108 protein-coding genes and 4 tRNA genes (1 of these 112 only partly in view) are annotated in these 111,016 nt (G+C 63.0%); 43 read left to right on the top strand and 69 right to left on the bottom strand.

The genetic code is table 11. From position 1 onward, the window contains the following. From RA19_RS22305 to dctP, 5 genes are all read right to left on the bottom strand, one after another. A protein-coding gene (locus RA19_RS22305) for a malonate--CoA ligase (RefSeq protein WP_039167110.1) crosses the window boundary here: on the bottom strand, positions 1-1,271 show its 5' portion. It extends 244 nt beyond the left edge of the window; 1,271 of the gene's 1,515 nt are visible here — the first part of the coding sequence; it begins with the start codon at positions 1,269-1,271; its stop codon lies beyond the left edge, outside the window. A 15-nt stretch (positions 1,272-1,286) separates the two neighbouring features. Next, positions 1,287-2,531, bottom strand: coding sequence for a malonyl-CoA decarboxylase (locus RA19_RS22300; protein ID WP_039167107.1), 1,245 nt, complete (start codon positions 2,529-2,531; stop codon positions 1,287-1,289). Beyond that, positions 2,528-3,844 carry a TRAP transporter large permease gene (locus RA19_RS22295; RefSeq protein WP_039167104.1) on the bottom strand — a complete coding sequence of 439 codons (1,317 nt, stop codon included), beginning with the start codon at positions 3,842-3,844 and terminating at the stop codon, positions 2,528-2,530. The genes RA19_RS22300 and RA19_RS22295 overlap by 4 nt, the downstream gene beginning before the upstream one ends. A 5-nt stretch (positions 3,845-3,849) precedes the next feature. Continuing rightward, positions 3,850-4,392, bottom strand: coding sequence for a TRAP transporter small permease (locus RA19_RS22290; protein WP_039167304.1), 543 nt, complete (start codon positions 4,390-4,392; stop codon positions 3,850-3,852). Between the two features lie 79 nt (positions 4,393-4,471). Further along, a complete protein-coding gene (gene dctP, locus RA19_RS22285) occupies positions 4,472-5,458 on the bottom strand; it encodes a TRAP transporter substrate-binding protein DctP (protein WP_039167103.1) in 987 nt (328 codons plus the stop codon). A gap of 137 nt (positions 5,459-5,595) precedes the next feature. Here dctP and RA19_RS22280 point away from each other — a divergent pair, with 137 nt between their 5' ends. Further along, positions 5,596-6,252 (top strand): GntR family transcriptional regulator, encoded by a 657-nt coding sequence (locus RA19_RS22280; RefSeq protein WP_039167100.1) that lies wholly within the window; start codon positions 5,596-5,598, stop codon positions 6,250-6,252. 373 nt (positions 6,253-6,625) lie between these two features. Here the strand turns inward: RA19_RS22280 and RA19_RS27690 are convergent, their stop codons facing one another. The 3 genes from RA19_RS27690 to RA19_RS22265 all read right to left on the bottom strand — a co-directional run bounded on the left by RA19_RS27690 (position 6,626) and on the right by RA19_RS22265 (position 12,235). Next, positions 6,626-8,182 (bottom strand): calcium-binding protein, encoded by a 1,557-nt coding sequence (locus RA19_RS27690; protein WP_275041753.1) that lies wholly within the window; start codon positions 8,180-8,182, stop codon positions 6,626-6,628. Between the two features lie 624 nt (positions 8,183-8,806). Further along, positions 8,807-11,557, bottom strand: coding sequence for a M10 family metallopeptidase C-terminal domain-containing protein (locus RA19_RS22270; RefSeq protein WP_052261987.1), 2,751 nt, complete (start codon positions 11,555-11,557; stop codon positions 8,807-8,809). A 602-nt stretch (positions 11,558-12,159) separates the two neighbouring features. Continuing rightward, a tRNA-Thr gene (locus tag RA19_RS22265) sits at positions 12,160-12,235 on the bottom strand. A gap of 279 nt (positions 12,236-12,514) precedes the next feature. Here RA19_RS22265 and RA19_RS22260 point away from each other — a divergent pair. After that, positions 12,515-13,390 (top strand): hypothetical protein, encoded by an 876-nt coding sequence (locus RA19_RS22260; protein WP_039167095.1) that lies wholly within the window; start codon positions 12,515-12,517, stop codon positions 13,388-13,390. Positions 13,391-13,423: 33 nt separating this feature from the next. On the opposite strand, the gene RA19_RS22255 is transcribed toward RA19_RS22260, so the two are convergent. Continuing rightward, positions 13,424-13,921, bottom strand: coding sequence for a hypothetical protein (locus RA19_RS22255; RefSeq protein ID WP_039167094.1), 498 nt, complete (start codon positions 13,919-13,921; stop codon positions 13,424-13,426). A 142-nt stretch (positions 13,922-14,063) separates the two neighbouring features. On the opposite strand from RA19_RS22255, the gene RA19_RS22250 reads away from it, so the two are divergent. Next, positions 14,064-15,053 (top strand): hypothetical protein, encoded by a 990-nt coding sequence (locus tag RA19_RS22250; protein WP_039167091.1) that lies wholly within the window; start codon positions 14,064-14,066, stop codon positions 15,051-15,053. Positions 15,054-15,317: 264 nt separating this feature from the next. After that, positions 15,318-16,610, top strand: a complete 1,293-nt coding sequence (locus tag RA19_RS22245; protein ID WP_039167088.1) for an O-acetylhomoserine aminocarboxypropyltransferase/cysteine synthase family protein — start codon at positions 15,318-15,320, stop codon at positions 16,608-16,610. A 69-nt stretch (positions 16,611-16,679) separates the two neighbouring features. Here the strand turns inward: RA19_RS22245 and RA19_RS22240 are convergent, their stop codons facing one another. Then, positions 16,680-17,399 carry an SIMPL domain-containing protein gene (locus RA19_RS22240; protein ID WP_039167086.1) on the bottom strand — a complete coding sequence of 240 codons (720 nt, stop codon included), beginning with the start codon at positions 17,397-17,399 and terminating at the stop codon, positions 16,680-16,682. Between the two features lie 175 nt (positions 17,400-17,574). Between RA19_RS22240 and RA19_RS22235 the strand changes: the two genes are divergently transcribed. After that, positions 17,575-20,079 (top strand): hypothetical protein, encoded by a 2,505-nt coding sequence (locus tag RA19_RS22235; RefSeq protein WP_039167301.1) that lies wholly within the window; start codon positions 17,575-17,577, stop codon positions 20,077-20,079. A gap of 316 nt (positions 20,080-20,395) precedes the next feature. Here RA19_RS22235 and hppD read toward each other — a convergent pair whose 3' ends face one another. Continuing rightward, complete coding sequence (hppD, locus tag RA19_RS22230; protein ID WP_039167083.1) at positions 20,396-21,496, bottom strand: 4-hydroxyphenylpyruvate dioxygenase; 1,101 nt, start codon at positions 21,494-21,496, stop codon at positions 20,396-20,398. 152 nt (positions 21,497-21,648) lie between these two features. Between hppD and RA19_RS22225 the strand changes: the two genes are divergently transcribed. From RA19_RS22225 to RA19_RS22215, 3 genes are all read left to right on the top strand, one after another. Continuing rightward, positions 21,649-22,104, top strand: a complete 456-nt coding sequence (locus RA19_RS22225) for an Lrp/AsnC family transcriptional regulator (RefSeq protein ID WP_039167079.1) — start codon at positions 21,649-21,651, stop codon at positions 22,102-22,104. 67 nt (positions 22,105-22,171) lie between these two features. Then, complete coding sequence (locus RA19_RS22220; RefSeq protein ID WP_039167076.1) at positions 22,172-23,392, top strand: PAS domain-containing protein; 1,221 nt, start codon at positions 22,172-22,174, stop codon at positions 23,390-23,392. A 122-nt stretch (positions 23,393-23,514) separates the two neighbouring features. After that, positions 23,515-25,404: a monovalent cation:proton antiporter-2 (CPA2) family protein gene (locus RA19_RS22215; protein ID WP_039167074.1), complete on the top strand. Its 1,890-nt coding sequence runs from the start codon at positions 23,515-23,517 to the stop codon at positions 25,402-25,404. 55 nt (positions 25,405-25,459) lie between these two features. Here RA19_RS22215 and cobT read toward each other — a convergent pair whose 3' ends face one another. After that, positions 25,460-26,476: a nicotinate-nucleotide--dimethylbenzimidazole phosphoribosyltransferase gene (gene cobT, locus RA19_RS22210; RefSeq protein ID WP_039167072.1), complete on the bottom strand. Its 1,017-nt coding sequence runs from the start codon at positions 26,474-26,476 to the stop codon at positions 25,460-25,462. A gap of 100 nt (positions 26,477-26,576) precedes the next feature. On the opposite strand from cobT, the gene RA19_RS22205 reads away from it, so the two are divergent. Next, the gene (locus RA19_RS22205) at positions 26,577-27,335 is read left to right on the top strand and encodes an adenosylcobinamide-GDP ribazoletransferase (RefSeq protein ID WP_039167069.1); all 759 of its coding nucleotides are present in this window, start codon (positions 26,577-26,579) and stop codon (positions 27,333-27,335) included. A gap of 70 nt (positions 27,336-27,405) precedes the next feature. On the opposite strand, the gene RA19_RS22200 is transcribed toward RA19_RS22205, so the two are convergent. The 5 genes from RA19_RS22200 to RA19_RS22180 form a co-directional block, all read right to left on the bottom strand. Continuing rightward, a complete protein-coding gene (locus tag RA19_RS22200) occupies positions 27,406-27,915 on the bottom strand; it encodes a CarD family transcriptional regulator (RefSeq protein ID WP_019294694.1) in 510 nt (169 codons plus the stop codon). A 301-nt stretch (positions 27,916-28,216) separates the two neighbouring features. Then, positions 28,217-28,555 carry a ferredoxin FdxA gene (fdxA, locus tag RA19_RS22195; RefSeq protein WP_039129428.1) on the bottom strand — a complete coding sequence of 113 codons (339 nt, stop codon included), beginning with the start codon at positions 28,553-28,555 and terminating at the stop codon, positions 28,217-28,219. A 63-nt stretch (positions 28,556-28,618) separates the two neighbouring features. Then, entirely contained in the window at positions 28,619-28,993 is a 375-nt protein-coding gene (locus tag RA19_RS22190; protein ID WP_039167066.1) for an RNA-binding S4 domain-containing protein, read from the bottom strand. A 7-nt stretch (positions 28,994-29,000) separates the two neighbouring features. After that, a complete protein-coding gene (locus RA19_RS22185) occupies positions 29,001-31,901 on the bottom strand; it encodes a helicase-related protein (protein ID WP_039167064.1) in 2,901 nt (966 codons plus the stop codon). 26 nt (positions 31,902-31,927) lie between these two features. Beyond that, positions 31,928-32,494, bottom strand: coding sequence for a tetratricopeptide repeat protein (locus RA19_RS22180; RefSeq protein ID WP_039167061.1), 567 nt, complete (start codon positions 32,492-32,494; stop codon positions 31,928-31,930). A gap of 101 nt (positions 32,495-32,595) precedes the next feature. Here RA19_RS22180 and RA19_RS22175 point away from each other — a divergent pair, with 101 nt between their 5' ends. From RA19_RS22175 to RA19_RS22155, 5 genes are all read left to right on the top strand, one after another. Then, positions 32,596-32,886 (top strand): SCP2 sterol-binding domain-containing protein, encoded by a 291-nt coding sequence (locus RA19_RS22175; protein ID WP_039167058.1) that lies wholly within the window; start codon positions 32,596-32,598, stop codon positions 32,884-32,886. Next, complete coding sequence (locus RA19_RS22170; RefSeq protein WP_039167056.1) at positions 32,886-33,848, top strand: alpha/beta hydrolase; 963 nt, start codon at positions 32,886-32,888, stop codon at positions 33,846-33,848. Before RA19_RS22175 ends, RA19_RS22170 begins: the two co-directional genes overlap by 1 nt. A 157-nt stretch (positions 33,849-34,005) precedes the next feature. Continuing rightward, on the top strand, positions 34,006-35,826 hold the full coding sequence (locus RA19_RS22165; RefSeq protein WP_039167053.1) for a M3 family oligoendopeptidase: 1,821 nt from the start codon (positions 34,006-34,008) through the stop codon (positions 35,824-35,826). After that, positions 35,826-36,332, top strand: coding sequence for a GNAT family N-acetyltransferase (locus RA19_RS22160; protein WP_052261986.1), 507 nt, complete (start codon positions 35,826-35,828; stop codon positions 36,330-36,332). Before RA19_RS22165 ends, RA19_RS22160 begins: the two co-directional genes overlap by 1 nt. Positions 36,333-36,367: 35 nt before the next feature. Beyond that, positions 36,368-36,790: a hypothetical protein gene (locus tag RA19_RS22155; RefSeq protein ID WP_039167050.1), complete on the top strand. Its 423-nt coding sequence runs from the start codon at positions 36,368-36,370 to the stop codon at positions 36,788-36,790. Positions 36,791-36,905: 115 nt separating this feature from the next. On the opposite strand, the gene RA19_RS22150 is transcribed toward RA19_RS22155, so the two are convergent. The 4 genes from RA19_RS22150 to RA19_RS22135 all read right to left on the bottom strand — a co-directional run bounded on the left by RA19_RS22150 (position 36,906) and on the right by RA19_RS22135 (position 41,128). After that, a complete protein-coding gene (locus RA19_RS22150) occupies positions 36,906-38,027 on the bottom strand; it encodes a serine/threonine protein kinase (RefSeq protein ID WP_039167048.1) in 1,122 nt (373 codons plus the stop codon). A 216-nt stretch (positions 38,028-38,243) separates the two neighbouring features. After that, positions 38,244-38,513, bottom strand: a complete 270-nt coding sequence (locus RA19_RS22145; RefSeq protein WP_039167044.1) for a DksA/TraR family C4-type zinc finger protein — start codon at positions 38,511-38,513, stop codon at positions 38,244-38,246. 532 nt (positions 38,514-39,045) lie between these two features. Further along, entirely contained in the window at positions 39,046-39,942 is an 897-nt protein-coding gene (gene rpoH / locus RA19_RS22140; RefSeq protein WP_039167040.1) for an RNA polymerase sigma factor RpoH, read from the bottom strand. Positions 39,943-40,102: 160 nt separating this feature from the next. Beyond that, on the bottom strand, positions 40,103-41,128 hold the full coding sequence (locus RA19_RS22135) for an RluA family pseudouridine synthase (RefSeq protein WP_039167037.1): 1,026 nt from the start codon (positions 41,126-41,128) through the stop codon (positions 40,103-40,105). Between RA19_RS22135 and RA19_RS22130 the strand changes: the two genes are divergently transcribed. Beyond that, complete coding sequence (locus RA19_RS22130; RefSeq protein WP_039167033.1) at positions 41,127-41,432, top strand: DUF6476 family protein; 306 nt, start codon at positions 41,127-41,129, stop codon at positions 41,430-41,432. The two genes, RA19_RS22135 and RA19_RS22130, sit on opposite strands and share 2 nt — an antisense overlap. A 9-nt stretch (positions 41,433-41,441) precedes the next feature. Here the strand turns inward: RA19_RS22130 and RA19_RS22125 are convergent, their stop codons facing one another. Beyond that, entirely contained in the window at positions 41,442-41,972 is a 531-nt protein-coding gene (locus RA19_RS22125) for a hypothetical protein (protein WP_241479124.1), read from the bottom strand. A gap of 207 nt (positions 41,973-42,179) precedes the next feature. Here RA19_RS22125 and RA19_RS22120 point away from each other — a divergent pair, with 207 nt between their 5' ends. Continuing rightward, on the top strand, positions 42,180-42,539 hold the full coding sequence (locus RA19_RS22120; protein WP_039167028.1) for a hypothetical protein: 360 nt from the start codon (positions 42,180-42,182) through the stop codon (positions 42,537-42,539). 115 nt (positions 42,540-42,654) lie between these two features. Here RA19_RS22120 and RA19_RS22115 read toward each other — a convergent pair. After that, positions 42,655-42,731, bottom strand: a tRNA-His gene (locus RA19_RS22115). A gap of 186 nt (positions 42,732-42,917) precedes the next feature. Then, a complete protein-coding gene (locus tag RA19_RS22110; RefSeq protein ID WP_039167026.1) occupies positions 42,918-43,415 on the bottom strand; it encodes a GNAT family N-acetyltransferase in 498 nt (165 codons plus the stop codon). An 88-nt stretch (positions 43,416-43,503) separates the two neighbouring features. On the opposite strand from RA19_RS22110, the gene RA19_RS22105 reads away from it, so the two are divergent. Next, positions 43,504-43,689, top strand: coding sequence for a DUF6324 family protein (locus RA19_RS22105; RefSeq protein ID WP_039167023.1), 186 nt, complete (start codon positions 43,504-43,506; stop codon positions 43,687-43,689). Between the two features lie 125 nt (positions 43,690-43,814). After that, the gene (locus RA19_RS22100) at positions 43,815-45,239 is read left to right on the top strand and encodes a hypothetical protein (protein ID WP_039167019.1); all 1,425 of its coding nucleotides are present in this window, start codon (positions 43,815-43,817) and stop codon (positions 45,237-45,239) included. 111 nt (positions 45,240-45,350) lie between these two features. Here the strand turns inward: RA19_RS22100 and RA19_RS22095 are convergent, their stop codons facing one another. The 5 genes from RA19_RS22095 to ribB all read right to left on the bottom strand — a co-directional run bounded on the left by RA19_RS22095 (position 45,351) and on the right by ribB (position 48,827). Then, positions 45,351-45,824, bottom strand: a complete 474-nt coding sequence (locus RA19_RS22095) for an MmcB family DNA repair protein (protein WP_039167018.1) — start codon at positions 45,822-45,824, stop codon at positions 45,351-45,353. A gap of 353 nt (positions 45,825-46,177) precedes the next feature. Beyond that, a complete protein-coding gene (locus tag RA19_RS22090) occupies positions 46,178-46,504 on the bottom strand; it encodes a hypothetical protein (protein ID WP_039167014.1) in 327 nt (108 codons plus the stop codon). Positions 46,505-46,673: 169 nt separating this feature from the next. Next, a complete protein-coding gene (gene nusB / locus RA19_RS22085) occupies positions 46,674-47,156 on the bottom strand; it encodes a transcription antitermination factor NusB (RefSeq protein WP_039167011.1) in 483 nt (160 codons plus the stop codon). After that, on the bottom strand, positions 47,153-47,704 hold the full coding sequence (locus tag RA19_RS22080) for a 6,7-dimethyl-8-ribityllumazine synthase (protein WP_039167008.1): 552 nt from the start codon (positions 47,702-47,704) through the stop codon (positions 47,153-47,155). Before RA19_RS22080 ends, nusB begins: the two co-directional genes overlap by 4 nt. A 1-nt stretch (position 47,705) precedes the next feature. Beyond that, positions 47,706-48,827, bottom strand: coding sequence for a 3,4-dihydroxy-2-butanone-4-phosphate synthase (ribB, locus tag RA19_RS22075; protein WP_039167005.1), 1,122 nt, complete (start codon positions 48,825-48,827; stop codon positions 47,706-47,708). A 194-nt stretch (positions 48,828-49,021) separates the two neighbouring features. Between ribB and RA19_RS22070 the strand changes: the two genes are divergently transcribed. After that, positions 49,022-50,074 (top strand): proline racemase family protein, encoded by a 1,053-nt coding sequence (locus tag RA19_RS22070; RefSeq protein ID WP_039167001.1) that lies wholly within the window; start codon positions 49,022-49,024, stop codon positions 50,072-50,074. A 171-nt stretch (positions 50,075-50,245) separates the two neighbouring features. Here RA19_RS22070 and RA19_RS22065 read toward each other — a convergent pair whose 3' ends face one another. Next, positions 50,246-50,833: a riboflavin synthase gene (locus RA19_RS22065; RefSeq protein WP_039167000.1), complete on the bottom strand. Its 588-nt coding sequence runs from the start codon at positions 50,831-50,833 to the stop codon at positions 50,246-50,248. A gap of 176 nt (positions 50,834-51,009) precedes the next feature. Between RA19_RS22065 and RA19_RS22060 the strand changes: the two genes are divergently transcribed. The 3 genes from RA19_RS22060 to RA19_RS22050 all read left to right on the top strand — a co-directional run bounded on the left by RA19_RS22060 (position 51,010) and on the right by RA19_RS22050 (position 55,553). Next, the gene (locus RA19_RS22060) at positions 51,010-52,302 is read left to right on the top strand and encodes a capsule biosynthesis protein (protein ID WP_039166997.1); all 1,293 of its coding nucleotides are present in this window, start codon (positions 51,010-51,012) and stop codon (positions 52,300-52,302) included. A 95-nt stretch (positions 52,303-52,397) separates the two neighbouring features. After that, positions 52,398-53,534: a polysaccharide biosynthesis/export family protein gene (locus RA19_RS22055; RefSeq protein WP_039166994.1), complete on the top strand. Its 1,137-nt coding sequence runs from the start codon at positions 52,398-52,400 to the stop codon at positions 53,532-53,534. A 6-nt stretch (positions 53,535-53,540) separates the two neighbouring features. Then, entirely contained in the window at positions 53,541-55,553 is a 2,013-nt protein-coding gene (locus RA19_RS22050) for a capsular polysaccharide biosynthesis protein (protein ID WP_039166991.1), read from the top strand. Between the two features lie 178 nt (positions 55,554-55,731). On the opposite strand, the gene ribD is transcribed toward RA19_RS22050, so the two are convergent. The 18 genes from ribD to RA19_RS21960 all read right to left on the bottom strand — a co-directional run bounded on the left by ribD (position 55,732) and on the right by RA19_RS21960 (position 72,983). After that, a complete protein-coding gene (ribD, locus tag RA19_RS22045; RefSeq protein WP_082020647.1) occupies positions 55,732-56,829 on the bottom strand; it encodes a bifunctional diaminohydroxyphosphoribosylaminopyrimidine deaminase/5-amino-6-(5-phosphoribosylamino)uracil reductase RibD in 1,098 nt (365 codons plus the stop codon). Continuing rightward, positions 56,829-57,296, bottom strand: a complete 468-nt coding sequence (nrdR, locus tag RA19_RS22040; RefSeq protein ID WP_039166988.1) for a transcriptional regulator NrdR — start codon at positions 57,294-57,296, stop codon at positions 56,829-56,831. The genes ribD and nrdR overlap by 1 nt, the downstream gene beginning before the upstream one ends. Positions 57,297-57,418: 122 nt before the next feature. Beyond that, on the bottom strand, positions 57,419-57,835 hold the full coding sequence (locus RA19_RS22035; protein ID WP_039166987.1) for a secondary thiamine-phosphate synthase enzyme YjbQ: 417 nt from the start codon (positions 57,833-57,835) through the stop codon (positions 57,419-57,421). Positions 57,836-57,893: 58 nt separating this feature from the next. After that, the gene (locus tag RA19_RS22030) at positions 57,894-58,316 is read right to left on the bottom strand and encodes a hypothetical protein (RefSeq protein ID WP_039166986.1); all 423 of its coding nucleotides are present in this window, start codon (positions 58,314-58,316) and stop codon (positions 57,894-57,896) included. A 47-nt stretch (positions 58,317-58,363) separates the two neighbouring features. Further along, positions 58,364-58,765, bottom strand: a complete 402-nt coding sequence (locus RA19_RS22025) for a hypothetical protein (RefSeq protein WP_039166985.1) — start codon at positions 58,763-58,765, stop codon at positions 58,364-58,366. A 353-nt stretch (positions 58,766-59,118) separates the two neighbouring features. Further along, the gene (locus RA19_RS22020; protein WP_039166982.1) at positions 59,119-59,523 is read right to left on the bottom strand and encodes a hypothetical protein; all 405 of its coding nucleotides are present in this window, start codon (positions 59,521-59,523) and stop codon (positions 59,119-59,121) included. 106 nt (positions 59,524-59,629) lie between these two features. Beyond that, on the bottom strand, positions 59,630-59,926 hold the full coding sequence (locus tag RA19_RS22015) for a hypothetical protein (protein WP_039166981.1): 297 nt from the start codon (positions 59,924-59,926) through the stop codon (positions 59,630-59,632). Between the two features lie 87 nt (positions 59,927-60,013). Beyond that, positions 60,014-60,559 (bottom strand): DUF4166 domain-containing protein, encoded by a 546-nt coding sequence (locus RA19_RS22010; RefSeq protein ID WP_039166979.1) that lies wholly within the window; start codon positions 60,557-60,559, stop codon positions 60,014-60,016. Beyond that, on the bottom strand, positions 60,556-61,008 hold the full coding sequence (locus RA19_RS22005; protein ID WP_039166976.1) for a thiol-disulfide oxidoreductase DCC family protein: 453 nt from the start codon (positions 61,006-61,008) through the stop codon (positions 60,556-60,558). The genes RA19_RS22010 and RA19_RS22005 overlap by 4 nt, the downstream gene beginning before the upstream one ends. 26 nt (positions 61,009-61,034) lie before the next feature. Continuing rightward, the gene (locus RA19_RS22000) at positions 61,035-61,646 is read right to left on the bottom strand and encodes a hypothetical protein (protein WP_039166972.1); all 612 of its coding nucleotides are present in this window, start codon (positions 61,644-61,646) and stop codon (positions 61,035-61,037) included. Between the two features lie 81 nt (positions 61,647-61,727). After that, complete coding sequence (gene rpoD, locus RA19_RS21995; RefSeq protein WP_039166969.1) at positions 61,728-63,716, bottom strand: RNA polymerase sigma factor RpoD; 1,989 nt, start codon at positions 63,714-63,716, stop codon at positions 61,728-61,730. A 133-nt stretch (positions 63,717-63,849) separates the two neighbouring features. Next, positions 63,850-65,841, bottom strand: a complete 1,992-nt coding sequence (gene dnaG / locus RA19_RS21990; RefSeq protein WP_039166966.1) for a DNA primase — start codon at positions 65,839-65,841, stop codon at positions 63,850-63,852. A 1-nt stretch (position 65,842) separates the two neighbouring features. Then, positions 65,843-66,181, bottom strand: coding sequence for a hypothetical protein (locus RA19_RS21985; RefSeq protein ID WP_039166964.1), 339 nt, complete (start codon positions 66,179-66,181; stop codon positions 65,843-65,845). Positions 66,182-66,218: 37 nt separating this feature from the next. After that, a complete protein-coding gene (locus tag RA19_RS21980) occupies positions 66,219-66,764 on the bottom strand; it encodes a sarcosine oxidase subunit gamma (RefSeq protein WP_039166961.1) in 546 nt (181 codons plus the stop codon). Continuing rightward, positions 66,757-69,702, bottom strand: a complete 2,946-nt coding sequence (locus tag RA19_RS21975) for a sarcosine oxidase subunit alpha family protein (protein ID WP_039166959.1) — start codon at positions 69,700-69,702, stop codon at positions 66,757-66,759. The genes RA19_RS21980 and RA19_RS21975 overlap by 8 nt, the downstream gene beginning before the upstream one ends. Continuing rightward, positions 69,699-69,968 carry a sarcosine oxidase subunit delta gene (locus tag RA19_RS21970; RefSeq protein ID WP_039166956.1) on the bottom strand — a complete coding sequence of 90 codons (270 nt, stop codon included), beginning with the start codon at positions 69,966-69,968 and terminating at the stop codon, positions 69,699-69,701. Before RA19_RS21970 ends, RA19_RS21975 begins: the two co-directional genes overlap by 4 nt. Before the next feature lie 66 nt (positions 69,969-70,034). Next, positions 70,035-71,288, bottom strand: a complete 1,254-nt coding sequence (locus tag RA19_RS21965) for a sarcosine oxidase subunit beta family protein (RefSeq protein WP_039166954.1) — start codon at positions 71,286-71,288, stop codon at positions 70,035-70,037. Between the two features lie 264 nt (positions 71,289-71,552). Then, positions 71,553-72,983: a Glu/Leu/Phe/Val family dehydrogenase gene (locus RA19_RS21960; RefSeq protein WP_039166952.1), complete on the bottom strand. Its 1,431-nt coding sequence runs from the start codon at positions 72,981-72,983 to the stop codon at positions 71,553-71,555. A 339-nt stretch (positions 72,984-73,322) separates the two neighbouring features. Between RA19_RS21960 and RA19_RS21955 the strand changes: the two genes are divergently transcribed. The 3 genes from RA19_RS21955 to RA19_RS21945 are packed head-to-tail and all read left to right on the top strand — an operon-like array spanning position 73,323 to position 76,090. Then, entirely contained in the window at positions 73,323-74,924 is a 1,602-nt protein-coding gene (locus tag RA19_RS21955) for a pilus assembly protein TadG-related protein (protein ID WP_039166950.1), read from the top strand. Positions 74,925-74,932: 8 nt separating this feature from the next. Then, positions 74,933-75,457 (top strand): TadE/TadG family type IV pilus assembly protein, encoded by a 525-nt coding sequence (locus tag RA19_RS21950; RefSeq protein WP_241479123.1) that lies wholly within the window; start codon positions 74,933-74,935, stop codon positions 75,455-75,457. 15 nt (positions 75,458-75,472) lie between these two features. After that, entirely contained in the window at positions 75,473-76,090 is a 618-nt protein-coding gene (locus RA19_RS21945) for a TadE/TadG family type IV pilus assembly protein (protein ID WP_446720303.1), read from the top strand. 16 nt (positions 76,091-76,106) lie between these two features. Here the strand turns inward: RA19_RS21945 and RA19_RS21940 are convergent, their stop codons facing one another. Continuing rightward, a complete protein-coding gene (locus tag RA19_RS21940) occupies positions 76,107-76,580 on the bottom strand; it encodes a hypothetical protein (protein ID WP_039166948.1) in 474 nt (157 codons plus the stop codon). Positions 76,581-76,683: 103 nt separating this feature from the next. Beyond that, positions 76,684-77,640: an NAD(P)-dependent oxidoreductase gene (locus RA19_RS21935; RefSeq protein WP_039134269.1), complete on the bottom strand. Its 957-nt coding sequence runs from the start codon at positions 77,638-77,640 to the stop codon at positions 76,684-76,686. A gap of 121 nt (positions 77,641-77,761) precedes the next feature. Here RA19_RS21935 and RA19_RS21930 point away from each other — a divergent pair, with 121 nt between their 5' ends. Both RA19_RS21930 and RA19_RS21925 read left to right on the top strand, forming a co-directional pair. Beyond that, positions 77,762-78,637 (top strand): LysR family transcriptional regulator, encoded by an 876-nt coding sequence (locus RA19_RS21930; RefSeq protein ID WP_039166947.1) that lies wholly within the window; start codon positions 77,762-77,764, stop codon positions 78,635-78,637. 53 nt (positions 78,638-78,690) lie between these two features. Beyond that, entirely contained in the window at positions 78,691-79,881 is a 1,191-nt protein-coding gene (locus tag RA19_RS21925) for a reductive dehalogenase (protein WP_039166946.1), read from the top strand. Positions 79,882-79,899: 18 nt separating this feature from the next. Here RA19_RS21925 and RA19_RS21920 read toward each other — a convergent pair whose 3' ends face one another. Beyond that, positions 79,900-81,087 carry an adenylate/guanylate cyclase domain-containing protein gene (locus RA19_RS21920; protein WP_039166945.1) on the bottom strand — a complete coding sequence of 396 codons (1,188 nt, stop codon included), beginning with the start codon at positions 81,085-81,087 and terminating at the stop codon, positions 79,900-79,902. 218 nt (positions 81,088-81,305) lie between these two features. On the opposite strand from RA19_RS21920, the gene RA19_RS21915 reads away from it, so the two are divergent. Continuing rightward, positions 81,306-82,217: a pirin family protein gene (locus RA19_RS21915; RefSeq protein WP_039166943.1), complete on the top strand. Its 912-nt coding sequence runs from the start codon at positions 81,306-81,308 to the stop codon at positions 82,215-82,217. Between the two features lie 72 nt (positions 82,218-82,289). Then, positions 82,290-82,592: an antibiotic biosynthesis monooxygenase family protein gene (locus tag RA19_RS21910; protein WP_039167295.1), complete on the top strand. Its 303-nt coding sequence runs from the start codon at positions 82,290-82,292 to the stop codon at positions 82,590-82,592. Between the two features lie 8 nt (positions 82,593-82,600). Here RA19_RS21910 and RA19_RS21905 read toward each other — a convergent pair whose 3' ends face one another. Together RA19_RS21905 and RA19_RS21900 are read right to left on the bottom strand one after the other, a co-directional pair. Further along, the gene (locus tag RA19_RS21905; protein WP_039166942.1) at positions 82,601-83,080 is read right to left on the bottom strand and encodes a GNAT family N-acetyltransferase; all 480 of its coding nucleotides are present in this window, start codon (positions 83,078-83,080) and stop codon (positions 82,601-82,603) included. Further along, positions 83,077-83,664 (bottom strand): TetR/AcrR family transcriptional regulator, encoded by a 588-nt coding sequence (locus RA19_RS21900; RefSeq protein WP_039166941.1) that lies wholly within the window; start codon positions 83,662-83,664, stop codon positions 83,077-83,079. The genes RA19_RS21905 and RA19_RS21900 overlap by 4 nt, the downstream gene beginning before the upstream one ends. A 174-nt stretch (positions 83,665-83,838) precedes the next feature. On the opposite strand from RA19_RS21900, the gene RA19_RS21895 reads away from it, so the two are divergent. From RA19_RS21895 to RA19_RS21870, 6 genes are all read left to right on the top strand, one after another. Continuing rightward, the gene (locus RA19_RS21895) at positions 83,839-84,093 is read left to right on the top strand and encodes a hypothetical protein (RefSeq protein ID WP_039166939.1); all 255 of its coding nucleotides are present in this window, start codon (positions 83,839-83,841) and stop codon (positions 84,091-84,093) included. A 116-nt stretch (positions 84,094-84,209) separates the two neighbouring features. Beyond that, positions 84,210-85,496 (top strand): homoserine dehydrogenase, encoded by a 1,287-nt coding sequence (locus RA19_RS21890; RefSeq protein WP_039166937.1) that lies wholly within the window; start codon positions 84,210-84,212, stop codon positions 85,494-85,496. Between the two features lie 155 nt (positions 85,497-85,651). Beyond that, positions 85,652-86,638 carry a class II fructose-bisphosphatase gene (glpX, locus tag RA19_RS21885; RefSeq protein WP_039166935.1) on the top strand — a complete coding sequence of 329 codons (987 nt, stop codon included), beginning with the start codon at positions 85,652-85,654 and terminating at the stop codon, positions 86,636-86,638. 108 nt (positions 86,639-86,746) lie between these two features. Next, entirely contained in the window at positions 86,747-88,486 is a 1,740-nt protein-coding gene (recJ, locus tag RA19_RS21880; protein WP_039166934.1) for a single-stranded-DNA-specific exonuclease RecJ, read from the top strand. Positions 88,487-88,590: 104 nt separating this feature from the next. Further along, positions 88,591-88,665 (top strand) — tRNA-Glu (locus tag RA19_RS21875). Positions 88,666-89,358: 693 nt separating this feature from the next. Beyond that, a tRNA-Glu gene (locus tag RA19_RS21870) sits at positions 89,359-89,433 on the top strand. A 674-nt stretch (positions 89,434-90,107) separates the two neighbouring features. Here RA19_RS21870 and RA19_RS21865 read toward each other — a convergent pair. The 5 genes from RA19_RS21865 to RA19_RS21845 all read right to left on the bottom strand — a co-directional run bounded on the left by RA19_RS21865 (position 90,108) and on the right by RA19_RS21845 (position 94,993). Next, positions 90,108-91,169, bottom strand: a complete 1,062-nt coding sequence (locus RA19_RS21865; protein ID WP_039166932.1) for a GGDEF domain-containing protein — start codon at positions 91,167-91,169, stop codon at positions 90,108-90,110. Then, positions 91,166-91,753 carry a heme NO-binding domain-containing protein gene (locus RA19_RS21860; protein ID WP_039166930.1) on the bottom strand — a complete coding sequence of 196 codons (588 nt, stop codon included), beginning with the start codon at positions 91,751-91,753 and terminating at the stop codon, positions 91,166-91,168. The genes RA19_RS21865 and RA19_RS21860 overlap by 4 nt, the downstream gene beginning before the upstream one ends. 423 nt (positions 91,754-92,176) lie before the next feature. Then, the gene (locus RA19_RS21855) at positions 92,177-93,736 is read right to left on the bottom strand and encodes a trimethylamine methyltransferase family protein (RefSeq protein ID WP_039166929.1); all 1,560 of its coding nucleotides are present in this window, start codon (positions 93,734-93,736) and stop codon (positions 92,177-92,179) included. A gap of 225 nt (positions 93,737-93,961) precedes the next feature. Next, positions 93,962-94,651, bottom strand: coding sequence for an HAD family hydrolase (locus RA19_RS21850; protein WP_039166928.1), 690 nt, complete (start codon positions 94,649-94,651; stop codon positions 93,962-93,964). Between the two features lie 57 nt (positions 94,652-94,708). Beyond that, complete coding sequence (locus RA19_RS21845; protein ID WP_039166927.1) at positions 94,709-94,993, bottom strand: DUF3572 domain-containing protein; 285 nt, start codon at positions 94,991-94,993, stop codon at positions 94,709-94,711. A 115-nt stretch (positions 94,994-95,108) separates the two neighbouring features. Between RA19_RS21845 and RA19_RS21840 the strand changes: the two genes are divergently transcribed. Beyond that, positions 95,109-96,497, top strand: a complete 1,389-nt coding sequence (locus RA19_RS21840; protein ID WP_039167293.1) for a diguanylate cyclase domain-containing protein — start codon at positions 95,109-95,111, stop codon at positions 96,495-96,497. Between the two features lie 109 nt (positions 96,498-96,606). Here the strand turns inward: RA19_RS21840 and RA19_RS21835 are convergent, their stop codons facing one another. The 4 genes from RA19_RS21835 to RA19_RS21820 all read right to left on the bottom strand — a co-directional run bounded on the left by RA19_RS21835 (position 96,607) and on the right by RA19_RS21820 (position 98,575). Next, positions 96,607-97,056 carry a periplasmic heavy metal sensor gene (locus RA19_RS21835; RefSeq protein ID WP_241479122.1) on the bottom strand — a complete coding sequence of 150 codons (450 nt, stop codon included), beginning with the start codon at positions 97,054-97,056 and terminating at the stop codon, positions 96,607-96,609. 20 nt (positions 97,057-97,076) lie between these two features. Next, positions 97,077-97,451: a hypothetical protein gene (locus RA19_RS21830; RefSeq protein ID WP_039166925.1), complete on the bottom strand. Its 375-nt coding sequence runs from the start codon at positions 97,449-97,451 to the stop codon at positions 97,077-97,079. Next, positions 97,444-98,025, bottom strand: coding sequence for an RNA polymerase sigma factor (locus tag RA19_RS21825; RefSeq protein ID WP_039166923.1), 582 nt, complete (start codon positions 98,023-98,025; stop codon positions 97,444-97,446). Before RA19_RS21825 ends, RA19_RS21830 begins: the two co-directional genes overlap by 8 nt. A 67-nt stretch (positions 98,026-98,092) precedes the next feature. Next, a complete protein-coding gene (locus tag RA19_RS21820) occupies positions 98,093-98,575 on the bottom strand; it encodes an EF-hand domain-containing protein (protein ID WP_039166921.1) in 483 nt (160 codons plus the stop codon). Positions 98,576-98,772: 197 nt separating this feature from the next. Here RA19_RS21820 and RA19_RS21815 point away from each other — a divergent pair, with 197 nt between their 5' ends. Continuing rightward, the gene (locus RA19_RS21815) at positions 98,773-99,219 is read left to right on the top strand and encodes a DUF983 domain-containing protein (RefSeq protein ID WP_039167291.1); all 447 of its coding nucleotides are present in this window, start codon (positions 98,773-98,775) and stop codon (positions 99,217-99,219) included. 2 nt (positions 99,220-99,221) lie between these two features. Then, positions 99,222-99,953, top strand: a complete 732-nt coding sequence (locus RA19_RS21810) for an NUDIX hydrolase (protein WP_039166919.1) — start codon at positions 99,222-99,224, stop codon at positions 99,951-99,953. A gap of 93 nt (positions 99,954-100,046) precedes the next feature. Here the strand turns inward: RA19_RS21810 and RA19_RS21805 are convergent, their stop codons facing one another. From RA19_RS21805 to RA19_RS21795, 3 genes are read right to left on the bottom strand one after another with little or no spacing between them, the layout of a single operon-like run. Next, positions 100,047-100,949: an EamA family transporter gene (locus tag RA19_RS21805; RefSeq protein ID WP_039166917.1), complete on the bottom strand. Its 903-nt coding sequence runs from the start codon at positions 100,947-100,949 to the stop codon at positions 100,047-100,049. Positions 100,950-100,967: 18 nt separating this feature from the next. Continuing rightward, complete coding sequence (locus RA19_RS21800; RefSeq protein ID WP_446720302.1) at positions 100,968-101,858, bottom strand: fatty acid desaturase; 891 nt, start codon at positions 101,856-101,858, stop codon at positions 100,968-100,970. 16 nt (positions 101,859-101,874) lie between these two features. Continuing rightward, on the bottom strand, positions 101,875-102,081 hold the full coding sequence (locus RA19_RS21795) for a DUF2061 domain-containing protein (RefSeq protein WP_039166915.1): 207 nt from the start codon (positions 102,079-102,081) through the stop codon (positions 101,875-101,877). 114 nt (positions 102,082-102,195) lie between these two features. On the opposite strand from RA19_RS21795, the gene RA19_RS21790 reads away from it, so the two are divergent. Continuing rightward, positions 102,196-103,059, top strand: a complete 864-nt coding sequence (locus RA19_RS21790; protein WP_039167290.1) for a helix-turn-helix domain-containing protein — start codon at positions 102,196-102,198, stop codon at positions 103,057-103,059. A gap of 124 nt (positions 103,060-103,183) precedes the next feature. Here the strand turns inward: RA19_RS21790 and RA19_RS21785 are convergent, their stop codons facing one another. From RA19_RS21785 to RA19_RS21775, 3 genes are all read right to left on the bottom strand, one after another. Further along, a complete protein-coding gene (locus RA19_RS21785; protein ID WP_039166913.1) occupies positions 103,184-103,942 on the bottom strand; it encodes an SDR family oxidoreductase in 759 nt (252 codons plus the stop codon). Further along, positions 103,939-105,411, bottom strand: coding sequence for a carnitine 3-dehydrogenase (locus tag RA19_RS21780; RefSeq protein ID WP_039166911.1), 1,473 nt, complete (start codon positions 105,409-105,411; stop codon positions 103,939-103,941). Before RA19_RS21780 ends, RA19_RS21785 begins: the two co-directional genes overlap by 4 nt. Positions 105,412-105,564: 153 nt before the next feature. Further along, positions 105,565-106,479 (bottom strand): 3-keto-5-aminohexanoate cleavage protein, encoded by a 915-nt coding sequence (locus RA19_RS21775; RefSeq protein ID WP_039166909.1) that lies wholly within the window; start codon positions 106,477-106,479, stop codon positions 105,565-105,567. A 133-nt stretch (positions 106,480-106,612) separates the two neighbouring features. On the opposite strand from RA19_RS21775, the gene RA19_RS21770 reads away from it, so the two are divergent. Next, positions 106,613-107,596 (top strand): GlxA family transcriptional regulator, encoded by a 984-nt coding sequence (locus tag RA19_RS21770; RefSeq protein WP_039166906.1) that lies wholly within the window; start codon positions 106,613-106,615, stop codon positions 107,594-107,596. Positions 107,597-107,885: 289 nt separating this feature from the next. Here the strand turns inward: RA19_RS21770 and RA19_RS21765 are convergent, their stop codons facing one another. After that, positions 107,886-108,929, bottom strand: a complete 1,044-nt coding sequence (locus RA19_RS21765) for an aldo/keto reductase (protein WP_039166905.1) — start codon at positions 108,927-108,929, stop codon at positions 107,886-107,888. Positions 108,930-109,132: 203 nt separating this feature from the next. Here RA19_RS21765 and RA19_RS21760 point away from each other — a divergent pair, with 203 nt between their 5' ends. From RA19_RS21760 to RA19_RS21750, 3 genes are all read left to right on the top strand, one after another. Then, positions 109,133-109,528 (top strand): rhodanese-like domain-containing protein, encoded by a 396-nt coding sequence (locus tag RA19_RS21760; protein ID WP_206540297.1) that lies wholly within the window; start codon positions 109,133-109,135, stop codon positions 109,526-109,528. Between the two features lie 85 nt (positions 109,529-109,613). Beyond that, positions 109,614-110,015 (top strand): rhodanese-like domain-containing protein, encoded by a 402-nt coding sequence (locus RA19_RS21755; RefSeq protein ID WP_039166902.1) that lies wholly within the window; start codon positions 109,614-109,616, stop codon positions 110,013-110,015. 22 nt (positions 110,016-110,037) lie between these two features. Next, on the top strand, positions 110,038-110,829 hold the full coding sequence (locus RA19_RS21750) for an alpha/beta fold hydrolase (RefSeq protein WP_039166899.1): 792 nt from the start codon (positions 110,038-110,040) through the stop codon (positions 110,827-110,829). Positions 110,830-111,016: the final 187 nt, after the last annotated feature.

Raw genomic sequence — 111,016 nt, 5'->3', positions numbered from 1 at the left:
ACGCCGGTCTGGTCGTCCAGCACCAGCTCAATCTCCTTAGGATAGATGTTGTAGCCGCCCGAGATGATGAGGTCCTTGTTACGGCCGACGATATGGACATAGCCGTCTTCGTCGATCTTCCCGAGGTCGCCGGTGATGAAGAACCCGTCTTCGCGCAGCTCAGCGGCGGTTTTCTCCGGCATCTGCCAGTAGCCCTTGAACACATTGGGACCTCGCACTTCGATCTGGCCGACATCCCCTTGCGGCAGGGTCGCGCCGCTGACCGGGTCGGTTATTTTCAGCTCCACCCCCGGCAGCGGGAAACCGACAGTGCCGGCGCGGCGATCGCCCTCAAACGGGTTAGAGGTGTTCATATTGGTCTCGGTCATGCCGTAGCGTTCGAGGATCCGGTGACCGGTGCGCTCTTCAAACTGGACGTGGGTTTCCGCCAGCAGCGGCGCTGAGCCGGAGACAAACAGGCGCATGTGCTGCGAGATCTCGCGGGTGAAGCGATCATCGCCCAGCAGGCGGGTGTAAAAGGTGGGCACCCCCATCAGGCTGGTCGCCTGCGGCATGTGCTGCAGCACCGCGTCGAGGTCGAACTTGGGCATGAAGATCAGGCTGCCGCCCGCCGCCAGGGTCACGTTGGTGGCCACAAACAGCCCGTGAGTGTGGAAGATCGGCAGCGCGTGCAGCAGCACATCGTCCGCCGTAAAGCGCCACTCCTTGGCCAGGGTTTCAGCGTTTGAAAGCAGGTTGTTCTGGGTCAGCATCGCCCCCTTGGAACGGCCGGTGGTGCCGGAGGTATAGAGGAAGGCGGCGAGGTCATCGCCGTCCCGGTCAACTGTGGCAAAGGAGACCGGCATGGCAGCGGCCTGGTCCATCAGGGTGCCAGAGCCATCGGCGTTCAGCGTCTCGATTCCGGCGCCAAGCTGTTTGGCGATGGGGGCCAGGGTGGCCTCGCTTCGGGCATCGCAAATCACTACCGAGGCGCCGCTGTTTTCGATGAAATAAGTGAGCTCCTCTGCCGTATAGGCAGTGTTCAGCGGCAGGAAGATCAGCCCGGCCTGGGCGCAGGCCGCATAGAGGGCGAGCCCTTCGGGGGATTTCTCTACCTGAGCCGCAACCCGGTCGCCGGACTTCAGCCCGGTTTGGGCCAGTACATTGGCGATCTGGGCGGCCATGCCGAGGAAGTCCTGATGGGTAATCACCTCACCGTTCTGCAGATGCAGGAAGGGCGAGGCCTTACCGGCGTGGATGCCGAAAAGGCGGTCAAACAATGGATTTGCCATGGGGTTTTGCCTTTCTTAAGCCTGTGGGCTGGCGGATGCCGCAAGGGTTTGCACCTCAGCAGAGGCCACTACCTCCTGGGTGGCCGCGAAGTGCTCGTGGTTCTGGGCGGTTTTGGTGAGGTCGTAGAGATAGTTGACCATGGCGCCGCCGGACTGGGCGCGGCCCTTGTCCGAGGTGTCTGCATCGGCATGGACCGCATGCACAATGGCGCCATTGCCCAGGTGGAACCGGGCAACCGGGTCGTAGGGCAGCCCGCCCTTGCCCTTGGCCGTCAGCAGGTATCGGGCGGCGGTGGCGCGCATTTCTTCCGGGTTTTCGGTGTCCCAGCTGAGGCCTTCTTGTTTCAGCCATTTGGTCAGGCCGGGGATGGGGGAAAGGGTCACAAATGTATCGAGGCCCGAAAGCTCGGCAGCCAGGTCGCTCGCCACCTGTTTGATCAGCGAGTTGCCGAAGGAGATGCTGGCCAGCCCCGCCTGACAGTTGGAGATCGAGTAGAACACCGCGTTGGTGGCGTCTTCGGCGGGCATCGCCTCGCGGTCCTCGGCCAGCAGCGCCTGGACCGAGCCCGGGATGCCCTTGGTCAGGGCCACCTCGACAAAGATCAGCGGCTCATCCGGCATCGACGGGTGGAAGAAGGCAAAGCAGCGCCGGTCCGAGGGCTCCAGCCGGCGGCGCAGGTCATCCCAGCTGCCGATGGCATGCACCGCCTCATAGGCGATGATCTTTTCCAGGATATGGGCCGGGCTTTCCCAGCTGATCGGCCGCAGCACCAGGAAGCCGCGGTTGAACCAGCTGGCAAACAGGTGGCGGAAATCGAGGTCCAGCGCCTCCAGCTCCGGCTCGCCGCGGCCCAGCCGCAGCAGGTCCGCCCGCATCCGCACCAGCGCGCCGGTGGCATTGGGCACCTGGTTCAGGCGGCGTATCAACTCCTGCCGCCGCGGCTCGGACGCCGCCATGAAGGCGCGGTAAGAGGCCTTGGAGGGGTTCTGCTCGTAGATACCAAGCGTTGCGCGAACCGCTTCGGGGGCGATGTTCATTTCGGTGGCGAGATGGCGGAAGAAGGCGCGTTTGCCGTCGTCCTCCAGCGCAGCAAAGCGGGTCAGGATTTGCTCGGCCAGGGCCAGCCCCGAGGTTTCCCCGGTGGAGCCGACCAGCGCGCTGGCCAGCTCCTCCAGCGGGCGGCCGTCCGGCTCCGCGGCGGCTTCGCGGCGCTGGCGCCGCTCGAACACCGTGGACAGGAGATCAGCCAGGAGGGTCATAGTGCTGCTCCCATCACCAGATCCGGCAGCCAGGTGGCCAGTCCCGGGAACAGGCAGAGCAGGACAATCGCCACCACCATGCAGGCCACGAAGGGCAGCGAGCCGGTGAGGATGGTCTTCAGCGAGATGTCCGGGGCAATGCCGTTGATCACATAGAGGTTGAGGCCAACCGGCGGCGAAATCAGGCCGATTTCCATGTTGATGGTCAGCACCACGGCGAACCAGATCGGGTCAAAGCCGGCGGTGGTGATGATCGGCAGCAGGATCGGTGCCGCCATCAGGATCACCGCAACCGGCGGCAGGAAGAAACCGGCAATCAGTAGGAACACATTGACCGCCCCCATCAGCACCCAGCGGTTCACATCCAGCGTGCCGATCCATTCGGCAATCGCCTGGGTGATGAACAGCGAGGACAGCATGTAGGAGAACACACCGGCGGCAGCGATGATGAAGAGTATCATCACGCTTTCCTTGGTGCTGTCGCGCAGTACCACCCACAGATCGCGCGGATTCCACAGCTTGTAGATAATCATCGCGATCATCAGGCAGAGGAGCGCGCCGACTGCAGCGGTCTCGGACGGCGTGGCGATGCCGCCATACATGGCGTAGAGCACACCGAGGATGATCGCCAGGAACGGCAGCACGCGGGGCAGGATCTCGAACCGCTGTCCCCAGGTATAGCTGCCCGAGCCGAGGCGAGTGGCATCGCCCGAGCGCCAGGTCGAATAGAGCGACCAGGCCATGAACAGGCCGACCAACATCAAGCCCGGGATCACCCCGGCCAGGAACAGGCGGCCGATCGAGGTCTCGGTGGCGATGCCGTAGACGATCATGGTGACAGAGGGCGGGATCAGGATGCCAAGGGTGCCGCCTGCGGCAATGGAGCCGGCCGCGACGCCATCCGGATAACCGCGCTTGCGCATCTCAGGGATGCCCATCTTGCCGATGGCAGCGCAGGTTGCGGGCGATGAGCCGGACATGGCCGCAAACAAAGCACAGGCGCCAAGGTTGGAGACCACCAGCCCGCCGGGAATGCGGGTGAGCCAGCGCTCCAGCGCCTCATAAAGGTCGGCGCCGGCGCGGGTCGACGCAATCGACGCGCCCATGATGATGAACATCGGGATCGACAGCAGCGCGAAGTTGTCGAGCTTGCCGAACAGGATTTCCGGCATCAGCTCCAGCGAGCGGGGGCCGTCAAAGATGATCAGGAAACCGGCGGAGACAATCAGCAGGCCAATGGCCACGGAGACGCCGGAGAACAGTACGAGAATGGTGGCCAGCGCCACAATGCCGCCAAGCAGAAGCGGGTCCATCGGCTTTACTCCAGTCCAAAGGGTTTATCGATGCCGGTCAGCACGGCCACCAGGTCTGCAATCAGCTGCAGCAACAGGAGGCCGAAGCCGACGGGGATCGCGAGATAGGGGATCCACAGGCGCACGCCCCAGACGGTGTCAGACCGCCAGCCGCGCTCCCAGGCGAAATGCCAGTACTCAAAGCCGTACCAGAGCATGATTGCGACGATGACGATCGACAGCACCGCGGTCAGCACCGCCAGGGCAAAACGGCCGCGCGGCGCCAGCGACAGCGGGATCAGGTCGACATTCACATGGCCGCGCAGGCGCTGCACGTAAGGCAGACCCACCAGGGTGGCTGCGATGATCAAATAGATTACGGCCTCGGTCTGCCAAATGGTGGAGCCGTTCAGCACAAAGCGCACCACGATCATCTGGCAGGTGATGGCGACCGCGGCGACGATCATGCCCGCCGAGCACCAGCCCGCAAGGGTCGAAAGCGCCGCAACCAGGCGGAGAAAGGGATTGTTGCCGGCATGGGCAATGGCTGCATTGCTATGGCTGGCCATCATCGCCTCCCGTTGTTGAAGAAGTTGAGGGGGAGCGGAGCGGCACAAGGGCCGCTCCGGCGGCAGTCAAGCGAGGGGGTCACTCAACTGCCAGCGCCAGGTCGAGCAGTGTCTGCCCGTCCGGAACTTCATCGACAAACTTCTGATAAGAGGTCTCCATCGCCAGCTTGCGCCAGGCTTCGAAGTCTTTGGCTGACATCTCAGCAATCTCGACACCGGCATCGGCAAAGATCTTGGCCGAGGCGGCGTCCTGCTTCTTGGCTTCTTCCAGATAGAAGGCCTGCGCCTTTTCAGAGGCCGCCAGCAGGGCGTTCTGCTGGTCTTCGCTAAGGCCGTCGAAGGTGCGTTTGTTCATCAGCAGCGGCTGATACATGAACCATAGCGCCACATCGCCCGCCGGGGTGTAGCAGCTGACCTGTTCGTAAATCCGGTAGGAGACGAAGGACGAAGAAGAGGTATTGGCGGCCTGCAGCACGCCGGTCTGCATGGCGTTGTAGATCTCGGAAGACGCCATGGATGCAATTGATGCGTTTGCACCGGCGAGCATCTGTTCAAACGACTTGCCGGCTGCCCGGGTTTGCAGCCCTTTCACGTCTTCGGGCTTGGTGATGCACTTGTCCTTGCCGGCAAAACCGCCAGCCAGGTAGCCGTGCACCAGCACCATCACGTCGTCCTCGGCCATCTTGGCTTCCAGCGCCTCCATGAAGGGTGAGTCGCTGAGGCGTGCGGCGTGGTCGTGGTTCTTCACCAGCCCCGGCATCAGGGTGAGGTTATAGGCAGGCTGCTGGCCGCCGGCATAGGAGAGTGGCAGCACCGTCATATCCAGCTGGCCGCGGCTCAGCGGCTTATACTGCTCGCGCGGTTTGAACAGCGATTTCGAGCCGAAGATCTTGATGTTCAGGTCCACATCCGCAGCCGCCACCTCGTCGGCGACGATCTGGGCGACCTGATGGCGGATGTCCTTGTTCGACCATTGATGCGACAGGCGCAGCTCGGTTGCGTTTGCCAGGCTGCCCGCAGCAGCCAGCGCCAGTCCGGCCACAGCGGCCTTCAAAACAGATTTCATTTTTTCCTCCCTTAAAATTCTCCTGGCGGACCAGGGGATGGCAAAAGGGTAAACGCTCTTTGTTTTTCAAGTCAACGTTTTTGTATACAAGAATGCCAAGGTTGAATTTTCACTGCGCCGTGAGTAAACCTGAAAGCATGGAACAACGCCGTGCCGACAACATTGCCGAGCAGCTGGAAGAGCTGATTTTCAACGGGACTTTTTCCGACGGAGACCGGCTGGACGAGGTCCGGCTGGCCGAGCAGTTCGGCGTCTCGCGCACGCCGCTTCGCGAAGCCTTTCAACGGCTTGCGCTGTCCGGCCTGGTGGAGCTGATCCCCCGCCGCGGCGCCTTTGTGCGCCAGCCCGGCCCGGTGGAGCTGATGGAGATGTTTGAAGTGATGGCAGAGCTGGAGGCAGTCTGCGGCCGGCTGGCGGCCTTGCGGATCACCGACCAGGCGCTTGAGGAGCTGCGGGACGCCAATGCAAAGTGCCAAGCAGCGGTCGAAGCGCGCGATTCTGATGAGTACTATGCTGAAAACGAGCGGTTCCACAGAATCATCTACCAGCAGTCCGGCAACAACTTCCTGGCGCAGGAGGCGGCCAAGCTGCACAAACGGCTGAAGCCTTTCCGCCGCCAGCAGCTGCGTTTCCGCGGCCGGATGGCTCAATCAATGGCCGAGCATGAGCACATCATGCGGGCGCTGGAAATGGGCACGTCGGACCTTGCCGCTGACACGCTCCGGGATCATGTGGCTGTCCAGGGTGAAAAATTTCACCAGCTTATGGCAGCCCTGAAAAGCGCGGCGGAATAAGAGACCGCCAGTGCGGGTCTGAACCCACATCCAGATGCCGAAATACAGCGCTGGGGTTTCGGGATTTGCGAAAACTCTATGCACAGGGGCTCCCTGCCCTGCGCATCAGCTACCTGAGCGGCAGCAAGGGCGCCGCCACGCAAAGGTCCCGCTTGGGCTTTAGTTGCGCAGCCCCCCTTGCCTGCCCAACTGTTTCACTGGCTTGATCAGGCCGCCTGAGAAACCGGGGCGCATCCTAGGCATTCCATGGGGGCTGGCCCGCCTGTGCTCCAACCTGAACTGACGGCATACGTGAACGGAGACCCGGCGTCTGCGGGTCTCCGGAAGGCAAAGCGCTGCACTGCTGCTTTGCAGCCTGTTTCGGCCTCACCTATTAAAAGATGAAGTCGCCCCGGCCCAAATCATCGAGATCGACCCCCGTCAGTGTCATGGTGTTGCCCAGATCGTCAAAGATCACCACATCGCCGTCTTCTTCACGCACGTGGTTGTTCTTCAGGTCGCGAAAGCCCGAGATAGTGCTTACGCCGCTCAGATCGATGTCTTCACGGTTGCTGGAGGCATTGAAGTCCCTGACGGTGTCATTGCCTTTGCTGAACACAAATGTGTCGTTGCCGCCGCCACCGATCAGCCGGTCGTTGCCGGAACCGCCGTCAAGCACGTCTTTGCCGGCGCCGCCCTTCAGGCGGTCCCGGCCGGTGCCGCCGATCAGTTCGTCCGCACCGAAGCCCCCGACAAGAAGGTCATTGCCGGAGCCGCCGTCCAGAGTATCGTTGCCGGTGTTCTTCAGAGGCGCCCCTGTAGCAGGGAAATAGTTGACCGGGCCATCGCCGGTCAGAACGTCTCTGCCCTTGCCGCCTTTGAGCAGGTCGTTGCCGTCACCTCCGGTAAGCGTGTCGTTGCCGCCGCGGCCGATGAGGGTGTCATCCCCGCCGCGCCCCTGCAGGTTGTTGCGCCCGCCAGTGCCGCTGATGTGATCGTCGGCAAACCGCGATCCATAAGCATTTTCGATGTTGGACAGCTCATGCGAGAACCCGGCTTCACTCCAAGTGCCCGTGGCGGTGCCTGCACTGAGGTCCACCGTAACGGCATCCACGCCAAAGCGGTCATAGCGCACGGTATCGGTACCGCCGCCGCCATCCAGCGTATCCTCGCCCTGCCGCAGGATGAAGCGCTCATCACGATCGCTGCCGGTGATGCTGTCCGAATGGTCAGTTCCGCGGATTTCCGACACGGCTTCCACCGTGTTGATGACCTCACGGTTGCCAAAGCCGTCATTGGCAATGACACCGGTGTTTAGGTCTACCTCGATTGCATTTACACCGGTTTGGAATTCCAGCCTTATGTGTCCTTCGCTGGCAGTCAGGTTGTACTGATCCTGCCCCGCGCCGCCCAAGACGGAAATCCAGCCACGGTCGCCAGCGTTGATATTGAAAACATCGGAAAAGCCCGTTCCACTCAGCGCGATACCGCCGTCCTGCTCGCCGGCGATCAAGACGTTGTTGAGGCTTTGAATGGTGGTTGACCCGTGCCCCGCACCTTTGTCGACATAGCCGTAGTTGCTGGAACCATCGATTGTCGCAGTTACGCCCTGCGTCTCTACCGTGCCGTTATAGGCGGTCAGGGTCAAGGTCAGCCATGCGGCGCCGGATGTCATGTCAGACAGATCGACGGTGTCGTTGCCAAGGCCAGTATTCACATGATCCCAACCGCCGACGGCATTGTCGCCAGGGTTGATGTAGTCATCGCCGTCCCCGCCGGAGAGAAAGTCGTTGCCGTCTCCCCCGGACAGGCTGTCATCTCCCTCCCAGCCGAACAGGTTGTCATTTCCGCTCAAGCCGTTGATCGTGTCGTCAAAAGAACCGCCCATGAGGTCAGTATCATCGCCAGAGGTCCCGTTGATAACCAAACCAGCGGCCGCTTGCGGCAACACGGAAGTCAAATTCGTCACGTCAAATGTCCTTTAAGTTTTCATTGCCCGACAGGTCAGGCTTCAGATGCTGCAGTTAAAAACCGGTGTTTCCGAGGTTGCCGCTATCTAAGGCTTCACACGGCTCAGTTGCAATACACATTTCAGCAGACAGCCCATCGCGATAGCACAAGGACACAGAGCCAATAGGCGGCAGCAGCAAGGGCGGCGGCTGACAGAAAGACATTGGGCCCCGGACATAAGTGTGAGCTCTTGTGTCACCTGCAGAGACTCAAAGACAGCCCTATCGCAATGTTTTTGAACGACTTTCAAGGGAAGTTATGACGCCCCCGCACGGCACTACAACTTCATTAAAATTCAACAACTTACAAAACTGATGCGTAACACGTGAGTAGTTGAATGCACGAAAATTCAGTGCAGCTGGTTGTTCTGAGCCCTTTGCTGACACTGACCTCCAGGCAGCCACTCGCACCTGCAGCACGGCGCAAACGCGCGCTTAGCGGCTGTTAAGGTTGCGCCGCTACCTAAAAACTGCTGGGCGGGGCTAATTTCACAGATCACGGACTTTTTAACAGCCGGGCCGGGAGCACGTGCTGGCTCCGGCCCGGTCATAATACGCAATACCCGTCAGAACAGGAGGCTGCCGTTTAGGTCCTGCAGACCCAACCCCTGCAGCGTCAGCATGTCGCCGCCGCCGAAGTCGAACACCACATCGGACCCGTTCTGGCTGGCATTGCTGAGGGCTTCCGCCTCGGATGCAAATCCAAAACCGCCCAGGCCCAGCATGTCGCCGCCGTTGCCGAAGTCGGTGACCGTATCGGCACCGCCACCCTGGCTGAACTCGAAAGTGTCCGCGCCAAGGCCGCCGGTCAGCGTGTCATTGCCGTTGCCGCCGGACAGGACGTCGTTGCCGGTTCCGCCATCCAGAACATCCGCATGATTGCCGCCAATCAGAATATCGGACCCGCTGCCGCCCTCCAGAGTGTCCTGGCCGTCGCCGCCGGACAGGCTGTCGGCATTGTCATCACCGCGCAGAATGTCTGCGCCGGCCCCGGCCTTCAGCGTATCGTTGCCCTGGCCGCCGGCCAGCTCGTCAGTTCCGTTTCCGCCGGTCAGGCTGTCAGCACCGCCGCCGCCCGTCAGAACATCGTTGTCATCGCCCCCTGAAAGGGTATCGGCGCCATTGCCGCCATCCAGCGTGTCATCTCCGCTGCCGCCGGACAGGCTGTCGGTATCGTCGCCGCCAATCAGGGAATCCGCATCTGCACCGCCATCCAGCACATCAGCTCCAGCGCCGCCCTTGAGGATGTCGCCGCCATTGCCCCCGACCAGCGTGTCTCCGCCGTCAGCACCAACGAGTTCATCGGCGCCGTCTCCGCCGTCGAGCCGGTCCGAACCCTTTTCTCCGTAAAGAGTGTCCTGGCCGTCCGCCCCGATCAGGGTGTCTGAATCGTTGCCGCCATACAGCAGGTCGTTTCCGAGGCCGCCATCAACGGTGTCATCCCCGTTGCCGCCCCTCAGTTCATCATTGTTGTGATTCCCCTTCAGGTGGTCGTTGCCGTTGCCGCCTTTCAGCGTGTCGTTGCCGAAGCCCCCTTCGAGAGTGTCGTTTCCGTCTCCTCCCTCCAGCGAGTCCTTGCCGCCCAGGCCTTTCAGCACGTTGGCGCCGCCGTTGCCGGTGATCACGTTGTCCAGCGAATTGCCGGTGCCGCTGATCGCAGCGCTGCCTGCAAGGGTCAGATCCTCGATGAATTCACTGTGCTCCGAGAGATCAAAGGCAACCGAGCTTTCAACCCTGTCATGGCCGCCGCCGTCTGCCTCTGACACCGTGTCGCCGGCATTGTCGGCAAAGAAGACATCGTTGCCGGTGCCGCCGGTCATCGAGTCAGCACCGCTGCCGCCCACAAGAGTGTCGTCACCGGAACCGCCGTTCAGCGTGTCCGACCAGTTGCCGCCATCCAGGCTGTCGGCATCCGCCCCGCCGTTCAGCTCGTCAATGCCGTCGCCGCCCAGGAGCGTGTCGCGGCCAAAGCCACCGTTAAGTGTGTCATTGCCGGCCTCGCCCTGCAGGAAATCGCGGCCGCCGCCGCCCAGCAGGGTATCGTTGCCGGAGCCGCCATGGAGGCTGTCATCGCCATCGCCGCCGTCAAGCACGTCGGACCCGGTGCCGCCGAACAAGCTGTCGGCACCGGCAAATCCGTTCAGCTCGTCGTTATCATTGCCGCCCCGCAGCGTGTCGTTGCCAAAGCCGCCGTTCAGAGTATCGTTACCAGCCTCGCCGGAGATGCTATCATTGCCGTCAATCCCGGAAAGCAGATCCGCACCGCTGCCGCCCTGCAGGGTGTCCCCTCCGGTGCCGCCCCACAGCGTGTCATTGCCCGCACCGCCATTGAGGCTGTCATTGCCGTCATTGCCGGCCAGCACGTCATTGCCATTGCCGCCCAACAGCGTGTCAGACCCGCCGCCGCCGGTAATGTTGTTGTTTGCATCGTTGCCGAGAACCGAGTCATTGCCGGCGCCGGTGATGACGTTTTCCAGCACGGTGCCGCGGGCAATACCGATGTTGCCAGTCAGACCGCCAACATCCGAGAACTTGGTGTCCCGCAGGTCAATATTGGCATTCTGCGCAAAGTTGCTGACATTCAGCGTATCATTGCCGCCTTGGTCGTAGATCGTAAAGGCATTCGGGGCGTTGACAATGTTGGGGCTTGATAGACCGGACCAGCTGTCAAAAAGCTCGCCAAGTGCACCGTCTAGATTGGAGCCAACGCCCCAAACCGTGTTGCCCGAAGTGGCACTGTTGCTGGCAGGAGCGCCATACCGGTTCTGGATCGCGACGATATCTACCATCATCGGCGAAAGGACATAGGCAGCACTAGCGTTGACGTCGTCATTCTCGTCTTGACGCACATAGGACATAACCGAAAGCTGCCAGCTATCGTTGTCGAAAACCTGGATTATCGCACCGGGACCGTTGTATTCTCCTTGATGCCCTAGACCCAAAGCATGCCCAAGTTCGTGAATGTAGGTCTGCTGAGTATATGCATTGGACCAGGTTTCACCCTGCTGCCAGGATTTGCTGATGTCGATATCATACCCGGAACCAGCAGCGTTAGGGCTGGTCCCAGCGCTCGTCCCTTCGTCGTCAAAAGTGATTTGTGCCGAGCTTGTAGTTTCCTGGAACTTGATGTCAGCTACAGCTTCCCAAGCCTTCATCGCGTTGCGCGCAAGAACTTTGCGGTCGGCCGTAAGCCCAGTAATGTCCACAGTTATGACGTTAGTTTGGGAGGTATCAAATCCAAAAGGTTCAAACCCCAGATACTCCCAAGATCCATCTGTCAGGTAATTCGCCATATCATCCAAGGTGCCAACAGCCATAATGCTTCCCTTTCAGCTATGCCCTGGCACCGAGCAAACCAATAAACCAACAAAAGCAGGGCGTTAAAATAGACGTCACAGCCGTAGCGCCCAGTCTCCGGCTTGGGCAGTAAGGTATCCCCTACCTTGCATCGCAAAGATAGGGGATTCCCATGGGTTGTTTTTTGTTTGCGCGAAAGCCGGAGCCGCTCGATTTTCAGTGGAACCGCCAAAGTGAAGCTCTGCCGCCCATTGCCCCCGCCACAGCTGAGCGCTCAACAGATCCACGCGTAAAAATTCTCACCCCAGCCAGGGCAATCTCCGAACCTGGCCGCTTGCTCCGTGATCCGTGACGCCTTCGCCCCCTTCTTTAAGGCCACGAAGCTGGAAGGGCGGACGTACCTCAATCAGAACTACGATCTTGAGAGCCGGGGTTCTTCTTCGCCGTACGCCATTCGCGAGGATGTTGAGCGTTTTGCCGAAGCCTTCTTCGCGGGAAGTCTCAGCGGCCAGGCCACATCTTCGAAGACGACTATGGACTCAAGTGTGGCCTCTTGTGTCACTTGCAGAGGCTCAAAGACAACCCTATCGGAATGTTTTTGAACGATTTTAAAGGGAAGTTATGGTGCCCCCACACGGACTCGAACCGCGGACCTACTGATTACAAATCAGTTGCTCTACCAGCTGAGCTATAGGGGCACTCAAGACGGGCTCACTTTGAAACCATACCGGACAACACTGTCTCCCAAGGGGAATAGTGTGTCCAGAAGCGGCCACCGCGCGAACCGGTTGCGGGACAGGTACAAGAGTCCGGAATGAGCGTCAAGCAGGTACACACCACTCCGGTGAAACTATGCGCAGCACCCGCCATGCAAGGCCAGCCCGGCCCGGCCTCCGCACTGCTGCCGCCGGGTTTGACCTGATCTCCGCACCGCAGTACTTCTGGAAACCGGACGCTCCGCAATCACAGGTCAGGACATGCAGGTCATCATTCACTGCGGGGCGCATGCCACTGAGGAAGATCTGCTGCTGAAAGCCCTGCTGAAAAACGCCGGGCCGCTGTCCAGGCAAGGCACGGCGGTTCCTGGCCCAGGCAAATACCGGTCGCTGCTTAAGGACTGCATGGCAGCTATGAAAAACGGCCATGCAGCTGAAGAAGCGCCAGAGCTCCTATGGGATGCGATTCTGGATGACAGCAAGGCGAGCCGGGTGATTCTCTCAAACCCGCATTTCTTCGGCTCGCCGCGGCATGCGCTGAACGGGCTCCGTTTCTATCCGGAAGCCGAAGACCGCCTGCAAGCGCTGCAGGCGCTGTTTCCTTATGATCAGCTGGAGATCTGCATGGCGCTGCGCAATCCAGCCACATTTCTGCCGGCCCTGTTTGCCCGATCCGCCCGCAGCACCGTGCGCAAGGCGATGCAAGGCTGCGACCCGCTGCAGCTGCGCTGGTCCGGGTTGCTGGAACGGATGCGGCAGGCGGTGCCGGACATGGCTGTGACGGTCTGGTGCTACGAGGATCTGCCGCTGATCTGGGGGCAAATCCTGCGGGAGCTGGCCGGGCTGGAGGCAGGGGAGCCGCTGGAAGGGCGGCTGGATTTGCTGGCCACCCTGATGCAGCCGGCCGGGTTGGAGCGGCTGCGCGCCTACCTGCAAGAACACCCGGACATGACCGGGGTCCACCGGCGCCGGGTCTATGCGGCCTTTCTGGACAAATTCGCCAGGGAAGAGGCGCTGGAAGAGGAACTGGATTTCCCCGGCTGGACCGACGCCCTGGTCGACGAGATGAGCGGCCTTTACGAGGAAGACCTCTATGCTGTGCAGCGGCTGCCCGGCGTCTCGCTGATCACCCCCTAGCCTGCACCATGCCGGCGGCGGTCCGCGCTGCGGTCACGGCAGAGGCTGGCCATTGCGGCCGAATACATAGCCTTCGACGCTCAGATCATCATAGGTGACTTCCACAGCAATCTGCTGAATCGAACCAAGCGGATAGCTGCGGTAGGGCTGCCCATCCTCTGCCTTGATCATGTTCGGAAAACCTTCATCCAAGTGGCAGTCCGGCAGCGGCCAGATCTCCAGCGGGTGGCCGTTCACACCCAGCTTGACCTGTGCCAGTCCGCAGCGCCAGGACCACAGGTGGGTCACATAGAGCAGGTCCTGCCCGTTGAACTCGCGCACATGGATCCAATTGGCGCGGGTCGCGGCCAGGATCGGCTTCACTTCGGTGGCTGTGGTGAACCGCCCGGCCGCCTCCTGCGGCTCGGCAACCAATGCGGTCGCGGCAGGGGCTGGCGCGGCAACCGCAGCAGCGGCGGCACTCTCGGCCGCGCCGGCTGGCGTGCCGGGCTGCGCTGCGGCCGCAATCATGGCCAGGATCACGTCAAGCATTGTTCTTCTCCTCAAATGAGTCCTGCATATCACAAAGCACACCGAAATTGTTCCCGGAGCTGTTGCACGGCCCCCTGCAGGCTTGTAGCTAAACTATCAGGCAGTCCTATCCGCCCGGAAGAGACGGAAAACGGGGAAAACAATGGCAAATGCCCCCTTCAACGTGATGATCATCGGCCAGGCCGGCCGGCTGCAGTATGAGGCGCTTCTGTTTGCGGCTTCTTTGCGCCACTGCTCGCCTGGTTTTGCCGGGCGGCTGTTTGTGGCGGTGCCGCAGCCCGGGCCGCTTTGGGAAAAAGATCCCAGTATCCGCAACCAAGAAGTGCTGAAGGCGCTGGAGGAGCTGGGGGCAGAAATCCTGCCGTTTGAAAACCAGGCTTTCGGCACGAATTACCCCTATGGCAACAAGATCGAGGCCTTGCAGGCGCTGCCCGAGGGCGAGCCTTTTGTGTTTTTTGACACCGACACCCTGATCACCGGCGAGCTGGCGGACGTGCCCTTCGATTTTTCCCGCCCCTCGGCGTCGCTGCGGGTGGAAGGCACTTGGCCGAAACCCTCCCTTTACGGGCCTGGCTACGCAGGCATCTGGCAGTCGCTCTACAGCCGGTTCGGGCTGGATTTCCTGTCCAGCCTGGATCTGAGCCAGCCGGATGAATTCTGGAAGCGCTACCTCTATTTCAATGCAGGGTACTTCTACGGCGCCTGCCCGCGGGCCTTTGGCAAGCGGTTCCTGGTTTATGCCCGGTCCGTTCTGAATGATCCGCCGCCGGAACTGGTGTGCCAGTCGCTGGATCCCTGGCTGGACCAGATCGTGCTGCCCTTGGTGATTCATTCCTTCGGCGGCGGCCGCAGCACGTTGCCTGCCGGGTATTTGGACGGGGAGACCAGCTGCCACTACCGGCTGTTCCCGCTGCTCTATGCCCGGGAAAGCGACAGAGTGGTTGCGCTGCTGCACGAGATTGCAGCGCCCAACAAGATCAAAAAGGTGCTGAAGGGCTATGAACCCATCAAGCGCATGGTCTACCAGGGCCGCGGCGAAAAGGTGAGGGCATTGTTCGACCGGGACAATCTGCCCCGCCGCGAACAAATGATCCGCAACCGGATCAAGTCCGAGGGTTTCTGGATTCGCTGATCTCCCGCGTGAGGCTGCAGTCAGGCGAAGCGCTCCCGCCTGCTTCCAGGCCTCCTTCCGGAGGCCTGCCGCAGTTGGGCCCGGCGCCGCGCTCCGCGCGGCGCGCGCCATGCGCGGCATGGCGCCATGCCCAACGGGAGCGGACGCCATCAGGCGGCCTGCGACGGGCGGGAGCCGCCTGCTGCCGTATTCCTGCAATTGCCTTTACCGCGCTGCCGTGCTGTGGTGCGCGCGAGACAGACGATTTTTCAGGGAGACATTCTCATGACCGACGCCCCGTCCTACGGTTTTGACACCTTGCAGATCCATGCCGGCGCCAAGCCGGACCCGGCCACCGGTGCGCGGCAGACGCCGATCTACCAAAGCACCGCCTACGTTTTCCGCGACGCCGAACACGCCGCCGCCCTGTTCAACCTGCAGGAAGTCGGGTTCATCTACTCGCGCCTCACCAACCCCACCGTCGCGGTGCTGCAGGAACGCCTCGCCACGCTGGAAGGCGGCGTCGGCGCGGTCTGCTGCTCCTCCGGCCATGCGGCGCAGATCATGGCGCTGTTCCCGCTGATGGGGCCGGGCTGCAATGTGGTGGCCTCGACCCGGCTCTATGGCGGCACCGTCACCCAGTTCAGCCAGACCATCAAGCGCTTCGGCTGGTCGGCAAAATTCGTCGACACCGACGATCTGGAAGCCGTCCAGGTCGCCATCGACGAAAACACCCGTGCGGTGTTCTGCGAATCCGTGGCCAACCCCGGCGGCTATGTGACCGACATCCGGGCACTTGCCGATATCTCCGACGCAGCCGGCATCCCGCTCATCGTCGACAACACCTCCGCCACCCCCTACCTCTGCCGCCCGATCGACCAAGGCGCGACGCTGGTGGTGCACTCCACCACCAAATACCTGACCGGCAACGGCACCGTGACAGGCGGCTGCGTCATCGACAGCGGCAACTTCGACTGGTCGGCCAACGACAAGTTCCCCTCGCTGTCGGCACCGGAAGACGCCTACCACGGGCTCAAGTTCCACGAGACCTTCGGCCCGCTTGCCTTTACCTTCCACGGCATTGCCATCGGATTGCGCGATCTCGGAATGACCATGAACCCGCAGGCCGCGCATTACACGCTCCTGGGCACCGAGACCCTGTCCCTGCGCATGCAGCGCCACTGCGAAAACGCCGAGAAGATCGCCGCCTGGCTCGAGCAGGACGACCGCATCGACTATGTGACCTATGCCGGCCTGCCCTCCTCGCCCTACTACGAGCGCGCCCAGGCCCACTACCCCAAGGGCACCGGCGGGCTGTTCACCTTTGCGGTCAAGGGCGGCTATGAGGCTTGCATCAAGCTGGTCGACTCGCTGGAAATCTTCAGCCATGTGGCCAACCTCGGCGACACGCGCTCGCTGATCATCCACTCGGCCTCAACCACCCACCGCCAGCTGACCCCGGAACAGCAGGAAGCCGCCGGCGCCAGTCCGAATGTGGTGCGGGTCTCGATCGGTATCGAAGATGCCAACGACCTGATCCGCGACCTGGACCAGGCGCTGGCCAAAGCCTGCGGCTGAGCAGCCGCTGCATCGAGAAAAGAAAGGCCGGGCGCCCAGCCCGGCCTTTTGCACGGCCCGGACCCGGGATTATTCGCCGCCGGACACCGACATGTCGAATACGACAGATACAGTATGGCTGAAGGTCAGTTCGCCAGCTTCAATGGGCATCGCATCGCTGCGGGCCATCTCCATGGCCATCAGCGGACGGCCGCCGCTGCCGCCGTGCTCATTGATCGAGCGCACCGGCCCCAGCTCCATGCCCGCCGCCTCGGCCAGCTGCTGCGCCTTGCGGATAGCGTCTTTCACCGCTGCCCCGCGGAGCTGATCGGTAACCGCGGCAGGGTCCTCAACTCCAAAGCTCAAGCCTTGGAACTGGTTGGCGCCGGCGCGCAGCACCGTATCGAGCACCTCGCCCAGCCGCTCCAGATCCCGCACCCGCACCATCAGTGTATTGGACGCCTGAAACCCGGTGATCTCGCGCCGTCCGCCACTGTCATACGACCGGTCCTGCGACCACACCGGGTGCAGGGCAATCCGCCGGGTCTGCATGTCTTCTGCCGCAATGCCCGCCTTCTTCAGCCGTCCGATCACTGCACTCATCGCGTCCGAAACCGCCCCCATCGCAACTGCGGCGTCTTCCGCTTCCTCGGTCACGCCCAGGGTAATGCTAGCCAGTTCCGGCGCCACTTGCAGCCTGCTCTCGCCATTGACTGTGATCTGCCGCTGCGCCGCAGTTTCGCCGGCCGCCACGGCGCCGGCGCTGACCGACAGCATCAGCGCCGCTGCCAGGAGTTGTTTTACCTTCATTCTGGAATAGCTCCTTTTTGAATGCGCCTTAGATGGGTACGGCAATCCGCCGCTTGCAAGGTTTCGCGCTGTCTTTTCCTTTCACCCGGCAGGTTTCTGCTTTAAGGTCCGCAGCAAAACACCGGGCGCCCTGCGTGCCCCGGGCAGTATGAATTTGGATGGTTTGACCCAAAGCATGAAACCGGCGTTTGCTCTTTCGCTTTCTTCTGATGGCATTTCGCTGCTGTTCCGCGCCAAAGACGGCTGGCGCAGTGTGGCCAGCACTCCGTTTGACACCGAAGACCTGCCCGCCGCCCTGGCAGCCATGCGCGAAGATGCGCAGCGGCTGGCGCCGGAAGGGATCCACACGAAACTGATCCTGCCCAACGACCAGATCCGGTTCTTGACTGCGGAAACCGGGGATCTTCCGGACGAAGAACGGATTGCGGCAGCCCGCAGGGCTCTCGAAGGGGCCACCCCTTATGCGGTTGATGAGCTCGCTTTCGACATCTGCATCGATGGCCCGGACACCCATATCGCCGCGGTTGCCCTGGAGACGCTGGACGAGGCTGAGACCTTTGCTGTCGAACATGGCTTCGGCCCGGTGAGTTTTGTCGCGGTGCCGGAAGACAGCGGCTTCCTGGGCGAGCCTTTCTTTGGCACCACACGGGCAATCCGCGGCACCGAAGTCGAGCCCGACGGCAGCCCCGTTGCAGTTGTGGGTCCAGCCGAGTTTCCCGCGCCCGCTGAAACTGCCCCCATTACGGAGCCCGAGGCCGAGGCAGCGCCGCTGCCGGAAGAAGAGGTCCCCGGCACGCAGCAGGACGCTTCCCCAAACAGCACCGGCACGCAGGAAGCTGCGGCAGACAGCACCGGAGCAGAAACGGACGCCAGCGCGGAAGATCCTGAAATACCGGCTAAACTCCCGCCAGCTCCTCCGGTTTCAGCGCCCCCGGTTGAGGCCGCCGCGCCAGAAGCAGCTGGTTTTTCCAGCCGCCGCAGCAAGCCTGCTGCCGCTCCCGTGGCTGCGCCGCCGCGCGCTCCGGCCCCGGCACCACTGGCAGCAGTTCCCTCCGCCACGGCCAAACCTCTCGGCGCAGCACTCGCGGCTCCAAAGACGGAAACCGCAGACGCCCCCCCGCCGCGCACCGCAATTCCGCCAGCGCCCGCGGCACTTCGGGAGGAGGCACCGGCTGCCGCTCTGCAGCCGGAGACCGCTGCTGCAAGCGCCGCCATCAAGGGCAAGCCGCGGTACCTGGGCGTGATCCTCACGGCATTTTTGCTGCTCTTTATGGCAACAGTCGCGGTCTGGGCCTTGCTGGGCGAGACCGGTTTCCTAGCCTCGGCTCCGGAGGAAGATCAGAACCTAAGGGCGGCACCGCCCGTCGAGCCAGGCAGCGACGACCCGGTTGCGCCTGACGCCGGCACGAGTGCACCTGCAGCCGTGGAAGAACCGGGCAGCGCAGAACAGGAAGCCGCTGAAATTGCCCCGCAGGTAAGCGTGCTGGCGGATCAGCCCGATCCGCTCCTGCTGGAGGACAACGCGGCAACGACTGAGCCGGATAGCCCCCCCGCCGAAACCGAAGAGACGGCCTCTGCTGCTGCGCCTTCGGTTGCGGACGAGGCTGCCGCCGATGGTTTCGACCTGCCCGAAGAAGGTACGGACACAGCCTTCCTGGACCCAGAAAGCCTGCAGCCCGGCGGAGCGGAAACGGCTTTGCCTGCCCCTGCGCCCTCCCGTCTTGAGGAGCCGCAAGACCCGCTAGCCCAGGCTGCGCGTTATGCTGCAACCGGGGTCTGGACGATTGCGCCCGAACTGGACAGCTTCCCGTCCGCCACAGGCTTGGATGAGCTTTACACCGCCTCGATCGACCAGAATGGCACTGCGCCGGATGCAGTTGCCCTGCCCCGGCCGGACAGCTTTGCCCGGGACGGCGCACCCGAGGCAGTTGCCTCCCCAGCCGCCGCCGGAGCGGCCTTTGACTTGGACGAGCGCGGCTTGGTTAAGGCAACCCCCGAGGGCACGCTCAATCCCGATGGCATCACCATTTTCCTTGGCCGCCCCAAAGTGGTGCCGCCACGCGCGCCCGATCGCAGCGACCCGGCCGCCGAAGCGCTGGCGGAGGAAGTCGCCCGCAACCAGGTTCTGTCACGCAAGCGTCCCAAGTCCCGTCCCGCCGATCTGGCGGAACAGGCCGAGCGGGCCCGTTTGGGCGGCCTCAGCCGTGCGGAGCTGGCGTCATTGCGCCCCCGGCAGCGTCCGGCCAGCTTGAAACCGGCTGAGGCAGAGCAGCAGCCCGCCACCGCCCAGGCGGTTGCCGCCTCAGTGGTGCCGCGCAGCCGCCCGGCCAACTTTGCTAATCTGGTCGACCGTGCCCGGCGCAATCCGCAAAACCAGGTGCAGACCGCCGCGGCCGTGCCAGCCGCTGCGGCTGCAGCAGCACCCAGCATCCCAACGGCTGCCTCGGTGGCCCGCCGCGCCACCGTCAACGGGGCCATCAACCTGCGCAAACTTAACCTGATCGGCGTCTATGGCACCGCTGCCGACCGCCGTGCCCTGATCCGCCTGCCCTCCGGCCGTTACAAGAAAGTCCAAGTCGGCGACCGCATCGACGGCGGCCGGGTGATCGCAATCGGCGAAAGCCGGCTGCAATACCAGAAAAGCGGCCGCAACCGCACCTTGGAAATGCCCAACGGCTGACTGCTGAAGCCTGGGCTTCCTTTGCATCTCTCACTTCCGGTCTGCAAACGGCTGTTATCGTAGCCTCCATGCTGACTGCTTTCGTGGCAAGCCTTGCGATCTCGAGACGTTACCGTGAGGATTTCGCAGCCGCATTCCGGCAATAACTTTCTACTTTGACTTAGTGCTGCGCCATCCGGGTCTTGCGCTGCTTCAAACCCTGGCCTTTCTTTTGCCAGCCTGGCTTCTGGGCCTGATCTAGCAGCCTTGCCCGCAAAATAAGACCGGGCCTGCAAGGCAGACCCGGTTTAATTTTGCTTTCTATTTTTGCCGCCCGTTACCCGGCGGCTTTAATCTCGCCGCTTTCGATCTGCTCCCGCTCGATCGATTCAAACAGCGCCTTGAAGTTGCCCTCGCCAAAGCCGTCGTCACCCTTGCGCTGGATGAACTCAAAGAAGATCGGCCCGATCACGGTTTTCGAGAAAATTTGCAGCAGGATTTTTGTCTCGCCGCCGTCCACCACGCCTTCGCCGTCGATCAGGATGCCGTGCTTCATCATCCGCTCCTTGGGCTCGTCATGACCCAGAACCCGGTCATAAGACATGTCATAGTAGGCCTCATTCGGACCTGGCATGAACTTCAGCCCTTTTTCCGCGATTGCGTCGGTGCTGGCATAAATATCATCGCTGCCCACGGCGATGTGCTGAATGCCCTCGCCCTTGTATTTCTTCAGGTAGGAAACAATCTGCCCGGTCTCGCCCCGGTCCTCGTTGATCGGAATGCGGATGCGGCCGCAAGGCGAGGTTAGCGCCCGGCTCAGCAGGCCGGTGTACTTGCCCTGGATATCAAAGAATCGGATCTCCTTGAAGTTGAACAAGTCGCCGTAAAACTTGAACCATTTGTCCATGTTGCCCCTGAAGACATTGTGGGTCAGGTGATCAAGATAGTAAAATCCGTCGCCGCGCGGCTTGGATTGCTTCAGCCACTCGAATTCAGCGTTATAGGGCGATGTGTCGTAATACTGGTCGATGAAGTAGATCAGCGAGCCGCCGATGCCCTTGATCGCAGGCACATCCATGGTCTTGCCGGGACCTTCGTAAGCCTCGGCGCCTTTGGCCACCGCATGGTCAAACGCCTTTTGCGCATCCGCCACCCGCCAGCCCATTGCAGGGGCGCAGGGGCCATGCTCCTCGACGAATTTCGCAGCAAAGCTTTCCGGGTCGGCATTCAGGATGTAGGTGACATCGCCCTGCTGCCACAGCTCCACAAGCGGGCTGTCCTTGCGGTGGCCCACGAATTCATAGCCCATGCGGTTAAACAAGGCCCGCAGCTCCTCGGGTTCGGGGCTGGCAAATTCAACAAATTCAAAGCCATCGGTGCCGGCAGGGTTTTCCGGCGTGATTTCGGATTTCGGGGCGTTGTGCGGGAACGGGCCCATAGCGCGTCTCCTTGATGTCAGATACGGACAGGATGAATTCTTGCATCAAGAGTACCGCATTTCGGATGCAAGGTTTCCGCATAATCCCGCACCAACTTCTTGATGCATGCGATCATCTCGCGCATCATTCGCAAATATTGAGGGTTTCACGCATGCTTGATCCTACCGACACAAAATTGCTCGCAGCGCTCCAGAAGGACGCGCATCTGACCGCTCAGGAGCTGGGGGAGCTTTTGAACCTGTCACCCAGCCAGGCCGGGCGGCGGCGGCAGAGGCTGGAGGCAGAGGGTTACATCCAAGGCTATTCGGCGCGGCTGGATCCGGCCCGGCTGGGGCTGACAGTGCAGGGATTCGTGCAGGTTCATCTGGGCAGCCACGGCCCCGAGCAGTCCAAGGGATTCGCCCGCTTGGTCGCCAGCCGCCCGGAAATCACCTCGGCCTGGACAATGACCGGCGAGGCCGACTACCTGCTGCGGGTCTACTGCGCCGGGCTAGAAGAGCTGAATGCGCTCATTCACGGCGTTTTATTGCCGCATCCCGCCGTTTCCCGGGTCCAAAGCCAGATCGTGATGGCACAATTAAAACGGGACGCGCCTTTGCCGACTTAACCAAGCGGGAAGGAATTGGCTTTAAAGATACGGCAACGACTTCTGTAACCGAAAGTGGAACGTGCCCGTGTCTTTTGTTGACCGCCGTGTAGAAACGCGCCCTACCAGTGGCGAGGCGCCGTTTGGCCTCAACGAGGTATTCTTTTCCAGGACCGATGGCCGCGGCGTGATCCAAGCCGGCAACTATGTGTTCCGCCGGGTTGGCGCCTATACCTGGGAAGAACTGATCGGCGCGCCGCATAAGGTCATCCGCCACCAGGACATGCCCAAGGGCGTTTTCCAGCTGTTCTGGGACACCATCCAGCGCGGCGAATTCATGGGGGCATACGTCAAGAACAAGTCCAAGGACGGGCTGTACTACTGGGTGTTTGCCGTGGTGGTGCCCTGCAAGGACGGCTACCTCTCGGCCCGCATCAAACCCAGCAGCCCGCTGTTCGACGAAGTCCGCGCGCTTTATGCGCAGATGCTCAAGCTCGAAAAGGACGAGGGGCTCAGCCCCGAAGACAGTGCAGCCTACTTGCTCGACTGGCTGAAAGGCCGGGGATTTGAAGATTACCATCAGTTTGCAGCGGATGCGCTGAGCAAGGAACTGATCGCGCGCGACCAGGGTCTGGGCAACCAGTCGCACGCACGAATCCAGGAACTGACAGGCATGCTGCGCAATGCCGAAACCCTGGTTGAGGAAACCGAAGGGCTGATCACCGACTTTGACGCCATGCACACAATCCCGCACAACCTGCGGGTTCTGGCCTCGCGGATCGAACCTTCGGGCGGTCCGGTGACGGTGCTGTCGCAGAACTACGGCTCGATGTCGCGCGAGATGTCGGACTGGTTCGGCGCCCATGTGATGGGCAAGAACAGCAACTTCGCCAAGATCAAATCCTCGGTGAATAACAGCCTGTTTGTCGAAGGCATGGCCCGGGTTCTGATCGAATGCGACAACCAGCTGCAACAGGAACGCCGGGATCTGGGCAACGCCGACATGGAGTCGGAACGGAAAATTCTCGGCGATCTGGTGAAATCCCAGGTCAAACGGGCGCAGGACGGCATGAAGGAAGTCGATGAGGAAGCCGCCCGTATCACCGGCGCCTGCCAGGTCATGCACCGTCATTTTCTGGGCCTCAGCTCGACACGGGTCCTGCTCAAGATCGAGAGCGCGCGGCTGACCGACTCTGGTGAAACCCTTGCGGACATCATTGACCAGCTAGGCGGTTTCCAGGAACGGATCTCCCGGCGGCTGGACCGGATCGGCAAACTCAGCGAAGAAATCCGAATGCTGGAACAGTAGCACCCGACCGGTTGCTCAACACCTAAGCAGCGTCTGCCCGTGCAGGCGCTGAATTGCCTTTGCATCCAGCCGCGGCACGCAAAGCCATTGCCAAGCCCCCGGCGGGATTGCGATACTTCCCTATGGAAGAATTTTTTTATCAGGCAACCATTTATCTGGGTGCCGCCGTCATCGCCGTTCCCCTTGCTGCGCGTCTCGGGCTTGGCTCTGTTCTGGGCTACCTTGCGGCGGGCATCGCCATTGGCCCGGTACTGGGCCTGACCGGCGCCGAGACCGAGGATTTGCGCCATTTCGCCGAGTTCGGCGTGGTGATGATGCTGTTCCTGATCGGGCTGGAGCTGGAGCCGCGGGCGCTTTGGGCGATGCGGCACAAGCTCTTGGGACTGGGCGGCATGCAGGTCGCAGCTTCGACGCTTGCCCTGATGGGCGCTGCCATGGTGATGGGCCAGCCCTGGCACGTCAGCCTGGCAGTGGGCCTGGCGCTGTCGCTGTCGTCGACCGCAATTGTGCTGCAGACCCTGTCGGAAAAAGGCCTGATGCGCACCGGCGGCGGACGTTCGGCCTTCTCGGTGCTGCTGACCCAGGATATCGCAGTGATCCCCATCCTCGCCTTCCTGCCGCTCCTGGGCACCTATGCGGCCCCGCAATTCTCCTCTGACGGTTCAATCGCCCGCGAAGGCGCGGGCCACGGCGGCGGCCACCACTCGCTGTCGCTGGTCGACGGGCTGCCCGGCTGGGCGGTGGCCTTGGTCACCCTGGCCGCGATTGCTGCCATCATCCTGGCTGGCATCTATCTCACCAGGCCGGTGTTCCGCTTCATCCACGCCTCCAACCTGCGCGAGATGTACACTGCGTTGGCTCTGGCGATTGTGGTCGGCATCTCCTTCCTGATGACCCTGGTTGGCCTCTCTCCGGCGCTTGGCGCCTTTCTGGCTGGTGTGGTGCTCGCCAACTCGGAATTCCGCCACGAGATGGAAAGCGACCTCAACCCCTTCAAAGGGCTGCTCCTGGGCCTGTTTTTCATCACCGTTGGCGCCGGCATCGACTACCGCCAGTTCCTGGCTGACCCGGGCGATCTGATCGGCTTGGCAGCGCTGGTGATTTTTGCCAAGGGGGCGGTGCTGTTTATGGTCGGCCGCGCCTTTGGCCTCAAGCGCCGCGACCTGTGGCTGTTCACCCTCGGCCTGGCCCAGGCCGGCGAATTCGGCTTTGTACTGCTGGCGTTTTCAACCCAGCTCAACGTCATCCCTGTTGCCCTGCAGGAGAAGCTCCTGCTGGTGGTCGCCCTGTCGATGCTGATCACCCCGCTTCTGTTCATCGTCTACGACCTGATGTCCAAGCACATGGCTGAAGCGCGGCAGGAATTCGAGCCTGATGAAATCGACGAGGAAGGCCCGGTAATCATTGCGGGCATCGGCCGCTTCGGCCAAATCGTCAACCGGCTGGTGCAGGCCAGCGGCTTCAAAACAGTGGTGCTGGATCATGACATGGAAGCAGTGCAGCTGATGCGCCGCTTCGGGGTCAAGAGCTTCCTGGGCGATCCGACCCGCCCCGAGCTGCTGAAGGCCGCGGGCATTGCCAAGGCCAAGGTCTTTGTGGTGGCACTGGACGATCCGGAGGGTGTGGTCAAAATGGTCACCTATGTGCGCCGGGCCTATCCGGACCTGCATATCATCGCCCGCGCCAAGGACCGCAACCACGTCTATGAGCTTTACAAGGCCGGCGCCGATGACATCGTGCGCGAGATGTTCGACGCTTCAGTGCGGGCCGGCCGTTACGTGCTGGAGAACGCAGGTCTCAGCGAATACGAGGCGGCGCAGGCGGCGCAGACCTTCTACGCCCACGACCGCGCCAACTTGCGCGACCTGGCTGAGCATTGGATCCCCGGCGTGCCTGCCAGCCAGAACCCTGCCTATATCGAACGGGCGCGGGAGCTGGAGAAGGCCATCGAAAGCGCGATTTTTGAAATGGCCGAACGCAAGCGCAAAAAGTCTTCGGAAGCCGCTGAATGACAAAGCCCCGGCACCAGCCGGGGCTTTTCAGTTTCAAGTCCGGCGTCGCCACCCCCTAGCCGTCGGTGACCCCTGCTTCGGCGAAAGTGGCCATCCCGCTGTGGCAGGCAACAGCGCCTTTCAGCACCTGAATTGCCAATGCCGCGCCGGATGCCTCGCCCAGCCGCAGTCCAAGGGACAGCAAAGGAGCCTTGCCCAGTTTTTCCAGCAGCGCGGGATGCGCCCCTTCAGCGCTTTGATGGCCTGCCACGGTGTGGTCCAGTGCGCCATCCGCAGTTTTTTCAAGACACGCCGCCGCCGCGCAGCAGATGAAACCATCGAGGATCACCGGAATGTGCAGGATCCGCGCAGCGGCGATGGCGCCCGCCATGGCCGCGATTTCACGCCCGCCCAGGCAGGCCAGTGCGTCCAGGCCGTCTTTGATTGCCGCGTGGTGCAGTGCAATGCCCTCGGCCACCACCCGGGTCTTATTGGCCAGGCCTGCGTCATCAACGCCGGTGCCCCGGCCAGTCCAATCCGCCGCTTCGCCGCCAAACAGAGCACAGGCCAGGGCCGCCGCGGGGGTGGTGTTGCCGATCCCCATCTCGCCGACCACCAGCAGGTCGGCGCTGGGATCAACGGCATTCCAGCCTGCCTGCAGCGCCGCCAGCAGCTCCTCCCCGCTCATTGCGGGGGCTTGGGTGAAATCGGCGGTTGGCCGGTCCAGCTCCAGCGCGTGCACATCCATACGGGCACCGGCGAGCCGGGCCAGCTGGTTGATCGCAGCGCCGCCGTGTTCAAAATTGATCACCATCTGTGCCGTCACTTCCGCCGGAAAGGCCGAGACCCCCTGCGCCGTCACCCCGTGGTTGCCAGCAAAGACAATCACTTGCGGCGCTGTGATCTCCGGCCGGTCAGTGCCGCGCCAGCCCCCGTACCAGACGGCCAGATCCTCCAGCCGTCCCAGCGCGCCTGGCGGCTTGGTCAGCTGGGTGTTGCGCGCGGCGGCGCCATCCACTGCCGCCTGGTCCTGCGCAGGTGCGCCTGCCAGTGCGGCGCGGAAATCATCAAGAGAGGAAAGCTGTGGCAGCATTGTATTGCCTCGTTGCATCTGAGTGGGTGACGCGGATAAAGCGGTTCCAGACTGTTTAACCGCTGGCCGAAACGCCGCAAGCCCTCCAATAGGCCCGCAGATGCGAAAAAACGACATTCAGGCAAAAGACATGGCTCTGGCGCTGGTGCTGCTGACCCGGCTGCCGCTGCCGCATCTGCCAGCTGACGCTTTCCAGCGTCAAGCCAAGGCGGTTTGGGCGTTCCCGCTGGCCGGGCTGGCGGTCAGCCTGCCTGCAGCGCTGCTGGCGGCACTGGCCCTCGCTGCTGGACTGCCTGCCATGGTGGCCGCAGGGCTCGCCCTTGCAGTTCAGGTGATGCTGACCGGCGCGATGCATGAGGACGGGCTTGCCGATACTGCAGACGGGCTTTGGGGCGGCTTCACCCGCGAGCGGCGGCTGGAGATCATGAAGGACAGCCGCATTGGCGCCTATGGGGTGATCGCGCTAATCCTGGGATTTGGCCTGCGCTGGAGCGCCCTAGCCGCCTTGCTCCAGGTTGCGGGCCCTTGGGTGTTGCTGCCGCTGGCCATGCTGAGCCGCGCAGTGATGCCCGCGCTGATGGCCGCTCTGCCCAATGCGCGCGCGGCAGGGCTGTCGCAGACCGTCGGCCGCCCCCGCGCCCTGCCCTGCCTGCTGGCTGCCCTCCTTGCAATTGGTTTGTCACTGCCGGTGATCGGCGCTGCCGCACTTGCCACTGCGCTGGCCATAGGCGCCGCAGCGGCGGGCCTTGGCGTGCTGGCCAAAGCCAAAATCGGCGGCCAGACCGGTGATATCCTTGGCGCAGCGCAGCAAACGGCGGAGATTGCCGGGCTGCTCACCCTCCTCGCCATCTGCGGCTGAGCCGGGCCCGGGCACAGAAAAAGGCCGCCCCTTCACAGGAACGGCCTTCAAATTCAGCGATCCGGTCGGATCAGGCAGCGCGAGAAGTCAGCACTTCGTCCACCTGCTTGGCAGCGGCGATTTCGTCGTTGCCGGAAACGGCGGCCACTTCGCGGGTCAGACGCTCCAGCGCAGCTTCATAAAGCTGGCGCTCGGAATAGCTTTGCTCGCGCTGATCATCGGTGCGGTGCAGATCGCGCACCACTTCGGCGATCGAGATCAGGTCGCCGGAGTTTATCTTCTGCTCATACTCCTGGGCGCGACGCGACCACATGGCGCGCTTCACCTTGGCTTTGCCCTTGAGCGTCTTCATCGCCTGGGCAATCACGTCCGGCGAGCTCAGGGAGCGCATCCCCACTTCGGTGGCCTTATTGGTCGGCACCCGCAGGGTCATCTTGTCCTTTTCGAAGGTGATCACGAACAGCTCCAGCGCAAAGCCAGCCACTTCCTGCTCCTCGATCGAGATGATCTGGCCAACGCCATGCGCCGGGTAGACCACGTAATCATTGGGGCGGAATTCGAGCTTCTTCGACTTGGTCATACAGGTTCTTCCTCACTCATCAGCCGGGCGGATCCGGCGTTTTTGGCGAAAAAACGCCCGGTTCCGGTCAGTGTATCGTGACCAGCCCCCAGGACATTATCTCCGCAGAAATACCGCCCATGACACGCACTGCTCAAGGCGTGCGCCGGGGGCGGACTCCGATTGTTTATGTCTATTGTCCGTTAAGCATACCATAAAAAAGGGCCGCCCGAAAGGCGGCCTGCTGGCAAGGGTTCGTAAAAACCCCTGAGAATACGGCGGTTCTCCGCACAAATACGGCATTGCCGCGTGATCGAGAGAATCAGCCGCCTTCGCCGGGCGCTTCCGAGAAATACTTCTCCAGCTTGCCCTCTTCGCCGTCGCGCTCCTCGTAACCCGGCATCGGATCCTTCTTGGAGACGATGACAGGCCACAGCTCGGCGTACTTGCGGTTGAACTCAACCCACTTGTCCATGTCCGGCTCAGTGTCCGGACGGATTGCGTCCGCCGGGCATTCCGGTTCGCAGACACCGCAGTCGATGCATTCATCGGGGTGGATCACCAGGGTGTTCTCGCCCTCATAGAAGCAGTCCACCGGGCATACCTCGACACAGTCGGTGTATTTGCAGGCGATGCAGTTTTCCGTCACCACATAGGTCATTGTACCGAGTCCCGTCTTGCGTTTGGCGCCTAGCTAATCCAGTCGGGCGAACTCTTCAAGCCGTCAAAGGGTATCTTGGCTGCGCTTAAGATCAAGCGCCCTGCGGGCTTTTTTGTCCGGACGGCCTTTTCCCTCGAATTTCGGATTGGCAGGAACATTTTCCTGCTTTTTCGTCATATCGAAGTACAGCCCCTGCGCTTCCGGCGCCGGGCCGCGGCGCTCGCCGATGGCCTCGACCCGCACCACGCGGATCACTTTGCCTTGAGCGAAGGTCAGAACGTCGCCGGGGGTGACGTTCTGAGCCGGTTTCAGAGCCTTGGTGCCGTTGAGGCGCACATGGCCCGCACTGACCTGTTTGGCGGCCAGGCTGCGGGTTTTGAAAAACCGCGCATGCCACAGCCACTTGTCGATGCGGATCTTGGGCGCCGCCTCAGTCATGGCCGGGTCAGTCGCCCTGTTTCAGCCCCATCAGCGCAGCGGCAAAGGGGTTGTCCGGGTCGATCTGCTTTTCCTTCTTGGGCGGGCGCGAGGAATAGGTCTTGGCACCCTGGTCCTGGCGGGGACCGCCCTTGCGGCCCGGCTTGCCGCGGCCGCCCTCGCGGTCGCCGCCCTTGGCGCCGCGCGGCTTGCCCTTGCCTGCCGGTTTGCCATCGCCCTGCGGACGGCGGTTCTGCTGGCGCTGGCCGCCGCCCTGGCGTCCGCCGCGGTTGCCGCCCCAGGTGAAGGTGTAGAAGACTTCCACCTCCGGCTCCGCATCGGCGGGTGCTTCGGCTTTGGCCTCTGCAGCCGCTTCCGCAGGTGCTTCTTCAGCAGGTGCCTCCGCCGGTGCTTCTGCAGCAGCTTCCGCGGCAGGTGCTTCAGCCGCAGCCTCTTCCGCCGCAGGTGCTTCTGCAGCAGCCTCTTCTGCTGCAGGTGCTTCCTCAGCGGCAGCCTCGGCAGGCTTTGCTTCCGGCTCAGCCGCAACCGGCTTCACCTTCTCGCGCTCGCCCTTCTCGGCCTTGTAGCCCAGGCCCTGCATCAGATCGGCAAACTGCTCCAGCGTCATGCCTGTGATCGACAGCATGTCGGCCTTGGCTTCAAAGCCGCCGCGGCTGTCTTCGGCGCGCAGCATGTCAGCCAGACGCTCCAGCATGTCGATGCGGATCATCCGCTCGCCAGCCGCGCGGTAACCGGACATGGTGTCATAACCCTCGGGCGCGTCCTTGATCGACGGTACGGTGACCAGGCCCGGAGGCGGCGCCTCGGGGAAATCCTGCAGACCGTTGGCCAGCGACCACAGCACTAGGCGCAGACGGGTCGGCGCGGGCTTCAGCAAGAGCGGCATAAAGATGGTGAACTGGCCGAACCGGATGCCATGCTTGCGCAGCGCGCCGCGGGCATCCTGGTCCAGGTCCTTGACTTCCTGCATAACACCTGCGCGCGGCAGCACGCCCAGGTTTTCGACCATACGGAAGGCAAAACCGCGGGCCAGGCCCGACAGCTCTTCGTCCTTCTGCAAGTTCAAGAGCGGCTCGAACAGCGCGTTGATCTTGCGGGTGATGAAATGCAGCAGGCGGCGTTCGACCTTCTGGGCAACGTCCGGGCCTGCGGCGTCATCCACAAACACCTCGATCTGCGGGTTCAGCGCATCAGCGCCGGCAACCAGCTTGCCCACGGCATGCTCGCCCCACATTAGGCCGCCCTGCTCGGTAAAATCGATCTCGGTATCGGGCGCGTTGTAGAACCGGTCCGCACGCAGATGGAATTGCGGTGCCAAAGCCTGCAGCGAGGCCGCCTTGAGGGCCTTCGCCTCGGTGCCTTGCGCGCTCTTGTCCGGGCTGAACCGGAACCCCTCGAGACGGCCGACGAATTCTCCTTCGACCGTCACTTCACCCTTGTCATTCACTTCGGCCAAAAGGGCCTCCTTCTGTTTGAGCCGGCGCAGCAGCACAGACGTGCGCCGGTCCACAAATCTCTGAGTCAAACGCTCGTGCAGAGCATCCGACAGCCTGTCTTCTACAGCGCGCGTCTCCCCGCGCCAATGGCTTTCGTCACGAAGCCATCCATTCCTTTGCGCGACATATGTCCACGTGCGGATAAATGCCAATCTTTTCGACAATGTGTCGAGGTTGCCGTCGGTGCGGTCAATTCGCTTGATCTGGCGAGCCATCCAGTCGTCCGGCACCACGCCGCCACCGTGCAAATGCTCGAAAATCACCCCCAGAAGCGAGGCATGCTCAGCGTGGGAGATGCCGCGGAAATCGGGGATCCGGCAAACATCCCACAACAGCTTTACCGATTGCGCATTGGTGGTGCGCGAGATAATGCCAGATTCGCGTGACAGCATTTTCAGCGCGCCGAGGTCATCCGCCTCGCGTGCCTTGATCAGGTTCTCGTTCGAGGGGCTTGATTCGAGCGAATGAATCAGCGCCTCCACCGTGCCGAACTGCAGGTCGGCCGAGCGCCAGTTCAGCTTCTTCAGCGGCGTGAACTGATGGTTCATGATCGCCGAGGCGGTGCCCTCGTCCAGCGGTCTGGCATCGCCGGTGACTCCGAAGGTGCCGTGGCTCATCCCCCTGCCAGCACGGCCTGCGATCTGCGCCAGCTCATTGGGTGCCAGATCGCGCATCCGGCGACCGTCGAACTTGCGCGTCGAGGAAAACGCGACGTGGTCGATGTCCAGGTTCAGCCCCATGCCGATGGCGTCAGTGGCCACCAGGTAATCGACTTCGCCGTTCTGATAGAGTTCCACCTGCGCATTGCGGGTACGCGGGCTGAGCGCCCCCATCACTACCGCTGCACCGCCCTTTTGGCGGCGGATCAGCTCGGCAATTGCATAGACATTATCAACCGAAAATCCGACGATTGCGGTGCGTGGCGGCATCCTGCTTATCTTTTTCGAACCCGCATAGGCCAAATCGGACATCCGCTCGCGGCGCACGAATTCGACACCTGGTACCAAAGCGGAAATCGGCCCGCGCATGGTGTCGGCGCCTAGGAACAGGGTCTCGGAAGTGCCCCGGGCACGCAGCAGACGGTCGGTGAAGACATGGCCGCGTTCCGGATCGGCACAAAGCTGGATTTCATCGATGGCCAGGAAGTCGCAGCCCATGCCCTCCGGCATCGCCTCGACCGTGCAGATCCAGTATTGCGCCCGTGGCGGTACGATCCGCTCTTCGCCGGTGACAAGCGCCACCACCGAGGGACCGCGGGCGGCCACCACCTTATCGTAGACCTCGCGCGCCAGAAGGCGCAGGGGAAAGCCCATCACCCCGGTGCGGTAGCCCAGCATCCGTTCGATGGCGTAATGGGTTTTGCCGGTATTTGTCGGGCCCAGAACGGCCACGATCCGCGATGCGCTTGCCATAATTTCCGCCCCGCCCCGGTGGGGCCTTACAGTTCCTTGCCCTCAGCCAAGGGCTTCAATCGTTCGAGGGCGCTGCTTACTTCCTCATGGTGCGGATGTATAGCCTTGGCACGCTGGTAGGCCTGGTAGGCCCGTTCAGGGTTCCGGAACTGCTCCCACAGCACGCCCAGCGCATAGATGGCGTTGTAGTCATTCGGGTTCAAGGCCAAGGCCCGTTCCAGGTCGGCAACGGACGGGCCATAGAGCCCCATTGCGAAATAGGTGCGTGCACGCTCATACCAGCCACGGGCAAAATCCGGTGCGTGATCGGTCAGCGCGGTCAGATGCTCCGCTGCGGCCTGCAAGTCGCCACGCTCCATCGCGTCGGTCCCGCGGCGCAAGAGCAGATCCATCGAAGGCGAGCCGCTCTTGGCCCACAGCGCCTGCAGCTCGCGGTCAATCGCCGCAGCCTCGGACGCCTCCGACAGGGCCAGGTCCTGCAACAGGGTCTCAGCAGACAAAACTTGCGCAAAAACCTGCCCGGGCAGGGAAAACATGACTGTGGCCGCCGTTGCCGCCACGATAGCTTTGAGCTTTGGGTGATTTGCCATCATGATGCCCCCAGTGTAATCCCGCGCGCTGCATTTTCCAGTATTGGCTGCAGATAATTCACAGCTTTGTGCTATAAGCGCGCAAAACCGATTGAGGACCTGATATGAGCGATATTCTGGCACAAGCCGCCGAGGCGCTGGGGGCAAAACTGGACGCAGGCGCGTTTGATGCCTCGGCAAAATTCGAAATTGAAGGCCTGGGCGCCATTGTTCTGGACGCTGACGGCGTGCGGGTCAGCGACGAGGACGCCGATGTTACGCTGAAGGCGGACGCTGATACTTTCCAATCGATCCTTGAAGGCGATCTGAACCCGACTTCTGCCTTCATGTCCGGCAAACTGTCGGTGGATGGCGACATGGGCACCGCGATGAAGCTCGCGTCGGTCCTGGCCTGATGGACGGCGCCCTGGCCGAACTGCAGCCTGCGCCGCTGTTTGCGGATATTGCGCAAGGCCCGGCCGGCGGGGCGGCCCATTGGATACATGCATCAGACGGCCTGCGCCTGCGCGCGGGCCACTGGCGCCCGGAGGGGGAGGCCAAGGGCACGGTCCTGCTCTTCCCCGGGCGTACCGAATACATCGAAAAATACGGGCCTGCGGCAGATGAATTTGCCGCCCGCGGCTGTGCCACTCTTACCGTTGACTGGCGCGGCCAGGGTCTGGCGGACCGGATGCTGGACGAGCGCCGGCTGGGCCACGTGGAAGAGTTCACCGATTTCCAGAAGGACGTTGAAACAGTAACCCGGCTGGCCGGGCAGCTGGATCTGCCCAAACCCTGGTTCCTGGTCGGCCATTCCATGGGCGGCGCCATCGGCCTGCGTGCGGCAATGCAGGGGCTGGACGTCAAGGCCTGCTGCTTCACCGGTCCGATGTGGGGCATCCAAATCCCGGCCTTGCTGCGCCCCTTTGCCACTTTCCTTGGCAGTATCGCCCCCTACTTGCGGCTGGACGAACTGCTGCTGCCCACCACTTCGCTGGAGCAATACGTTCAAATCACCCCCTTTGAAGGCAACACGCTGACCACTGACCCGGACATGTACCGGATGATGCACGCACAGCTGGCTGCACAGCCGGATCTGGCGCTTGGCGGGCCGACCATTCAGTGGCTGCGCGTCAGCCTGCAGGAATGCGCCTGGCTGGCCGGCCAGCCCTCGCCTGCCCTGCCCTGCATCACCTTCCTTGGCTCTGATGAGCAGATCGTGAACACGGATGCCATCCACGACCGCATGGAGCGCTGGCCCGGTGGCGAGCTGGACATCATCAAGGGCGGCCAGCACGAGGTGATGATGGAAACCCCGGAAATCCGTGCCCATGTATTCTCCCGCATGTGTGCCCTGTTCGAACAGCACTGCGGCTAAGCCCCGTTGCCGCCAGCCGCGCGGTGGCTTTACCCGCCCCTTACCAATTTCCGTTAAACTCCCGCTGATCTTCTTTTGATCAGCCTCCCTCTGCTTGTGATCCCGCAAGGCGCCGCTTAGGTATTGGGTCAAAGCATTTCTCATGACAGGAGCCCCCATGTTCCAGCTTCCCTTCCCCGTCCGCGACGCAAACGCCTCTGCCGGTTCCGATGGTCTTGGCAATCTGCCGGAATGGGACCTCAGCGATCTTTATGCGTCTGAGGACGCCCCCGAACTGGCCCGCGATCTGGACTGGCTCGAGCAGGAATGCGCCGCATTTGCCGCCGACTATGAAGGCAAGCTGGCGGACCTGGACGCAGACGGCCTGCTGGAATGCGTGCAACGCAACGAGAAGATCAACAACATCGCGGGCCGGGTGATGTCCTTTGCCGGCCTGCGCTACTACCAGCTGACCACCGATGCGGACCGCGCCGCCTTCCTGTCCAACTGCCAGGAGAAGGTGACCATCGCCACCACCCCGCTGGTGTTCTTCACGCTGGAGCTGAACCGGATCGAAGACGACGCCATGCAGGCGCATCTGGCCGCCAATGCGGAACTGGCGCGCTATGACAGCGTGTTCCGCCGCATCCGCGCGATGAAGCCTTACCAGCTGTCCGATGAGCTGGAGAAATTCATGCATGACCTCGGCATCGTCGGCGACGCCTGGGAAAAGCTGTTTGACGAGACCATCGCAGGCCTCACCTTTACCGTCGGCGGTGAAGAGCTGAACATCGAAGGCACCCTGAACCTGCTGACCGAGCAAGACCGCAGCAAACGCGAGGCCGCAGCACGCGAGCTGGCGCGGGTGTTTGCCGAGAACATCAAGACCTTTGCCCGCGTCCACAACACGCAAGCAAAGGAAAAGGAAATCATCGACCGCTGGCGCGGCATGCCCAGCGCCCAGACGGGCCGCCACCTCTCGAACGACGTCGAGCCCGAGGTTGTCGAGGCGCTGCGCGAAGCCGTGGTTGCCGCCTACCCCAAGCTCTCCCACCGCTATTACGAGCTGAAGCGCAAATGGCTGGGGCTGGATGTAATGCAGGTCTGGGACCGCAACGCGCCGCTGCCGCTGGAAGACACCTCAGTGGTCAGCTGGGCAGACGCGGAAAAGACAGTGATGGATGCCTATAACGCCTTTGATCTCCGCATGGGCGAGATTGCGGCGCCGTTCTTCTCCGACGGCTGGATCGACGCAGGCGTGAAGCCCGGCAAGGCGCCCGGCGCCTTTGCCCATCCGACCGTCACCAACGTGCACCCCTATGTGATGCTCAACTACCTGGGCAAGCCGCGCGACGTAATGACCCTGGCACACGAACTGGGCCATGGCGTCCACCAGGTGCTGGCGGCCGAACAGGGCGAGATGCTCTCCTCCACCCCGCTGACCCTGGCAGAAACCGCGTCGGTCTTCGGCGAAATGCTGACCTTCCGCAAGATGCTCGACAACGCCGAGACCCAGGAGCAGCGCAAGGTGCTCTTGGCGGGCAAGGTTGAGGACATGATCAACACGGTGGTGCGCCAGATCGCCTTTTACGACTTCGAATGCAAACTGCACGCCGCCCGCTCCGAGGGCGAGCTGACTCCGGATGACATCAACGTCATCTGGATGTCGGTGCAGGCGGAAAGCCTGGGCGAAGCCTTTGACTACATGGAAGGCTACGAAACCTTCTGGGCCTATATCCCCCACTTCGTGCACTCGCCCTTCTATGTCTACGCCTATGCCTTCGGCGACGGGCTGGTGAACGCGCTCTACTCGGTCTACGCCGAGGGCGGCGAGGGCTTCGAGGACAAGTATTTCGAGATGCTGAAAGCAGGCGGCTCAAAGCACCACAAGGAGCTGCTGGCGCCCTTTGGCCTCGATGCCTCCGACCCCAAGTTCTGGGACAAGGGCCTCAGCATGATCTCCGGCTTCATTGACGAGCTGGAAGCCATGGAGGACTGATGCGCCTCAGCCTGCGCCCGGTTGCCCGCAGCGAGTTTGATCTGGTCTCCCATATCCAGGTGGAGCCGGATCAGGTCCGCTACTCTGGCACTGTGGCGCAGGCGTTTGACGAAGACGAGGACGGCGTGGATTTTCACGCCATTCTCGACGGTCCCCGCGCGGTGGGCTTTTTCAAGATCGACCGGCTGTACTACGAGACCTACCGCTTTGCCGAAGCGGACGAACTGGGCCTGCGCGCCTTCATGATCAGCCGCGAGCACCAGGGCCAAGGCCATGCAACAGCCGCCGTGAAAGCGCTTAAGACTTATCTGCCTGCCCGCTACCCGGGCCGCAATGCGGTTGTGCTGACGGTTAACATGCAGAACCTCGGCGCTCTGCGTTGCTACCGCAGGGGCGGGTTTGCAGACACCGGCGGCATCCATCCGCACGGCATCGCCGGACCGCAATACATTCTGCGGATGGAATTACCGCCACATCTCAAATTTGAAAATCACAGAGCTAACTGATTGAAAAGGGAGACAACCCCTTGCGCCTACTTCAGATGCACATTGCAATTTTCTTTGCAGCAATTTCCGCGGAACCGCTAATGGCTGGCGGCATTGAAGGATCATGGGACTGCAAAGTTGGCAGCGCAGTAAAGACAACCATCACCTACAAAAGCGACGGAACCTTCACCTCCCGCTTTGCAGGCGATGGGATCAGACAAGGCGTGCGAGTCAAGTCCACAGGACAAGCCTCTGGGACATGGGTGCTTGCCCAGGGCAGCCTAACCGAACACACCAGCCACGCCGAATTGGCAGAATTTGAGGTAGAGGGGACTGAAAGAATGGGCTCACACGAGGCTAAGGCGTTTCTGGCTGATCTCATTGGGCAAACCAACGTTTCCGATGTATTGAAACTGAATAAAAAGCGTCTCTTGCTTCGCGATGCCCGCAACCGTGTTCATTGCAAACGAATGCAGTAGTAAAACTTTTGTTCCTTGGGCGATTGGTTTGGGCGATTGGTAGATTTCACGCCGCTCTAACCGCGTAACAGCCACCCGCAAAGCGCGGGTGGCTGTATCATATCGCCCCAAGAGCTTACTGATGCGGGAAGTAATCCTCGCAGTCGCCGTCGCGGTAAACATCCGCGGTGCAGCAGTGCAAGCCGCCGCCGAAGGCATAGGCGTCGCGCAGCTCGACCTCGACCACTTCCATACCCAGCTTGTCCATCTGTTCGGCCTGATAGACCTCGGACTTCTCGACGCAGACAGTCTTGGGATCCAGCACCAGCACGTTCATCGACAGCCAGGTCGAGGAATAGCACAGCGGCGGCGGGGTGTTGTGGGCGGGCTGCGCCGCGTCGACGATGTCCCAGCCGTTCTTGTTGAACATTTCCCGCTGCTCCTCCGGCAGGCGGCGCTGCGGGTTGTTCAGGATCAGCCCCGGGCGCAGCGGGGTGAAGGTGGCGTCGATGTGGATCGGGTACGGGTCGCCGGGGAAGTTCACCGTGTGCACCCGGTGCTCCGGGAAGTGGCGGCGCAGCCACTCAATGCCCTTGAGATTGGTGGTGAACCCATGCTGCACCACCAGGTCCTTGCCAAAGCGCAGCACGTCGGCGGCATCGAACAAAGGCTCCTCCTCGGTGGTGACAAAGAATTTCTCCGCCGCCCACTCCAGACGCTTGGCCTCGCCGATCTTGTCGCTCAGGTAATCCGGGTGGTAATCCGCGTCCGTGAGGCGCGGCTTGGGTGCGGCCTCGTGGCGGAAGTTCGGATCTTCCTCCCAGTACTGCTTCAAGAGCGGCCGGTAGTTCAGGTACTCAAACCAGCGGCAGCGGTAGGACATGGTGGCTTCCAGCATCTCATGGCCGACGGTCAGCAGCACATCGCGCGGCGGCATGCAGCCGAACTGGCTGTCGGTGTGGAAGTCCGGGGTGGTGACGGGCTGCGAATGGTCGATCGACACCGGACGGTCCACCCGGATGCCGCGGCCGCGCAGCTGATCGGCAAAATTGTCCAAGAGCTCATTGGCGCGGTCGATGGTTTCCTGCGGGCGGCGGCCCCATTGGCCCCGCATGTCGCTGTCTTCCGGCACTTTGGCATCCAGTGCGGGCTCTTCCGGCGGGATGTGGCAGTCATCGGCGCGGCCCACAATCACATGGCGCAGCGTGTCCCATTCATTCCAGCTTTTGACTTCGGTTTTTCCCGGCGACCAGGCCATGGATGCCTCCTTGATTTCAGGGAGACAAGGCGGGGCCTTCAATCTCCCGATTGAAAGTCCCGGCGTACAGGAGCGTGAGTATTGGGCGAGAGCAAACCGCTCTCCGGCGACGCCATCGCCTCGTGAGCCCTGTTCGCGATATAGCACCGGCACGCGGCGCGGGGAAGCTGTTTCAGCGGCCCCGCCCTGCGGCACAGGGCGCCCCCCACCGGCGGCCTATTTCAGCTGGCTGTCCTTGGAGCCGCGCCGGTTGATGCCGCCGCGCATCTGGTGGGCGCCATCGCGTTCCTGCTGGCACTCGATGCAGAGCTTGACGCCGGGAAGGGCGATGCGGCGTTTTTCCGGAATCGGCTCCTCGCATTCGGCGCAATGGGTGAGGCTTTCGCCCACCGGGCGTTTCTGCGCCTTCATCCGCGCAAGCTCGTCATTGATCGAGGCTTCGATCTGCTCATTCACCGCGCCGTCCTGCGCCCAGCCGCCTGCCATGGCTCCTCCTCCTATACCAGAGAGATGAATCTAAGCGCGGGGACGGGCCCTGGCCAGCCCTGCGCCGCGGCAATTTCCGAGTAAATCTATCAACTATTTGATTTTATTGCATTTTCCATTGACCCGCACCGGCAGATCACCTAAACAGAATACAGAAATTGCAAGCAAGCCAGAATCACCAGGCCGCAAGCAGCCAGCGCTCCAGCCATCCTTCGGGACAGCCAGACAGCAAGCTCCGCCAGCAACCAGAGTGATTTTAGCCAGCCACGCCTAAGTGACCGTGCCAGCATTTCTGCCAGCCCCTATCCCGCGACGCACCCAGCCTATGTGCCAGGCCCGCGCCAGACAGGTGTCCCGCCAGCATCCGCCAGCCTTTCAAGTCAGCAAATCTGACCCATTGTTTCGCACGCGAAACAAATGGTCTGGGCCACTGCCGTAAAGCCAGCATCATTGCCCGCACCCCCGGCAGCTCTCACGCACAAAAAAAAGGCGGTGCAATGCACCGCCTTTGCTCTGCCAGACTGCGCGGGGATCAGGCGCCGGTCAGCATGCCTTTTTCCATCGCCAGCTCGCGCATCTTTTTCTGCAGCTTTTCGAACGCCCGCACCTCAATCTGGCGGATGCGTTCGCGGCTGACATTGTACTGCGTGCTCAGCTCTTCCAAGGTCACCGCCTGGTCCATCAGGCGGCGCTGGGTCAGGATGTCCTTCTCGCGGTCGTTCAGCACGTCCAGCGCGGCGGTCAGCAGCTCGCGTCGGGCCTCGAGCTCATCCCGGGCCTCGTAATCGCCAGCCTGGTCGGCATCTTCATCCTCCAGCCAGTCCTGCCACTGCATGGTGCCTTCGCCTTCGGAACCAACCGTGGCGTTCAGCGAAGCATCGCCGCCCGACATGCGGCGGTTCATCGAGATCACCTCGTCCTCGGTCACGCCAAGGTCAGTGGCGATCCGCGCGACGTTCTCGGGACGCAGATCGCCCTCCTCCAGCGCGCCGATGCGGGCCTTGGCCTTGCGCAGGTTGAAGAACAGTTTCTTTTGCGCCGAAGTGGTGCCAAGCTTCACCAGCGACCAGGACCGCAGGATGTACTCCTGGATCGAGGCGCGGATCCACCACATGGCGTAGGTTGCCAGGCGGAAGCCCTTTTCCGGATCAAAGCGTTTCACCGCCTGCATCAGGCCGACGTTGGCCTCGGAGATCACTTCGGCCTGCGGCAATCCATAGCCGCGGTAACCCATGGCGATTTTGGCCGCGAGACGCAGATGCGAGGTCACCATCTTGTGAGCAGAATTTGCGTCCTGCTCCTCAACCCAGCGCTTGGCCAGCATGTATTCCTCTTCCGGCTCCAAGAGCGGAAACTTGCGGATTTCCTGCAGGTACCGGTTCAGGCCGCCTTCGGGCGTCGGGGCAGGCAGGTTTGCATAATTCGCCATTTAAAGTGTCCCTCCCAAATGTATAAGGACTTAACATCAGCGCATATGGGTTAGCGCTAAATCCTTTTCAAGGACCGCTTAAAGAATTCTTCTATGTTATCCGGACGCAGACTGTCTGTGAATTGCATCACAAGGCAGAACACGCTTATTTGCTGGTAATTTACTGGCGCAAAGCCGCCAGCAAATCCGCCATATCCTGCGGCAGCGGCGCCTCGAACCGCAGGCTTTCGCCGCAGACCGGGTGCTCGAAACCCAGCACGGCCGCATGCAGCGCCTGACGCGGAAACGCGCGCACCGCCGCCTGCGCTTCTTCGCTCAGCGCCTTGGCGGGCAGCTTGCGGCGGCCGCCATAGGTGGGGTCGCCCACCAGGCTGTGGCCGGCGTGGGCCATATGAACCCGGATCTGATGGGTGCGGCCGGTTTCCAGCCAGCATTCGATCAGTGCCGCGCAGGCCGGGTTGCCGAAGCCCTCGCAGATACGGGCGCGGGTCACCGCGTGGCGGCCGCCCTGAAACAGCACCGCCTGCTTCTGCCGGTCGGTTTTGTGCCGCGCCAGCTGGGTGGTGAGCTTCAGGATATTGCCCGGTTCGAAACTGGCGCCCTTCACGCCGCGCAGGCGCGGATCGTTGCCATCCGGTACGCCATAGCAGACGGCCTGATAATAACGCTCAACTGTGTGTTTTTCGAACTGCGCCGCCAGCCCTTGGTGGGCAGCGTCCGATTTGGCCACCACGAGGAGGCCGCTGGTTTCCTTGTCGATCCGATGCACGATGCCGGGACGCTTGACGCCGCCCACACCTGACAGATTGCCGCCGAAATGGTGCAGCAGCGCATTCACCAAGGTGCCCGAGGGCGAGCCAGGCGCCGGATGCACCACCATGCCAGCAGGCTTGTTAATGACGATCAGATCATTGTCCTCAAACACGATCTCCAGCGGGATGTCCTCGGGGCCGATGTGGCTGTCTTCGGCCTCCTCCACATCGATTGCAATCTGCGCGCCCTCTTCCACCCGCGCCTTGGCGTCCTGCACCACGGCGCCGTCGACCGTCAGCGCGCCCTCCTCGATCAGCCGGGCCAGCCGGGTGCGCGACAGCGACGCCTCCTCTGGCACATCGCGCGAAACCGCTTTATCAAGCCGCTTAGGCGGGTTTTCCGCGATGACAAACTCAATCCGGCGGCTGCCCATGACTGATCCTTCCGAGACCGAAATCCAACAGGAACCGCCGCAGATCCGGTTCCTGCGGCGGCTTGTGACCACGCTGACCGTGGTGATGATTGGCGGGCTTGTAGTGATTATCTCACTGCTTGTCATCCGCTTGCAGGCCAGCGAAACACCGTTGCCCGCGGAAATCGCCCTGCCCGAGGGCGTGAAGGCCGAGGCGGTCACCCTCGGAAGCGACTGGATTGCGGTGGTCAGCCAGGACAACCGCATCCTGATCTTCGACCGCGGGACCGGAGACCTGCGGCAGGAAGTACAGATCAAGGACTGAATGCCAGGCTCAGGACCGCAGCAGCACCTTGTTGGAGTCGATCGCTGCCGCGATCTGGGCGTATTGGTTCTGCCGCGCCTGCGCCTGTTCGGAACTGCGCAGCAAAACCGTGGCAGCGTCCTCCAGAATTCGTGCAGCCTGCAAGTTCACCTCTGCCTGAGCCGCGGCGCTGACCGGAGTGAGCGGCCGGGTCGTCCGTTCTGCCGGATTCGCCGTGCTGGCGACCGTGACCCGGCGCCGGTCCGGATCGCGGTTCTGGCGGGCCAGCCGCTTCAGCCTGTCAGAGGTGTCCTTCAGCACCCCGCGCACCTCGTCATAATCGGTTCCTTGCGGAATGCCCGCCGCTGCGTTTTCCAGCCGCTCGGACAGGCAATCCACCTGCAAGGCCGAATCACCTGTGGAACGGCAGAATGCCTTGGCTGCCGCCAAAGTGCCCAGCAGCTCCGCCAGGAAGGCCGCTGAACCGAATTCACCAGCAGGCACCACCACCGTATAGACAATCGACCCAGGCGCCTGCGCCGAAGCTGGTACAGCCGCCATTCCCAGGCAAGAAATGCCTGCACTCAAGCCCTTAAACATCATTTTGAACATTTCATCACCCCCCGCGGCAAACCGCCGGCGCCCCGGATTCCCGCGGCAAGATTGCGCGGTATCTTGCCCGAACAGGCTTTTTGGAACACGCTCTGTTGCCCGGCGCTCAGCCGCTAACTAATCTTAACACGTTCCTAATCATAAGGTCGTTTATTCATGCATACCAGTGCCTTGCGGGCATTTGCCCTGACCATTCCATTTGCGGTTGCCGGGCAGGCGGTACTCGCACAGACAGCAAACCCGGCGTTGGACGAAGCCAAACGGCGGCTGGCCTGCGGGGCCGGCGTCCCGATTGCCGCAAGCTACTTGCCAGACGGCTCTCTGCAGGTGACCTGCCAGGCTCCCGGCGCCGAAGCTGTTGCCCAGGCCGGAACCGCAAGCCTGCCCGAAACCGGGCTATCCGCGGGTGCCACCGCGGCAGCGGTTACCGGCGCGCTGTTCCTTGTTGTTGTTGCCAATGACGACGACGGCTCGGGCACGACCACGACGACCACAACAACCGGCACATCGGACTAAAATCTGGCCGCTTGGCCCCTGCCGTTGCGGATAAGCCTGCCCGGCAGGACACCGGCCGACGCCGCAACAGCACTGCTCAATCGGTTCCGGCAGGTCATTTTTTTCGGAGAGAGGATGGTACCGCCTCCCCGGCTTGAACGGGGGACCTCTGGATCCACAATCCAGCGCTCTAACCAACTGAGCTAAGGCGGCACTGAGGGGGCATTTATAGCACGTCCCGGAGGCGCGCAAGAGGTTTTTTTACGTTTCCGTCACAGAATTCCAATGCCCCGTTTGTCCGGCCGCAAAACCCCGCCCGCGCCCGGGTCTGGGCCGGAAAGTTATCCACAAGCTTTTGCAATCACGCCCAAATTCCGCAAAAGCCTGCGTGCCCGGAAGTCACCCGGCATCGGTCACGAACGACAGCAGCCAGGTTTGCTCCACCAGATCCTGGCCGAAGCTGTGAACCGGGCGGCTTCCAGCCAGCTGCCAGCCAAAAGCCTGGTAAAGCGCGCAAGCAGTGCGGTGGCTTTCATGGGTCTTCAGCATCATGCCGCTGTAGCCTGCCGCGCGGGCAAACCCCATGCATTCGCGCAGCAGCCGCTTGCCCAGCCCCTGGCCGCGCGCCTTGGGTGTCAGCAGAAACAGCCGCAGCTGAGCGGTATCCGCATCCTTTTTCATGCAAAAGACCGACCCCAGCCGCGCGCCGCCGCTTTCTGCGATCCAGCCGCATTCGCGGGCTGGGTCATGACCGGCGCAAAAACTGTGCAGAATATCGGCAACCAGCGGGCCGAAGCTGCCGTCAAAACCAGCCTCGCGCGCATAGAGGTCCTGGTGGCGGGCCACCAGCCACTGCATGTCGCTCGGCGCGAATCGGCGCAGGATCACATCTGTCATACCCCAGTGTAGCGCAATCCCGGCTTGCCTTTCAGCCGGCGGCGGGCTAGCACCGGCTGCAATCCGCTGACCGGCTTGGGAGTGCAAAATGGGGATCAATACCGAACGCGATGTCGAGGCAAACCTGCAAATCGGCCCGACCGACCAGGGCATGGTGCGGATTTTCATCGAGGCCGGCGGCGTGGAGATCCCAATGGACTTCGACCCGGAAGAGGCCGAAGAGATCGCAGATGAGATCCGCGCTGCAGCCCAGGCCGCCCGCAGCATCAAGTGAGGCTGCACCGCTGAAAATGCGCGCCACTGTTTAGGCGAATTTTCAGAACTGCAATTTTACATATTATATCAATCTAAAGCCCCGGGGCTCACCCTTGCACTCGACCAGTTTGTGGAGTGAGTAAGATGGTGAGCCCGATCGGCAGTGCAGCAAATCCCTTTTTCTATTCGGCACAGCTGAGTGCCGTGACCAGCGGCGCCAGCGCCTCTCTGAATGGCATCAACCCGGCCCTCGGCCTGTCTGCGGATGAGCTTCAGAAAGAGGCTGATGCCCTGCATGGCGGGCACGGCCGCAGGGGCCGCGAGGGCTTGCCGCCTGCGGCACATGGCTGGGAAAAGCCGCAGGTGCAAAAAGCACTGGTCAAGCTTGGCGGTGCCCCGGCAGAAGCCGCGCCGGAGCCCGTCCAGGATGAACCGGAACCGGCGCCTGGGGGAATGACGCTGAAAGAACAGGCCGCGGCACTGGCAGAGGAGGGTCTGCAGCCTGCCGCTCTGCCCCCGGCCGAAATCACCCCGGCCAGCGCAGCCAGCCCCGAAGCCTCCTATTACGAAAAGCGCATTTACGAGATGGCCAAGGCGCTCACGGCGCTGGCGTCTCTGCCCTGGCCGCAGAATTCGGTAGCGTTGATCCTGATCACAGGCCTGCCGGGCGGAGCAGCGGAGGCTGAACCGCAGGCGGCACCGGCGCCTGACCTGTCCGGTGATGATACGATAGAGCAGCGCGCCGATGTGATCCGCGGGATTGCAACCGGGGACGGCGCCGATGCGGTGGCTTTGGAAGGGCGCATTGTGCGGGGCATCCACACCGACCTCGATACCGGCCGCCCGGCCGGGCGGGACCGCGCCGAAGGCGGGTGGCGTCAGGGGCAGGAGCCATATGCCAATGCAGATTCGCTCTCGATCCGCGCCCGCCATGCCCGCAATATCAGCACCGGCGGCGGCGATGACGCCATTGCCATTCAGGCCGGCTCCCTGAGCGGGCTGCGGGCCGGGAACGGCGACGACAGCATCGCGGTAGCAGCAACCCTGGTGTCGCGCATCAAGAGCGGCGCCGGCGATGACCGGATTTCGGTTGCCGCGCAGCGGGCCCTGCGCGGGCAGCATGAGGGCCCCGCTGCCCCGTATGATCCGGACGCATCCGCCGCACAGAAAATGCGCCAGGCGCTCAGCGGTTATGCCCAGGTGGATGGCGGTTCCGGCAATGACCTGATTGAGCTGCAGGTGGGCGAAACCCTGGCCGCACGCGGCGGCACCGGCGATGATCGCTTCACTCTGAGGGGCGGCACCGTGGCGCTGCAGTACAGCGATGGCGACGGCAACGACACGGTAGAGCTGTCGGGTGGCGCCAATGCCATGGTGCAGCTCAAGGACATGGGCGCCACGGCCTACAGCATGACCCGCGACGGCGACACTCTGACGCTGGCATTTGACACTGGCGGCAGCATAACCTTCACCAATGTCTCGCAAGGCGGGGCGATCGGTGTGGCCACGGATGTGGACGCCCCGATTGCACTGCTGCATCAGCCGCCAGCGGTGAATGCCACCGCCTGAACAGTTCACCTGCCGCAGCGCGCCGCCAGGTGCGCTGCCGGGCCCAAGGCTGCTAAGGGGCTCCGGCGCAGCCGGGGCACCTGCGGGCGCGGGAGCCCTCCCCTCCGGCGCTCAACTCAGCTGTTCTTCACCGCCCAGCAGCTGGCCATCCTTGCCTGGCCGCGGATCGCGCAGGGCTTGCAGGCGGCGGGCGGCGTCCATGGCGAACTTCTGCGTCAGCTTCTTGCGCCGCGCCGGGGCCAGCTTATCTTCCGGTGCCATCCGGATGACTTCGGCATCATAAGGGTCCGCAATAATCAGCCCCGTGCCATCGGGCAGCAGCTCAGCCGGGAACTCCATGTCCACGGCCCAGAAATACCGGTCGCACCACTCCAGATAACCCTCCCATTTATGGTCGGACTGGAAATCGGCGCGGCTCGACTTGCATTCGATCACCCATAGCTCACCCTTGGGCCCCAGCGCCATCACATCGACGCGCAAGCCCCGTGCAGGCACAAATTCTTCAAGAGGCGCAAAGCCAAGCGAGCGCAGGTAACGCGACACCCCGCGGGCAAGCTTCTGTCCGGGCTGCAGATTTTCCATCATGCTGCCGAATGTGAACAATTAGAGAACAAAAAGCAATCCCGCGGATTTATCCGGATTTCACGCGCCAGGTCTGCAGCCCCCTTGTAACAGCGCCCCCGGCAGACTAATTACGGGCTTGGCGGGTTCTGCCCTTCTCGTGACAGGCAGCATTCCGGTGGCCTTAAGCAATTCCGAGGGAGCTGGCTCTGTCCGGATCCTGGTCCGTTTACCTGGCGCCCACCTGTACATACAGGTCCTCGGGAATCAAAGCCGCACGGTTGACTGGTGGTCCCGCCGCTTCTCTCCCCTCCCCGCAAAGAAAAACCGCGCCTTCCGGATGGAACGCACGGCGGAATGTTCAGCGTTTCAGAAGCTCAGCGGCGGCGCAGCTGGCGCTGTTGCTGCGTGGGCGCTTCGGCGCGGACCCGTACCGGCTGGAACTGATGCTCCACCGGGGTGCCGCCGCGGGGACCGCCATTCTTATCGGCCATCGCCATCACCGCCCAGGCAAACTGCACGCCGGCAAAAACGATGCCATGCATGAACCACAAAAGGAACACCGCCAGCAGACCTGCATCCGAGGTGGAGACCAGCGACCAAAGGTTCATCACGTTGAACCACAGCAGCATTGCGACAAACGCGCCTGCGATCCCAAAGCCGATCACAACATTGCGGATGTACATCTTCACCAGTTCAGGCATCTCATGTCCTCCAGAATTTCAAAGGGAGGTTAGCAGCCTCTGCAGCGCCGTCCAGCGCTAGTTTGCCGCATCGGCGGAAATTGCCGCAGTCTTTGTGAAGCCTTTGCCGTACAAGCAAAAAGCGCGCCCGGGGGCGCGCCTTTCATCTCTCGAAATCTGTCCGGCAGCCTCAGAACGCTTCCGGCTTGGCCTCGCGCGCCATGTGGTCGAGCACGGCGTTGACAAACTTCGGTTCCTTTCCTTCCGGGAAGAAGGCGCGGGCGACGTCGACGAACTCGTTGATCACCACTTTCGGCGGGGTGTCGGACTGCAGCAGTTCGGCACCGGCGGCGCGGAACAGCGCCCGCAGGGTCGGGTCGATGCGGGCAATCGGCCATTTGGCGACCAGCGCCCGGTCGGTCATCTGGTCGATCGGCGCCTGGTAATTCACCGCATCACGGACCAGTTTGCGGAAGATCTTGTTATCGCCTTCCGCCAACTCGTCACCTTCATAGACAGCGCCGAACCGGTGGTCTTCGAACTCGACGATCACCTGGTCAAAGGTCTGGCTGCTCTGCTCCATCTGGAACAGCGCCTGCAGCGCATAAAGCCGCGCTGCCGATCTCATTTGATTCTTGCCATTGCCCTTGGGGCGGCTGTCCTGGGTGCTCATGCGCTGGTGGATCCGTTATCTGTACCGGCAACCTGGTACGCCCCTGCGGGCGCCTTGAAGCCGATGCCTTTGGTCTGGTCGCCCCACTTACGCGTGAGTGCGATCAGATGCAAGGCCGCAGCCGCAGCACCGCCGCCTTTGTTCTGATCGGCGGTATCGGCGCGCACCTCGGCCTGTTTGCGGTTTTCAACGGTCAGGATACCATTGCCGATGCACAGGCCCTGCAGCCCCATCAGCTGGATCGCGCGCGAGCTGTCGTTGCAGACGGTGTCATAATGGGTGGTCTCGCCGCGGATCACGCAGCCCAGCGCCACATAGCCATCGAAATTCGAGGTGCGGTCGGCAATCGCAATTGCGGTCGGCACTTCCAGCGCGCCCGGCACTTCGGCGATCTCAAAGGTGCCGCCTGCGGCTTCGATCTCGGCTGCGGCGCCCGCTACCAGATTGTCGGCGATGTCCTTGTAGTAAGGCGCCACCACGATCAGCAGCTTCACCGGCTTGTCGAATTCCGCGCGCGGCAGGGTGTAGTGGGTTTCATGTCCAGCCATATCAAGCGTCCTTCAAAATCGGGCGGGTGCCCACAATGGAAAGGCCATAAGCATCCAGGCCCAGGTAGGTGGTTTGCGGCGAGTCGGTCAGCAGTTCCAGCTCATGCAGGCCCAGCTTGGAGAGGATCTGCGCCCCAAGCCCGGTCTGCTTGATGGTGCGGGGACCTTCATCCTCGGGCGCATAAAGTGAATGGCGCGGCTCGCGGAACAGGCAGACAACACCCCTGCCCTCAGCTGCGATCAGCTCCATCGCCTTGGGCAGCTCGCCCGCCGGTTTCGGGCCAAGGCCCAAGAGGTCGGAGGCTTCGTGCAGCGCATGGGTGCGGCACAGAACCGGGCCGGAGGAGGAGATATCGCCTTTGATCAGCACAACGTGTTCCACACCATGGGTCTGGTCGGTGAAGATCCGCATCTCCCAGTCGCCGCCGAACTCAGAAGTGACTTGGCTGCAAGCGGTCTCAACCACCAGGTTGTCGTTGCGCGAGCGGTAGGCGATCAGGTCGGCAATGGTGCCGATCTTCAGATCGTGCGTCTTGGCGTAATCCACCAGATCAGGCAGACGCGCCATGGTGCCGTCTTCTTTCATGATCTCGCAGATCACCGACGACGGGTAGTGGCCGGCCAGGCGCGCGACGTCGCAGCCGGCCTCGGTGTGGCCCGCGCGGACCAGCACGCCGCCCCGGCGCGCGCGCAGCGGAAAGACATGGCCAGGCGTGGCGATGTCGGCTGCGGTTTTCTCAGGGTCGATGGCGGTGGCCACGGTCAGCGCCCGGTCAGCCGCAGAAATACCGGTAGAGACCCCCTCTCGCGCTTCGATTGAAACGGTAAAGGCGGTTTCATGGCGCGAGGAGTTGTGCAGCGCCATCATCGGCAGGCCCAGCTCCTCAATCCGCTCGGCCGGCAGGGTCAGGCAGATCAACCCGCGGCCATGGGTGGCCATGAAGTTGATCGCCGCCGCATCCGCAGCTTGCGCCGGGATCACCAGATCGCCCTCGTTCTCACGGTCCTCGTGGTCGACCAGGATGAACATCCGGCCCTGGCGGGCCTCTTCGATGATCTCTTCAATCGGGCTGATGGCGCCGCGCAGTTGCGCTTCAACCGGCCCCGGGGTTTCAAAGCTCATGTGGCAGCCTTTCGTTGCGCCAAGGCAGCACGCCTGGCGCTGCGGGTTCTTTCCTTGCCAGATAGCTCACAGATGCAGCAAATGCCAGTCCCGCAAACGGCAACAAGGGGTCTGGACGCGCCCTGTGCGCATGTGCACAAGTGAGATTGGATCCAATCCTGGGATCCGGAGGTCAAAGGGTTGGGAGGACCAAGATGCGCGCATCCCGCATACTTCAGGCAGTTGAGGCTCATGCCGAGGGCGAGCCGGGCCGGGTGATCACCGGCGGCATGCCGTTGCTCAAGGGCAATTCGGTGTTTGAGAAGATGCAGGACATGGCCGCGAACCATGACGAAATCCGCCTGCAGATGCTGCGCGAGCCGCGCGGCAACCCCGGCCTCTGCGGCAATGCCATCGTGCCGCCCTGCCATCCAGAGGCGGATGCAGGGTTTATCATCTTCGAGCAATCCGAATACCCGCCGATGTCCGGCTCCAACACCATCTGCGTGGTCACGGTGCTGCTGGAGACCGGCATGGTGCCGATGGTGGAGCCGGTGACCGAGCTGACACTGGAAGCACCCGCCGGGCTGATCCGGGTCCGCGCCGAATGCAAGGACGGCAAGGTGACACGGGTGGAGTTCAAAAACGTGCCTGCCTTTGCGGTGCATCTGGATGTACAGGTTGAGGTTGCCGGTCTCGGCGCCGTCACCGTGGATGTGGCCTGGGGCGGCATGTTCTTTGTGCTGGCTGAGGCGGAGAAGCTCGGCGTTTCGCTGGACGCGGACAACGGTGCCGAAATCGTGCGGGCGTCAGAAGCGATCCGCCACGCCGCGGTGGAGCAACTGCCGGTGGTGCATCCTGAAAACCCTGAGATCACCGGCCCGACGATCACCAACCTCTGGGGCGCTCCGCTGGCGGAGGGAACCCATGGGCGCGGGGCCATCACCATCTCGACCGGCCCGTTTGATCCCGAGCACCCGCAGGACGCCAGCGGCATCCTGGACCGTTCCCCCTGCGGCACCGGCACCTGCGCCAAGATGGCGGTGCTGCATGCCCGCGGGGCTCTGAGCGTGGGACAGGACTATGTGAATGCCGGGCCGCTGGGCACCACTTTCACGGGCCGTATCCTGGAGGAGACACAAGTGGGGCCATACAAGGCTATTGTCCCGACCCTGTCCGGTCAGGGCTGGATCTACGGGCTGAGCCACTACACGCTGGATCCCAGCGACCCGTTCCCGGCGGGCTATACTGTTGGCGACATGTGGTGACGCGCGCCGCGCCAGCGGCGCGCCCGGCCCAACGCTTGCGGCGGCATCTTCGATGCTGCCTCAAGGGGCGGGAGTAGTTCGTCAAGGGAGGAAGAAGGGCCCTGCCCCTCGGCCCTTGCGGGCCTCACCCCGGGGTATTTTCAACCAGAAAGAAGCGGAAGGGGCTCAGGTTCAGCCAGCCTCATGCAGGCGGGCCACGTAGCGGGCCAGAGTGTCGATTTCCAGGTTGATGCGGTCTCCCATTGCCACATCGCCCCAAGTGGTCACTTCTTTGGTATGCGGGATAAAGTTGATACCGAAGTCGCAGCCGTCCACTTCGTTCACTGTCAGCGACGTACCATTCAGCGCCACCGAGCCTTTGGGCGCGATGAAGCGGGCCAATGCCTCGGGCGCACGCAGGGTGACCCTGGTGCTGTCGCCCTCGTCTTCCATCTTCACCACCTCGGCAACGCCGTCCACATGACCGGAAACGATATGGCCGCCCAGTTCGTCGCCCACTTTCAGGGCACGTTCCAGATTGACGCGCTTACCCACGGCCCAGCTGTCCAGATTGGTCTTGGAGACGGTCTCAGCCGAGATCTGCACATCGTACCAGACATCGCCCAGGGCGATCACCGTCAGGCAAACGCCATCCGATGCGATCGAAGCGCCGATGTCGATTGTGGCGGTGTCATACCCGGTGCGGATGCGGGCACGCAGATCGCCCTGCTGCTCTAGTTCAGTGATGGTGCCAACGTCGGTGATGATGCCTGTGAACATGGCTGTGCTCCCTGCCGGTGCAATGTCTCTCCTGCGGCAGAGGTAGCCAAGCCGGGCGGCCTTCACAAGCCCCTTGCCTTGCCCTGGCTTGCCATCCTGCACATGCCGGCCATAGTTTTGCCTCAGTCAAATGTTAATCAATCCTTGAGACCGCCAACCATATTCTGCCGCCCGAGATGCCCAAACACCCCGTGACACACCGCAGCTTCCTGTTTCTGCAAGGCCCGCACGGGCCGTTTTTTGCAGCCCTTGGCCGGATGCTGCAGGCAGCAGGCTGCGACGTGGCGCGTGTCGGGTTCAATGCCGGCGACCAGGCCTTCTGGCGCCGCAAGGACAGCTACATAGCCTTCACCGGCACCCCTCAGGACTGGCCGGAGGTGCTGGCCGGGCTGCTGGAGAGCCGCGGCATCACCGACATCGTGCTTTATGGCGACACCCGCCCCATTCACGCAACTGCCGTCGAGGCTGCAAAGAACCGCGGCATCACCGTGCATGTGTTTGAGGAAGGCTATTTGCGCCCCTACTGGGTGACTTATGAACGCGGCGGCTCCAATGGCCACTCGCGGCTGATGCAGATGACAGTGCCCGAGATGCAGGAGGCGCTGGCGCTGTCGGACATGGAGGCGCCTCTGCCGCCGGCCCATTGGGGCGATATGCGCCAGCATGTGTTCTATGGCGCGCTTTACCATTGGTTCGTTATGTTCCGAAACCGGAAGTACCGAAATTTCCGCCCGCACCGGGCGCTGACGGTGACCAAGGAATTCCGCCTCTACCTCAAGCGGCTGATGCTGATGCCGGCCCAGGCGCTGGAGAGGCGGCTGGCGGAGCGGCGGATACGCCATGGCGGCTTCCCCTATCATCTGGCACTGCTGCAGCTTGAGCATGACAGTTCCTTCCAGATGCACTCGCCATTCGGCAGCATGCGCGACTTTCTGGAGGAGGTAATCTGCGGCTTTGCCGAAGGCGCCCCGCGCCATCATCATCTGGTGATCAAGGCGCATCCGCTGGAAGACGGCCGCGCCCAGGTGCGGCGCACCCTGCGCCGCCTGGCGCGCGAGCACGGTTTGGAAAACCGCGTGCATTACGTGCGTGGCGGCAAGCTGGCCCAGCTATTAAACGAGGCCCGTACCGCGGTCACAGTCAACTCTACCGCCGGCCAGCAGGTGCTGTGGCGCGGCATTCCGCTTCGGGTGTTCGGGCGCGCGGTCTATGGCAAGCCGGAATTTGTTTCAGAGCAGCCGCTGGCCGAATTCTTTGCCGCCGCCAGCCGCCCCGACAGCCGCGCCTACAAGGATTACCGCCGGTTCCTGCTGGAAACCTCGCAGGTGCCGGGCGGCTACTACTCCCGCGAAGGACGCCGCCAGCTGCTGCGGCAGGTGGCCGACATGATGCTGGCCCCCGAAGACCCTTATGACGCGCTGCGCCTGGGCACAGCGGCACCGCGGCAACAGTTGCGCCTGGTGACCTGACACAGAATTGCCCTAAGACTGGATTTTTTCCTGCCAGCCGGTTAGGTTGCCCCTAAAACTTGAGGCAAACAATAATTGGTCGAGGAGACCGAGCAGTGAAATCCGTTCCCCTTCGCTGGGCGCGTCCCGTGGCAATGCTGGCGGCATTGACCCTTGCGGCGTCCTGCGGGCTGCCCAAGGTCGGCCCCAACAAACGCCAGATTTTCGCCGGTTCCGTGCAGCGGGAAGGCGATGCCTTCATCGTCTCCGTCAACGACCGTGTTGCCCGCGCAACCGCCGTGGTTCCGGCATTGGGCTTTTCCTCCGGCTTCACCACTGCGGGGCGCCTGACCTCGGACACCATCCGCCCGGGCGACGTGCTGGGGCTGACGGTCTGGGAAAACGTCGATGACGGGCTGCTGGCGGCCGAAGCCACCAACTCCACCGTACTGGAAGAGGTGCAGGTCGACAGCGCCGGCTATATCTTTGTACCGTATGCAGGCCGCCTGCGCGCATCTGGCAACACGCCCGAGCAGCTGCGCGAGACCATCACCAAGAAGCTCGAAGACCAGACACCGGACCCGCAGGTGCAGGTGCGCCGCCTAGCCGGTGACGGGGCAACCGTCAGCCTGACCGGCGCTGTTGGCGCCCAGGGCGTCTACCCGATCGAGCGCCCCACCCGCACCCTGGCCGCTATGCTGGCCCAGGCAGGCGGTGTGACAATCCAGCCCGAGATCGCCCAGGTCACGGTGATCCGCGGCACCGAGAAGGGCAAGATCTGGTTCCAGGACCTGTTCGACGACCCCAAGCTGGACGTGGCGCTGCGCGGCGGCGACCGCATTCTGGTCGAGGAGGACACCCGCTCTTTCACCGCTCTGGGGGCAACCTCGGCCCAGGCCCGGGTGCCGTTTGAAAGCCAGGACCTGTCAGCACTGGAAGCCATTGCCCAGGTGGGCGGCCTGATCTCCACCGCGTCGGATCCGACCGGCGTGTTTGTGCTGCGCAACGAGCCTGCGGAAATCGCCAACCAGGTGCTGGGCCGCGATGACCTGATCGGCGCTCAGCGCATGGTCTATGTGCTGAATCTGACTCAGCCGAACGGCTTGTTTATCGCTCGCGATTTTGTGGTCCGCGACGATGACACGCTGTATGTCACCGAAGCGCCTTATGCCCAGTGGACCAAGACCATTTCGCTGCTCGTAACCCCGGTGGGTTCGCTGTCGAGCGTCTCCACCGCACTTGATGGCACTTAAGCGCGCATGCGCCTGAGCGAAGGCCAGACCAAAGCCGGGAGCACTGCATCCCGGCTTTTTGTTTACAACGGCGGTTTTTTGACCCAGCGACGGGTGCGGCGGATTCTGCAGCTGTCCGGTTATGATATCCGGCTGGGCCTGCCCGGCCGCGAGGATCTGACGGGGATCTGGGGCGCGTCGCCGACGGCGCACCGGGGGCTTGCAGTGGCAAAGCGGCGCGGCTGCGGTGTGTTGCGGGTCGAAGACGCGTTTCTGCGCTCAGTCCATCCGGGGCGCGCGGGCGAGCCGCCCATAGGGCTTCTGCTGGACCGCGCCGGGTTGCATTTCGACGCCTCCCAGCCTTCGGACCTGGAGCAGCTGCTGGCCGGCCACCCGCTGGATGACGCGGACCTTATGCGCCGGGCACGCGATGCCATCGCCCGGCTGAAAGAGGCCCATCTCAGCAAATACAATGCCTTCGACCCCGAAGAAGTGCTGCCGGATCCCGGTTATGTGCTTGTTGCCGACCAGGCGCTGGAAGATGCCTCGGTCACCGCTTCCAGCGCCGGCCGGGCGCGGTTCCTGGAAATGCTGGCCTTTGCCCAGGAGGAGCATCCCGGTGCGCGGGTACTGATCAAGACCCACCCGGAGACACTGCGCGGCTTCCGCGCAGGGTATTTTGATGCCGGCGATGCGCAGGGCCGGGTTGAACTGTTTACCGGCAGCGTGTCGCCCTGGGCGCTCCTTGAGGGGGCCGTCGGAGTCTATACTGTCTCTTCCCAGTTCGGATTTGAAGCGATCCTGGCAGGTCACAAGCCGCGGGTCTTCGGCCAGCCGTTTTATGCGGGTTGGGGGCTGAGCCTGGATGACGCACCGCCTGCCCGGCGGCAGCGGAAGCTGACCCGGGCGCAGCTGTTTGCAGCTGCGATGATCCTTTACCCCAAGTGGTACGACCCGTTCCGCGATCAGCTGTGCGGATTGGAAACTGTGCTGGATAATTTGGAGGCAAAAGTGCGGGCCTGGCGGGACGACCGCCACGGCTGGGCCGCATCCGGCATGCGGCTGTGGAAGCGCAAGCCGTTGCAAAAGTTCTTTGGATCTGAACGGCGGGTGCTGTTCACCGAGGACCCGGCCACTGCACAAGCCGCCACCCGCAACCGGATGGTCTGGGCCGGCAAGGCAACAGCGGCGCACGATGGCGCCGTGCGGGTGGAGGACGGGTTTCTGCGGTCGCGTGGCCTGGGGGCGGAACTGGTGCCGCCCCTGTCGCTGGTCTGCGACCGCCGCGGGATCTACTACGATCCGCGCCAGGAGTCGGATCTTGACCGCCTGATTGCTGCCCGGGCAGAGATGACCATGGCACAAGAGCTGCGCGCCGAGCGATTGATGCGCTTGCTGGTGCAAGGGGGGGTGTCGAAGTACAATCTTGGCGGAAGCACCCCCACCCTGCCACCTGGCCGCAGGATCCTGGTGCCGGGCCAGGTGGAAGACGACGCTTCAATCCTCTGCGGCGCCGGTCTGGTACGCAGCAACCTGGAGCTTCTGCGCTCTGTACGGCAAGCCAACCCGGATGCGGTAATCATCTACAAGCCGCACCCGGATGTGGAGGCGGGGCTTCGCACGGGGCAGGTTGCAGCCGAAGGGCTGGCAGACATAGTGGCTGCCCATACGGATCCAATGACCTTGCTGGAGGAGGTGCAGGAAGTCTGGACAATGACCTCGCTCCTGGGTTTCGAAGCCCTGCTGCGCGGGATCAAGGTCACCACGCTGGGCACTCCGTTTTATGCTGGCTGGGGGCTGACTACGGATCTGGCGCCTGTTCCGCCCTGGCGCGGAACTCAGGTGCCGCTGCTGAACCTCGTCCATGCGGCGCTGATCGAATATCCGCGCTACTTCGACCCCGTAACCGGACAGCCTTGCCCGGCGGAAGTGGCGGCTATGCGCCTGCGCGACGGACGTCTGCCGCATCCCGGTCTCCGCAACCGGCTGCTCTCCAAACTTCAGGGCCTGTTTGCCACCTACGCCCACCTCTGGCGCTGAGCCGGAGCCGCAGCGCTCCCGCGCCCGCAGGGCACCCTAGCGCCGCCAGCGCCCCCCTTGGCGGCCTTGGGCGTGGCCCGGCGCGCAAGCGCCGGGCCACGCCCAACGGGAGCGGAGCATATCTTATGCTCCAGCGACAGGCGGGAGCGCCCGGGCCTTGGTTCAGAACAGCCGCCGGTCAGCGCAGCGCGCGGGTCCAGCGGTGCAGGATGTCCTTGCCGATGGGGCGGGTTTCCACCAGGTCGAAGCGGGGCGCCTCCTCCAGCCGTCCGATGCCAAGCGCGCCGATTGACGGCAGCCCTTCAGCGCCAATCCCGATACCGGCGGTGAAACCGATCAGTTCGTCCACCAGGTCAAACGCCAGCAGCGAAGCCGCCAGCGCGCTGCCGCCTTCGCAGAACACCCGGGTCAGCCCCGCCTGCCCCAGCTGCTGCAGGATATCACCCGGATCCAGCTGCACCCCGTGAGAAGCACAGGGGATCAGCTTTGCACCCAGCCCCTCCCAGGCCTGGACCCGCTCATGATCAGCGCCATGGCCGTGGCAGAGCCAGACTGGAACATCCTTGGCAGTGCGCGCCAGCTGACCCATCAGCGGCAGATCCAGATGCCGCGAAATCACCACCCGCACCGGCTGCTGCGCCACGCCCAGATCCCGCACTGTCAGCGACGGATCATCGGCCCGCGCGGTCCCGCCGCCAACCATAACCGCGTCGTGGCGGGCCCGCATGGCATGCACGGCGCGGCGGGCCTCGGGTCCGGTAATCCACTTGCTTTGCCCCGAACCGGTGGCAATACGGCCGTCAAAACTGCCGGCCAGCTTCAGCGTCACCAGCGGGCGGCCCTGCTCGGTCTTCAGGAAAAACCCTGCGAGATCACGTGCCGCCTGAGCGCCCCACACACCCGTTGCCACTTCTATGCCCGCGTCGCGCAGCATCTGGAAGCCCTGGCCGGACACCCGCGGATCGCTGTCCTCAATCGCCGCCACAACCCGGGCCACACCAGCATCAATCAGCGCCTGGGCGCACGGCGGGGTCTTGCCATGGTGCGCGCAAGGCTCCAGCGTCACATAGGCCGTGGCGCCGCGTGCAGCGGTGCCAGCCTGCGCCAGCGCTTCGGTCTCGGCATGCGGACGGCCGCCTGGTTTGGTCCAGCCGCGGCCGACCACCCGGCCGCCCTGCACGATGACACAGCCCACCGCCGGATTCGGCCAGCAGTTGCCCTGCCCACGCCGCCCCAGGGACAGCGCCAGCGCCATAAACCGGTGATCGGCGTCCATCAGTCCTCCGGCGCCACATTGGGGCGCAGCTCGTGGACAAAGTCCTCGAAGTCATCCGCCGCCTGGAAGTTCTTGTAAACACTGGCGAAGCGCACATAGGCCACGGTGTCGATCCGGGCCAGCGCCTCCATCACGATCTCGCCGATCCGTTTGGAGGGAATATCGGTCTCGCCCATGCTCTCCAGCCGCCGCACAATGCCCGAGATCATCTGGTCGATGCGCTCCGGCTCGATCGGGCGTTTCTGCATCGAGATGCGGATCGAACGCTCCAGCTTGTCGCGGTCGAAATCCTCGCGCTTGCCATTCGATTTGATCACCACCAGGTCGCGCAGCTGCACCCGTTCATAGGTCGTGAAGCGGCCGCCGCAGGCCGGGCAGAACCGGCGCCGCCGGATCGAAACATGATCTTCGGCGGGACGTGAATCCTTGACCTGAGTGTCGATATTTCCGCAAAATGGGCAGCGCATCCGCCTGCTCCCTCAATCCTGTCAGCCTATTATTAGTACCCGGGCCTGCCCGGTTATCCACAACTATAGGCCACCCTCCAGAATTTGGGTAGAGGGGATTTTTTGCCGCTAGATAAAGAGGTTCACCCCAGATGCGCGGCCACCCGCCGCTGGTGCGGCGCATCACGGTGCTCAAACAGATAGATCCCCTGCCAGGTGCCCAGCAGCGGTGCTCCGCGGCTGACCGGGATCGAGAGGCTCACCGGCATCATCGCCGCTTTGATATGCGCAGGCATGTCATCCGGGCCTTCGTAGGTATGGCGCAGGTAATTCATCGAAGGATCGCTGGAAGGCGGCACCAGTCGGGCAAAAAAGGCCCGCAGGTCGGTTTGCACTACAGGGTCAGCATTTTCCTGGATCAGCAGCGAACAGGAGGTGTGGCGCACAAGCAGCGTCAGCAGCCCGTCTTGCAGGCCGCTATCCGCAACCCAGCCCTGCACCGCCCGGGTAAATTCATAGAGCCCCTGCCCGCGCGTCGGAATTGTGAATTCATGCTGCATGGGGCCTTTGTGGCCGATACCGGCCCGCCAGGCAAGGCAGGCCGGAGCAGTCAGCCGGTCAAGGCAGGAAACGGTCGCGCCCCGGCAACCGGTCGTAGCAATAGGTCTGGGCTGACGTCACCCTCAGATTATCGCCCGGCTCGCGCACATTCAGAGAAATGCGCGAAGAAGTATCGGCACCCGGCGGTGCGCCAAAGGCAAATTGCACCGCCTTTTTCCCGGGCCTGTTCACGGACGGCCCGACCCCGCGCCAGACGTAGATCCGCTGGTTCACAGGCGCGCGCAGCTGGCGGATAGCAAAATCGCCGATCCCGCACCAATAGTCCTGGGCACCGGTCCCCACTCTGGCGACCACTTCCCAGACCCCTTCCGAGACTGGGAGGACCTCATGCCTGTTGATCGCCCGCCAGGCAGACGCGGGCACGGGAAGCGCCACAGCCAGTGCCAGCATCCCGGACAGCAGTCTCTTCTTCCTCGGCATTTTCCCATCCTTTCCCTTGGTCGCGCAAAAGACGGTGCCCGCCGGGCTCAGATCCGGCCAAATGGCACAAAGCAGAATTCAAACGCCTTTTGCACGCTCATTCTATCACCGGCTTGCAGGCTGTTGACAGACCTAAGGCTTCCATCCGGCGCCAGATTTGCATCCAGGGTGAACTGAACAGCCGACCGGCGTCCGGTGGTTTCGCTGGTTCCCAGCCCGCGGGAGATATGCAATTCACTGCTCCAGGGCACCTGCAGAACGCGCTGCGCATAATCCGCAGCTCCGCACCAGAACAGATAGCCATTGCCGCCGCGGCCGACGACTTCGAAAACCGCATCCGACACCGGGTTGACCCGGACGCCGTGGTGGCTGCCATAGGCAGCGGCATTGTTGGGAACAGCCATCAGCAGCGAGGCAGCGGCAATTGCAGCGGCAGAAATGGATTTCATATCGGGTTCCTTTCGGTCAGCGGGCAACGGCCTATTCGGCCAGGCTCTCTCCAAGGGTAGGAAAGTTTGGAACACAAGCGAGTCACACTGCTGTGCAGCGGCTGCCACGCCCGGCTCTGAAGTCTGCAGTCTCGGCTGCCAAGGGGCATCACACCTATGAAAATTATTATCTTTCAACACCCTAAGAGAAACCTTAGTGGGAGTGAAAGCAGCGCTCATGTCCTAGGGTAAGCGCCCTCCAGGCGGCGGCTTTTAAAGTACCCGCGGCCCGGCGGCTCACGGTCCGGAACACATCAGCGTGGCCGAATGTGATCCCTACCCGGCCGGCCGCCCATAAGACCCGGCTACCCGGGTCAAAGTGCTGGGGCCTGCACGCAGTAGCTGTAGCCCTGCTGCACCGACATGCTCTCGCCCGGCTGAAAGCCCAGCGACAGCCAGCCGGTTTTTGGGGAAATTCCCGCGCGCTCCGGATGCAGCGTGAATTGAACCGAAGACCGGCGGCCGGTAGTCACGCTGACGTCCCGCCCGCGCACCACATAAAACCGGTCGGCCCAACCGGCTCCCAGTTCGCGGCGGGCATATTCCGCTGCGGCGCACCAATACGTCCAAGTGCCGCCCGAGCCGCGCGGCACCACCTCATAAACGACGTCATTGACCGGCAGCACACGCACCCCGCGGCTGGTGGTCAAGGCATCGGCGGAGGTGGACGGGAGGGCCGAGAGACAGGCAATGCCCAATGCGCAGAAGAGCTTTTTCATGAAGAAATTTCCCTGTGTTTGCCTCAACATAGGGATTGCCCGCCGGGGCTCCAAGTAGCTGCGGCCGCCTTTGCCGCCCGCTCTCGCAAAAGTGTGAGCGCAGCCCTTAGACGCGGGCCGGGAAAGGGATGATTTCGGCGCTTTGCGGCTGACGGCCGAGCACCTCCTCCAGAATGGCCAGCGCCGCAGCATTGGGCGCGGTGCCGGTCTGCGGATGGAATCTGGCCCGCGCCTGCTGGCGCAGCATGTCCTTGGTCTCCATGCCGTCCAGCTGTTTCAGCGCTTCGCCCTGCTCAGCCAAAGCCTCCACCATGAACTGATTGGCGGTCACCAAGTCGTTCAGCGACTGGAGCTTGCCTGTCAGCGCCAGCAGCGCCTCGTTCAGATCGGTATGTGCAGACATCTTCTTCCCCCCCGGAAAGCGTGAATGGCGATGTCTTCAATGTTAGGAACAACTGCCCTGCCCGGCAACGCCCGGGTTACCAAATGGTTAACGCCTGAGATCCAGCTCCGGCAGCACGATATGCCCCTGGTAGCGCACCAGCAAGCCGATGCGCGGCAGGCTGGCGGAGATATCAAAGCCAAGATGGCCTTCCGGTGTCTCGAACTCGACGGCAGCGCTTTGCGGGCACAGGGCGCGCGGCAGCGGCAGCCCGAACAGGCAAGCCCGCTCCACCGAAATCAGCAATGCGCCCTGCTGCACCGAGGCCGAGAGTTCCAATTCAATTGGCCCGAACCGCTCCACCGCCCGGCGTTTGCGCGGGTCATAGCACAGATGCGAGCGGGTCAGGTATTTGCCGAAACTGCGCTGCCAGACGTGACCCTTGCCCTGCGGCGTGACGTTCAGCCGGAAGCGGGTGCGTGCCATTGGCGGCGGAAAGCCCGCCAGACCTACCAGCAGCCGCGCCCAGCGGCCACCGCCCTCGACTGTGACGATACCCTGGCTGAGCACCGGCGGCTCCCCATGAAACCGCATCAGCACCGGCGGCACCTCCAGCTTTTGCGCCGCGATGATTTCGCCAAAGGCATCCCTCAAGCGCCATACCCTCCGTCGGCAAAACGGGCCCGGACTTCGGGGCTGGGGATCATGCAGGCTTCAAACCGGCCGAACAGGCGGTAGCGGTTGCGGGCGACACCGAAGTAAAGGGGGTCCTTCAGCCATCCCGGCAGAAACCTGCAGACCGACAGCATCCGCCAAGGCCAGGGCAGCGCCTGCATCGCGGCCGCAAAGGCATCCAGCCGCTGGTAGGTGCGGCCATCGACGATCACCAAATTTGTCTCGAAATCGTCGGTGGGCAGACCGAGTTCCCGGTAGAGCCGCTGCCCCAACGGCGACTGCGCGGTGGCGAAAGAGAACCGCCCTGCCCGGTCATGGCGCAGCATGAAGCGGAAAAACCGGGAGCACAGCACGCACTCGCCGTCGAAAACGATGAGATCACGCTCTAGAGCGGCGACCTGTTCAACAGGGGATTCAGTTTCCTCCATGATCTACCCGCCCTACTTCAAGCACTTCAGCGTTCGGGATAAATGTCAGTTTCAGGCCCGAACACCACGTCATTACCGGAAGCATACAAAAAGCACCGCCTGCGGTTACCATCAATTTCTTCACATTTGCTAAGCGCCGCATGTTCCGCTTCACGTGAAGTCAAGCGGCCGGACGCATAGGCCCACGCGCCATTCCGGCTCAGCGCCAGAGCCTTGTTACGTCTGGCAACCGTGTAACGGGACACCATATCCCTGCGCCGCAGCTCTGCAACGAAGGGGACGCTGTCCGGCGTCACGCTGTCTGCATAGATCATTGAGGGAGTGGGCTGCCAATCAGGCAGGTTCCGTCCTTTGGCGATAACCAGGCCGCATGGCTGGCCAGCGGCATGTTCGCATTTTTGCAGCACCGCCTGGGTGATGGTGGACGACAGTTTGTTGCCGCTGCAGCGCGAAGCCCAATGGCCGTCCGGCGACACCGCCACCATATAGGTTTGTTTGCAGCGGACCCGCTCATAATCCCGCTGAATACTGGCGCTGGCAGCGTCGGTCAGGAAAGGGATCTGGTAGAAATCCGGCGCATCAGCATGCGCGGAAACAGCGCTGGCCATCAGCATGGCGGCAAAGGTTTTGAACATCATGAAAAATTCCCAAGCTAATACGCCGGGGAGAATACGCCTCAATCAGGCAACAAAAAGGCGCCCCGCGGGGCGCCTTCAAATTTACTGATCCAGGAAGCTGCGCAGCTTGCGCGAGCGGCTGGGGTGCTTCAGCTTCCTGAGCGCCTTTGCCTCGATCTGGCGGATCCGTTCGCGGGTCACGCTGAACTGCTGGCCGACTTCCTCCAGCGTGTGGTCGGTGTTCATACCGATGCCGAACCGCATCCGCAGAACCCGCTCCTCACGCGGGGTGAGCGACGCCAGCACCCGGGTGGTGGTTTCTTTGAGGTTCTCCTGAATGGCGCTGTCCAAAGGCAGCACGGCATTCTTGTCCTCGATGAAATCGCCCAGCTGCGAATCTTCCTCGTCGCCGATCGGGGTCTCCAGCGAGATCGGCTCCTTGGCGATCTTCATCACCTTGCGGACCTTCTCCAGCGGCATCTGCAGCTTGTCCGCCAGTTCCTCCGGCGTTGGCTCGCGGCCGATCTCGTGCAGCATCTGGCGGCCGGTGCGGACCAGCTTGTTGATGGTCTCGATCATGTGGACCGGGATCCGGATGGTGCGGGCCTGGTCCGCAATCGAGCGGGTGATGGCCTGGCGGATCCACCAGGTCGCATAGGTCGAGAACTTGTAGCCGCGGCGGTATTCGAACTTGTCCACCGCCTTCATCAGGCCGATGTTGCCCTCCTGGATCAGGTCCAGGAACTGCAGGCCGCGGTTGGTGTATTTCTTGGCGATCGAGATCACCAGGCGCAGGTTGGCCTCGACCATTTCCTTCTTGGCCTGGCGGGCTTCTTTCTCACCCTTCTGAACCTGCTGCACGATGCGGCGGAATTCCGAGATATCCAGACCAACATACTGGCCGACCTGGGCCATGTCGGCGCGCAGTTCTTCAACCTTGCCGGTGGAGCGCTCGATGAACATCTGCCAGCCGCGGCCGGGCTTTTCGCCCATCTCGGCCAGCCAGTTCGGGTCCAGCTCGCGGCCGCGGTAGGCATCGATGAACTCGCGGCGGTTGATGCGGGCCTGGTCGGCCAGCTTCACCATCGAGCTGTCGATCTGCATGACGCGGCGGTTGATACCATAAAGCTGGTCGATCAGCGCTTCGATACGGTTGTTGTGCAGATGCAGGCCGTTCACCAGCTCGACAATTTCCGAACGCAGCGACTGGTAGCGCGCTTCGTCGTCGGCGCTGAAGGAACCATCCTCGTTCAGGGTTGCCGAAATCCGGCTGTCCTGCATTTCGCTGAGTTCGGCGAAGTCGGTGGAGATCCGCTCCAGCGTGACCAGCACCCGGTCCTTGAGTGCGGCTTCCATCGCGGCCAGCGACATGTTGGCCTGATCGTCGTCATCGTCGTCGTCATCGTCTTTGGAGATCGGGTTGCCGTCGGCATCCAGCTCCGGGCCTTCATCCTTGGCCGGCTTGGCTGCCGCCACGGCGGAAGTATCGACAACCGGCTCTTCCTCCTCGCCATCCTCGTCCATCTGGTTGCCAAAGGTGGCTTCCAGGTCGATGACGTCGCGCAGGAGAATGTCCTCGGACAGAAGTTCGTCGTGCCAGATGGTGATCGCCTGGAAGGTCAGCGGGCTTTCGCACAGCCCCAGGATCATCGTGTTGCGGCCCGCCTCGATGCGCTTCGCAATCGCGATCTCGCCTTCGCGGGACAGCAGTTCCACCGAGCCCATCTCGCGCAGGTACATGCGCACTGGATCGTCGGTGCGGTCCAGCTTTTCGGTCTGAGCGCCGGCCAGCGCAACCTCGCGCGGGCCTTCGGTGGTCACAAGGTCGGTGGTGCCCTTGTTCTCTTCTTCCTCGGCCTCTTCGTCCTCGATGATATTGATGCCCATCTCGCTGAGCATCGACATCACGTCTTCGATCTGTTCCGAGCTGACCTGATCCGGCGGCAGAACCTGATTGAGCTGATCGTAGGTGATGTAGCCTTTCTCGCGGGCTTCCGCGATCATCTTCTTGACCTGAGCCTGGCTCATATCAAGGGAGATTTCGGCGTCCTGATCGTCAGGTTTACGGTCGTCGGTGTCTTTGGCGGCCATTCATTGCTCCATATCAGGGGCTGCGGGGGTCGATTCGCTGAAGCGAATCATTAGCGCGATCATCTGATTCGTCACCCCGTTTACCCAATTTTCCTGTGCTCTTCCTTAGCAAAACGCAGAATCACCCTGCGTGTTACTTCTCGGAGAAGCCGATCCGGTCCAAAAGGGCACCAAAGGCGTCGCGCTCATCCCGGTTGAGCCGCGCGCCGTTCTTGCCCACATCATAGGTTGCCTTATCCTCATTCTCGCTGCGCACGGCCTTGTTTTTGGCCTCAGCCGCCTGCCGCAGCCGCCAGGTCAGCGCCTCGTCTGCAAGGCCGTCCAAATCCTCTTCGGCTTCCGCCAGTTCCGCGTCCAGCCCGCGCCGCGCTTCGAGTTTTGCGAGTTCCTCGGCCAGGGTCATGCTGGCCAGTTCGGTATCGCCGGGTTTGCGCAGGCAGGGGATGATTGCGACATGGCGAAGGGCAAAGAGGTTTTCAAGGGCATGGGGCCCCAAAGACCAGTCAATTTCCTCACGCAGCCTGTCCGGCGCGCTGATACCGTGGCGCAGCACCATATCGCGCAATGCGGCCAAATCCGGATCGGCGCAGTGCAGGCGCTCCAGGCTGGTCTCAAACTCCGGGATCACGTCCGGTGTGGTGATCGCGGTGGCCAGGATCACCGCTTCGCGCATGGAGGCGAAGGATTCGTCATCGGCGCCCGCCACCAGCGACGCCCGGGTGGTTGCGCGCGGCTGCGGGATCGGGCCAAAGCCCTTGCCCGGCTTCCAAGGCGCGCGCGTGCCGTCGCGGAAGCCGCCGCCCTTGCCGCCTCTCTGCTGGTAGCCGCCACTGTCGCGGGTGCCGCGAAACAGCTGCCAGCGCATTTCTTTGACGTCTTCGCCATAGTGCTTGCGGATTGAGGGGTCTCGGATCAGCTTGATCTTTTCGCGCAGGGCCTTGTCGAGCGCCGCCTTGCGCTCTGGGCTGTCAAAGACCTTGCCGTCGGTCTCCCGCTGCCACAGCAGCTTAACCATCGGCATCGCCTGATCCAGCACCGCCTGCACCGCTTCAGGGCCTTCACTGCGGATCATGTCGTCGGGGTCCTTGCCCTCTGGCATGATGGCAAAGCGCAGGGACTTGCCGGCTTCCAAAAGCGGCAGCGCCAGGTCGATCAGCCGCATCGCCGCGCGAATACCCGCTTTGTCGCCATCCAGCGCAATGATCGGCTCATCCGACATCCGCCACAGCATCTGCAGCTGATTTTCGGTGATCGCAGTGCCCAGCGGTGCGACCGAGGACTGGAAGCCCCCTTCGGCCAGCGCAATCACATCCATATAGCCTTCGGCCACGATCAGCGTGGAGCCGCGCCCGGACGCCGAACGCGCGGGGCCGTGGTTGTAGAGGCTGCGGCCTTTGTCAAACAGTTCGGTCTCGGGCGAGTTCAGGTATTTGGCGTTGTCATTGGGGTCCATCGCCCGGCCGCCAAAGGCAATCGCCCGGCCGCGCGCATCACGGATCGGGAACATGATCCGGTTGCGGAAAGTGTCATAGGGCTTGCCGCCCTTGTTCGAGGGCTTGGCCAGCCCCGCCCCGATGATCAGGTCCTCAGGCACGTTCTTGCCGCGCAGAGCATCCCATAAGGCTTGCCAGCCATCAGGGGCGAAGCCGATCTCCCAACGGTCCAGCGCCTGCGCCGTCATTCCCCGCCGCTGCAAATAGGACCGCGCATCCTGGGCTGCTCCGGTCTTCAATTGCAGACGGAAGAACTGCACCGCCTGCTCCATCACGTCAGCCAGCAGCGCCCGGCGGTCCTGTTTCTCCTGGGCGCGCGGGTCGCGTTTAGGCATCTCCATGCCCGCTTCGCCCGCCAGGATTTCAACGGCCTCCATGAAGCCGACGTTCTCGGTCTCCTGCACAAACTTCAGCGCGTCACCTTTGGCGTGGCAACCGAAGCAGTAATAGAATCCCTTGCGGTCCTCGACGTGAAACGACGCGGTCTTTTCATGGTGGAACGGACACGGGCTCCAGAAGTCGCCTTTGCCCGGCTGCGATTTGCGCTGGTCCCACATGACCTTGCGCCCGACAACATCAGAGATACTGATGCGGGTGCGCAATTCGTCGAGGAAACCGGGCGGCAGCGACATGTCAGTTCGACTGCAGCTGCTGCTGCATCGCCTGGATCTGATCCCAGTTCTGCAGGCACTGCTCCTCAAAAGCAGCGCCAAGGTCGACGCCCTTCAGGTCGCGCCGCTTCATCGCGTAGACATGGCCGGCGAGTTGCGGGATCGCGTTGGAAAAGGCTTCGGGCCACTCTGGCTCGCTGTCCAGAATGACTTGTTCCACCTCTTCCTGCTTCACCCGGTCCAGCCGCGCCTGCTGCACCGCGGCCATGACCTGCCCCTGATATTTGCAGCTTTCTTCTTTGGTTTCAGAAGCATAGGCCGGAGCCGCCAGCAAGGCGGCTACAAAGGCGATGCGGATCATAGATGCGCTCCGGGAATCAGTTGGTGATTCCCGAAGGTTACCCCCGCGCCGCCACAGCTTCCATGGCTGTTTTCAAATCATGCACAAGCGTTTTTGCCATCGAGCGAAACACCATGATCTGGAACGCCTGCGGGCCAGTGCGGGTCACGGATGCCATCATGTGCTTCAGCTCCGCCCGTACGGTATGGCCCCGCTTGAACGCCTGGTTGCGCAGATCCACCGGCACCAGGCGGGCCAGCACATCCTCGGCGCCCTTACCCTCCAGCTTCACCACAGCCCAGGCGTCGCTCTGGTCGGTCAGGGCGGCGTGTTTGGCCAGCTTGGCGTCCGGTGCAGGCCCCAACAGCAGCGCCATGTCCCGGCCAAACCAGACAGCCCGGCTGCCCGCCTTGCCGGTCGCCCGGTTCGGGGCCGGGAACGCCATGCCGTGGGCCGTTTCCAGCGCCTTGCTCAGCTTGTCCTGCTGGCCCTTGAAGGGCGCCACCGCCCACATCGCACCAGGGTGCTCCTCGGTCAGGCTCATGCCGCCGATGGTTGCCGGAACCAGCCCTTCACAGGGGCTTTTTGCAATCAGTTCAGCCACGGGCACGCCCTCCCTCAGGGTCAAAGAACACAGGCGAGACAACCTCGCACAGGGTATCGATACCGCGCATATGGTCGACCAGGCGCACGGTTTCGCCGATCCGGTCCGGACCCTCCTTTAGGAAAGCCAAGCCAATCGGATGCCCCAGCGTCGGCGAATAGCCGGCCGAGGTCACATAGCCCTGGTCATAGATCCGCTCGACCGGGTCGCCCAGGGTGAACAGATGCGCGCCGGCGGTGATCTCCTTGGCTGCACCAACAGGTTTCAGCCCCACCATACGCATCCGGTCCTCTGCCATCAGCCCCTCGCGGGTCGACATCGCCTTGCCCAGGAATGCCTTCTTCTTGGACATCATCCCCTGCAGGCCCAGGTCAAAGGCGGTCACGGTGCCGTTGATCTCGGCGTGGGTGATCAGGCCCTTCTCAATCCGCAGCACATTCAGCGCTTCCATGCCATAGGCACCGCCGCCCATCGCCTCTGCCCGCTTTAGCAGCTCGCGGAACAGGGCCTCGCCATAACGCGCAGGCACCGCCACCTCATAAGCATGCTCGCCCGAGAAGGAGATCCGGAACAGCCGCCCCTTGACGCCCAGCACGGTTGCTTCGCCGCAGCCCATGAAAGGCCAGGTTTCGCCGTTCACGTCCTCGTCCAAGAGGCCGTCCAGCAGCTCCTGCGACTTCGGTCCGGCTACGGCAAACTGCGCCCATTGCTCGGTCACCGAGGTAAAGCGCACGTCCCATTCCGGGTAGAGCGCCTGGGAGACAAACTCCATATGCGCCATCACCTGCCCCGCGGCAGCGGTGGTCGTGGTCATGACATAATGGTTTTCGCCCAGCCGCGCGGTGGTGCCGTCGTCCATGACAAAGCCGTCCTCGCGCAGCATCAGCCCATAGCGGACCTTGCCCACCTTCAGCGTGCTGAAGGTGTTGGTGTAGAGGAAGTCTAGGAACTTGCCCGCATCCGGCCCTTGGATGTCGATCTTGCCCAGGGTGGAGACATCGCAAATGCCCACCGCATTGCGCACCAGTGTCACCTCGCGGTCGCAGGACTGGCGCCAATTGGTCTCGCCCGGCTTCGGGTAGTAGGCCGCACGGTACCACAGTCCCACCTCCAGCTGATGCGCCCCGCGGTTGTCGCTCTCGCCATGCGAGGTCAGGAACCGCTGCGGCTTGAAGCCCTCATCCGTGGCCCCTGCCCCCATCGCGCCCAGCGACACCGGCACAAAGGGCGGGCGGAAGGTGGTGGTGCCGGTCTCAGGAATTGTCCGCCCGGTGGCATCCGCCAGTACCGCCAGCGCCGCCACATTGGAGTTCTTGCCCTGATCGGTTGCCATGCCTTGGGTGGTGTAGCGCTTCATATGCTCGACCGAGCGGAAGTTCTCCACCGCCGCCTGCTTCACATCCTTGACAGTGACGTCGTTCTGGAAGTCGAGCCAGGCGCGGCCCTTGCCCGGCACCGCCCACAGTGCAGCGATGCGGTAGGGATCATCCTCGGCATCCGGCAGATCGGCAGCAGCATATTTCAGGCCCAGCGCTTCCAGCACCTTGGCCGCCGCGTCAGCGCCTTCGCGCAGAGCACCCGCGGTCGAGAAGGTGCCATTGCAGGCGCCTGCCGTGACCATGCCAGGCACTGCGCCCTCAGTGGGCACAAAGGCCAGCGCTTCGCGGTTCCACATGGGGCGGCTGTTCAAATGGCAGGTCAGATGCACAGAGGGGTTCCAGCCGCCGGACATCGCCAGGCAGTCGGTCTGGATCTTCTCCTCGCCCTTGACCGAGCGCACGGTGATGCTCTCGATGCGCTGGCGGCCTGCGCTGCCGCAAACCTGCGCGCCCTTGATCACCTGATAGGGGCCATCGACCGGCGCATCATGGCGGCTGTCGATCACCGCCGCGATATGCACGCCCGCCTCATGCAGATCGCGCGCGGTGCGGTGGGCCTGATCGTTGTTGGCAAACAGCGTCACCCGCTCGCCCGGCGCCACGCCCCAGCGGTTCAAATAGGCACGCACAGCACCCGCCATCATGATGCCGGGACGGTCGTTGTTTCGGAAGGCTACCGGACGCTCAATCGCGCCGGCCGCAAGCACCGCGTGCTTGGCCGCAATCCGCCAGAAGCACTCACGCGGCAAGTGGCTGCCCTTCAGCGAATGCCGCCGCGGCAGATGGTGCGAGACCCGCTCCAGCGCGCCATAGGTGCCCTGGTCATAGGCGCCTGTGACAGCGGTGCGGGTCATCAGCCGCACATTGTCCATTGCTTCCAATTCGGCCAGCACCTCAGCGGCCCACGCATGGCCCGGCTTGCCGCCGATCTCCTCACGCTCCGCCAGCAGGCGGCCGCCCATGCGACTGTCTTCCTCGGCCAGGATCACATCCGCCCCGGCACGGCCCGCGGTCAGCGCTGCCATCAAACCCGCAGGCCCGGAGCCGATCACCAGCACATCACAGAAGGCAAAGGCCTTCTCATAGGTGTCGCGGTCTGCCTCGCCCGACAACGCGCCCAGACCCGCGGCATTGCGGATCATCGGCTCGTACACTTTCTCCCAGAAGGCCGCGGGCCACATGAAAGTCTTGTAGTAGAACCCGGCGCCAAAAAACGGCGCCGCCAGATCGTTGACCGCCATCACGTCGCGCTCAACCGACGGCCAGCAGTTCTGGCTGCGTGCCTCCAGCCCTTCGAACAGCTCCTGCTGGGTGGCGCGGATGTTCGGGTCCTGCTCGCCGCCAGTCCCAACGGTCACCAGCGCATTCGGCTCTTCGCTGCCTGCGGTCAGCACACCGCGCGGGCGGTGGTATTTAAACGACCGCCCCATCAGATGCACATCGTTGGCCAGCAGCGCCGAGGCCAGCGTGTCGCCCTCCAGCCCCATCATGTGGCGGCCATTGAAGCCGAACGTGATAGGCTTGGCGCCCTGGTTCAAACCTTTGCCGGGAAGTCTCATTTCTCACCTCCCAAGCCAGCCTCAGAGGCCAGCTGCACGTCCAGGATCTCATGGGTCGCGGTATTGCGGGTGACCTTCAGCCAGGAATTGCAGCCCATCTCGTGGTACCACAGCTCATCCAGAGGTCCCGCCGGATTCTCGCGCAGGTTCACATACTCATGCCAGGCATCCAGATCGGCACCCTCAGCCGGGCGCACCAGCGCAGCCCCTTTATAGTAGAATTCGCGGCGGTCCCTCTCGCCGCAGACCGGACAAGTGATCCTCATGACCAGCGCCCTTTCATCTTGCAGAAAATACTCCCGCCGGAGGCAAGCCCGGCGCATTCAAAACGCTTAGTGCAAGTTATGCTGCGCACCGGTCCCCTCCTCATCCATCAGGCCCACGCCGCTGCGGAAGCGGTCCAATTTCAGTTTCGTGGCCGCGCCATGCGGCCGGTCAGTGGCGATCAGATGCGCGTAGACATGGCCCGAGCCAGGCGTCGCCTTGAAGCCGCCGTAGCACCAGCCGCAGTTCAAGTAGAGTCCATCAATGGGCGAATGGTCGATGATGGGCGAGCCGTCCGGGGTCATGTCCATGATACCGCCCCAGCTGCGCAGCAGCCGCGCCTTGCTGAGCGCCGGAACCATCGCCACGAAGCTCTCCATCGTGTGCTCCACCATCGGCAGGTTCCCCCGCGCCGCGTAAGAGCTGTAGAAATCCAGGTAGCTGCCGAACACCATGCCGCCCTTGTCGGACTGGCTGATATACAGATGCCCCTCGGCAAAGGTGATCACATGATCGACGATGGGCTTCAGCCCTTCCGACACAAAGGCCTGCAGCACGTGGCTTTCAATCGGCAGGGTCAGCCCCGCCATCGCCGCCACTTGGCCCGAGCGGCCTGCGGCGGCCAGCGCCACTTTCTTGGCGCGGATCGGGCCGCGGGCGGTTTGCACGCCCACAACCCTGCCGTTCTCAACGTCGATACCGGTTACTTCACAGTTCTGGATCAGGTCCACGCCGCGCATGTCGGCGCCGCGGGCATAGCCCCAGGCCACAGCGTCATGGCGCGCAGTGCCTGCGCGACGCTGCATCAGCCCGCCCATGATCGGGAAACGGTTGCTGTCGAAATTCAGGAACGGCGCCAGTTCGCGCACCTGCTCGCGGCTCAGGATCTCCGCGTCATCGCCCTGGTTGACGATCGAATTGCCCCGGCGCACCGCCGCGTCGCGCTGGCCGTCATTGTGATACAGGTTGAGGATGCCGCGCTGGGACATCATCGCGTTGTAGTTCAGGTCCTGCTCCATCCCTTCCCACAGTTTCAGCGAGTGGGAATAGAACTCGGAATTGCCCGGGAGGTAGTAGTTGGCGCGCACGATGGTGGTGTTGCGCCCCACGTTGCCGCCGCCGAGATAGCCTTTCTCCAGCACCGCAACATTGGTGATGCCGTGCTCTTTGGCCAGGTAATAGGCGGTTGCCAGCCCGTGGCCGCCGCCGCCGATGATCACCACGTCATATTCGGATTTGGGCTCAGGGTCCCGCCAATGGGGTTTCCACCCCTTGTTTCCGGTGAGCCCCTCTTTGAGCACACGCCAGCCCGAAAACCGCATGTCGTCCCTCCCCGTCAAATCGCTTTCCACTGCCCGGAAAATCTGCGGCCCGGGCCTTGGCGGCATTGCTAACTGCTTTCGCCTGCCGCTCAAAGCCCCTAGGTCCAATTTGCGGCAGTTCAGCACGGTTTTGCCGCAGTTCGCACGAACTGGTCACTTGTGTCTAGTAATATTTGCGACAGGCCATGACGTATTGTGAACCAGGCGTAAAAAACAGGCGGAGAGTTTCCCCTCCGCCCGTCCAGTCAAAAGCCTTGCGTCTGGTCAGAGCCCTTTGGCGTGATAGCTCTTGGCAACCTTGTCGATCGACACCAGGTAGGCAGCGGTGCGCAGGTCGGTGACGTCGTCACGGCTGTGCCAGACTTCACGCATCGACTGGTAGGCCACCCGCATGGTGTCATCGAGACCCGAGCGCACCAGCTCCAGCTCGCCCGCGCCCTTCAGGTACTTGTCCTTGAAGTTCGGCGACATCGACCAGGTGTCGCCCATCACGTCATCCAGGCGCTGCAGCTCGTCGATCACCAGCTGGTGGCGCGCCTCTTCCTGGCGGCGCTGCATGCGGCCAAAACGGATGTGGGACAGGTTCTTCACCCACTCGAAGTAGGATACGGTCACACCGCCTGCATTGGCATACATGTCAGGGATGATCACGCAGCCCTTCTTGCGCAGGATGTCATCCGCGCCGGCGGTGACCGGGCCATTTGCGGCCTCGATGATCAGCGGCGCCTTGACGCGCTCGGCGTTGGAGAGGTTGATCACCCCTTCCAGTGCCGCCGGGATCAGGATGTCGCAGTCTTCTTCCAGCAGCTTGGAGCCGTCTTCGAGGTACTGGGCGTCCGGGTAGCCGGTCACGCCGCCGTTCTTGACGATCCAGTTGCGCACCGCTTCGACGTCAAGGCCGTCAGCGTTAAACAGACCGCCGTCCCGCTCGATGATACCGGTGATCCGCGAGCCGTCTTCCTCGGCCAGGAACTTGGCTGCGTGGTAGCCCACGTTGCCAAGGCCCTGGACGATAATCCGCTTGCCATCCAGGGTGCCCGACAGGCCCGCAGCTGCTTTGTCTTCCTCATAGCGGAAGAACTCGCGCAGAGCGTATTGCACGCCGCGGCCCGTCGCCTCGACCCGGCCCGAGATGCCGCCGGCATTCAGCGGCTTGCCAGTGACACAGGCCTTGGCGTTGATGTCAGTGGTGTTCATCCGCGCATACTGGTCGGCAATCCAGGCCATCTCGCGCTCGCCGGTGCCCATGTCGGGCGCAGGCACGTTCTGGGACGGGTTGATCAGGTCGCGCTTGGCCAGCTCATAGGCAAAGCGGCGGGTAATCAGCTCGAGCTCATGCTCTTCATATTCGCGCGGGTCGATGCACAAACCGCCCTTGGAACCGCCGAACGGTGCCTCGACCAAAGCGCATTTGTAGGTCATCAGCGCTGCCAGCGCCTCGACCTCGTCCTGGTTCACCCCGGTGGCATAGCGGATGCCGCCCTTCACAGGCTCCATATGCTCCGAATGCACCGAGCGGTAGCCGGTGAAGGTGTGCATGGCGCCGCGCAGGCGCACCCCGAAACGCACCGTGTAGGTCGCGTTGCAGACCCGGATCTTCTCCTCCAGCCCGGGCGGCAGGTCCATCAGCTTGACGGCCCGGTTAAACATCAGGTCCACGCTTTCGCGGAAGCTCGGCTCTGTGCGGCTGGTCATGTAAAATCTTCTCCGTGCTCAAACATCGACTCGCTGCCGATGATGCGTTCACTCTATGCAGAGAAGATTAAGGAGTGCGACCTTTTTGACCATTTTCAGCCGAAAAGATTCGCATTTTAGCCAAAGGTTCACGATTCGCCGCTTAGGAATAGGCCATTGTCTCCGACCACGCGACAACCAGGCAGCCTTCCGCCTGATTGAAAACCCAACCCATTACAATCGAAACCTTTTCGGCGCAATCCGGCCCCAATTCCGCCACCTTTACCAAGCATTAATAAATGTAAATTCCGCTTTCAAAGCCGAGCCTGCCCGTTCCGCAGCCGGCGGGGGGTAATTTACATGAGTACACGTCACAAGAATTCCACAGCCCTCAGCACGCCGCTGTTGCGGCGATGCCTGGCCAAGGCAAAAGCCTACCGATCGGAAGAAGACGGCGTGCTGGTCAAACCGATGATCGGCACCTTCCTGGCGATGCTGGCCATCGGCGGGATCGGGGTCGATCTGATGCGGATGGAGCGCGACCGCACCAACCTGCAGTACACCCTCGACCGGGCAGTGCTGGCAGCAGCCGACCTGGACCAGCAACTGGATGAAAAGGCCGTTGTGCTGGACTATCTGGCCAAGGCCGGATTGGAAGAATACTACTCTGATCCCGTTGTCACCCCAGGCTTTGCCTCCAAAGCTGTCGATGCCACGATCAACACCAGCTTCAACGCGCATATGCTGAATTTCGCGGGCGGCGGCGACATGCCTATGTACGCCCGCTCCCGCGCAGAAGAGAGCATCGACGGGGTGGAGATTTCACTGGTGCTCGACGTGTCCGGCTCAATGCGGAACAACAATCGCCTGACCAACCTCAAAATTGCGGCAAAAGAATTTGTCAAAACGATGGTGGACAACACCACCGATGGCAGAATGTCGATGTCGATCGTTCCCTATGCGACCCAGGTTTCGGTGCCACAGGAACTGCTGGACCAATACACTCTGAACCGGCTGCACGACTACTCTAACTGCGTGAACTTCGACGCCAGCGACTTCAACAGCACCAGCCTGTCGACAGACGACACGCTGACACAGACCATGCATTTTTCGCCGTGGTATTATTCTGACAAGCGGACCGGCTATTATTCGAGCTACTTCACCCCGGTCTGCGTCGACGCCAGCGATACCACGCGGCAGATCAAACCGTTTCAGAAGGACCTGACCACGCTCCAGGGCATCATCGACAACCTTTGGGCTGGCGGCAACACCTCTATCGACATTGGCATGAAATGGGGCACGGCGCTGCTTGATCCGTCTGCCCGCCCAGCGATTGCCGCTCTATCATCGGGCACTGGCTCCACGATCCCCAGCGTGTTCTCCGCCAGGCCGTCCGCCTACACCTCCACCGACACGGTGAAGGTCATCGTATTGATGACCGACGGCCAGAACACCAGCCAGTATTTCATCAACAATCAGTTCCGGGAAGGCGAGTCCGACGTCTGGTTCCATAACGGCCACAAGGTCTATTCGACCTATAATCCCGGCAACGGCAAATACCGCTGGAAAGGGTATTCCGGCTGGAAGGACAATCCCTACAGAGGCGGCGAGTCCAGCCGGCTGCAATACACCGATCTTTACGCAAAGACCTCGACCAAATACCTCGGCTACTACATTTACGGCGAATGGATGTCCAACGGCTATAACGCTTGGCACCATGGGTCCTACAGCTACCACGGCAACTCCGAAAAGAACGCCCGCACCCGTAACATCTGCCAGGCTGCCAAGGACCAGGGTATCATCGTCTACACCATCGGGTTCGAAGCCCCCAGCAACGGTGTCGCGGTGCTGCAGGACTGCGCCAGCTCCGACTCCCATTACTTCGACGTGGACGGCTTGGAAATCGCCGATGCCTTCGCCTCGATCGCAACTTCCATCCGCCAGTTGAGGCTGACCCAATGATCCGCAGCATGATACAGAACCTGCGCCGGTTCCGGGCGCACGAGGATGGCAACGCAACTGTTGAGTTCGCCATTGTTATCCCGGCCTTCCTGATGATTCTGATGTCGACGGTAGAGCTCGGCCTGATCAACCTGCGCCATTCGCAGCTTGAACGGGCCTTGGACCAGACCGTCCGCAACATCCGGCTGTCGACAGGTGCCGCGCATAGCCACAATGCGATCCGCGACGAAGTATGCCAGCGTTCGGGCTTCATCGACGACTGCAGCACCTCGCTGCGGCTGGAAATGGTTCAAGCAGATCCGTTCAACTGGAGCCCCATTTCAGAAACCGCAGACTGTGTGAACCGCATCGAAGACGTGCAGCCGGTGCGCAACTTCACCAGCGGCCAATCCAACGAGTTGATGCTGATCCGTGCCTGCATGAAGTTCAAGCCGGTCTTCCCGACCTGGGGCTTGGGAGGCAGCCTTTACAAAGACGGTGATGGCCGGATCAGTCTGATTGCAGCTTCCGCTTTTGTTCAGGAACCGAGGTAACCCATGCTGACAGCTTTGACACGGACCCTTTCCGCCAATGCGCTGCCGCGCCGGTTGCATAGTTTCCTGCGCAAAACCGATGGCAATGTTTCGATCGAGTTTGCATTCTATGCGCCGCTGCTGCTGGGTGTGTTTGTTTCGATCTACACCTTTTTCGACGCTTTCCGCAGGGACAGTGTCAATCTCAAGGCGGCCTATACAATCTCCGATCTGATCTCGCGGGAAACAACCGCAATCAACGACGATTACATCAGCAGCATGTATGAGATGGCAAAACTCCTGATCCGCGAAGATTCACAGCTCGGGTTGCGCGTGTCAGTGATCTACTGGGATCAGGGCGACAGTAAGTACTATGTCGATTGGTCCGAAGTCCGCGGCACTGCCACTTCGCCCTGGAACGACGGCACCGTCAACAACGTTGCCAGCAAACTGCCGACGATGCCGAACCAGGAGCGCGTCATTCTGGTGGAAACTTTCAACGAGATGGAGCCGGCTTTTAACATCGGGCTGCCGACCCTCAATCTGGACAATTTCGTTTTCGCCAGCCCGCGGTTTGCTCCGCTTGTCGCCTTTGAAGGAAGCGCGACCGGTTCTGGCACCCACAACGACAATCCCGAAGGATCTCAGACGTAACGCTCAAAAAAGCATCCTAGAGGCCGCGCTGCGCCAGCAGTGCGGCCAGGATTTCCGACATCGCCTTGCCCTGCGCTCCCGGTGTCACCCCGCCGATGCCGATACGGCGCCCGGCGCGCCACCACAGCCCCGGCATCCAGGCCCTTTCCCCTGGCACGCTGGTCCGGATCAGAAAACCGTTTGAGGGCTTGAAGGCAAAAAAGCCGCGGTCGATGGCCTCAATCTCCTCGACCCTGGCGATCCGCTGCCCGTCCGAGCATCGCAGCTCTTCCTCCGTCAGCTCGATCCGGTGCACCGTGGCCTGCCACATCCGCACCGCCAGCCACAGCGCCGCGGCGCCCACCACCAGCAGGAACGCCAGCCAGGCCGGTGACGGCGGCGCCGAAAACGCCACATAAACCAGGATACAGCCGACAGCCCCCAGCATCGCCGTGCCCATGACCCGGCGCGGCGCCGAGGCTTCGATTGTTGCCAGGACTTCGCTGCTCATCACCTGCTCCCTTTGCTTGTCCGCCCGGCATAAACCGCCTGAGCCAAAGAAAACAGCCCCCGCTTTGGCGGAGGCTGCTTGAAGCCGTGCAGTTTGGGGAAACTTACTCCGCGGCAGCGCGGCGCACGACCACCTCGTAGCCGGGCTCTTCCGGCTCATCATCGATCAGTTCCTGCGGGAAGCCCGGCGCGGTGATCGACAGGCCAGTGGCCTCTTCCAGGCGCTCGATCATCCGGTCGGACTGCGCCCGCTCGCCATAGCGGCGCTGACCGTCCTTCATCATCTCGATCATCAGCGGCGACAGCTCCAGCGGCACGTTGTTGCGGTCGGCCAGGGTCTGGAACAGCCCGATGTCCTTCATCACCAGATCCATGGTGAAATTCACATCGCGCGAGCCGGACAAGATCAGCTGGCTTTCGGTCTCATGCGCAAAGGAGGTACCCGAGGACATCGAGATCGCCTCGAACGTCATCCCCAGATCCATGCCGCAGGCTTTCATCACCGTCAGCGCCTCCATGACCGCCAGCAGGTTCATGTTGGCCAGATAGTTGGTCATCACCTTCAGGACCGAGGAGTTGCCGATCTCGCCCACATGCAGGATGCGGCGGCCCATGGTGGTCAGGATCGGCAGGATGCGTTCAAAGGTGGCGCGCTCGCAGCCTGCGTAGATCGAGATGTTGCCGGTGCCCGCCCTGTGGCAGCCGCCGGACACTGGGCAGTCGACCGGCTCGCCGCCGCGTTCGGCCACCAGCGCACCGAGGCGCTTCACCTCTTCCACGTCGGTGGTGGACATTTCCATCCAGACCTTGCCCGGCTGCACATGCGGGATCATTTCGGACACCACCGCGTCGGACGCCGCCGGGCTCGGCAGGCAGGTGATCACCGCATCGCAATCCTGCATCATCTGGGCCGGGCTGCCGCCGGCCTTGGCGCCGCGCTCCACAAAGGACTGCACCAAGTCTGCGTCCAGATCGTGCACAGTCACATCCAGGCCGTTGCGAACCAGGCTGCCCGCCAGTTTGCCGCCCACGTTGCCAAGGCCGATAAAGCCGACTTTCATATCCGTTGCCATGTCGAGTGTCTCCTCCCGGGGTATGTCACTGCGATATGGCTAGCTTGACCTCAGCCAAAACTAAAACGAATAATAATGCGGTCTGACCCCAAGAATTTTTGCAACACTCATGTCCGATCTGCCCAATCTTGTCTGGTTGCGCGCCTTTGAAGCCGCCGCCCGCCTGCAAAGCTTCACCGCCGCAGCCGAGGAACTGGGCCTGACCCAGGCCGCGGTCAGCCATCAGGTGCGCAGCCTGGAGAAGAGCTTTGGCATCGCCCTGTTCACCCGGCGCGCCCGGCATTTGGAGCTGACTCAGCTGGGCCATGCCTATTACCCGTCCGTTGCGCAGGCGCTGACCGACATCGCCTATTCCACCCGCGGGCTCTTGGGGCATGCGCAAACCCGCACCGTGACACTGAGGGCGCCCATTTCGACGGCCGTTTTGTGGATCGCCCCGCGGCTGGGCAAGTTTCACGCCGCCCACCCGCACATCCGCATTCGGCTGATCTCGGCTGTCTGGGCCGACAGCACCCAGGACGAAGACGTGGATATCGACCTCAGGCTCGGCCCCTCGGGCTGGTTCGACCGCCGCGCGCATCTGCTGTCTACTGAAAGTGTGATTCCAGTGGCACAGCCGCAGCTGGCCGAACGGCTGCAATCGCTGGATCAGCTGTTTGATCAGACATTGATTCACATCCACGGTTATCAGGACCATTGGCTGCGGCTGTCGGAGCAGGAAGGCGTGCCGTTGAAGGACCGCACTGCACCGCTCTATGTGGACACCTCGCTTGCGGCGATTGAGATAGCAGCCTCGGGTGCAGGCACCGCCATGCTGATGCGCCGCTACGCCGAGTTGCCGCTGCTGCAGGGACGGCTGGCACCCGTGCTGAAAACCGAGATCCCCATGGGTCAGGGCCATTACCTGATGCCCGCGGCTGGCGAAGCCCCTAACAGCGCTGAAGTGGCCATGGTACGGGACTGGATCGTCTCCTTGTTTTGTTAATTAACTCCGCGCGATCCCTTGCCCGCTCCCCCATTGCCCGATAGCGTCCGGCCATGCCTTGGCCACAGAACACCCCGCCTCAGCGTGACGGCGATGCAGCCGCAGGGATCGAAGTCACCGATGATTTCGAGCGGTTTTCGCAGCGCAACGACATCTTCACCCGCGCCTTCTGGGACGAGCGGGTCAAGTCCAAGCACACTGCCAAGTTCTTCTCCTCCTACCGGATGGAGGCAGCGCCCCGCCGCGGCGATGGGTTTACCCAGCGCGATTTTGCGCTGCGCAATGCCGCCTGGCTGATTTCCGACGTGGTCTCCAGCCGCCGCGCCAAGGACGGCATCCGCGAAGGCTTCCAAGCCGCGATCCGCCCCGACACGCCGGTGGCCAAGGACGCGCTGGAAATCGACGACCCCGCCAAGATGTCCGCCGAGGTGAAGCGCATTGCGGAATTTTTCGGCGCCGATCTCTGCGGCGTCACTGACATGGACGAGCGCTGGCTCTATACCGCCCGGGTCGATGCCCGCGACATGTCCGAGGCGCCGCATGATCTGCCGGACGGGCTGAACAGCGTTATTGTCCTGGGCCATGAGATGGACAAGGAACTGGTCGCCACCTACCCCTCTGCCCTGGCGGGTGCCGCAACAGGCCGCGAATACAGCCACGAAGCCTCGATCGTCATGCAGCTCGCCGCCTATATCCGCAACCTGGGCTATGAGGCGGTGCCGTCGATGAATGACACCGGCCTGGTGATCCCCTATGCGGTGAAGGCTGGCCTTGGCGAATACGCGCGCAATCAGATGGTGATCACGCCGGAGTTCGGCCCGCGCCTGCGGTTCTCCAAAATCTTCACCAATCTGCCGCTGGCCCATGATGTGCCGCAGCCCCTGGGCGTGAAGGACTTCTGCAGCATCTGCACCAAATGCGCCGATGCCTGTCCGGTGAAAGCGCTGCCTTACGGGGAGCCTTCAACTGACACCGCCAATGTCTCGGCGATCAAAGGCGTGAGGAAATGGACTTCTGACGCGGAAAAATGCTTTTCCTTCTGGGCCAAGATGGCCTCGGACTGTGCCATCTGCATGCGGGTCTGCCCGTTCAACCGCGACTATTCCAAGCGGCGCAACCGGCTGTGGCTGAGACTGGCGCTGAGCCCCCTGCGCAAGCTGGCGCTGCGGCTGGCCGGAAAACACGGGCAGCGCACCAAGCCCGCCGAGTGGTGGGACAAGGCTGCAAACACCCCGGCGGAGTGAGTATAACAGCGGGCTGCGTCAGCCCGCAGGAACCGCAAACACCTCCTCCGGCGCTTGCAGCCCTTTCAGGCTTTGCCTGCCCAGAGAACGCCCCTCCAGCCCGGCCCTGCTCCGGAACTCCGAAGACACCAGCAGCGGCTCACCTGTGGTACCGCACAGACCCGCGACCCGTGCCGCCAGATTCACGTCGCGGCCGATCACCGTGTAGTCGAGCCGCATGCCGGAGCCGACATTGCCGAAGGCAACCTCTCCGAAATGCAGCGCAATGCCGACTTCGAAAGCCGGCGCGCTTGAGCAGGCATCAACCTGCGCCAGCCCCTCGCGCGAGGCCGCCAGCGCCCGGGCGCAGGTCTGCACCCCGTCTTCCTCGGCGCGGAAAATCGCCAGGATGCCATCGCCGATGAACTTCAGGACTTCACCACCCGTGTCTTCGATGGGCGGCACAATGCAATCGTAATAGGCATTCAAGAGGCTGGTGGCCTCTTCCGCGCTCATGCCCGCGGTCAGTTCGGTAAACCGCCGCATATCGGCAAACAGGATGGCGGAGCGGATATGCATCACCTCGCCGCGGTGCACATCGCCCGAGATAATCCGCCGCTGCGGCTCTTCGCCGACGTAGATCCGCAGCGCTTCCTGCATGGCGCGGGCAGTTGTGAGGATCTCTTGGCAAGCGGAGAGCGCTGGAAAGACCGCGCGCAAGAAGGTGATGTCTTCCTCAGAAAACCCTTCGGGCGCCTGGGTGGCAAAGCTGAAGGTGCTGGCCATGCCGCTGCGCATGAAAACCGGCGCCATGATATAGTGGGTGTAGCCGTCCGCCTTCAGTTCCGGCACGATGCCGTAGCGCTCCTCCGGCGTGTCCGGCAGCCACAGGATCACCCACTCGCCGCTCCGGTGCACATCTGCTGCCGGGGAATGGGCATAGCCCTGGCCGCTTTCCTCGTTGTAAGGAAACAGGTAGCTGCGCGCGCCTTTGCCGCGCTCCCAGAAACGGGCGCTGGCCACCGCCTCGGCATGCAGCAGCGGCACGATGGAGGTGGCCCGGTCCAAGGGCACACCGCCGCCACGGATCAGCTCTGCCATCCGGGTGAGCACATCGTCCGCGTCGCTGGCCGCGCGGGCTTCGCCCAGCATGTAGGAGATCAGCTGCAAAGCGCCCTGCAGACGCTGCGGCGGCAATCGCTGCATGGGATCGGATACATATGTCATGCGTTCAGGCTAACCTGCCAGGACTTTGCCCGGCAACGGAGGAACTCCCGCCCGTCCTTGGCGCCTGCGGCGGCCTGCGTCCCGTTGGGCCGGGCAGCCCTGCGGGCTGCGGGGCGCTCTGTTCATCAGCGCACAGCGCGCGTGGCCTGAGGCCAGTTTTCCGGCACCGCCGCACACCCTATCTTACCCGCAAGCAATGGAAACCAGGAGACAGGCCAATGTCCCTCAGACCGATTATCGAAACCCGCCACGCCCAGCCCCACACCGAAGGTGCCGGGGTCAGGCTGCACCGCGCCTTTGGCTTTCAGGACCCGTCGGAGCTGGACCCGTTCCTGCTGTTCGACGACTTCCGCAACGACAATCCAGAGGACTTCCTGCGCGGCTTCCCCTGGCACCCGCACCGCGGGATCGAGACCATCACCTATGTGCTGGCAGGCTCGGTCGAGCACAGCGACTCGCTGGGCAATGCCGGCACCTTGGGTGCAGGCGACGTGCAATGGATGACCGCAGGATCAGGGATCCTGCATCAGGAGATGCCCGCGGGCAACGCGAAGGGCCAGATGCACGGGTTTCAGCTTTGGGGCAACCTGCCTGCCAGCCAGAAAATGACCGCGCCGCGCTACCAGGACATGCGCAGTGCAGATATCCCCGAAGTGATCGACGATGACGGCACCCGGGTGAAGGTGATTACCGGCGAGTTCTGGGGCAAGCGCGGGCCAGTAGACGGCATTGCAGCCGATCCGCAGTATCTGGATGTCTTTGTGCCTGCTGGCGTGAAAAAGACCCTGCCCATCGACACCTACCGCCGTGCTTTTGCCTATGTGTTTGAAGGCGAAGCGGCTTTTGCTGATGCCTCAGAGCCTCAGGGCGTGCTGCTGGAGAAGGAAATTGCTGGCGAGGAGGTCAACATCCGCGACCTGTCCGGCGACCGCACCCTGATCCGCTTTGGCACCGGTGATGAAATCACAGTGCAGGCAGGCCCCAAGGGCGTGCGCTTCCTGCTGATCTCCGGCGCGCCGATCAATGAACCGGTGGCATGGCACGGACCGATAGTGATGAACACCCAGGCCGAGCTGCACCAGGCCTTCCGTGACCTGCGCAACGGAACATTCATCAAGCCCGCGCACTGATACAGGTCACTCAGCTAAACGGGCCCCTTCTATGCTATACTCCCCCCGTCCAATGTTCTGATGGGGGGAGTGATGATTATCCGGGTGTTCCGTGCCACCGTTCGCGAGGACAAGATCCAGGACTTCAAAGCGTTTCTGACCGGCAGCGCGGTGCCGCACGTGCGGCGCCAGCCTGGGCTGATCTCGGTGACTGCCGGACTGCCGCGGCCAGATTCGCCGGCCACTTTCTGTGTTGTCATGGTCTGGGAAAGCGTCGAAGCCCTGCAGGCTTTTGCCGGCGAGGACTGGGAGCAGCCGCATGTGCTGCCCGAAGAAGACCCGATGGTGCTGAGCCGCCAGATCGATCATTACGACATGATCGGGCTGCTGAGCTGATCCCGGCGTTAGCTGCCGGCACGCCAGCTGTAGACGGTTTCCGCGCCCGCAAGTTCCGGCGTGAAACCGGCTTTCTCCAGCACCCGGGCTGAGGCCGCGTTCTCTTGCATCACACCACCGCTGAGGGTTACGCCGCTGCCGCGGAAATAGGCCTGCAGACCGGCTATGAGCTCGCTGGCGAGACCCTGACCCCAGGCTGATTCTGCAAACAGATAGCCCAGGTTCCGGGTGGCTCCGCCCTCCTCGGGAAAGGACAGGATGACCAGCCCGATGCCCTGACCGGCCGGATTGCGCAGCGCTATCACTTCGGCCTGCTGCGACACAGCTTGCAGAAAAGCCCGGCGCGCGCCTTCGTCTGCTGGTGACTGAAACCCCGCGGGCAGCCATTGCACCACATTCGGCGCAAAGAGATCTGCAAGCTCCGCGTCCGCCAGGCCCTGCCAAGGCGCCGCCCGCAAACGGCTGGTTTGAAGCTCCCGCAGGCTCATGCGCTGACGGCTTTTTGCACCATGCCCCAGTAAACGGTTTCCACCTCATCCAGCGACAGGCGCCCTTCGGACCGGTACCAGGTGTTGACCCCGTTCAGCATGGCAATCACCGCCAGCGTCGCGATTTTGGTGTCGGGGATGCGGAACACCTCCTGCTCCACCCCCTCCTTCAGGATCCCCTCTACGCCATTTTCATAATCCCGGCGCAGGGATTCGATGACGGTGAAATTCTCCTCCGTCAGATTCCGCAGCTCCATATAGGCGATGAAGACCGCATCAGGGCGCTCCAGGTGAAAGCGGATGTGAAAGCCGGTGAAGGCGCGCAGCCGCTCAAGCGCACTGTCTGCGCGCGGCACCGCATCCCAGGCCGCCTGCAGCTCCACCATATGGGTTTCCATCAGGTTGAACAGCAGGCTCTGCTTATCGGGCGTGTAGTTGTAGAGCGCCCCGGCCTGCACCCCCACCTCTTTGGCGATCTGGCGCATCGAAACTGCGGCATAGCCCTGCTGCGCAAACAGCCGCAAAGCGGCTTCGCGGATCTTGGGGCCGGTGATACCGGAATGGGAACCTTGGGTGCGTGCCATGTGCCGACCGTAACTGAACATACGTTCAGATAAAAGAGTGAGAATGCCCGGAGGCCAGACAGCCCTTTACCGGCAAGGTGCGGCCAAGCCAATCCCCGGCGCTGCCCGTGAAATCAATTGTGCCGCAGCCCCGGACCTCCTAAAACCGGCAGGACAAGGAACGGGAACTCTTCGATGCAGGTTTGGAAACGGATTGCACTTATTCTAGCATTGACGGCAGCTGCAGCTTGCACCCGGGTGCCCGAGCTTGAGGACAGGCTGACCCCGGACCTGCGCGGCGCGGATTATCCGAAGCTGCTGCCGCTGGATGACGCGTTGGAGCCGCTTGATCCGCCGAAACAGGCCGGCGAAGACCTGCAGGACGAGCTTGACGCCCGTGCAGCCCGGCTGAAACGCCGCGCTGAGGCCGTGAAAAACGCCGAATTCTGACCCGTTCCCGGCTTTCCTGCCTGCTTCACCTTGCCTTGCCCTGCAGCGGCGTTGCACGCCCGCGCCGAACCCGCTAAGGCGGGGCTTGAGCATTTTGGAACAAAGGACCTCCAGCTATGACAGAACCGCTTCGTCTTGGGATTGCAGGTTTGGGCACAGTTGGCATTGGCGTCGTGAAAATCATCCGCCGCCATGCTGCGCTGCTGGAGGCACGAACCGGGCGCCCTGTGGTGATTTCCGCGGTTTCCGCCCGCGACGCAAACAAGGACCGCGGTGTCTCGCTGAGCGACTATGCCTGGGAGACCGACCCGGTGGCGCTGGCTGTGCGCGACGATATCGACGTTTTCGTCGAGCTGATGGGCGGCCATGAAGGCGCTGCCAAAGCCGCAACCGAGGCCGCACTGGCCGCGGGCAAGGACGTGGTCACCGCCAACAAGGCGCTGCTGGCGATCCACGGCCAGGCGCTGGCCGAACAGGCCGAGGCCGCAGGCCGGGTGATCCGGTTTGAAGCCGCGGTGGCTGGCGGCATCCCGGTAATCAAGTCGCTGACCGAGGGCCTGGCCGGCAATGAGATCACCCGCGTCATGGGTGTGATGAACGGCACCTGCAACTACATCCTGACCCAGATGCAGGCCACCGAGCAGGGCTATAACGCACTGTTCGAGGAATGCGGCCGCCTGGGTTACCTGGAAGCCGACCCGAACCTCGACGTGGGCGGCATCGACGCGGGCCACAAGCTGGCTCTGCTGGCCTCCATCGCCTTTGGCACCAAGCCAGCGTTCGGCAATGTGGAGCTGGAAGGCATTCAGCGCATCCAGCTGGAAGACATCCATGCCGCTGCCGACATGGGTTACCGCATCAAACTTCTGGGCGTGGCGCAGCGCTCTGCCCGCGGGCTGGAGCAGCGCATGTCGCCTTGCCTGGTGCCTGCGGACTCGCCGCTGGGCCAGCTGGAAGGCGGCACCAACATGGTGGTGATCGAAGGCGACTCGATCGAGCAAGTGGTGCTTCGCGGCCCCGGTGCCGGTGAAGGCCCCACCGCCAGCGCGGTGATGGGCGATGTACTTGACCTTGCCCGCGGCCTGCGGATCTCCACCTTCGGCCAGCCTGCAGAAACACTGCAGGAGGCCCCCGCAGCCCAAACCGGCCTGCCCGCGCCCTTCTACCTGCGCATGGGGCTCTTGGACAAACCCGGCGCGCTGGCTAAAGTGGCCGCGGTTCTGGGCGAAGCCGGCGTCTCCATCGACCGGATGCGCCAGTACGGCCATTCCGCCCCGGTTGCCCCGGTTCTGATCGTCACCCACAAATGCACCCGCGCCACCTTGGACGCCGCGCTCGAAGGCCTGGCCGCCACCGATGTGGTCGACGGCGCCCCGGTTGCGCTCCGTATCGAAGAGCTCTGAACCGCGCGAACCGGCGGAAATGCGCAACATACTGCGCTGCGGCAGGGCTTTCCTGCCGCGGCGAGCGCTATCGGCCCTTGCGAGCAAGCCCCGCCCCGCGCTATTCGGCGTGAAACGCCCATTCACATCTTTCCCGTTGAGACAGGATTTCCGGTATGACTTCGAACACCTCTGACGCGCCCTTCCACGACCGTATGCTGTCGCTGGGCCTGGCCCGCGTTGCCGAGCAGGCGGCGCTGGCCTCTGCCTCGCTGATCGGCCGCGGCGACGAGAAAGCCGCCGACCAGGCTGCCGTCAACGCCATGCGCGAACAGCTGAACCTGCTGGACATCAACGGCGTCGTCGTGATCGGCGAAGGCGAGCGCGACGAGGCGCCGATGCTCTACATCGGCGAGGAAGTGGGCACCGGCAACGGCCCCGGCGTCGACATCGCGCTGGACCCGCTGGAAGGCACCACTCTGACCGCCAAGGACATGCCCAACGCCCTGACCGTGATCGCCATGGGCCCGCGCGGCTCGATGCTGCACGCGCCCGATACCTATATGGACAAGCTGGCGATCGGCCCGGGCTATGAAGACGGCGTCGTGTCGCTGGACATGTCCCCGCGTGAACGTGTCGAGGCCCTAGCCGCCGCCAAGGGCTGCGCCCCCTCGGACATCACCGTCTGCATCCTGGAGCGCCCGCGCCATGAGACGATGATCGCAGAAGTGCGCGAAACCGGCGCTTCGATCCGCCTGATCACCGACGGCGACGTGGCCGGCGTCATGCATTGCGCCGAATCCGAGACCACCGGCATCGACATGTACATGGGCCAGGGCGGCGCACCGGAAGGCGTGCTGGCAGCTGCGGCGCTGAAATGCATGGGCGGCCAGATCTTCTGCCGCCTGGTGTTCCGCAACGAAGACGAGAAAGCCCGCGCCGCCAAGGCCGGCATCACCGATCTGGACCGGATCTACACCCGGGACGAGATGGTCACCCAGGACGTAATCTTTGCCGCCACCGGCGTCACCGGCGGCTCGCTGCTGCCGCGCATCAAGCGCGAGCCGGGTTGGGTTGAGACCACCACCCTGCTGATGCGCTCGAAAACCGGCTCGGTGCGCCGCATGAGCTACCGCACGCCGCTGGCGCCGCATCAGGACTAAGCGCTGCGCCAAGCTGCGGCTTGCGCCGCTGCCTCCGGCGGGGATATTTAGAGCCAGAAGAAGGGCCGGGTCCGTATTGGGTCCGGCCTTTGCATGTGAGGGCAGAAGATGAACTTTTTGGGTGTTGAACAGTCCTTGACAGGTCGCCGCTGGGTGGGACCCGGGGTTGAGGTGGACCGGGCGTCCGAAATGATGGCGCAGCAGACCGGCCTGCCCCGCTCGGTCTGCCAGGTGCTGGCCCGGCGCGGGGTGCCGGCGATGGAGGCCAAAGGGTTTCTGGAGCCAAAGCTGAAGGAGCTGCTGCCCGATCCGCGCGAGATGAAGGATATGGAAGCGGCTGCCGCACGTTTCCTGGAGGCGGTGCGCCGCAACCAGCGGATCGCGGTCTTTGCCGACTACGATGTGGATGGCGGCAGCTCTGCTGCGCTTCTGCTTGTGTGGCTGAGGCAGATGGGGCTGGAGGCGACACTTTACATCCCCGACCGTATTGACGAAGGCTATGGCCCCAATGTGCCCGCCATGAAGGAGCTGGCCGCGGCCCACGACCTGATCATCTGCGTCGATTGCGGCACCCTCAGCCACGAGCCGATTGCCGCCGCCGCGGGTGCCGACGTGATTGTGCTGGACCACCACCTGGGCGGCGAAACGCTGCCGGACTGCGTGGCTGTGGTGAATCCCAACCGCCAGGACGAGAGCGGCGACCTGGGATATTTCTGTGCCGCAGGCGTGGTTTTCCTGATGCTGGTTGAGGCCGGCCGCCAGATGCGCGAGGCAGGCGCCAAAGGGCCAGATCTCATGTCCCTGCTGGATCTGGTGGCATTGGCCACTGTGGCGGATGTGGCACCATTGATCGGTGCCAACCGGGCACTGGTGCGCCAGGGGCTGAAGGTGATGGGCGCGCGCAAGCGGCCTGGGCTGGTTGCCCTGTCCGACGTCTCCCGCATGGATTCGGCGCCCTCGACCTATCACCTCGGCTTTCTGCTGGGGCCGAGAGTGAATGCCGGCGGGCGGATCGGCAAAGCGGACCTCGGCGCGCGCCTTCTGTCGACGGACAACCCGCATGAGGCCGCAGCGCTGGCCGAGCGGCTGGATGAGCTGAACACCGAGCGCCGCGATATTGAAAACGCCGTGCGTGCCGCTGCGCTGGAGCAGGCCGAGGAACGCGGACTGGACGCCCCCCTGGTCTGGGCCGCCGGCGAAGGCTGGCATCCCGGCGTTGTCGGCATCGTCGCCTCCCGCTTGAAGGAAGCCGCCAACCGCCCTGCCGTTGTGATCGGTTTTGACGGCGATGAAGGTAAAGGCTCCGGCCGGTCTGTCTCCGGCGTCGACCTTGGCGCCTCGATCCAGCGGCTGGCGGCCGAGGGACTGCTGGTCAAGGGCGGCGGCCACAAGATGGCGGCAGGCCTCACCGTAATGCGCGACAAACTGGAGCCGGCGATGGAACGGCTCACGGAACTATTGGCCAAACAAGGCGCCGACCAGGGCGGCCCGGCGGACCTGAAACTGGACGGCGCGCTGATGCCGGGGGCAGCCAGCGTCGATCTGATTGAACAGATCGAACAGGCGGGCCCCTTTGGCGCCGGCGCCCCTGCACCGCGCTATGCCCTGCCGGACCTGCAGGTGCGCTTTGCCAAGAAGGTCGGCGAAAGCCACCTGAAACTGTCGCTCAGCGATGGCATGGGCGGCGGCGTGGACGCCATCTGCTTTGGTGCATTCGACACCGCGCTGGGGCCGAAGCTGCTGGAACATGGCGGCGCCCGGTTCCACTTTGCGGGCCGTTTGGAAGTGAACACCTGGGGCGGCCGCCAAAGCCCGCAGCTGCGCTTGGAAGACGCCGCCGAAGCCTGATTTTTCAATAGCTTAATCCCTGTGGATAAGAAATTTCACAAAACCCTATTTTTTCTCTTGCGGGTTCCGGCGCTTACAACTAAATACCCGCTCACGCACTGAGTGGCCCGTTCGTCTATCGGTTAGGACGCCAGGTTTTCAACCTGGAAAGAGGGGTTCGATTCCCCTACGGGCTGCCACTTTCCCCAGCACATGCACCTATCCCTTGGCGTTTGTTACGGACGCATCTCGCACTTTTGCGCAGCATCGGGCGCCTTCACTTTAGATAGCATTCGTCCGGAGCTCTGCAGCTAGCTTTGCCAGCGCCCAGCGTTCGAATCTCTTCGCACAGAATGCCGCAGTCAGTTCTTCGCTTTGCGAAAGTACGGCTGTCGCTTGATAGAGCACCCCACCTTGCCCGGCAGACCACTTTGTTTCCGAACCTCCAGCCTTGCACTTGGTTTGGTCAAAGCAGCCAGGAGCTGCACTCAAGGCTTCAACACAATCCAATCACTGATCTGGGCTGCCGCTGCCCGTGCCGTTGAGACCGCCCAAAGGAAGATCGGTTTCCAGCCTGAGAAATACGCCCAGGCACCTTGCTGGCAGGGGCCGGTTTTCCTAGCCGATTGATCCTTAGAAAAAGATGCCTGGGAAATAAAGAGTCACATAAGCCATTGTTTTTATAGCAACTCAACTGAACTGCACTCTCCTAAGGAGCCGCCACTTGCCCAGCGTCGGCACCGCCGGCCAGTCATCGCACTCATGCGGATTTTTGCGTTTGTTTTCAGAAACCTGCCTCTCCGCATCGCAGCCTGGAAAAACTTCACATTTCTGCAAAAATTCCTCTTGCGCCCACCCGGTGCAATCAGTAAACACCGCTTCACAGACAGAGTGGCCCGTTCGTCTATCGGTTAGGACGCCAGGTTTTCAACCTGGAAAGAGGGGTTCGATTCCCCTACGGGCTGCCACTTTCCCCATTCGTTCGCATCAGTCATTTGAACGGCTCCAGCCGGAGGTTCAACCTTTGCACTCAAGGCCCTTCCTCGCCGTGGTTGGTTCTGAAAATGCGCGCTTAACGATCGCCAGCGTCACTTCCAAAGTATCCTTTCTATTGTAATTCCAAAATTTTGCGAAGCTTGCAGTGGCTTCAAACACATTCTCCGGCGAACATGAGAAACCGCCAGACAGGCAATAACCCAGACCACCCCGCATCGTGGCCGCTGGACACAGGTCGCCTGGGGGCCGGTGCACTCAACGCCAGAACCCGACCTGCCTTATGCCTAAGCAGAGTGAAAGACTGAACCACATGCCCTGCGGCCAGCCAACTGTGGATTGCGCTGGCGTTTCGCACGCCATGCCCGCGCCGCAGTCGCACCTGTCTATGCGAATCGGAGAACCATGCCTTCACCCGAATATAGGTGTTTGAGACAGCTGCAGCAGGAAAGTCCGGCCCGCCTTGCGGTCTGCCGAACAGGCATGGGCCTAGCAAACGCCCCGCGCCGGATCACACGCAGAAATGCCATGCCGGAGCAGCTAATGCCACCTGCCTCTTCCAGTCAGAGCAACGCCGCACGGGCGGCAAATCCCAAAAAAGAAAACTTGCTAGTCCTGTTTCAGTATTCAGCCGAAGGCAACGCTGAGCTTAGACAGCCGGACCGCGCACGGCCGTCTGAAGCGGCGTGGCTGCAGCTCCGTCTACGGCACCGCTGCCCGTCTCTTCCTTCTCCATTCCCTCACGGTAGAAGAAATGCTGCGCCCTCCCGGCACGCTTGGCGGCGTAAAGCGCCAAGTCGGCCTGATTCAGGAGCTGCTGCGCATCCGGCTCCTTTTGCCATGTCGACAATGTGGTGCCGGCGCTGGCGGAGATCCGGCAAGTTTGCCCGCCGAAGGGAATCGGCTCCTCCAGCTTTGCAATCAGCCGCTTGGCAATGGCAGCCAGGCGGGTGGTGTCCATGGCCCCTTCCAGGATCATCACAAACTCGTCGCCGCCGACCCGGGCCACAGTGTCGGACTGACGGGTGCATTCCACCATGATCCGCGCTGCCTGCTGCAGCACCGCGTCGCCGGCCGCATGGCCCAGCGTGTCATTCACCTGCTTGAAGAAATCCAAATCCAGATGCATCAGCGCAAACTCGCGGCCGCTGCTGATCAGCCGGCCCAGCACATGATCCATCGCCCGGCGGTTTTTCAAGCCGGTCAGCGTATCGGTAAAGGCCTGTTCTTCCGCAGCAATTTTTGCCCCCTGCAAGCGGGAATTCAACTGACGCGAGGCCTCCATCGCGGCCGATTTGGCCTCTACCAGGTAGAGCATTTCGATCGTCAGATCGGTCGGGGAGAAGTCTGCGCTGGTCAGATCATAGTCGCGCACCGCTTCCAGCACCGAAATGCCGAAGGAGAGATTGATGAAGGCCCCCTCCCCATCCGGCAGCGGCGTGCAGACGCCCTTGAGACCGGTCTGCGGCTCGTCCCGGAACTGCAGATGCAATTTGCTGCCGGACGTGCGCAGCAGGTCCTCCACCGATCGGACCGAGCGCGGCCGCGCCAGATCGAACACCCGGAAAAACCGGCGCCCCAGCCACTGCAGCTGCGGGCGCAGCTTCTGCAAGGTCGGCCCGGCCGAGACGATCCGCCCCTTGGCATCAACAATCACATACATCGGGCAGACAACGCCTGCCATTTGCGTCAGCTGCTGGAGTGTCATCATAAGGAATGCGCCCCCAAATCAAATTCACGCCCGGCGGCAAACTTGGTTTCAACCAGGGTAATCGCAATCACCTCGGCGCCGTCCTGGGTGCCGCTGTGATCCAGGAAGACAAGATCACCGTAGTCATCCGCCATCGCCCGCAAAACCCCCATCATCACATGCGCATAGCCGGGCAGGCCCGGCTGGCATACCAGCTCGAACTGATCCGGCGCCTGCTCCAGAAGCTCAAGCCCGGGCAGCTGCAGATCCGATACCGCAAGCCGGGCCCGGTCGGGCAGGTCATCCAATGAATGCAGGAATTCAACATAGTTCACACCGCCAAAACGCAACAAGCGGCGCAGCGCCTCCACTTGCGGGTTGGACACCAGAAAAGTGCCCATATCCTCAAGCATTTCCGGCAGAGGGCGTCCCAGAACTGTCTCCATCGCCGCCAGCATCGTGCCGGACTGCTCGTCGGTGTAAAAAAGCATCGCCTCGAACTCGGTAAACCCAAGCCCGGCCCTTTCCATGACCTCTTCCCAGCGGTCTGCCCCGTAGGTGCTGGTCACAAAAGCCTGGATCGCTTTGTTGATCAGACCGTGCATGCAATGGCCCCTCTTTGCCTCTGCCCCAGTTTTGACGCCTGGGGGTTAAGAAAGGCCCAACAAAGTAAACTTGCGTGATAAAACGCCTGGGTTTCTCCTGTTTTTTTCAGCGTTTGCACGAACCTTGCACCCTCAACAGCAACAGACCGGCTTTGTGCGCATAGCGATCATAGTCGGACAGCCGGTCCCAGACCAATCACTTGTGCTGAAAACATGCCAAATTTGAGGCGCCGGAAGCACAAGATTCAGGCCGCCCGTTCTCCGCCCCTACTGGACCCGCAGAGCCCAAGAGGCAAGCCTGCTGCCGGGGAAACAGGCAAACCGGCGGCATCTTACCTGCAAGGCGCCTGCCGTTCCCGCAACACGAAAAAAGCGGAGGGGAAACCTCCGCTTTTCCGGGTAGCCGCATGCCGGGCTTGACGCTTAGAAGTCCGTGGGCGCGCCGCCTTCGGCCTTGCGGCGGGCAACGAAGTCCGCCAATTCGTCGCGGATGCCGGCGTCCATCGGCGGCTCTTCGAAATCGCCGATGATCTCCTTGAACATCTTGTGCGCACGCTCGGCTGTCCAGGTTGCGCCGGCCGCCTCCCACGCCTCGTAGTTGCGCCAATCGCTCAGGAACGGCTGATAGAACGCCGTGGCATAGCGGTCCTGAGTGTGCTGAATGCCAAAGAAATGGCCGTCGTTGCCGACCTCCTTGATCGCATCCAGCGCGATTTCCTCGGGGCCGGTGGCCGAGATATGCGGCTGCATATAGCGCTCGATCTGCTGCAGGATTTCGCAGTCCATGATGAATTTCTCAGGGCTGGCGATCAGCCCGCCCTCCAGCCAGCCGGCCGCGTGGTAGACCATGTTGGTGCCCGATTGCACCGCCGCCCACAGCGAATTCGAGGTCTCCCAGATCGCCTGCCCATCCGGCACGTTGGCGGCGCAGACGCCCGACGAGCGCATCGGCAGCCCGTAGAACCGCGCCATCTGCCCGGTCATCTGAGTCGAACGCATATATTCCGGCGTGCCGAATGCCGGCGCGCCGGACTTCATATCGACGTTCGAGGTAAACGTGCCGATCACGCAGGGCGTGCCGGGGCGCACGTATTGGAACAGCGCAATCGCACAGAGGCTCTCGGCAATCGACTGCGCAACCGCGCCCGCCATGGTTACCGGCGCCATCGCACCGGCCAGCGTGAACGGCGACACCACAATTGCCTGGCCCCGCCGCGCCAGCCGCAGGCAGCCGTCGATCATCGGGAAATCGTGCTTCAGCGGCGAGGTGGAGTTGATGTTGGTGTACATATGCGGCTGGGCATCGAACTCCTCATGGCTGAGCCCGCCGGCAATCCGCACCATCTCCATCACATCCTCGACCCGTTCCTTGCCGAGCGAGTAGGCGTGCATCGCCTTATCAGTCAGGGTCAGCTTGTCATAGAGCACATCCAGGTGCCGGACCGAAGCGTGGATGTCCACCGGCTCCACCGGGTAGCCGCCGGCAAAATGGATGCAGTTGAAATACTGTGTCAGCTTCAACAGGTTGCGGCATTGCTCGCGGTTGCCAGCCACCTTCTTGTTCAGCTCCATGTCCCAGTAGTTCGGCGGCGACGACACATTGCCGAACAGGATGTTGTTGCCGCCCAGCGGAATCGCCCGGTCCTTGTTGCGCGGGGTGATCGAGAATTCGCGCGGCGCCTTGCCCACCATCTCCATCACAAAGTCCCGGTCCATTTTGACCAGTTCGCCTTCGACTTTGACGCCGGCCTCTTTGAAGATCCCCAGCGCTTCCGGGTTCAGGAAGACCACACCGATCTCTTCCAGGATGCGCATGGCGCCCTCGTGGATCGCTTGCACGCCCTCTTCGCTCAAGGGCTCGATCGGCCGGTCGATATTGACCGGGATCTGCCAGGGCATTTGCTCCAGCGCTGCGCTTCCGCGCCGGGCCGCCGCGCCTGCCCTGCCTCCGCCGCGCCGCTTGCGCGCACCTGTTTCCGACATGATGACCTCCCCTCGGCCAGTAAAAAAGATTCCCGCTGTGAGCACCCAGTTGGCCCAATCCTGAACCGCGCCAAATGTCCGTTCCCGACCCGTTTTGTCGCGTTTTCCACAAAAAGCGGCGGAAGACTCAAGCACTAGACACTTATGCCCAGTTAGCAACACAAAAAACCGGCGTGCAAGAGGGCACGCCGGCATTGCGTCAAATTCAGGCTGGGTACCTGCGGATCAGCTGTCGATCCAAGCCGGAATATGGCCGATGTCAGGCAGCACCACATCCGCATGCGGCGTCAGCTCTTCGCGCAGCGCCATACCGGTCAGCACCCCGATCCGCCGCATGCCCGCAGCCGCGCCAGCCTCCAGGTCATGCAGGCTGTCGCCCACCATCGCGGTGCGCTCCGGGGTGACGCCTGCCGCCTTGCAGAACGCCAGCAGCGGATCCGGATCCGGCTTGGCGCCATGGCCGCTGTCGCAGCCTGCAACAAAGGCAAACCGGTCCAGCACGCCCGCCCTCTGCAGCTGGCTCTTGGCTGACACTTCGGCGTCGTTGGTCATCACGCCCAGCACTTTGCCGCGGGCCAGCAAGCTGTCCAAAAAATCCGCCAGCGGCACCGCCGGGGCAAGTTCTGCATCCGAGGCGCTGACCGCCAGATAGTCGGTCAGCTCCGCCAGGCTCATATGCGTGACATAGGGCGCAAGCGCTGCTGCGACTTCGTCGTTGGAGCAGGCAATCACCAGGCTGTCCGGATTAAACGCTGCCCGCTCCAGGTCATAGCTGATCACCTCTGCCATCGCCTCCTTGGCAGACACGTCCCCCTGAGAGAGGGTTTCCAGAAGATCTGCAGCCCAGCCGTTCCAGGTGGCGGCAAAGTCAAACAGGGTTCCGTCCTTGTCGAACAGGAAAGCATCAACGGGCATGGCAGGTCCTTCTTCCGCTGGATTCGGGCGGGAAACTAGGCACGCAGGTCCGCAATCTCAAGTCCAGTTGACCTGATCACCGCCTGGAAGCGACATTCTGGCCTGCATCGGCATCTCGTAGGCCAGCCCTTCGGAATCGCAGAATTGCACCACCCAGTTGTCGTCCATTGTTAAGAAATCGAGCACCGAGCCCAGGAACTCCGGCTCCGAAGCCCGCGCCCGCAAATCCGCTTCGCTGGCACCGGTTGCTCCCAGAAACACCGGCAGCAACTCATCATTTCCGGCCAGCCAGGCCAAAGCCTTCAGCGCCAGCGTCTCTGCACCATCGGCGGAAATCCGCATGTTCCCCACTTTCCTGCCGCATTGCGGCCAATTTAGTAAAAATCCGCAAGAGTTTCTTAACCAGTCTCAGCAAAACTCTCCAGCATAGGAATTGCATGGGGCGAAAGGATACAGCGTGCAAGGCACTATCCTGGTCATCGACGGCGTCTCCACAAACCGCATCATGCTGAAGGTTCAGCTGGCGGCGGCCTATTACGATGTGGTCCAGGCCGGCGGCGTTTCAGAGGTGCTGCAGGCGGCACGCCAATGCTCGCCAGACCTTGTGCTCACCGCCATGTCCCTGCCAGACGGCTCCGCCGCCGATGTAAAGCGCGAACTGTCCCGGGACGAAGCGCTGGCCGACCTTCCAGTGATTGCGGTTTCCGATTGGGAAGGCGCCCAGGCCCGGCTGGCGGCGCTGGCGGCAGGTATCGACGATGTGCTGCAGCAGCCGGTGGACGATGTGATCCTGCAGGCCCGCATCCGCAGCCTGCTGCGCGCCCGCAGTGCCACCGAGGAGCTGAACCTGCAGCGCGACGCCTCGCATGGTTTCATCCTGCCGCATTGCGACCGCAGCTGCGCCGAAGAATTGCGCAGCGCCTCCGTTGCGCTGGTGGCCCAGGATCCCCGCACCGCCATGGCCTGGCGCGGGCTGCTTGCTGACCGGCTGCCCTATGACCTGCGCACCCATGGCATCAGCGACATCCAGGGACTGATGCAGGCACCGGTGGCCGATGCCATCATCATCGAACTGAACGAGGCCTCGGCCGGCCCCGGCCTGCGCCTGCTGGCCGACCTGCGCGCCCGCGCCGCGACCCGCCGGTCGGTGGTGATTGCCGTGCCCAACCCGGCCGATCCCCATATCGCCGCGGAAGCGCTCGACCGCGGCGCCCACGATGTGCTGCAAACCGGTTTCGATGTCGAGGAGCTGGCCCTGCGCCTCAACACCCAGCTGCAGCAGAAGGCCCGCAAGGACTTGATGCGCGACAGCGTCCGCAACGGCTTGCGGGCGGCCAACCTGGACCCGATGACCGGCCTCTATAACCGCCGCTATGCCAAGCCCTTCCTGGACCGGGTGGCGCATTCCGCATCCGAAACAGGCGAGAAATTTGCCGTCATGCTGGCCGACCTCGACCATTTCAAACGGATCAACGACGTTTACGGCCACCCGGCCGGCGATGCCGTGCTGATCGAAGCTGCCCGCCGCATGCAGGCGGTGCTGCGCCCGGCAGACCTGCTGGCGCGGGTCGGCGGAGAGGAGTTCATGGCGGTGCTGCCCGGCGCTACCGAGACCGAGGCGGCCATTGCGGCCTCTGCCCTGTGCGACGCGATCAGCAGCGCTCCGTTCCAGGTGCCCGGCGCCGCGGAACCGGTCAAGGTCACTATCAGCATCGGAGCTATCATGGGCGGCGGTGAAGACAGTACTGCCGCACTTGTCGAAAAGGCCGATCAGGCGCTCTACAACGCCAAAGACAGCGGCCGCAATCAGGTGACCCTGTCACCGGAGTGCACCCAGGCCGCCTGACAGCTGTTGCCCTGCCCCCGGCTGCAAAATAGAAGGCAGCCCCTGGGGCTGCCTTCAAACAAACGGTCCAGCCTGGCATCTCCTAGCCTGGCCGCGGCTTAGCCGGGATCTAGCGGCGGCCGTAGCCGCCACGCCGCGCCAGGCGCTCCTCCATACGGTCCGCAAAAGCTGCCCGTTCCTGCGGCGTCAGCGCCGCCAGCTTTTTCACCCAGGCCTGCTGCACCTTGGTTTGAAACGCATGGCGCGCGTCCGCCTGGGCTTGCAGGACAGCCAGCAGGCTCTCCGCATCAAACGCCTCGCTGCGCAATGCTGCAATCACCGCCTTGCCCTCTGCGTGCCGGCGCTTGAAATAGCTGCCATGCTTGCCGCCGGCTTCCTGCCGCAGCGCCTTGCGGGTGTCCTGGTCCAGCTCCTTGAAGATCAGCGCCCCCACCGTGGGCGGCCGTTTCCAATGCTTGTCCTTGTCGGAAAACCGCCAGGCCGCGCCCGCGGCCAAACCAATCACCGCCAGGTTCAGCGCCAGCGAGCCCGCCAGCAGCAGCTTCAGCCAAAGTTTCATTCCAGGCTTGCCCTCCGCACTCATTGCAGATCCTCGCTCAGCACCATTGCCATGTCGTAGCTATCAAACGGCACCGTTGTGCTGCTGTCCTCATAACCGGCCAAAGCCACCGGATCCGGCACAAAGGACGGCGGGGCAATGCCGATCCACAAACCTGCCGCACTGGCCGCCGCCAGCCCGCCGAGCGCAGGCCAGCCGCCCACCGCCTCAGCCAGCTGCCGCCACAGCGGCTGCCGGGCCCGCCGGCGCGGCGCTGCCGACCGGGACCCGGGCAGTTCCCGGGCTGCGTCTTCCAGGATGGCCGCGCTCAGACGATCCGGCACCGCGGGACGCTCAGCGCGCGCAGCGGCAAAGAGATCCTCGAGCTCTTGCAGTGCTTTATCCGTGTCAGCCATCGCTATACCCCAATTCTTCGCGCCGCCCGGCCAACCCTGCCGCCAGCGCCCGTTTGCCCCGGGCGGTCAGACTCTCCACCGCCTCAACGCTGATGTCCATGATCCCGGCGATCTCCGGGTTGGAAAGTTCTTCCAGATGCCGCAGCACCACAGCCTGCCGCTGCCGCTCAGGCAGCTGCATAAGAGCCGCCTGCAACGCATCGTGGCGCGCGCCCTCCTGCATCTCCTCGGCAGCCGAGCGCGCCGGGTCGGGCGGCTCCGGCACTGCATCCAGATCCACATGGCCGCCGCGGGCGCGGCGCTTGCGGTCGATGCACAGGTTCATTGCCACCCGGTACAGCCAGGTCGAGAGCTGCGCCTCCCCCGTCCGCCACTCCGGCGCCATTTTCCACAAGCGAAGCATCGCCTCCTGGGTCACGTCCTCGGCCTCGGCCCGGTTTCCCATCACCCGCATTGCCACGCCAAAGACCCGCGGGCTCAGCCGCGCGGTCAGCTCTGCTGCCGCACGGCCGTCTCCATTGGCATAAAGCACCAGAAGCGCATCGTCGGAAGCCTCCTCCGCCGCTGCCCTCATGGCCGCCGGTCCCCTCCCCGGAGTCCGGCGCCGCGATATTTCTCCGTTATGCAGCACGCTTCAGCGATCAGTTCTGCTCCGTTTCGTCCCCGTGCCCGTGGCCATGCCCATGGTGGTGCTTGCCGCGGTGGTGCATCCGGGCTTCCTCGAATTCCTCTTTCGAGATCCCGCCGCTGCCATCCGCATCCATCCGGTCGAACATCTTGCCTGCGCGGCGCGGCTTGGGCATCTCGTCCTTACTCAACGCGCCATCGCCGTCATTGTCAAAGCGTTCCAGCATCCGCGCTGCCCGTTCATTGGCCCGCTCCTGCGCATGCGCCTGCATTTCCTCCAGCGTCAGCTTGCCGTCGCCGTCGGCATCGGCCTTGGCAAAGCGCGCGTCTTTCAGCGATTGCAGCTCGGCCTTGGTCACTTCGCCATTGCCGTCCGCGTCAATTTCCTCAAAGGACATCTTCGGTCCGTGATGGCCATAGCCCTTGGCCAGGGCCGCTCCGCCCACGGCAACACCTGCAGCAGCCACGATCACGGCGATGAACTTGACGTGTTTCATGTCGTCTTCCTTTGTCCTGCGGCAGCCCCTTGCTGCCCGATGCAAAGGAAAAACGCGCGGGGACTGAAGATCCGTCGCAGAAATCCGCAAAAAGTTTCCGCCGCGCACGTTGCGGCAAACCGGCGCAGAATCCGGGCTTTCCCCTTTCACCGCTGCTGCGAAGCGCGCAAAGATACGGCAAGCACACAGGATTTCCCATGACCGAGTCCCCCGCCGTGGTGGCCCCCGATGCAGACACAGACCGCCCCACCAGGCCCGCCCTGGCCAAAGGCTGGCGCTGCACCTGCCCGCAATGCGGGGAGGGCAAGCTGCTGCATTCCTATCTGAAGGTGAACGAGAGCTGCAGCCACTGCGGCCTCGACTTTACACATGCGCGTGCAGATGACGGGCCGGCTTATCTCACGATCCTGATAGTCGGCCACATCATGGCGCCGCTGATGCATGTGGTCTATTTCTCCTGGCGGCCCGAGCCTCTGGTGATGTTCACAGTTTTCACGATTGGCTGCGTGCTCTCTTCCCTCTATCTTCTGCCGCGGATGAAAGGGATCGTCATCGCCTATCAGTGGGCGCGGCGGATGCACGGGTTCGGCAAGGACGCCCCGGCCCAGGCGAGCCCTCAGGCAGCAAGCAACGAGCAGGATTGAAAATGACAGAGACGCATCTGCACGGCGAGACCACCACCGACAAGACTGCGATCCGCAACGCGGCCACTGTCATCGCCATGCGCGGCCGCATGTCCGAAGACCCGCAGGTTCTGATGGGCCAGCGCGGCGCCAAGGCGGCTTTTATGCCCAACAAATTTGTTTTCCCCGGCGGTGCTGTGGATCCGGCTGACGCGCAGATTACCCTGGCCTCGCCGCTTTCGCCCCTGTGCCAGGAACGGCTTGCCGACAAGGCCCCCGCAGGCGTGCACCACGCCCTCAGCGTCGCTGCTGTGCGCGAACTGTGGGAAGAAACCGGCCTGATCCTAGGCGAACGCGGGGCGTGGGACGGCGAGATACCCGAAGACTGGCAGAGCTTTGCCACCACCGGCCATGTGCCCTCAGCCAAAGCAATGCAATTCGTATTCCGCGCCCTGACCCCTCCGGGCCGCCCGCGCCGGTTCGATGCCCGCTTCTTCCTGGTCGATGCCGATCAGGTCACTGGTGATCTGGACGATTTCTCGCAGGCCTCGGACGAGCTGTCGCATCTGCAATGGATTCCGCTCAGCGAGGTGCGCAGCTTCGATCTGCCCTTCATCACCGAGGTGGTTCTGGCCGAAGTCACCGCCCGCGTCCGGGACGCCGAGCCGCCGCAGAGCGTGCCCTATTTCCACAACAATGACGAGGCCAGCCTGTTCCTGCGTCTCAAGGGCTACCCGATGCCCGCCGACGGGTAACGTTTCCCGGCGCGGGAAACGTCCCGGAAAACACATGTTTTCTGAGCCGGAATTCGCGCCGAATTCCGGCCGCCCCGCCGCAGGTGCAGCGCCCTAAATGGCCAGCACCAGCGCCAGGATCGACACCACCAGCAGCCCCATGCCGGCAATCTCCCGGCCGGTGACCTTCTCCTTGAAGAACAGCACCGACGCCAGCAGCGACAGCAGCAGCTCCACCTGCCCCACCGCCTTCACATAGGCCGCATTCTGCAAGCTGAAGGCCCAGAACCAGCAGAATGAGCCGCCCAGGCTGGTCAACCCCACCCAGATGGCCACCCGGCGCGCAGCCCACACCCGGGCAATCTCGCCCCGGTCCCGCAAGCCTAGCCAAGCAAGCATAAACAGCGTCTGCAAGGAGACCACCGCCGCCAGCGTCACCGCGGCCCGGAAGGCAGGTTCCAGATCGCCCAGCTGCAGCGAGGCACCACGGTAGCTGACCGCGGAAAAGGCAAACAGCACCCCTGACCCCAGCCCCAGCTGCGAGGCGCGGTTGGTCAGATGCCGCCACCAGGGCCCGTCCGCATCCGGCGCCTTGGACAGGACCAGCACCGCCGTCAGCCCGATCAGGATTGCCATCCAGCCGCCCAGCGACACCGAATCGCCCAGCACCGCCAGCCCGACAATCGCGGTCTGGATCACTTCGGTTTTCTTGAAGGTGATCCCCACCGCAAAATTGCGCTGCTTGAACAGCGCAACCACGCACACAGTCGCCAGGATCTGCGCCGTGCCGCCAATGGCGGCAAACATCCAGAACACCGCCCCCAGCTGTGGCAGTTCCCGCCCGGACACCGCCAGGTAAGCCGCAAGCCCGGCCAGAATGAACGGCAGGGAATAGACAAACCGGGCGAAGGTGGCTCCGCCCGGCGAAAGGGTAACGCTGCTCAGGACCTTCTGCAGCATGAAGCGCACGGTCTGAAAAGAGGCAGCGGCAATCGATACGGGAATCCAGGCTAACATGCTCCCGCTTATGCGCCTTTATTCCCCCTGCTGCCAGAGCGGATGCGGCACCGGGTCCTTGGCCCGGAACAGGTAGTTGCGGAAAATCTGCAGGTAGTTGCGGTAGACATAGCCGTCGTTGGCCGCGACGAACTCCGGCTTGCGGGCGCGGTAGAGCCGCGGCAGCGCGTACCAGGGCACCCCCGGATGCATGTGATGCACGATGTGGTAGTTGTTATTGAGGAACAGCAGCGCCCAGAAGCCCTTGTCTTCGACCACCACGGTGCGGCCGCGGCAATCCTCATGCGCCCGGTGCTCCAGGAAAGTGCGCACCTTGATCAGCCCCAGCCCGATATAGGCCGCCAGAACCGCGGCCCACAACGGCGCCGGCGATTGCGCAACCACCCAGATCACCGCCGCGGCGCCAATGGCATGCAGAATCCAGTCACGGGTAATCGCGTGATTGCCTGCACGTGCCAGCCGCCAGTCGCCTTGCATAAAGCTGATCTGCCCGATCACCGGCCCGATTACGACACGCCCCAGCATGGTGTTGTTGGCCCGCAGCAGCCGGCGGCGCCAGCCAGGCAGCCGCGCCCAGACCGCCGGGTCCTGGAAATTGGCTTCCGGGTCGTCATAGGGATCGGTCAGCAGTTCGTCCCGGTGGTGATCCAGATGGGTGTCGCGGAAGCGGCCGTAGGGAATGAACAGCGTCAGCGGGAAGAACATCAGCGCTTCGTTGAGAAAGCGGCTGCGGAATGGATGCCCGTGCAGCGCCTCATGGGTCAGCGAGGAATGCAGCGCCGCCATCAGCCCCATTACGGCAATTGCCAGCAGCAGGCTGACGCCGGGCAGCAGCCACAATGCCGCCAGCCAAACCGCGTGGCAGCCCAGGATCAGCGCCAGCGTGCCCCATTCAATGCTGCGGGGCATATAGTCACGGCAGCTCTCAGACATGGCGCCGCCCCCAGCTGATCTGTGCCCAGACCCGCTCGTAAATCAGGTAGATCGTGAAGCCGATACCGGTATTGACCAGCGCCATTACACCGCCCGCCTTGACCGAGCCGGTGGCCGCCAGGCCCACCAGCGTCATGGAGACCAGCCCCATGATGTTCCAAATCACCGCCTTCACAATGGAGCGCTTGCGCGTTTCCATACTGCCTCCTGAAATTCTTGGATAAGTGCTTGAAACCAGAGTAGCTTGAGAAGCGGTTGTGCAGAATTCCGAATGCAGTTAACAAAATCCATCAATCGTGATATTTATCACAATATGATAGAAAATATCGACAAACGGGTGCGTGCCGAGCAATTCCGGCAAAGGCTGAACAAGGCGTTGCGCGACAGCGGCCTCAGCCAAAGCGCCCTGGCCCGCGCTATCGGGGTCGACCGATCCACCATCTCGCAGCTGTTGACGGATGAGGGCGCACGGCTGCCCAACGCCCATGTGGTCGGCGCCTGCGCCGGCGCGCTGGGGGTCTCCGCCGACTGGCTGCTCAGCCTCTCCGACCGCCCCGAAAGCGCCGCCGAACTGCTCGCCTCCAGTCTCACCCTGACCGAAGCGCCCCGGGCGCTGGTGGATGAGCGGATCTTCGAGTGGCATCAGGAGGCGCAGGGCTACAAGATCCGCCATGTGCCCGCGGCGCTGCCCGATATGCTGAAAACCCGCGCTCTGCTGGAGTGGGAATACTCGCCGCACCTCGGCCGCACCGCCGACCAGGCTATCGGCGCCTCCGAGGACCGGCTTACCTGGATGCGCCAGTCGCCGTCGGACTATGAAATCGCTATGCCGCTCTATGAGCTCGACAGCTTTGCCCATGCGGTCGGCTACTACGAAGGCCTGCCGCTGGAAGTCCGCCTCGAACAGCTGCAGCAGTTCGAACGCCTCTGCGAGCAGCTCTACCCGCGCCTGAGGATCTACCTGTTCGACGCCAAGCGGCTCTATTCCTCGCCGCTCACCGTTTTCGGCCCGCTCCTCTGCGTGTTCTACGCGGGCACCCATTACCTCGCCTTCCGCGACAAGGAACGGGTTGCCACTTTCACCAGCCACTTCGACAACCTGGTACGCGAGGCCGATATCACCGCGCGGCAGCTGCCCGGCCGCCTCCGCGCGCTGCGGGCAGCCATCAGCAGCTAACAGCAACTGAAGGAAAAGCCCGGCCAACGGCCGGGCAGCGCGCCGCAGGAGCGCCCAGGCTCAAGATGCGGCAGCATCTTGAGCCACTAGCAGCCAGCGCCTCGCCAGAGGGGCGCCTGAAGCCTCACACCTTCGGGTCCGGGTTCACCGTGTGCCCGTCCACCGCAATCACCTGGCCCGACACCAGCCGCGCTGCTTCCGAGCCTAGGAACACCGCCATATTTGCAATATCGCGCGCTTCGACAAAGCTGCCCATCGAGGTGCCCGAAGCATAGCCCGCATAGACCTCGTCCCGGGTCATGCCCTTGGCCGCGGCCTCGCGCTCCAGCACCCCTTCCATCCGCGGGCCTTCCACCGCACCGGGACAAATCGCGTTGGCGCGGATGCCAAAGGGGCCAAGCTCCATCGCCAGCGTCTTCATCAGCCCGATCACGGCCCATTTCGCCGCTGCATAAGGCGCCCGGTTCGGGTAACCGTACTGGCCGGCCGTCGAAGACGTAATGACAATCGAGCCCGCCTTGGCCGCCTTCATCAAAGGCGCCGCGTATTTCGCCGCCAGGAACGCGCCCTCCAGGTTGACGCTGACGCAGGCGCGCCAGTCAGCCAGCTCCACGTCCTCGACCAAAGCGGTCGGCCCGGCGATGCCCGCATTGGCACAGAGCACATCCAGCCCGCCCCAGGCCTCGGCGATCCCGGCAAACAGCGCCTTCATGCCCGCTTCATCAGTCGCATCCACCACGGTGCTGCGCCAGTCCGCCGGGATATCCGACAGGCTCCCCGCGTTCACATCGGTCACCCAAACCTGATGCCCCGCAGCGGCAAACTCTTCAGCCATCGCGCGGCCGATGCCGGAACCCCCGGCCGTAATCAGAACCCGTTTCATCGCGGTGCTCCCGTCGCACGCCCCAGCCCCTCAGGCGCAGGCAAGCTGGCATGGGCCTCGGCCAGTTTCACCAGATTGGCTTCGATATGCGGCGCAGGCGGCGAGGACTTGCGGGTCTTCAAATCCACATGCACCAGCAGCGTGTCGCCGGTCGACAAGAGCCGCTCGCCTGCATACATCGCGTGCCACAGGTGCATCTTCTTACCTTCGCCCTGGATCACCTGGGTCTTCACCTGGATCGCATCGCCGGCCAGCGCCTCATCCAGGTAGCGCACATGGGTCTCCAGGGTGAAATAGCTGCCGCCGTTCGCCACATACTCCGCGTCGCAGCCGATGATCTCCATCATCCGGTCGGTCGCTTCCGAGAAAGCCTCCAGATAGCGCGCCTCGTTCATATGGCCGTTGTAATCGGTCCAATCCAGCGGCACCACACGGTTCTGGGTCAAGACCGGCTGGCTCAGGTCCTTCAGCTGATCGATCGAGCGCGGCAAGCCCGCCTCGCCCATCCGGGCCTTGTCATGGGCGTTCTGAAGTTCGCCCGCCCCCCAGTTGTTGGCGCCCAGCGCCCGCATCATACCGACCAGATTGTCGTCGCGGATCCGCTCCATCTCGCGGATGTCCAGATGGCCGGACTGTGCGTCTGACTGGCCTGCGATCAGGTCGACCAGCTCGTCAGTGAACTCCGGCACATCCATCAGCTTGGTCCAGGGCCAGCTGAGGCACGGCCCGAACTGCGCCATGAAGTGGCGCATGCCGGCCTCGCCGCCGGCCACCCGGTAGGTGTCAAACAGCCCCATCTGCGCCCAGCGGATGCCAAAGCCGTATCGGATCGCGTTGTCGATCTCCTCGGTGGTGGCGATGCCGTCTTTCACCAGCCACAGCGCCTCGCGCCAAACCGCCTCCAGGAAACGGTCGGCCACATGGGCATCGATCTCTTTCTTCAGGTGCAGCGGGTACATGCCGATGCCGGAAATGATTTCCTTGGCGCGCTCGATCACGCCCGCCGAGTTGGCTTCGGTTGTGACCAGCTCGATCAGCGGCAGCAGGTAGACCGGGTTGAAGGGATGGGTCACCACGATCTGCCCGGGCGCCTCGCGCCCGTCCTGCAGCTGCGACGGCTTGAAGCCCGAGGTCGAGGAGCCAATCACCGCATCCGGCGCGCAATAGGCCTGCATCTCGCCATAGACTTTCTGCTTCAAGTCCAGCCGCTCCGGCACGCTCTCCTGAATCCACTCGGCACCTTCCACGGCCTCCTGAATGGTCTCATGGAAGGTGAGCAGCCCTTCCGCAGGCAGCGCCACATTGCCCAGCCCCGGCAGGGAGCGCCGCGCATTGCCCAGCACTTCGCTGATCTTGCGTTCCGCTTCCGGGTCCGGGTCGAATACCCGCACATTCCAGCCGTTCAGCAGGAACCGCGCGGCCCAGCCGCCGCCGATCACCCCGCCGCCGATGATTGCTGCTGTCTTCATGTGATTTCCTTATGAGAACCGCCCGGTTCTTCCTCTTGCCAAAAATATCCTGGGGGTTTGGGGGCTAGCCCCCAATCCGCCCTCGTTCCGCAGCGCGGCGGTGCGCAGGGGGTGTACAGGGGCTGCACGCATATCACCCCCCGTTTCGAACGCTTACTTCGCCGCCGGCGCGCGTTTGGTCAGCCCCAGCTTCTCGCGCACTTCGGCGGGGCCGATCACCCGCGCGCCCATGTTCGACACGATGGTGTTTGCGCGCTCCACCAACTGCCAGTTCTCGGCCAGCTGGCCCTTGCCGAGCCACAGATTGTCCTCCAGGCCGACTCGCACGTTGCCGCCCGCCAGCACCGCAGCCGAGGCATAGGCCATCTGATTGCGGCCCAGCGAGAACGCCGAGAAGGTCCAGTCATCCGGCACATTGTTGACCATCGCCATGAAGGTGTTGAGGTCATCGGGCGCGCCCCACGGAACCCCCATGCACAGCTGCACAAGCGCCGGGCTGTCGAGGATTCCCTCTTTCACCAGTTGCTTGGCAAACCACAGGTGGCCGGTGTCGAACGCCTCGATCTCGGGCTTCACGCCCAGATCGGTCATCATCTGCCCCATCGCCCGCAGCGCACCGGGGGTGTTGGTCATCACATAGTCGGCTTCGGCAAAGTTCATAGTGCCGCAGTCCAAGGTGCAGATCTCCGGCAGGCATTCAGCGATATGGGCAACGCGCTCGGTGGCGCCGATCATGTCGGTGCCATCAACAGGCGGCAGCGGGTTTTCAACGCCGCCAAAAACGATATCGCCGCCCATGCCTGCGGTCAGGTTCAGCACCACATCGACCTCGGCGTCGCGGATCCGGTCAGTGACCTCGCGGTAGTAATCCAGGCGGCGGCTCGGCACGCCGGTCTCCGGATCACGCACATGGCAGTGCACAATCGCGGCGCCGGCCTTGGCCGCGGCAATGGCACTATCGGCGATTTCCTTGGGCGAACGCGGCACGTGCGGGCTGCGGTCCTGGGTGCCGCCGGACCCGGTCACGGCACAGGTGATGAAGACTTCCCGGTTCATTTCCAGAGGCATTTTGCTTTTCCCTTCGATGTACAGGGTTTTGCCGCGGGTTATCCCCAGGCTCCTCCCCAGATTCTGATTTGCGCTGGGACCGACTCTGCCGCAGCCTTTTGCGGCACAGTTTACACCAGGCGAATCGAAGTTGATGAAATCCGCAAAAAACATCCTGCAGCCCGAGAACCGGCCGCTCAAAACAGCAGTGCTGGTTCTGGATGAATGCAACACGCTGTCCTTTGCGGCCGCGGTGGACCCGATGCGCGCCGCCAACCGGCTGGCGGGGCGGGCTGCTTTCGACTGGGACTATGTCAGCGCCACGAATGAACCGCCGATGCTGACCAGCGGCCTCACCGTGCCTTCGTTTCCCCTGGCACGGCTGGAGGGCTGCGAGCTTTTGATCATCGTGGCCGGTTTCCAATTGGCCCGCCACGCCACCCCCAGCCTGCTAGCAGGCCTGCGCCGGATCGCCGCCAGCGGTGCCACCATCGCAGGCATCGACGGCGGACCCTGGCTGATGGCCGAAGCAGGCCTTCTGGACGGTCACCCGGCCACCAACCACTGGGAGGACCTGGAAAACTTCGCCAGCCGCTTCCCCGAAGTCGACTGCCGCAACGATCGCTTCACGGTGTCCGAGGGCCGCCTGACCTCAGGCGGCGCCACCCCGGCGATTGAAATGATGCTGCACATCATCGGCGCCCGCCACGGCGCCGGGTTTGCCGCCCGTGTGGCCGGGCTGTTTCTCTACGATGGCGCCTCTGCCGAGCCGCGCCCGCAAAGCCGCCTGGGCGGCCACAAGCACAATGCACTGACCGCCAAGGCCAATGCGCTGATGGAGGCAGCTCTGGACGAGCCGATGCCGCTCAGCGCCATTGCCGAGACCCTGGGCACCAGCCCGCGCAGCCTGCAGCAGCAGTTCCGGCTGCGGCTGAACACCACGCCGCAGGATCACTACCTGCAGCTGCGCCTGGCCGAAGCCCGCCGCCTGGTCACCGACACCGACATGCCGTTGATGGAGGTGGCGATCGCCACCGGCTTCACCTCGCAATCGAGTTTCGCCCGCGCCTTCCGCACCGCCCATGGCACCTCGGCCCGCGATCTGCGCCAGGAACAGGCCCGCCCCACAGCGCACTGACTCCTTCCGCGGGTCAAGGGCCGCGCAGCGGCGGTGCGCAAGCGCCGTTCACCCTTGACGCGCAACCAAAGATACAATTGCAACGGCGCTTCAGGGCAGACCTGCCCCTGAAGCGCTTCTCAGCAAATCAAACAAAGACAGCTCTCCCGCCCGTCGCCGGCGCATTTGAAAATGCACCGCTCCCCTTGGGCCAGGCTCAGCGCCTAAGGCGCTGAGCCTGGCCCAAGGCCGCCAAAGGGTTCCGGCGCAGCCGGGGCACCTGCGGGCGCGGGAGCACCGCCGGATTGCGTCAATAGGGCATCGGATGCGCCCGGTGCGCTGCATTGATGTCGTCCAGAACCACCTGGCTCAGCTCCAGTTCCACCGATTTCAGCAGATGCTCCAGCTGCGGCAGACGGGTCGCGCCAAAGATCGCAGAGGCCATGAAAGGCCGCGTCCGGCACCAGGCCAGCGCCATATGCACCGGGTCCAGCCCGTGCCTTTCTGCAACCTCCAGATAGGCCGCAACGGCATCATAGACCCGCGGCGAGTGGCGGCCGCCCAGCTCCGGGCTGATCGCCTTGCGCGAGCCTTCCGGCACCGCCCCGCCCTGGTACTTACCCGTCAAAAGCCCGGTGCCCAGCGGCGAAAATGCCAGGAGCCCCACATCCTCATTGACGCTCAGCTCCGCCAAGTCGGTGTCATACATCCTGCAAACCAGCGAATATTCGTTCTGGATCGAGGCCGCCCGCGGCCCCCCGCTCTCCTCCGCCAGCCGCAGCCACTGCGCCGTGCCCCAAGCGCTTTCGTTCGACAACCCGAAGGCGCGGATGGTCCCGCGCTCCACTTCGCGCTGCAGCGCCTCCAGGCAATCTTCCATATTGGCCAGCGTCTCCTCCCGGTTCTGCCGCGAAGGATCATAGGTCCAGTTCTGCCGGAACATATAGCTGCCGCGGTTCGGCCAGTGGAACTGATAGAGGTCGATGTAATCCGTCTTGAGCCGCTTCAGCGACGCCTCGATGGTGGGCCCAATAGTTTCGGACGAGATCGGCGCCCCGTCCCGCACATGCCGCATCCCCTCGCCGGAATGCTTGGTAGCCAGGATATAGTCGCCCCGCCGCCCGGTCCGCGCATTCCAGTTGCCAATGATGCGCTCGCTGTTGCCGAGGGTCTCCGCGCTGACCGGATTGACCGGGTACATCTCGGCGGTATCGACAAAATTCACCCCTTCCGCCAGCGCCATATCGATCTGCGCATGAGCCTCCGCCTCCGGCGTCTGCGTGCCGAATGTCATCGTGCCCAGGCACAGCTCGGAAACCGTCATGCCGGTGCGTCCCAACGGGTTCATTTTCATCGCGTCCACCTTTCTCATGTTCGCCTTGCAGCGGACCCTAACCGGCCAGGCCGCAAGCGCAAGCGCCTGCGGTGCCCGGCGCGCCTCTGCCGGCTCAGCGCGTTAACCAAGTGCACCACAATCAAAAGGAGCAAGCCACCCTTTGCGGTATCATTAAAATTGCCGTCAAAATTGAGAAAATTTCAACAAACAAGGAGTGGCCCATGACGATGATCAGAAGTTCCAAAGACCTCATTGCCGAAGCCGGGAAGGCCGTGCCTGCCATGCTGCCGGGTGATGCGCTTACCTTGCACGGCTGCGGGGACACGCAATTTGTCGACCTGCGGGTCAACCGCGAAATGGAGCGGACCGGCGTCATCCCCGGCGCCTTTTCCTGCCCGCGCGGCCTGCTGGAGTTCTGGATCGACCCGGACAATCCTTATCACAAGCCGGTGTTTGCCGAGGACAGGCTGTTCATCTTCTACTGCGACAACGGCTGGCGCTCCGCACTTGCGGCCCGCACGGCAGCAGAGATGGGGCTGGAACGGGTTTTCTTTCTGCAAGGCGGCTTTGACGCCTGGATCTCGCAGGGCGGTTTTGCCAGCCCTTACAATTGGTAAGCACTGCCGCCTCCGGCCCCAGCCCTCTTGCGCCTGGCCGCCAAACCCGGCAGCCTGCCCTCCGTGCAACCGGGGAGCAAGACCAATGCCGCAGAACATCACCAAGGGCGTCAAGGCGCTGCTGGCCGAGGCCAGCAGCCTGGTGGAAACCATGGCCGTCGAGGAGGCCAAGCAGAAAGTGCTCGACGAGAACTATGTCTTCATCGACTTGCGTGACATCCGCGAGCTGCAGCGTTCCGGCATGATTCCCGGCGCCTTTTCCTGCCCGCGCGGCATGCTGGAATTCTGGATCGACCCGGACAGCCCTTATCACAAGCCGGTGTTCAATCAGGACAAGACCTATGTGTTCTATTGCGCCAGCGCCTGGCGCTCGGCGCTCAGCGCCCGGGCGGCGATGGAGATGGGGCTGAAGCCTGTAGTGCATCTGGAAGGCGGCTTCACCGAATGGGCCAAGCAAGGCGGCCCGGTTGTCCCGCGCGAGGGATGAGCGCGGCCGGACTGCCAGGCGGATGAAACCGCCAGCCCGCGCTGTCCGGCGTTATGGCAATGCGCCCTTCACGGCAGCCGTGATTCATGGCGGCCCCGGCGCGGCGGGTGAAATGGCCCCGGTGGCGCAAGAACTGGCAGCGCGCGGCTTTGGAGTGCTGGAGCCGTGGCAGGCTGAAGCGTCCGTTGCCGGCCAGATCCGTGAATTGAAACAGCAATTGGAAACGGCATGCGCCGGGCCTGCGATACTGATCGGCTTTTCCTGGGGCGCCTGGCTCGCCTGCCTTCTGGCGGCGCAGCACCCTGAGCTTGTCTCCCGGCTGGTGCTGATTGGGTGCCCGCCGTTTGCGGAGGAATATGCTGCCGGCATCGGCGCGGCCCGGCAGGCCCGGCTGCGGCCGTCAGAGCAGGAGGAGCTGAACGGCCTGTTTCGCGGCACCGGCATGGAAACGCCGGGGGGACTGGAACGGGCGCTGCAGCTGCTGGAGAAAGCCGAAGCCTATGCGCCCGCAGCGCAGGGCCGGAGCGCCCTAGTATTTGACCGGCACATCTTTGAGACAGTTTGGCCGGAAGCCGCCGGCTTGCGCCGCTCCGGCGCCCTGCTGCGCGAAGCCGCGCGGATCCGCTGCCCGGTTGCCGCCCTTCACGGCGATCACGATCCTCATCCGGCCGCTGGCGTTGAGCTTCCCCTGCGCAAAAGGCTTCCGGATTTCCGTTTCCATCTGCTGCAGCGCTGCGGCCACAAACCCTGGATCGAGGCGCATGCCGCCCCCGGGTTCTTCCAGGTTCTGGAGCAGGTGATCACCCCATCCTAACCGCTTAGACATCACCGTCCGGCCGGACCGCACCGGCCCGGCCCCGGCGGTATGCGGCCGCCACCGTCGGCGCCGGGCCGGGCGGGAGCTCCTCCTTGCGCCCAGTTGAGAACAAAATAGGAACATGTTATTTTATCCGCATGCCGACTCACCTGCTCGCCCGCCACCGCCACAAGCCCCGCTCCGC

Source organism: Leisingera sp. ANG-M1 (assembly GCF_000813745.1).
Lineage (GTDB): Bacteria > Pseudomonadota > Alphaproteobacteria > Rhodobacterales > Rhodobacteraceae > Leisingera.
This window is presented reverse-complemented; position numbering and strand designations above follow the sequence as displayed.

Excerpts from the sequence above, each read along its gene's own strand:
- RA19_RS22300 (WP_039167107.1), bottom strand. The coding sequence starts at position 2,531 with ATGACCCTCCTGGCTGATCTCCTGTCCACGGTGTTCGAGCGGCGCCAG.
- RA19_RS22295 (WP_039167104.1), bottom strand. The coding sequence starts at position 3,844 with ATGGACCCGCTTCTGCTTGGCGGCATTGTGGCGCTGGCCACCATTCTC.
- RA19_RS22290 (WP_039167304.1), bottom strand. The coding sequence starts at position 4,392 with ATGGCCAGCCATAGCAATGCAGCCATTGCCCATGCCGGCAACAATCCC.
- dctP (WP_039167103.1), bottom strand. The coding sequence starts at position 5,458 with ATGAAATCTGTTTTGAAGGCCGCTGTGGCCGGACTGGCGCTGGCTGCT.
- RA19_RS22280 (WP_039167100.1), top strand. The coding sequence starts at position 5,596 with ATGGAACAACGCCGTGCCGACAACATTGCCGAGCAGCTGGAAGAGCTG.
- RA19_RS22270 (WP_052261987.1), bottom strand. The coding sequence starts at position 11,557 with ATGGCTGTTGGCACCTTGGATGATATGGCGAATTACCTGACAGATGGA.
- RA19_RS22260 (WP_039167095.1), top strand. The coding sequence starts at position 12,515 with ATGCAGGTCATCATTCACTGCGGGGCGCATGCCACTGAGGAAGATCTG.
- RA19_RS22255 (WP_039167094.1), bottom strand. The coding sequence starts at position 13,921 with ATGCTTGACGTGATCCTGGCCATGATTGCGGCCGCAGCGCAGCCCGGC.
- RA19_RS22250 (WP_039167091.1), top strand. The coding sequence starts at position 14,064 with ATGGCAAATGCCCCCTTCAACGTGATGATCATCGGCCAGGCCGGCCGG.
- RA19_RS22245 (WP_039167088.1), top strand. The coding sequence starts at position 15,318 with ATGACCGACGCCCCGTCCTACGGTTTTGACACCTTGCAGATCCATGCC.
- RA19_RS22240 (WP_039167086.1), bottom strand. The coding sequence starts at position 17,399 with ATGAAGGTAAAACAACTCCTGGCAGCGGCGCTGATGCTGTCGGTCAGC.
- RA19_RS22235 (WP_039167301.1), top strand. The coding sequence starts at position 17,575 with ATGAAACCGGCGTTTGCTCTTTCGCTTTCTTCTGATGGCATTTCGCTG.
- hppD (WP_039167083.1), bottom strand. The coding sequence starts at position 21,496 with ATGGGCCCGTTCCCGCACAACGCCCCGAAATCCGAAATCACGCCGGAA.
- RA19_RS22225 (WP_039167079.1), top strand. The coding sequence starts at position 21,649 with ATGCTTGATCCTACCGACACAAAATTGCTCGCAGCGCTCCAGAAGGAC.
- RA19_RS22215 (WP_039167074.1), top strand. The coding sequence starts at position 23,515 with ATGGAAGAATTTTTTTATCAGGCAACCATTTATCTGGGTGCCGCCGTC.
- cobT (WP_039167072.1), bottom strand. The coding sequence starts at position 26,476 with ATGCTGCCACAGCTTTCCTCTCTTGATGATTTCCGCGCCGCACTGGCA.
- RA19_RS22205 (WP_039167069.1), top strand. The coding sequence starts at position 26,577 with ATGCGAAAAAACGACATTCAGGCAAAAGACATGGCTCTGGCGCTGGTG.
- RA19_RS22200 (WP_019294694.1), bottom strand. The coding sequence starts at position 27,915 with ATGACCAAGTCGAAGAAGCTCGAATTCCGCCCCAATGATTACGTGGTC.
- fdxA (WP_039129428.1), bottom strand. The coding sequence starts at position 28,555 with ATGACCTATGTGGTGACGGAAAACTGCATCGCCTGCAAATACACCGAC.
- RA19_RS22190 (WP_039167066.1), bottom strand. The coding sequence starts at position 28,993 with ATGACTGAGGCGGCGCCCAAGATCCGCATCGACAAGTGGCTGTGGCAT.
- RA19_RS22185 (WP_039167064.1), bottom strand. The coding sequence starts at position 31,901 with ATGGCAAGCGCATCGCGGATCGTGGCCGTTCTGGGCCCGACAAATACC.
- RA19_RS22180 (WP_039167061.1), bottom strand. The coding sequence starts at position 32,494 with ATGATGGCAAATCACCCAAAGCTCAAAGCTATCGTGGCGGCAACGGCG.
- RA19_RS22175 (WP_039167058.1), top strand. The coding sequence starts at position 32,596 with ATGAGCGATATTCTGGCACAAGCCGCCGAGGCGCTGGGGGCAAAACTG.
- RA19_RS22170 (WP_039167056.1), top strand. The coding sequence starts at position 32,886 with ATGGACGGCGCCCTGGCCGAACTGCAGCCTGCGCCGCTGTTTGCGGAT.
- RA19_RS22165 (WP_039167053.1), top strand. The coding sequence starts at position 34,006 with ATGTTCCAGCTTCCCTTCCCCGTCCGCGACGCAAACGCCTCTGCCGGT.
- RA19_RS22160 (WP_052261986.1), top strand. The coding sequence starts at position 35,826 with ATGCGCCTCAGCCTGCGCCCGGTTGCCCGCAGCGAGTTTGATCTGGTC.
- RA19_RS22155 (WP_039167050.1), top strand. The coding sequence starts at position 36,368 with ATGCACATTGCAATTTTCTTTGCAGCAATTTCCGCGGAACCGCTAATG.
- RA19_RS22150 (WP_039167048.1), bottom strand. The coding sequence starts at position 38,027 with ATGGCCTGGTCGCCGGGAAAAACCGAAGTCAAAAGCTGGAATGAATGG.
- RA19_RS22145 (WP_039167044.1), bottom strand. The coding sequence starts at position 38,513 with ATGGCAGGCGGCTGGGCGCAGGACGGCGCGGTGAATGAGCAGATCGAA.
- rpoH (WP_039167040.1), bottom strand. The coding sequence starts at position 39,942 with ATGGCGAATTATGCAAACCTGCCTGCCCCGACGCCCGAAGGCGGCCTG.
- RA19_RS22130 (WP_039167033.1), top strand. The coding sequence starts at position 41,127 with ATGACTGATCCTTCCGAGACCGAAATCCAACAGGAACCGCCGCAGATC.
- RA19_RS22135 (WP_039167037.1), bottom strand. The coding sequence starts at position 41,128 with ATGGGCAGCCGCCGGATTGAGTTTGTCATCGCGGAAAACCCGCCTAAG.
- RA19_RS22125 (WP_241479124.1), bottom strand. The coding sequence starts at position 41,972 with ATGGCGGCTGTACCAGCTTCGGCGCAGGCGCCTGGGTCGATTGTCTAT.
- RA19_RS22120 (WP_039167028.1), top strand. The coding sequence starts at position 42,180 with ATGCATACCAGTGCCTTGCGGGCATTTGCCCTGACCATTCCATTTGCG.
- RA19_RS22110 (WP_039167026.1), bottom strand. The coding sequence starts at position 43,415 with ATGACAGATGTGATCCTGCGCCGATTCGCGCCGAGCGACATGCAGTGG.
- RA19_RS22105 (WP_039167023.1), top strand. The coding sequence starts at position 43,504 with ATGGGGATCAATACCGAACGCGATGTCGAGGCAAACCTGCAAATCGGC.
- RA19_RS22100 (WP_039167019.1), top strand. The coding sequence starts at position 43,815 with ATGGTGAGCCCGATCGGCAGTGCAGCAAATCCCTTTTTCTATTCGGCA.
- RA19_RS22095 (WP_039167018.1), bottom strand. The coding sequence starts at position 45,824 with ATGATGGAAAATCTGCAGCCCGGACAGAAGCTTGCCCGCGGGGTGTCG.
- RA19_RS22090 (WP_039167014.1), bottom strand. The coding sequence starts at position 46,504 with ATGCCTGAACTGGTGAAGATGTACATCCGCAATGTTGTGATCGGCTTT.
- nusB (WP_039167011.1), bottom strand. The coding sequence starts at position 47,156 with ATGAGCACCCAGGACAGCCGCCCCAAGGGCAATGGCAAGAATCAAATG.
- RA19_RS22080 (WP_039167008.1), bottom strand. The coding sequence starts at position 47,704 with ATGGCTGGACATGAAACCCACTACACCCTGCCGCGCGCGGAATTCGAC.
- ribB (WP_039167005.1), bottom strand. The coding sequence starts at position 48,827 with ATGAGCTTTGAAACCCCGGGGCCGGTTGAAGCGCAACTGCGCGGCGCC.
- RA19_RS22070 (WP_039167001.1), top strand. The coding sequence starts at position 49,022 with ATGCGCGCATCCCGCATACTTCAGGCAGTTGAGGCTCATGCCGAGGGC.
- RA19_RS22065 (WP_039167000.1), bottom strand. The coding sequence starts at position 50,833 with ATGTTCACAGGCATCATCACCGACGTTGGCACCATCACTGAACTAGAG.
- RA19_RS22060 (WP_039166997.1), top strand. The coding sequence starts at position 51,010 with ATGCCCAAACACCCCGTGACACACCGCAGCTTCCTGTTTCTGCAAGGC.
- RA19_RS22050 (WP_039166991.1), top strand. The coding sequence starts at position 53,541 with ATGCGCCTGAGCGAAGGCCAGACCAAAGCCGGGAGCACTGCATCCCGG.
- ribD (WP_082020647.1), bottom strand. The coding sequence starts at position 56,829 with ATGGACGCCGATCACCGGTTTATGGCGCTGGCGCTGTCCCTGGGGCGG.
- nrdR (WP_039166988.1), bottom strand. The coding sequence starts at position 57,296 with ATGCGCTGCCCATTTTGCGGAAATATCGACACTCAGGTCAAGGATTCA.
- RA19_RS22035 (WP_039166987.1), bottom strand. The coding sequence starts at position 57,835 with ATGCAGCATGAATTCACAATTCCGACGCGCGGGCAGGGGCTCTATGAA.
- RA19_RS22030 (WP_039166986.1), bottom strand. The coding sequence starts at position 58,316 with ATGCCGAGGAAGAAGAGACTGCTGTCCGGGATGCTGGCACTGGCTGTG.
- RA19_RS22025 (WP_039166985.1), bottom strand. The coding sequence starts at position 58,765 with ATGAAATCCATTTCTGCCGCTGCAATTGCCGCTGCCTCGCTGCTGATG.
- RA19_RS22020 (WP_039166982.1), bottom strand. The coding sequence starts at position 59,523 with ATGAAAAAGCTCTTCTGCGCATTGGGCATTGCCTGTCTCTCGGCCCTC.
- RA19_RS22015 (WP_039166981.1), bottom strand. The coding sequence starts at position 59,926 with ATGTCTGCACATACCGATCTGAACGAGGCGCTGCTGGCGCTGACAGGC.
- RA19_RS22005 (WP_039166976.1), bottom strand. The coding sequence starts at position 61,008 with ATGGAGGAAACTGAATCCCCTGTTGAACAGGTCGCCGCTCTAGAGCGT.
- RA19_RS22000 (WP_039166972.1), bottom strand. The coding sequence starts at position 61,646 with ATGATGTTCAAAACCTTTGCCGCCATGCTGATGGCCAGCGCTGTTTCC.
- rpoD (WP_039166969.1), bottom strand. The coding sequence starts at position 63,716 with ATGGCCGCCAAAGACACCGACGACCGTAAACCTGACGATCAGGACGCC.
- dnaG (WP_039166966.1), bottom strand. The coding sequence starts at position 65,841 with ATGTCGCTGCCGCCCGGTTTCCTCGACGAATTGCGCACCCGCATCAGT.
- RA19_RS21985 (WP_039166964.1), bottom strand. The coding sequence starts at position 66,181 with ATGATCCGCATCGCCTTTGTAGCCGCCTTGCTGGCGGCTCCGGCCTAT.
- RA19_RS21975 (WP_039166959.1), bottom strand. The coding sequence starts at position 69,702 with ATGAGACTTCCCGGCAAAGGTTTGAACCAGGGCGCCAAGCCTATCACG.
- RA19_RS21970 (WP_039166956.1), bottom strand. The coding sequence starts at position 69,968 with ATGAGGATCACTTGTCCGGTCTGCGGCGAGAGGGACCGCCGCGAATTC.
- RA19_RS21965 (WP_039166954.1), bottom strand. The coding sequence starts at position 71,288 with ATGCGGTTTTCGGGCTGGCGTGTGCTCAAAGAGGGGCTCACCGGAAAC.
- RA19_RS21960 (WP_039166952.1), bottom strand. The coding sequence starts at position 72,983 with ATGACCAGCCGCACAGAGCCGAGCTTCCGCGAAAGCGTGGACCTGATG.
- RA19_RS21955 (WP_039166950.1), top strand. The coding sequence starts at position 73,323 with ATGAGTACACGTCACAAGAATTCCACAGCCCTCAGCACGCCGCTGTTG.
- RA19_RS21950 (WP_241479123.1), top strand. The coding sequence starts at position 74,933 with ATGATACAGAACCTGCGCCGGTTCCGGGCGCACGAGGATGGCAACGCA.
- RA19_RS21940 (WP_039166948.1), bottom strand. The coding sequence starts at position 76,580 with ATGAGCAGCGAAGTCCTGGCAACAATCGAAGCCTCGGCGCCGCGCCGG.
- RA19_RS21935 (WP_039134269.1), bottom strand. The coding sequence starts at position 77,640 with ATGAAAGTCGGCTTTATCGGCCTTGGCAACGTGGGCGGCAAACTGGCG.
- RA19_RS21930 (WP_039166947.1), top strand. The coding sequence starts at position 77,762 with ATGTCCGATCTGCCCAATCTTGTCTGGTTGCGCGCCTTTGAAGCCGCC.
- RA19_RS21925 (WP_039166946.1), top strand. The coding sequence starts at position 78,691 with ATGCCTTGGCCACAGAACACCCCGCCTCAGCGTGACGGCGATGCAGCC.
- RA19_RS21920 (WP_039166945.1), bottom strand. The coding sequence starts at position 81,087 with ATGACATATGTATCCGATCCCATGCAGCGATTGCCGCCGCAGCGTCTG.
- RA19_RS21915 (WP_039166943.1), top strand. The coding sequence starts at position 81,306 with ATGTCCCTCAGACCGATTATCGAAACCCGCCACGCCCAGCCCCACACC.
- RA19_RS21910 (WP_039167295.1), top strand. The coding sequence starts at position 82,290 with ATGATTATCCGGGTGTTCCGTGCCACCGTTCGCGAGGACAAGATCCAG.
- RA19_RS21905 (WP_039166942.1), bottom strand. The coding sequence starts at position 83,080 with ATGAGCCTGCGGGAGCTTCAAACCAGCCGTTTGCGGGCGGCGCCTTGG.
- RA19_RS21900 (WP_039166941.1), bottom strand. The coding sequence starts at position 83,664 with ATGGCACGCACCCAAGGTTCCCATTCCGGTATCACCGGCCCCAAGATC.
- RA19_RS21895 (WP_039166939.1), top strand. The coding sequence starts at position 83,839 with ATGCAGGTTTGGAAACGGATTGCACTTATTCTAGCATTGACGGCAGCT.
- RA19_RS21890 (WP_039166937.1), top strand. The coding sequence starts at position 84,210 with ATGACAGAACCGCTTCGTCTTGGGATTGCAGGTTTGGGCACAGTTGGC.
- glpX (WP_039166935.1), top strand. The coding sequence starts at position 85,652 with ATGACTTCGAACACCTCTGACGCGCCCTTCCACGACCGTATGCTGTCG.
- recJ (WP_039166934.1), top strand. The coding sequence starts at position 86,747 with ATGAACTTTTTGGGTGTTGAACAGTCCTTGACAGGTCGCCGCTGGGTG.
- RA19_RS21865 (WP_039166932.1), bottom strand. The coding sequence starts at position 91,169 with ATGATGACACTCCAGCAGCTGACGCAAATGGCAGGCGTTGTCTGCCCG.
- RA19_RS21860 (WP_039166930.1), bottom strand. The coding sequence starts at position 91,753 with ATGCACGGTCTGATCAACAAAGCGATCCAGGCTTTTGTGACCAGCACC.
- RA19_RS21855 (WP_039166929.1), bottom strand. The coding sequence starts at position 93,736 with ATGTCGGAAACAGGTGCGCGCAAGCGGCGCGGCGGAGGCAGGGCAGGC.
- RA19_RS21850 (WP_039166928.1), bottom strand. The coding sequence starts at position 94,651 with ATGCCCGTTGATGCTTTCCTGTTCGACAAGGACGGAACCCTGTTTGAC.
- RA19_RS21845 (WP_039166927.1), bottom strand. The coding sequence starts at position 94,993 with ATGCGGATTTCCGCCGATGGTGCAGAGACGCTGGCGCTGAAGGCTTTG.
- RA19_RS21835 (WP_241479122.1), bottom strand. The coding sequence starts at position 97,056 with ATGAAACTTTGGCTGAAGCTGCTGCTGGCGGGCTCGCTGGCGCTGAAC.
- RA19_RS21830 (WP_039166925.1), bottom strand. The coding sequence starts at position 97,451 with ATGGCTGACACGGATAAAGCACTGCAAGAGCTCGAGGATCTCTTTGCC.
- RA19_RS21825 (WP_039166923.1), bottom strand. The coding sequence starts at position 98,025 with ATGAGGGCAGCGGCGGAGGAGGCTTCCGACGATGCGCTTCTGGTGCTT.
- RA19_RS21820 (WP_039166921.1), bottom strand. The coding sequence starts at position 98,575 with ATGAAACACGTCAAGTTCATCGCCGTGATCGTGGCTGCTGCAGGTGTT.
- RA19_RS21815 (WP_039167291.1), top strand. The coding sequence starts at position 98,773 with ATGACCGAGTCCCCCGCCGTGGTGGCCCCCGATGCAGACACAGACCGC.
- RA19_RS21810 (WP_039166919.1), top strand. The coding sequence starts at position 99,222 with ATGACAGAGACGCATCTGCACGGCGAGACCACCACCGACAAGACTGCG.
- RA19_RS21805 (WP_039166917.1), bottom strand. The coding sequence starts at position 100,949 with ATGTTAGCCTGGATTCCCGTATCGATTGCCGCTGCCTCTTTTCAGACC.
- RA19_RS21800 (WP_446720302.1), bottom strand. The coding sequence starts at position 101,858 with ATGCCCCGCAGCATTGAATGGGGCACGCTGGCGCTGATCCTGGGCTGC.
- RA19_RS21795 (WP_039166915.1), bottom strand. The coding sequence starts at position 102,081 with ATGGAAACGCGCAAGCGCTCCATTGTGAAGGCGGTGATTTGGAACATC.
- RA19_RS21790 (WP_039167290.1), top strand. The coding sequence starts at position 102,196 with ATGATAGAAAATATCGACAAACGGGTGCGTGCCGAGCAATTCCGGCAA.
- RA19_RS21785 (WP_039166913.1), bottom strand. The coding sequence starts at position 103,942 with ATGAAACGGGTTCTGATTACGGCCGGGGGTTCCGGCATCGGCCGCGCG.
- RA19_RS21780 (WP_039166911.1), bottom strand. The coding sequence starts at position 105,411 with ATGAAGACAGCAGCAATCATCGGCGGCGGGGTGATCGGCGGCGGCTGG.
- RA19_RS21775 (WP_039166909.1), bottom strand. The coding sequence starts at position 106,479 with ATGCCTCTGGAAATGAACCGGGAAGTCTTCATCACCTGTGCCGTGACC.
- RA19_RS21770 (WP_039166906.1), top strand. The coding sequence starts at position 106,613 with ATGAAATCCGCAAAAAACATCCTGCAGCCCGAGAACCGGCCGCTCAAA.
- RA19_RS21765 (WP_039166905.1), bottom strand. The coding sequence starts at position 108,929 with ATGAAAATGAACCCGTTGGGACGCACCGGCATGACGGTTTCCGAGCTG.
- RA19_RS21760 (WP_206540297.1), top strand. The coding sequence starts at position 109,133 with ATGACGATGATCAGAAGTTCCAAAGACCTCATTGCCGAAGCCGGGAAG.
- RA19_RS21755 (WP_039166902.1), top strand. The coding sequence starts at position 109,614 with ATGCCGCAGAACATCACCAAGGGCGTCAAGGCGCTGCTGGCCGAGGCC.
- RA19_RS21750 (WP_039166899.1), top strand. The coding sequence starts at position 110,038 with ATGAAACCGCCAGCCCGCGCTGTCCGGCGTTATGGCAATGCGCCCTTC.